The organism is Halovivax limisalsi, from assembly GCF_023093535.1.
Taxonomy (GTDB): Archaea; Halobacteriota; Halobacteria; order Halobacteriales; family Natrialbaceae; genus Halovivax; species Halovivax limisalsi.
Genome location: NZ_CP095757.1, coordinates 457075 through 572417, shown reverse-complemented (window position 1 = coordinate 572417; position 115343 = coordinate 457075). Strand labels below are relative to the sequence as shown.

Annotated in this window: 81 protein-coding genes and 1 tRNA gene (2 of these 82 only partly in view); 26 read left to right on the top strand and 56 right to left on the bottom strand. The window is 67.5% G+C overall.

Features of this window, described 5'->3' with window-relative positions; all coding sequences use genetic code 11:
* Positions 1–3016, top strand: partial view of an outer membrane protein assembly factor BamB family protein gene (locus tag MXA07_RS02435; protein WP_247730467.1) — the end only. 4673 nt of this gene lie to the left of the window's left edge; only the last 3016 of its 7689 coding nucleotides appear in the window; the start codon falls outside the window, past its left edge; its stop codon occupies positions 3014–3016.
* Positions 3017–3079: 63 nt separating this feature from the next.
* Here the strand turns inward: MXA07_RS02435 and MXA07_RS02430 are convergent, their stop codons facing one another.
* The 4 genes from MXA07_RS02430 to thsA all read right to left on the bottom strand — a co-directional run bounded on the left by MXA07_RS02430 (position 3080) and on the right by thsA (position 8720).
* On the bottom strand, positions 3080–3760 hold the full coding sequence (locus MXA07_RS02430) for an RAD55 family ATPase (RefSeq protein WP_247730466.1): 681 nt from the start codon (positions 3758–3760) through the stop codon (positions 3080–3082).
* Positions 3757–4416 (bottom strand): response regulator, encoded by a 660-nt coding sequence (locus tag MXA07_RS02425; RefSeq protein ID WP_247730465.1) that lies wholly within the window; start codon positions 4414–4416, stop codon positions 3757–3759. The genes MXA07_RS02430 and MXA07_RS02425 overlap by 4 nt, the downstream gene beginning before the upstream one ends.
* Before the next feature lie 141 nt (positions 4417–4557).
* Positions 4558–6654 carry a PAS domain-containing protein gene (locus MXA07_RS02420; RefSeq protein ID WP_247730464.1) on the bottom strand — a complete coding sequence of 699 codons (2097 nt, stop codon included), beginning with the start codon at positions 6652–6654 and terminating at the stop codon, positions 4558–4560.
* A gap of 401 nt (positions 6655–7055) precedes the next feature.
* Positions 7056–8720 (bottom strand): thermosome subunit alpha, encoded by a 1665-nt coding sequence (gene thsA / locus MXA07_RS02415; RefSeq protein WP_247731693.1) that lies wholly within the window; start codon positions 8718–8720, stop codon positions 7056–7058.
* A 356-nt stretch (positions 8721–9076) separates the two neighbouring features.
* On the opposite strand from thsA, the gene MXA07_RS02410 reads away from it, so the two are divergent.
* Together MXA07_RS02410 and MXA07_RS02405 are read left to right on the top strand one after the other, a co-directional pair.
* Positions 9077–15292, top strand: coding sequence for a beta-alanine-activating enzyme beta-propeller domain-containing protein (locus MXA07_RS02410; RefSeq protein WP_425492187.1), 6216 nt, complete (start codon positions 9077–9079; stop codon positions 15290–15292).
* Positions 15293–15543: 251 nt separating this feature from the next.
* The gene (locus MXA07_RS02405; protein ID WP_247730462.1) at positions 15544–21684 is read left to right on the top strand and encodes an outer membrane protein assembly factor BamB family protein; all 6141 of its coding nucleotides are present in this window, start codon (positions 15544–15546) and stop codon (positions 21682–21684) included.
* 133 nt (positions 21685–21817) lie between these two features.
* Here the strand turns inward: MXA07_RS02405 and MXA07_RS02400 are convergent, their stop codons facing one another.
* The 4 genes from MXA07_RS02400 to MXA07_RS02385 all read right to left on the bottom strand — a co-directional run bounded on the left by MXA07_RS02400 (position 21818) and on the right by MXA07_RS02385 (position 25240).
* The gene (locus MXA07_RS02400; RefSeq protein WP_247730461.1) at positions 21818–22387 is read right to left on the bottom strand and encodes a KH domain-containing protein; all 570 of its coding nucleotides are present in this window, start codon (positions 22385–22387) and stop codon (positions 21818–21820) included.
* Positions 22388–22624: 237 nt separating this feature from the next.
* Positions 22625–23338 (bottom strand): hypothetical protein, encoded by a 714-nt coding sequence (locus MXA07_RS02395; RefSeq protein ID WP_247730460.1) that lies wholly within the window; start codon positions 23336–23338, stop codon positions 22625–22627.
* 180 nt (positions 23339–23518) lie between these two features.
* Complete coding sequence (locus MXA07_RS02390; RefSeq protein WP_247730459.1) at positions 23519–23890, bottom strand: hypothetical protein; 372 nt, start codon at positions 23888–23890, stop codon at positions 23519–23521.
* 150 nt (positions 23891–24040) lie between these two features.
* Positions 24041–25240: a tryptophan--tRNA ligase gene (locus MXA07_RS02385; protein WP_247730458.1), complete on the bottom strand. Its 1200-nt coding sequence runs from the start codon at positions 25238–25240 to the stop codon at positions 24041–24043.
* 446 nt (positions 25241–25686) lie between these two features.
* Here MXA07_RS02385 and MXA07_RS02380 point away from each other — a divergent pair, with 446 nt between their 5' ends.
* From MXA07_RS02380 to MXA07_RS02355, 6 genes are all read left to right on the top strand, one after another.
* Positions 25687–26895 carry a thiamine ABC transporter substrate-binding protein gene (locus MXA07_RS02380; RefSeq protein WP_247730457.1) on the top strand — a complete coding sequence of 403 codons (1209 nt, stop codon included), beginning with the start codon at positions 25687–25689 and terminating at the stop codon, positions 26893–26895.
* 4 nt (positions 26896–26899) lie between these two features.
* Entirely contained in the window at positions 26900–28798 is a 1899-nt protein-coding gene (locus tag MXA07_RS02375) for an ABC transporter permease (RefSeq protein WP_247730456.1), read from the top strand.
* A complete protein-coding gene (locus MXA07_RS02370) occupies positions 28795–29967 on the top strand; it encodes an ABC transporter ATP-binding protein (RefSeq protein ID WP_247730455.1) in 1173 nt (390 codons plus the stop codon). The genes MXA07_RS02375 and MXA07_RS02370 overlap by 4 nt, the downstream gene beginning before the upstream one ends.
* Before the next feature lie 111 nt (positions 29968–30078).
* Positions 30079–30576: a metallophosphoesterase gene (locus MXA07_RS02365; RefSeq protein WP_247730454.1), complete on the top strand. Its 498-nt coding sequence runs from the start codon at positions 30079–30081 to the stop codon at positions 30574–30576.
* 253 nt (positions 30577–30829) lie between these two features.
* Positions 30830–31135 carry a toxin-antitoxin system TumE family protein gene (locus tag MXA07_RS02360; protein WP_247730453.1) on the top strand — a complete coding sequence of 102 codons (306 nt, stop codon included), beginning with the start codon at positions 30830–30832 and terminating at the stop codon, positions 31133–31135.
* Positions 31136–31154: 19 nt separating this feature from the next.
* On the top strand, positions 31155–31559 hold the full coding sequence (locus MXA07_RS02355; protein ID WP_247730452.1) for an HVO_A0114 family putative DNA-binding protein: 405 nt from the start codon (positions 31155–31157) through the stop codon (positions 31557–31559).
* A gap of 217 nt (positions 31560–31776) precedes the next feature.
* On the opposite strand, the gene rio1 is transcribed toward MXA07_RS02355, so the two are convergent.
* From rio1 to MXA07_RS02335, 4 genes are all read right to left on the bottom strand, one after another.
* Positions 31777–32646, bottom strand: a complete 870-nt coding sequence (gene rio1 / locus MXA07_RS02350; protein WP_247730451.1) for a serine/threonine-protein kinase Rio1 — start codon at positions 32644–32646, stop codon at positions 31777–31779.
* 135 nt (positions 32647–32781) lie between these two features.
* Positions 32782–33948, bottom strand: coding sequence for a tRNA-intron lyase (gene endA, locus MXA07_RS02345; protein ID WP_247730450.1), 1167 nt, complete (start codon positions 33946–33948; stop codon positions 32782–32784).
* Between the two features lie 136 nt (positions 33949–34084).
* Positions 34085–34831 (bottom strand): PDDEXK family nuclease, encoded by a 747-nt coding sequence (locus tag MXA07_RS02340; RefSeq protein ID WP_247730449.1) that lies wholly within the window; start codon positions 34829–34831, stop codon positions 34085–34087.
* Between the two features lie 104 nt (positions 34832–34935).
* Complete coding sequence (locus MXA07_RS02335) at positions 34936–48228, bottom strand: NosD domain-containing protein (protein ID WP_247730448.1); 13293 nt, start codon at positions 48226–48228, stop codon at positions 34936–34938.
* Positions 48229–48730: 502 nt separating this feature from the next.
* On the opposite strand from MXA07_RS02335, the gene MXA07_RS02330 reads away from it, so the two are divergent.
* The 3 genes from MXA07_RS02330 (at position 48731) to MXA07_RS02320 (ending at position 50916) form a co-directional block, all read left to right on the top strand.
* On the top strand, positions 48731–49393 hold the full coding sequence (locus MXA07_RS02330) for a TlpA family protein disulfide reductase (protein WP_247730447.1): 663 nt from the start codon (positions 48731–48733) through the stop codon (positions 49391–49393).
* A 4-nt stretch (positions 49394–49397) separates the two neighbouring features.
* Complete coding sequence (locus MXA07_RS02325; RefSeq protein ID WP_247730446.1) at positions 49398–50129, top strand: cytochrome c biogenesis CcdA family protein; 732 nt, start codon at positions 49398–49400, stop codon at positions 50127–50129.
* Positions 50130–50337: 208 nt separating this feature from the next.
* Positions 50338–50916, top strand: a complete 579-nt coding sequence (locus tag MXA07_RS02320) for a DUF7090 family protein (protein ID WP_247731692.1) — start codon at positions 50338–50340, stop codon at positions 50914–50916.
* Between the two features lie 230 nt (positions 50917–51146).
* Here MXA07_RS02320 and MXA07_RS02315 read toward each other — a convergent pair whose 3' ends face one another.
* The 5 genes from MXA07_RS02315 to MXA07_RS02295 all read right to left on the bottom strand — a co-directional run bounded on the left by MXA07_RS02315 (position 51147) and on the right by MXA07_RS02295 (position 57190).
* Positions 51147–51953, bottom strand: coding sequence for a DUF7089 family protein (locus MXA07_RS02315; RefSeq protein ID WP_247730445.1), 807 nt, complete (start codon positions 51951–51953; stop codon positions 51147–51149).
* A 578-nt stretch (positions 51954–52531) separates the two neighbouring features.
* The gene (locus MXA07_RS02310; RefSeq protein WP_247730444.1) at positions 52532–53284 is read right to left on the bottom strand and encodes a Zn-ribbon domain-containing protein; all 753 of its coding nucleotides are present in this window, start codon (positions 53282–53284) and stop codon (positions 52532–52534) included.
* A 1-nt stretch (position 53285) separates the two neighbouring features.
* The gene (locus MXA07_RS02305; protein WP_247730443.1) at positions 53286–53678 is read right to left on the bottom strand and encodes a DUF2073 domain-containing protein; all 393 of its coding nucleotides are present in this window, start codon (positions 53676–53678) and stop codon (positions 53286–53288) included.
* Positions 53679–53681: 3 nt separating this feature from the next.
* A complete protein-coding gene (locus MXA07_RS02300; protein WP_247730442.1) occupies positions 53682–54320 on the bottom strand; it encodes an Era-like GTP-binding protein in 639 nt (212 codons plus the stop codon).
* Between the two features lie 1151 nt (positions 54321–55471).
* The gene (locus MXA07_RS02295; RefSeq protein WP_247730441.1) at positions 55472–57190 is read right to left on the bottom strand and encodes a DNA-directed DNA polymerase II small subunit; all 1719 of its coding nucleotides are present in this window, start codon (positions 57188–57190) and stop codon (positions 55472–55474) included.
* Positions 57191–57672: 482 nt separating this feature from the next.
* Between MXA07_RS02295 and MXA07_RS02290 the strand changes: the two genes are divergently transcribed.
* Positions 57673–58383, top strand: a complete 711-nt coding sequence (locus tag MXA07_RS02290; RefSeq protein WP_247730440.1) for a S26 family signal peptidase — start codon at positions 57673–57675, stop codon at positions 58381–58383.
* Between the two features lie 176 nt (positions 58384–58559).
* Here the strand turns inward: MXA07_RS02290 and MXA07_RS02285 are convergent, their stop codons facing one another.
* From MXA07_RS02285 to MXA07_RS02275, 3 genes are all read right to left on the bottom strand, one after another.
* Positions 58560–60383 (bottom strand): Cdc6/Cdc18 family protein, encoded by a 1824-nt coding sequence (locus MXA07_RS02285; protein ID WP_247730439.1) that lies wholly within the window; start codon positions 60381–60383, stop codon positions 58560–58562.
* Positions 60384–60642: 259 nt separating this feature from the next.
* Entirely contained in the window at positions 60643–61077 is a 435-nt protein-coding gene (locus MXA07_RS02280; RefSeq protein WP_247730438.1) for a hypothetical protein, read from the bottom strand.
* A gap of 420 nt (positions 61078–61497) precedes the next feature.
* Entirely contained in the window at positions 61498–61851 is a 354-nt protein-coding gene (locus MXA07_RS02275) for a DUF7979 domain-containing protein (RefSeq protein WP_247730437.1), read from the bottom strand.
* Between the two features lie 493 nt (positions 61852–62344).
* Between MXA07_RS02275 and MXA07_RS02270 the strand changes: the two genes are divergently transcribed.
* The 3 genes from MXA07_RS02270 to MXA07_RS02260 all read left to right on the top strand — a co-directional run bounded on the left by MXA07_RS02270 (position 62345) and on the right by MXA07_RS02260 (position 65825).
* Positions 62345–63523 carry an aspartate kinase gene (locus MXA07_RS02270; protein ID WP_247730436.1) on the top strand — a complete coding sequence of 393 codons (1179 nt, stop codon included), beginning with the start codon at positions 62345–62347 and terminating at the stop codon, positions 63521–63523.
* Between the two features lie 159 nt (positions 63524–63682).
* The gene (locus MXA07_RS02265; RefSeq protein WP_247730435.1) at positions 63683–64342 is read left to right on the top strand and encodes a hypothetical protein; all 660 of its coding nucleotides are present in this window, start codon (positions 63683–63685) and stop codon (positions 64340–64342) included.
* A 118-nt stretch (positions 64343–64460) separates the two neighbouring features.
* Positions 64461–65825 (top strand): tryptophanase, encoded by a 1365-nt coding sequence (locus MXA07_RS02260; protein WP_247730434.1) that lies wholly within the window; start codon positions 64461–64463, stop codon positions 65823–65825.
* A 69-nt stretch (positions 65826–65894) separates the two neighbouring features.
* Here MXA07_RS02260 and MXA07_RS02255 read toward each other — a convergent pair whose 3' ends face one another.
* From MXA07_RS02255 to MXA07_RS02245, 3 genes are all read right to left on the bottom strand, one after another.
* On the bottom strand, positions 65895–66263 hold the full coding sequence (locus MXA07_RS02255; protein WP_247730433.1) for a hypothetical protein: 369 nt from the start codon (positions 66261–66263) through the stop codon (positions 65895–65897).
* 90 nt (positions 66264–66353) lie between these two features.
* Positions 66354–67013, bottom strand: coding sequence for a metallophosphoesterase family protein (locus tag MXA07_RS02250; RefSeq protein ID WP_247730432.1), 660 nt, complete (start codon positions 67011–67013; stop codon positions 66354–66356).
* Positions 67014–67131: 118 nt separating this feature from the next.
* A complete protein-coding gene (locus MXA07_RS02245; RefSeq protein ID WP_247730431.1) occupies positions 67132–67734 on the bottom strand; it encodes an IMP cyclohydrolase in 603 nt (200 codons plus the stop codon).
* A gap of 240 nt (positions 67735–67974) precedes the next feature.
* On the opposite strand from MXA07_RS02245, the gene MXA07_RS02240 reads away from it, so the two are divergent.
* A tRNA-Gln gene (locus tag MXA07_RS02240) sits at positions 67975–68047 on the top strand.
* A 124-nt stretch (positions 68048–68171) separates the two neighbouring features.
* Here the strand turns inward: MXA07_RS02240 and MXA07_RS02235 are convergent.
* Positions 68172–69203, bottom strand: a complete 1032-nt coding sequence (locus tag MXA07_RS02235; RefSeq protein WP_247730430.1) for an LLM class flavin-dependent oxidoreductase — start codon at positions 69201–69203, stop codon at positions 68172–68174.
* A gap of 206 nt (positions 69204–69409) precedes the next feature.
* On the opposite strand from MXA07_RS02235, the gene MXA07_RS02230 reads away from it, so the two are divergent.
* Positions 69410–70087, top strand: coding sequence for a rhodanese-like domain-containing protein (locus tag MXA07_RS02230; RefSeq protein ID WP_247730429.1), 678 nt, complete (start codon positions 69410–69412; stop codon positions 70085–70087).
* Positions 70088–70186: 99 nt separating this feature from the next.
* On the opposite strand, the gene MXA07_RS02225 is transcribed toward MXA07_RS02230, so the two are convergent.
* The 5 genes from MXA07_RS02225 to MXA07_RS02205 form a co-directional block, all read right to left on the bottom strand.
* Positions 70187–73366, bottom strand: a complete 3180-nt coding sequence (locus tag MXA07_RS02225) for an ATP-binding protein (protein WP_247730428.1) — start codon at positions 73364–73366, stop codon at positions 70187–70189.
* 392 nt (positions 73367–73758) lie between these two features.
* Complete coding sequence (locus tag MXA07_RS02220) at positions 73759–74052, bottom strand: hypothetical protein (protein ID WP_247730427.1); 294 nt, start codon at positions 74050–74052, stop codon at positions 73759–73761.
* A 117-nt stretch (positions 74053–74169) separates the two neighbouring features.
* Positions 74170–74706: a KEOPS complex subunit Cgi121 gene (cgi121, locus tag MXA07_RS02215; RefSeq protein ID WP_247730426.1), complete on the bottom strand. Its 537-nt coding sequence runs from the start codon at positions 74704–74706 to the stop codon at positions 74170–74172.
* A complete protein-coding gene (locus MXA07_RS02210) occupies positions 74706–77099 on the bottom strand; it encodes an ATP-dependent DNA helicase (RefSeq protein ID WP_247730425.1) in 2394 nt (797 codons plus the stop codon). The genes cgi121 and MXA07_RS02210 overlap by 1 nt, the downstream gene beginning before the upstream one ends.
* 64 nt (positions 77100–77163) lie before the next feature.
* A complete protein-coding gene (locus MXA07_RS02205; RefSeq protein WP_247730424.1) occupies positions 77164–78984 on the bottom strand; it encodes a hypothetical protein in 1821 nt (606 codons plus the stop codon).
* 185 nt (positions 78985–79169) lie between these two features.
* On the opposite strand from MXA07_RS02205, the gene MXA07_RS02200 reads away from it, so the two are divergent.
* Positions 79170–79616 (top strand): universal stress protein, encoded by a 447-nt coding sequence (locus MXA07_RS02200; RefSeq protein WP_247730423.1) that lies wholly within the window; start codon positions 79170–79172, stop codon positions 79614–79616.
* Positions 79617–79653: 37 nt separating this feature from the next.
* Here the strand turns inward: MXA07_RS02200 and MXA07_RS02195 are convergent, their stop codons facing one another.
* From MXA07_RS02195 to MXA07_RS02175, 5 genes are all read right to left on the bottom strand, one after another.
* Positions 79654–80862 carry an inorganic phosphate transporter gene (locus tag MXA07_RS02195; RefSeq protein ID WP_247730422.1) on the bottom strand — a complete coding sequence of 403 codons (1209 nt, stop codon included), beginning with the start codon at positions 80860–80862 and terminating at the stop codon, positions 79654–79656.
* Between the two features lie 126 nt (positions 80863–80988).
* Entirely contained in the window at positions 80989–82536 is a 1548-nt protein-coding gene (locus MXA07_RS02190; RefSeq protein WP_247730421.1) for a poly-gamma-glutamate hydrolase family protein, read from the bottom strand.
* A 129-nt stretch (positions 82537–82665) separates the two neighbouring features.
* Positions 82666–83454: a class I SAM-dependent methyltransferase gene (locus MXA07_RS02185; protein ID WP_247730420.1), complete on the bottom strand. Its 789-nt coding sequence runs from the start codon at positions 83452–83454 to the stop codon at positions 82666–82668.
* Between the two features lie 130 nt (positions 83455–83584).
* Positions 83585–84607 carry a poly-gamma-glutamate hydrolase family protein gene (locus MXA07_RS02180; RefSeq protein ID WP_247730419.1) on the bottom strand — a complete coding sequence of 341 codons (1023 nt, stop codon included), beginning with the start codon at positions 84605–84607 and terminating at the stop codon, positions 83585–83587.
* A 251-nt stretch (positions 84608–84858) separates the two neighbouring features.
* Complete coding sequence (locus tag MXA07_RS02175) at positions 84859–85911, bottom strand: poly-gamma-glutamate hydrolase family protein (protein WP_247730418.1); 1053 nt, start codon at positions 85909–85911, stop codon at positions 84859–84861.
* A 114-nt stretch (positions 85912–86025) separates the two neighbouring features.
* Between MXA07_RS02175 and MXA07_RS02170 the strand changes: the two genes are divergently transcribed.
* Both MXA07_RS02170 and MXA07_RS02165 read left to right on the top strand, forming a co-directional pair.
* Positions 86026–86271: a ferredoxin gene (locus tag MXA07_RS02170; protein WP_247730417.1), complete on the top strand. Its 246-nt coding sequence runs from the start codon at positions 86026–86028 to the stop codon at positions 86269–86271.
* Positions 86272–86434: 163 nt separating this feature from the next.
* Positions 86435–89137, top strand: coding sequence for a M14 family zinc carboxypeptidase (locus MXA07_RS02165; protein WP_247730416.1), 2703 nt, complete (start codon positions 86435–86437; stop codon positions 89135–89137).
* 60 nt (positions 89138–89197) lie between these two features.
* Here the strand turns inward: MXA07_RS02165 and MXA07_RS02160 are convergent, their stop codons facing one another.
* Both MXA07_RS02160 and mdh read right to left on the bottom strand, forming a co-directional pair.
* Positions 89198–89662 carry an NUDIX hydrolase gene (locus tag MXA07_RS02160; protein WP_247730415.1) on the bottom strand — a complete coding sequence of 155 codons (465 nt, stop codon included), beginning with the start codon at positions 89660–89662 and terminating at the stop codon, positions 89198–89200.
* A gap of 54 nt (positions 89663–89716) precedes the next feature.
* A complete protein-coding gene (gene mdh / locus MXA07_RS02155; protein WP_247730414.1) occupies positions 89717–90631 on the bottom strand; it encodes a malate dehydrogenase in 915 nt (304 codons plus the stop codon).
* Between the two features lie 263 nt (positions 90632–90894).
* On the opposite strand from mdh, the gene MXA07_RS02150 reads away from it, so the two are divergent.
* The 3 genes from MXA07_RS02150 to MXA07_RS02140 are packed head-to-tail and all read left to right on the top strand — an operon-like array spanning position 90895 to position 92666.
* Positions 90895–91347: an SLOG cluster 4 domain-containing protein gene (locus MXA07_RS02150; RefSeq protein WP_247730413.1), complete on the top strand. Its 453-nt coding sequence runs from the start codon at positions 90895–90897 to the stop codon at positions 91345–91347.
* A 51-nt stretch (positions 91348–91398) separates the two neighbouring features.
* A complete protein-coding gene (locus MXA07_RS02145) occupies positions 91399–91818 on the top strand; it encodes a GNAT family N-acetyltransferase (protein WP_247730412.1) in 420 nt (139 codons plus the stop codon).
* Positions 91819–91868: 50 nt separating this feature from the next.
* Positions 91869–92666 (top strand): Sjogren's syndrome/scleroderma autoantigen 1 family protein, encoded by a 798-nt coding sequence (locus MXA07_RS02140; RefSeq protein ID WP_247730411.1) that lies wholly within the window; start codon positions 91869–91871, stop codon positions 92664–92666.
* Positions 92667–92699: 33 nt separating this feature from the next.
* On the opposite strand, the gene MXA07_RS02135 is transcribed toward MXA07_RS02140, so the two are convergent.
* A complete protein-coding gene (locus tag MXA07_RS02135) occupies positions 92700–93674 on the bottom strand; it encodes a phosphotransferase family protein (protein ID WP_247730410.1) in 975 nt (324 codons plus the stop codon).
* Between the two features lie 346 nt (positions 93675–94020).
* Between MXA07_RS02135 and MXA07_RS02130 the strand changes: the two genes are divergently transcribed.
* The gene (locus MXA07_RS02130) at positions 94021–95085 is read left to right on the top strand and encodes an A24 family peptidase (RefSeq protein ID WP_247730409.1); all 1065 of its coding nucleotides are present in this window, start codon (positions 94021–94023) and stop codon (positions 95083–95085) included.
* A gap of 68 nt (positions 95086–95153) precedes the next feature.
* Here MXA07_RS02130 and MXA07_RS02125 read toward each other — a convergent pair whose 3' ends face one another.
* Both MXA07_RS02125 and MXA07_RS02120 read right to left on the bottom strand, forming a co-directional pair.
* Positions 95154–95393 carry a hypothetical protein gene (locus tag MXA07_RS02125; protein WP_247730408.1) on the bottom strand — a complete coding sequence of 80 codons (240 nt, stop codon included), beginning with the start codon at positions 95391–95393 and terminating at the stop codon, positions 95154–95156.
* A gap of 177 nt (positions 95394–95570) precedes the next feature.
* On the bottom strand, positions 95571–96383 hold the full coding sequence (locus MXA07_RS02120) for a glycerophosphodiester phosphodiesterase (protein WP_425492186.1): 813 nt from the start codon (positions 96381–96383) through the stop codon (positions 95571–95573).
* 106 nt (positions 96384–96489) lie between these two features.
* Between MXA07_RS02120 and MXA07_RS02115 the strand changes: the two genes are divergently transcribed.
* Positions 96490–96855: a hypothetical protein gene (locus MXA07_RS02115; protein WP_247730406.1), complete on the top strand. Its 366-nt coding sequence runs from the start codon at positions 96490–96492 to the stop codon at positions 96853–96855.
* A gap of 60 nt (positions 96856–96915) precedes the next feature.
* Here MXA07_RS02115 and MXA07_RS02110 read toward each other — a convergent pair whose 3' ends face one another.
* From MXA07_RS02110 to MXA07_RS02030, 17 genes are all read right to left on the bottom strand, one after another.
* Positions 96916–98364: an aldehyde dehydrogenase family protein gene (locus MXA07_RS02110; RefSeq protein ID WP_247730405.1), complete on the bottom strand. Its 1449-nt coding sequence runs from the start codon at positions 98362–98364 to the stop codon at positions 96916–96918.
* Positions 98365–98514: 150 nt separating this feature from the next.
* The gene (locus tag MXA07_RS02105; protein ID WP_247730404.1) at positions 98515–99219 is read right to left on the bottom strand and encodes a phosphatase PAP2 family protein; all 705 of its coding nucleotides are present in this window, start codon (positions 99217–99219) and stop codon (positions 98515–98517) included.
* 122 nt (positions 99220–99341) lie between these two features.
* The gene (locus MXA07_RS02100; RefSeq protein WP_247730403.1) at positions 99342–99761 is read right to left on the bottom strand and encodes an HIT family protein; all 420 of its coding nucleotides are present in this window, start codon (positions 99759–99761) and stop codon (positions 99342–99344) included.
* 98 nt (positions 99762–99859) lie between these two features.
* Positions 99860–100198: a hypothetical protein gene (locus MXA07_RS02095; protein WP_247730402.1), complete on the bottom strand. Its 339-nt coding sequence runs from the start codon at positions 100196–100198 to the stop codon at positions 99860–99862.
* 118 nt (positions 100199–100316) lie between these two features.
* A complete protein-coding gene (locus MXA07_RS02090) occupies positions 100317–101570 on the bottom strand; it encodes an ABC transporter substrate-binding protein (protein WP_247730401.1) in 1254 nt (417 codons plus the stop codon).
* A gap of 2 nt (positions 101571–101572) precedes the next feature.
* On the bottom strand, positions 101573–102802 hold the full coding sequence (locus tag MXA07_RS02085) for an ABC transporter substrate-binding protein (RefSeq protein ID WP_247730400.1): 1230 nt from the start codon (positions 102800–102802) through the stop codon (positions 101573–101575).
* A 2-nt stretch (positions 102803–102804) separates the two neighbouring features.
* Positions 102805–103980, bottom strand: coding sequence for an ABC transporter substrate-binding protein (locus MXA07_RS02080; RefSeq protein ID WP_247730399.1), 1176 nt, complete (start codon positions 103978–103980; stop codon positions 102805–102807).
* Positions 103977–105173 carry an ABC transporter substrate-binding protein gene (locus tag MXA07_RS02075; RefSeq protein WP_247730398.1) on the bottom strand — a complete coding sequence of 399 codons (1197 nt, stop codon included), beginning with the start codon at positions 105171–105173 and terminating at the stop codon, positions 103977–103979. Before MXA07_RS02075 ends, MXA07_RS02080 begins: the two co-directional genes overlap by 4 nt.
* Positions 105166–106392 carry an ABC transporter substrate-binding protein gene (locus tag MXA07_RS02070; protein ID WP_247730397.1) on the bottom strand — a complete coding sequence of 409 codons (1227 nt, stop codon included), beginning with the start codon at positions 106390–106392 and terminating at the stop codon, positions 105166–105168. Before MXA07_RS02070 ends, MXA07_RS02075 begins: the two co-directional genes overlap by 8 nt.
* A 166-nt stretch (positions 106393–106558) precedes the next feature.
* Positions 106559–107926 (bottom strand): FecCD family ABC transporter permease, encoded by a 1368-nt coding sequence (locus MXA07_RS02065; protein WP_247730396.1) that lies wholly within the window; start codon positions 107924–107926, stop codon positions 106559–106561.
* On the bottom strand, positions 107919–108251 hold the full coding sequence (locus tag MXA07_RS02060) for a hypothetical protein (RefSeq protein WP_247730395.1): 333 nt from the start codon (positions 108249–108251) through the stop codon (positions 107919–107921). Before MXA07_RS02060 ends, MXA07_RS02065 begins: the two co-directional genes overlap by 8 nt.
* On the bottom strand, positions 108251–109291 hold the full coding sequence (locus MXA07_RS02055; protein WP_247730394.1) for an NAD(P)/FAD-dependent oxidoreductase: 1041 nt from the start codon (positions 109289–109291) through the stop codon (positions 108251–108253). The genes MXA07_RS02060 and MXA07_RS02055 overlap by 1 nt, the downstream gene beginning before the upstream one ends.
* A 2-nt stretch (positions 109292–109293) precedes the next feature.
* Positions 109294–109464: a hypothetical protein gene (locus tag MXA07_RS02050; RefSeq protein WP_247730393.1), complete on the bottom strand. Its 171-nt coding sequence runs from the start codon at positions 109462–109464 to the stop codon at positions 109294–109296.
* Positions 109465–109685: 221 nt separating this feature from the next.
* On the bottom strand, positions 109686–110468 hold the full coding sequence (locus MXA07_RS02045; protein ID WP_247730392.1) for a DUF7260 family protein: 783 nt from the start codon (positions 110466–110468) through the stop codon (positions 109686–109688).
* A 1-nt stretch (position 110469) separates the two neighbouring features.
* Positions 110470–111408, bottom strand: coding sequence for a DUF7551 domain-containing protein (locus MXA07_RS02040; RefSeq protein WP_247730391.1), 939 nt, complete (start codon positions 111406–111408; stop codon positions 110470–110472).
* A gap of 183 nt (positions 111409–111591) precedes the next feature.
* Positions 111592–114069 carry a DUF5059 domain-containing protein gene (locus MXA07_RS02035; protein WP_247730390.1) on the bottom strand — a complete coding sequence of 826 codons (2478 nt, stop codon included), beginning with the start codon at positions 114067–114069 and terminating at the stop codon, positions 111592–111594.
* 222 nt (positions 114070–114291) lie between these two features.
* Positions 114292–115343 carry the 3' portion of an ABC transporter substrate-binding protein gene (locus MXA07_RS02030; protein WP_247730389.1) on the bottom strand. Its footprint extends 178 nt past the window's final position, so only the last 1052 of its 1230 coding nucleotides appear in the window; the start codon falls outside the window, past its right edge; the stop codon is at positions 114292–114294.

Genomic DNA, 115343 nt, shown 5'->3' with positions numbered 1-115343 from the left:
GGTCGAAAACGAGGGGGCGACTCCGACGAGGACTCGGCTCGAGCTCCGGGCCGACGGGGCGGACGACGGCGGCCGAACGATCGACCTCGCGCCGAACGAGACGCGCGAGGTGACGATCGACGTCGCGGCACCCGAGAACCGATCGGCGGTGCTTTACGAGGTCGCCGCGGGCGGCTCGAGCGCTCGCGCGGTGACCGCCGTCGGCGTCGGGGCGAACGGGGTTGATGGACGGTACGACGGAGGAGCGTCGACTGACGGCAGCGTCGGCTCCGACGACCTCGCGATCGAATCGGTCGCGATTCCGGAGGGGCTCGGCGTCGGCGAAGCGCGAACGATCCAGGTGACGGCGTCGAACGCGGGTGCGGACCCGGCGGTCGGCGTCCCGGTGGTGCGCGTGACGGGCGAGTCGGTCGTCGACCGGCCGGTCGGCGCGGCAGTCGTCGACGTCGACCCCGGCGAGAACGCGACGGTGCCGATCGCGGTCGATCTGCCGAGCGCGGGCGGGGAATACGAGATCCGCGTCGACCTCGGAACCGAGTCGGTCGCGGTGAATCGACCGCTCACGGGCGCGGGGGAGCGGCGCTGGCGGGCGGCGACCGACGACGCGATCTGGTCGTCGCCGACGATCTATGCCGGGACGGTCTACGTCGGCTCGAACGACGGCGGCCTCTACGCGATCGACGAGGCGACCGGTGAACGGCGGTGGCGGACCGAAGTCGGCGGCTCCGTCAGCGCCTCGCCGGCCGCAGCTCCCGCGTCGGGGCACGTCTACGCCGGCGGCGCGGACGGCCTCTACGCGCTCGACGCCGAGACCGGCGAGGTCGAGTGGGTCCACGGGACCGAGTGGCCGGTCCTGTCCTCACCGACGGTCGAGGACGGAACGGTGTACGCGGCGTCGCAGGGCGTGCTCTACGCGCTCGACGCGGCCACCGGCGACGTCGTCTGGAGCGCCTACCCCGACGGCGGGACGGAATCGTCCCCGGTCGTGGTCGACGGCACGGTCTACGTGGGATCCTACGGCACGAACGAGGGCGAAGGGTACCTCCACGCGTTCGACGCCGCGGACGGCACCGAGCGCTGGCGTTCGAACCTGGGTGCACCGGTCACCGCCTCGCCGACCGTCGTCGGTGGGACCGCGTTCGTCGGTTCGTACGACGGCCACCTCTACGCGCTGGACGCGACGAGCGGCGAACGCGCCTGGCTGTTCGACACGGGCGGGGCGGTGTACTCGTCGCCGACGGTGGCCGACGGAACGGTCTACGTGGGGACGGGGTACGAGGACGGGGATCAGGGTGCCGTCTTCGCGCTCGACGCGGCGACCGGATCCCAGGCGTGGTCGACGGGCTTCGGCAAACAGGACGAGCTGTTCGTCTCCTCGCCGACCGTCGCCGACGGCATCGTCTACGTCGGCACGCAACGGCCCGCCGTCTACGCCTTCGACGCGGCGAGCGGGACGGAGCGATGGCGAGCGCCGACGAACGCGTCGACGTTCTCCTCGCCGACGGTCCACGACGGTACGCTCTACGTCGGCTCGATGGACGGCTCGCTCTACGCGATGAACGTCGCTGGAAATCGGTCGAGCGAGGGCTCGCGGGTCGAACAGGAGAGTCTGGGCCACGTCGTCACCGACGAACCGGACCCGGCCTTCGACGTCGAGATAGCCGAGACGAACGCGCCGGTCGAGGCCGGCGAGACGCTCTCGGTCGGCGTCGACGTCGCGAACGTCGGGGCCGCAGCCGGAACGGACCGCGTCGGGCTGTCCGTCGGCGGCGTCCAGCGCGATGACGCCGAACTCGGCCTCTCACCCGGCGAATCCCGCCGGATCGAGCTGGCGTGGGAGACCGACGAGGGCGACGACGGCGATCACACGGCGACCGTCGCGTCCAGTTCGGCCGTCGATACGCGGCCGGTGACGGTCACCCCGCCGCCGGCCGGCGAGTTCGAACTCGTCGCGGTCGAGGCCGAGACGCCGGTGACCGCGGGCGAGGCGGTCTCGGTCGCCGCGGAGGTCGCGAACGTCGGCACCGACGACGCGACGCGGAACGTGACGCTCGATGTCGCCGGAGAACGGGTTGATAGCGTCGAACGCACCCTCGCCCCGAACGAGACGGGGACCGTCGCCCTCACCTGGGAGACCGAACCCGGCGACGTCGGCACGCACGCCCTCTCCGTCGCGACCGACGGGTCGTCCGCCGCGGTGAACGTGACCGTCGAGGCGCCCGGGGACGGGCCCGACGTCCGCCTGACGAACGTGACGACGAACGAGCCGGTGACCGAGGGCGAGTACCTCGACGTGGTCGCCGAACTCGAGAACGTCGGCGACGCGGCCGCCACCCAGTCCGTCACGCTCGAGATCGACGGCGACGAGGTCGACGCGGTGACGGTCGATCTCGTGCCGAACGAATCCACAACCGAGACGCTTCGGTGGCCGACCGACTCGGGAGATGCCGGGACGTACCAGGCCCGCGTTTCGACTGCCAACCACTCCGCGACGCGGACCGTCACCGTCTCGCCATCATCGAGTGCCCACTTCCGAGTGACCGACGTGACGACGAACGCGCCGGTCGCGGCGGGTGAGTCCCTCGCGGTGACGGCGACGGTCGAGAACGTCGGCGGGGACGTCGGGACCCAGCCGATCGAACTCTCGAAGTTCGACGGAACGGTCGTCGACGCGACGAACATCACGCTCGCGGTCAGTGGCTGGGCGACGGTCGAGCTCCGCTGGGAGACCGACGCGACCGACGTCGGGACGGGCACCGTCACGGTCGCCAGCGACGACGACGCGAATTCGGCGACCGTCGAGATCGTCGACCCCGACGTCTGCGACCGCCCGGGTGACGTCGACGGCGACGGAGCGGTGACGTCGCTCGACGCGACGCTCACGCAGCGCCACATCGCCGGGTTCGAGCCCGATCCCTTCGAGGGTGCGTGCGCCGACCTGACCGACGACGGCACCGTCACGCCCGCCGACGTCACCGCGATCCACCAGTTGATCGTCGGGACCGACCGATCGTGATCGCTGGGTTGGCCGTTCGAATCGAGCCGCCGTCACGATCGTCCTCGGGCAGGTCGGGCCGCCCTAGTCGATCGGGTGCCAGCCCCGTGATCCCGATCCAGCGCCGCGAACCTGGCACTCGAGGTCGCCGGTCTCGGTCTCGCGGAGGGTGACGGCGACGTCGAACTGCCCCTTGATCGTGTTGACGGTTTGCTCCTCGTGCGTGTCGTCGTTCAGGGTGTAGATACCGAGCCCGTCCGTCTCGCTCACGCGGTTGGTGTAGATGTGGAGGAACTTGAACACCGTGTTGATGTCGATGTACTGCAGGAGCGTCGAGACGGAGATGAGGCCGTAGCGGATGTCCGAGATGCCCTGGCGGTTGAACTGCTTGAAGAGCTTCGCCGTTCCGATGCTGATGCCGGTCAGGTCGCCCGGCGAGGGGACGGATTCCGTCATCTGCTCGATCGCGGACCGGCTCTCCGATCCCGAGCAGTCCACGACGCCGATTCGGTCCTCTTCGAGCGAGGGGACGTAGCGCTTCAGGTCGTCGTAGATCCGCTTCGTTCGCGTCGTCGTGATACAGAGGATACCTTCACCGTCCTCGTACCCCGCTGCAAGCAGTTCGAGCGCGAGTGAGCGCTTCCCGCTCATCGACGGCCCCACTACGACCACGTTCGTCCCCGGGTCGAGTGTATCGATCGTCTCCGCCGGCAACACCTCGGAGACGGCGTAGCCCGTCACGAGGCCGTCAGACTTCTCCGTCATTCCCCTGCCCCCGAGTCGTCGGGTACTGCGTCGTCAATCGGTCGGTCGGCGGCGTCACCGTCTGCGCTATCCGGCGGGGTTGCTCCCGATTCGATCTCGCGAACGGCCCCGACGAAGTCGACCTCGTCGTCCATGTCGCCGAGTCCGTCGTCCACGTCCGCCCGTTTTGATTCGATCCGTTCGAGCAGCTCCGCGTACTCCTCGCTCTCGTCGAGCGCTTCGGCCGTTTTCTCCGCTTCGAGCGCGCTGCGACGTTCCATCAGCGAGTGGTACTCCCGGAGTTCGTCGCTGGCCGACGCCCGGGAGAGCAGCTTCGAGACCGTCTCGCGCAGGCCCTCCCGCGTGGGCGGTTTCGTGACGTAGGCGTCGAAGCCCATCTCGACGACGTCGAAGTCAGGTTCGACGGCCGTCACCATCGCGACGCGACAGTCGATCCCGCGTTCGCGGAGCTCCTGGAGGACCTCCGCGCCGGAGTACTCCGGCATCATCCGATCGAGGAGGACGACGTCGACGTCGTCGTCGACCACCTCGAGCGCCTCGGCCCCGTCGTGCGCGCGCCTGATCTCGTACTCGCCGTCCAGCCAGAGTTCGTAGCTCTCCGCGACGGCCGGCTCGTCCTCGACGATGGCGACGACCGGGGGGTCCGTGCCAGTCATGCTAATTCCTCACATCCTCCGTTCCGGGACGCCTTGGAAGTTTGGTTCGCGCGAGTCGACGCCCGCCGCCGGGTCGCCCGGCCGATCGGACGACGGATCGTCGGCTCCGTTCCGGACGGTGCGAACGGCGATGGCCGTGCCTCATGGACGTCCCTCCGCAGTCGCGGGCGGGAGTTCGAGGACGAATCGGGCCCCCTCTCTGTCGGCGTCTTCCACCCAGACGTCGCCACCGTACTTCTCGACCATCACGTCGACGAAGAAGAGGCCGAAGCCGGAGCCGGTCTCCTTGGCGTGGGAGGTTTCGCCGCGCCGGAAGATCGATTCCTTGCGACCGTCGTCGACGCCGCGTCCGTCGTCGGTGATCTCGATGCGCACTCGATCGCCTGTGGCTTCCGCGGTCACCTCGATCGAGAGGTCGTCGGTGTCGTTGTGTTCGATGCTATTGAGCAGGATGTTGCCGAGCACTTCCGACAACAGCTCGTCGGCCCGGACTTCGAGACCGGGCGCGACGTCCGATGCGAACGTCATCTCCGGATGTGCGGTTTCGAGTTCGGACAGTTTTCGATCGAGAATGGCGGAGACGTCGACCTCGTCGAGGTCGAGGCGCTCTTCGGGCGTGGTGAGCGTCTCGATAACGCGCTGGACTCGCTTCGTGACCTCGGTCGTCGTCGTACACCAGTCGACGACCGTCTGGGCGTGGCGTCCCAGCTCTCCGTCGAGCTCGGCGGCCAGGATCTCGCCGCGGGCGCCGATGACGGTCATGCCGTTCAACACGTCGTGGCGCAGGATGGAGTTGAAGAACTCCAGCTGCTCGCGCTGGCGTTCGAGTTCCGTGACGTCCATCGAGATGCCGATGACGCTCGTCACCTCACCGTCTTCGACGACGGGCCGGTACTGGGTTTGAAAGTGATTCCCGTCGACCTCGAGCGTGAGCGACAGTTCCTCGCCGTCGAGCGCCCGTTCGACGGCCCTGGTGAGTTCCGGCTGGTCGGCGTACAGATCGAGGACGGAGCGCCCGACGAGGTCCCCGGACTGGAGGTCGAGCGTCTCCAGGCCCTTGCCCCGACACTGGAGGAAGATTCCGTCGGTATCGATCTCGTAGTAGACGAGCGGCATCGTATCGAGGACCATCGACAGTTTCTCCTTGCGCTCCGTGATGTCCCTGGAGATGGCCGCGATCCCGTCCTCGTAGGGGTAGGCCTGCACGTCCGCCCAGAAGCCGTACTCCTCGGCGTGGTACTCGCACGAGGCCGGTTCGCCCGCCTCCATGACCGAGCGGAACATCTCCTCGAGCGCCGTCCCTTCGATCGCGGGAAACTGCTCCCAGACGCCCGTGCCGACGATCTCTTCGGGCGCGGTGTCGAATCGGTCCGCCAGCACCTCGTTGCAGTACGTGAACGTCCAGTCGGAATCGAAGGTGTAGTAGGCCTCGGGGAGCCGATCGACGAGTTCGCGATACTGCTGCTGTTTGCGCGCCAGCGCCTCCTCCTTCGCTTTGTGTTCCGAAATGTCGGTGACGATGCCGACGATCCGCTTTCCGCCCGATCGATTCTCGCGAATTTCGCCGCGGGCGTACACCCAGCGCTCTTCAGCGTCGTCGCGCTGGATCCGATACTCGATCTGGAAGATCTCGTCGCGCTCGATGGCCCGCTCGATCGCCGCCTCCACGTTCGGCAAGTCGTCGGGCTTGACGCGGTCGGCGAACGCCTCGAACGTTCCCTCGAACGTCCCCGGTTCGAGGCCGAACAGCCGCTCCATCGATTCGGTCCAGACCACGTCGTCGGTCTCCATGTCCCACTCCCAGACGCCCGTGTTCGTGCCCGCCAGCGCGACTTCGAGGCGCTGGGTCGCCTCGTCACCGGGTTCATCCGCCGACGACTGGACCGACCGAGGCCGAAGCGTCGCCCGGATCGAATCGATCCCGCTCGAGTCGAACGGCGCGAGTTCGAGTTCGGCCGGTCGGCCACTCCCGTCACCGGACGCCAGTTCGAACTCGACGATTCGCGATTCGCCACGACGGGCCGCATCGAGGCCCGCCACAATCAGCTCCCGATCGAGTGAGAGATCATCGACCGCGTGCTCGACGACCGTCACACCCTCGAGCTGCGTCGGTTCGGTCCGTACCAGGTCCGCATACCGAGAGTTGACGCGCTCGTACCGGCCCGTCTCCGGGTCGAGTATCGCGATCGCCTCGTCCAGTTCCTCGAAGAGCGCTCGAAAGACCGCAGATTTTGCCATGGGGGTCTATCTCTATATTGAAAGACAGTCACGACATTAGTAGCTAGGGGCCCGAAACAGCATTATATTCCACAGTTTGCCGGTTTGAAAGGCAGTACGGGTCCGGCGAGGAAGTTATTTGACGAAACATTGCTTGACATTCAAGGTCGCAAGCATCGCCGAGCGAGTGGTTCCAAGAAGGCACGGTTCGACGCGATCGAAGTGAGCGAGAACCGCGAGTAAACGAGCGGTGAAACCGCGAGTCCGAGCGATTGCGTTCTCCGTGAACGAGGCCGAAGGCCGAGTGAGCGGGCCGACGACGATGTGACGGGCGCTACGCGCCCGGAACGGAAGGAGGAGTGCTTTTCATCGAAGTTTTCCCGAGGGCGCGGCTTGCCGCGCCCGCAGCGGAAAAGTTCGGTTTACATCATGCCGCCCATGCCGCCGCCCATGCCGCCCATGCCGCCGCCCATTCCGCCCGGGCCGCCGGCCGGCATGTCCTCGCCCTCGTCGTCGTCGGAGACGGCGAGGTCGCCCGCGGCGATGACGTCGTCGATGCGCAGCAGCATGACGGCCGCCTCGGTCGCGGAGTCGATGGCCTGGGTCTTGATGCGAAGCGGTTCGTAGACGCCCTCGGCCTCCATGTCGATGGTGTCGCCGGTGAAAGCGTCGAGTCCGGCGCCGGTCTCGCCGGCGTCGTGGTCGCTGCGGAGTTCGACCAGCGAGTCGATGGGGTCGAGGCCGGCGTTCTCCGCGAGGGTGCGCGGGATGACCTCGAGCGCGTCGGCGAAGGCCTCGACGGCGAGCTGCTCGCGGCCGCCGACGGAGTCAGCGTAGTCGCGCAGCGCGAGCGAGAGCGTAACTTCGGGCGCGCCGCCGCCGGGGAGGACCTTGCCGTCCTCGATCGTCGTGCGGACCACGCCGATGGAGTCCTCGATGGCGCGGTCGACCTCGTCGATGACGTGCTCGGTGCCGCCGCGGAGGATGAGGGTGACGGCCTTGGCGTCGTCGACGTCCTCGATGAAGATGTGGTCGTCGCCGCCGACGTCGCGCTGGGCGACGTTACCGGCGAAGCCGAGGTGGTCCCGGGTGATGTCCTCGACGTTCGAGACCGGCGTGGCGCCCGTCGCGCGGGCGATGCGACTCGCGTCGGAGTCCTTCACGCGGCGGACCGCGAGGATGCCCTCCTGGGCGAGGTAGTGCTGGGCCATGTCGTCGATGCCCTTGTCGACGAAGACGGCGTCGGCGCCGACGTCGACGAGCTCGTCGACCATCTCCTTGAGCTGGGCCTCCTCCTGCTCGATGAACTGCTGGAGCTGGTCGGGGTCGGTGACGTTGACCTCGGCGTCGATCTCGGTCTCCTTGACCTCGAGGGCGCCGTCGACGATGGCCACGTTGGCGTCCTCGACGAAGTACGGCATGTTGTCGGAGACGCGGTCCTTGCTGATGAGGACGCCCTCGACGAGCTCGGAGTCCTCGATGGCGCCGCCGACGACCTTCTCGACGGAGACGTTGTCGGTGTCGATGCCGTCCTCGTCGGCGACGGTGCGGACGGCGCGGACGACGAGTTCGGCCAGCAGGTCGCGGGAGTTCTCCGCGCCCTTGCCGGTCATCGCGGTGGCGGCGATCTGCTTCAGGATCTCCTCGTCGTCGGCGTCGACGTCGATGGCGACGTCCTCGAGGACCTCGTTGGCCTCCTGGGCGGCCTGGCGGTACCCCTGCGCGACCGTGGTCGCGTGGATGTCCTGGTCGAGGAGGTCCTCGGCGCGTTTGAGGAGTTCACCCGCGACGACGACGGCGGAGGTGGTGCCGTCGCCGACCTCGTCCTCCTGAGTCTCGGCGACGTCGACGATCATGTCGGCGGCCGGGTGGTCGATCTCCATCTCCGTCAGGAGCGTGACGCCGTCGTTCGTGACGACGACGGAGCCGCCCGAATCGACGAGCATCTTGTCCATCCCTTTCGGGCCGAGCGTGGTGCGGACCGTCTCCGCGACGGCCGTCCCGGCCTGGATGTTCATCGACTGCGCGTCCTTGCCAGAGGTTCGCTGGCTGTCCTCGGAAAGTACGATGAGGGGCTGGTTGCCCATCTGCTGTTGAGCCATAGTCACTCGAAGGATTGATTGTGATTCTATATAAATCTAATGATCGCGGCGGAGCCGATTCGACACCCGGTGGCCCGCCCACGGAATGTGTCAGCGGTTGGCATAGCGGAGTTTATAACGGTCGATGCCCCGAACGCGGGTCGGTCGAATCAACACCACCCACCCAGAAGCGCCGGCGCTTCTGGTGCGGGCGTATTCTCCCCTCCTGTCAGACTGTTTGTAGCCGTTCAGACCGTTGCGTTCCTCACCGGCGGGCCATTTGCTGGCCACGGGTAACGTGATATAAGTCCTGAAATAGCAAAATCCAAACTATTAAGGGAGCGAATAATGTTCCGATATGTGTGAGTTCAATATCCAAACATTTGTTGCGGGGAATAGTCATTGCAGTCCTCTGTTCCGGGCTCGTGATCGGCAGCAGTGGTCTGGCCGTTGGGACGGGTTCGTATTCGGACGCTACGGCGGTGGAATTGTCCACCGACGAGCATCCGGCGTCGGCGATTGCTCAGCCTGAATCCACCGAGCCAGTTGCGTCGTCAGTAGAACGACAACGCAAGAATGCCGCGACTGAGCGCACTGTACGAGCCGACCGACGGCAGACGGCTTCCGAACCAGCCAGGACACCGTCGACACGGTTTGGTGGAAGCGACCACAGACTGCTGGATAGCTCCACCGCAGTGGAGCGGGCCAGAAACGGCGAGAACGATTCGAGTTTTGAGCGCTCCACCGAACAGGATCGAGAGTTGTGGCGATTCGAAACGGGTGACAAGATCCAATCATCACCCACAATCGTAGACGGCACCGTCTACATCGGAAGTTATGACAACTACATCTACGCACTTGATGCCACAACGGGAGCCCAGAAGTGGGCCTACCAGACCGACGGGGACGTATATTCGTCGCCGACGGTTGTAGACGATACTGTCTACGTCGGAAATTTTCCCGACATCTACGCCCTCGATGCCACAACGGGGGCGCCGAAATGGACCTACCAGACCGACGGCTTTGTGCTGTCATCGCCGACGATCGCAAACGGCACCGTCTACGTCGGTTCGCTCGACGGGTCCGTCTACGCACTCGACGCCACGACAGGGGCCCAGAAATGGTCCTTCCAGACCAACCAGAGCGTAACCTCGTCCCCGACGGTGGTTGATGGCACAACCTTCGTCGGTTCACTTGACGGGTCCGTCTACGCACTCGACGCCACAACGGGGGCCCAGAAGTGGGCCTACCTGACTGACGGGTCTGTGGAATCGTCGCCGACGGTCGCAAACGGTACCGTCTACGTTGGAAGTCATGACAACTCCCTCTACGCGCTCGATGCCACAACTGGGGACCAAAAGTGGACCTACCAGACCGATAGGAACGTGGAATCGTCGCCGACGGTCGCAAACGGTACCGTCTACGTTGGAAGTTATGACAACTCCCTCTACGCGCTCGATGCCACAACTGGGGCCCAAAAGTGGACCTACCAGACCGATAGGAACGTGGAATCGTCGCCGACGGTCGCAGGTGGAACCGTCTACGTCGGAAGTGATGACCATTCCCTCTACGCACTCGATGCCACGACAGGGGCCCAGAAGTGGGCCTACCAGACCGACGGGGACGTATATTCGTCGCCGACGGTCGCGGACGGGACCGTCTACGTCGGAAGTCATGACGGCTCCCTCTACGCGCTCGATGCCGATACTGAGGGATCGAGCGATGGTTCGCGCGTAACACTACGAACGCTCGGACATCACGACAGGGACACACAGTCCGATCCGCTCCAGGGGACCGTCTTCGACGCGGCCGGCAACCCGCTCGATGGCGCAGAAATTACCCTCGAATCGCGGGGGACCACGGAACGGGCGTCGATAGTTACCGGCAAGGATGGCCGGTGGAGCGCCGATCCGAATCCCGGCCGCTATCGAATAAGTGCCGAATACGGCGACCGGACCCGCTCTCGGGTAGTCGATTTCGACGGCTCGGACACTCGGACGACCCACACGTTCTCCTGTTCCGGCGAGGCCATACGGACCACGACCGACCAGTACGAGGTTTTCGAGCCGATCACCTTCACCTCGTGTGCCGATTCCGGCGCCGAGACCGTCTCCTGGGACTTCGGGGATTCCACTGCGGCGAGCGGCGAGACGGTGTCGCACACGTACGAGGAGCCCGGCACGTACACCGTCACGGCGACCGTCGACGGCGAATCGTCCGAGATCGACATCGCGGTCGAGGATTCGACGCTGTCCATCGTCAGCGTCGAGGACATGTTCGACGGCACGTACGTCGACGGCTTCGGGCTCGAAAACGCCTGGGAGATCCGCACCCAGTCGGCCGGGGAGGTAGAATCGGTCACCGTCGAGGTCGGCGGCAGGACGTTCGAGGCATCGCAGGACGCGGACGACCCCGATCGCTGGGTGACGGACACGCACTCGCTCTCGTACCTCACCAATCAGGGGTCCAGTCACGCCGTCACCGTCACCGCGACCAGCGTCGGCGGCAATTCGGTCACCGAACAGCTGTATTTGCGATCGCACGGGTCGCCCCAGTGGCTGTCCTGGGTGCTGAACGCGGGCGGCGACCTGGTCGAGCGCGATCACGAGAACGTCTTTACCGATCCCAACGCCAGGGTCACCGTCGATATATTCAACGTCACTGTCGTCGATTTCGACGAACACGCGAACGTGCTCGGGTCGCTGACGCCGTGGAACTGCGAGTTCTGCGCGAACCTCGAAATCAGGACGAACGCAGAGTACCGCTTCCCGAGCCACGAATGGGCCCTCGGCCCAACGTTCGAATCCGACGCGGAAGTCAGCGGGGTCGCCATCATGGCCGAATCCAACCCGCGAATCGTCACCGATCCCAGATTGCGATTCCAGTCCGCGTCGATCCCGATCGATGGCAAGGGCGGTCGCACGTTCGAGTTCGGAGTCGACTTCCCGGTCGTCGGCCACCAGGGAATCGAGGTGTTCACTGGCGGTCTCTTCGGACTCGAGGTCGGCAAGGAGCGCGGCGAGCAGTTCGACCTGCAGGATCTGTACGCTGGGGCCGAACTCAACGGCGAAATCGAGTTCGACGCCAGCGTCGTCACGGTTTCGGCCACGGGGGTCGGAACCGGGACGGTCTCGCCGGACATCTTCGATCGCGATCCCGACGAGATCGTTTCGGGCGACATCGACCTCGGCGTCAGTGGCACGGTCGCCGGGCCGTTCTTCGAAATGGGGGTCGACGTCACGCTGCTCTCGGAATCGTACAGCTATCCGGCCGACGTGAACGCCCCGCGGGGAATCGTCACGGACGAAACCGGGTGGAAAATCAAAGAGCCGATGGGAACTGCGCCGGTCCCCGACCTTCCGACCGTCGACGAGGGAGGGGGAGCCATCGACGAACGAACCCCGACGGTCGCCGACACATCCACCGATCTCGATCGCTTGACGAATCGGCCGTACGACGATACGGAGCCGTCGATCACGAATACCGTCGACGGCAAAGTCGTCGTCTGGAGCTCCCACCACGAGAACAAGTCGATCGAAGCCGGCAACGACCTCGTGTTCCGCACCCACGACGGGTCGAGCTGGAGCGAACCCGCCCGGATCACCGACGACCAGCGTCACGATGGAACGCCCGCCGTCGCCAGCAGTACTGACGGCTCCGAATCGCTGGCGGCCTGGAAGCGAGTGACGGCAAACGTCAGCGAGGAAGGCTTCTCCTCGCCAGAAGACACGTTCCCGCACTACGAGATCGCCTTCTCGCACTACGACGGCGAATCCTGGTCCGACCTGGACGTGGTGACCGACGGCGACGCCTTGCGATTCGAACCCGTCGTCGCCGGTGGCGAGGGCCCGTCGGGCGACGACCGGTGGCTCGTCGCCTGGGAGGCGGACGCCGACGCGAATACGAGTACCGTCGCGGATCGATCCGTCGAGTACGCGCTCACCGACGGCGACGCGATCGTCGAACGCGGCGAGATCGCAGACGCGACAGATCCCGCGGTTGGCACCGGTCCGGGCGGCTTCGACCTGGCCTACGTCGAACGCAACGCGAGCACCGAATCGTCGCCTCCGGAGGCGATCGTCCACGGAACCGTCGCGGGTGACGGGTTCGAGGAGGACGAGCGCCACGGTCTCACCTCCTACGTGGATCACGCGACCGACGCCGGCGAGGTCGCCTGGGTCACGGGGAACACCACCGATCCGACGCTTCACTACGACGACGGAACGGGTCCGGGAGTCGACTCCTTCGCAGCCAACATCTCCAACGTGGACGAACTCTCGCTCTCGGTCGACGACGGAACCACACTGCTCACCTACCGCGGCCGACCGGAACACCAGGACCGGCGCGATCTCGTCTACCGCGTCGCCCAGGACGGCGAGTGGGCGAGCGATCAACGCATCGCCGGCGGCGCCGAGAACAATCTCACGCTCTGGCACACCGATGCGGCGCTCGGAACGGACGGGTTCTCGCTCGCCTACGCGGCCAAGGAGTTCGGTAACGAAAGTCGCGACGACGTGTTCGTCGCCGATCGTACGTTCGCCCCCACCTACGACGTGACCGCCGACGGGCCCGACGATGCGCCGCCGGGTGAATCGATCCAGATCGACTACACGGTCACCAACGCGGGCGCTGCGGACGGCGAAAACCCGCTACAGGTCGTCCTGTCGAACGCGACGACCGACCTCGATACGCAGGCCGTCGGCCCGCTCGGCGTCAACGAGACCGCCTCGGGCACGTTCGAAACCGTCGCCGACCAAGGAGGTCAGTACGAAATCTCACTGGAGAGCGACGGGCAGCAATCCGCTGCGGTCGCCGAACCCGACGAGGAGTGGCTCTCGACGAACGACTCCGTGACGACTGGGACCGCGAACCTCTCGATCACCGGCGTGACGGCGAGCGTCGCGGACGGCGAGACCGAGATAACGGACGGGCACGCCGAACGCGCGGTCGGTTCGGCCGCCAACGGAACGGTCGCGGTGACGATCGAGAACACCGGCACCGCCGCGGCGACGGACGTGCCCCTGACCGTCGACGACGGAACCGGGCCAGTCGCGAACGTGACCGTCGATCGCGTCCCCGCCAACGAGTCGGTCACGACCGAAGCAGTGGTCGATCTCGCCGAACTGAATCACTCGCTCGCGGACGCGGTCGTCCTCGATCCCGACCGCGAACTCGCGCACGCGACGTTCGGTGAGCGAACCTACAGCACCGAGTTCTTCGACGCGAATCTCGCGATCGACGGGCCGGTCCGCTACGTCGAGGACGGGCACGACGTCGTCGCCACGGTCGACGTCTCGAACCGCGGACCGATCGGGACGACGGCGACGATCCGCGCGCTCGAAGCGAACCCGACCGGCAACGAGAGCGTCGAGTACGCCAGTGCGACCGTCGATCTGTCGGGCACGGCCGCGAACGAGTCCACCTTCGAGTCGGTTGCGCTCACGCTCGACGGCGATCTCGAGGGGTATCCCGTCCAGTTCGTCGCCGAGGGGGACGTGACCGAGGCCGATCGATCGACGATCGGCTACGAGGACGAGGTCGGCCCGATCGTGCCCGAGCGCGGGCCCGTGTCGGTCAGCGTCACCGACGAGACGGGCGCGCCGATCGAGAACGCGACGGTCCTCGTCGACGGCCAAGGGACGCGAACCGATGCAAGCGGCAACGCGACCTACGACGCCCGGACCGGCAACCGGACGCTCAGCGTGGTCGCGCCGGGGTACGCCGAGTCGACGCGCGCCATCTCGATCGATCCGGACGAACCCACGTCGCTGTCGGTCGAACTCGCCGTCGACGTGGCGCTGGTCTCGATCGACGCGCCGGAAACGGCCACTGCCGGGCAGCAGACCGTCGTGAACGCGACGCTCTCGAATCCGAGTCAGACCGACGCGACCGAACCGGTCTCGCTCGCGATCGAGGGTGGCGTGGTCGACAACGCGACGGTCGCGCTCGACGCCGGGACGAACGAAACGGTCGCACTCTCCTGGACGCCGACCGACGCCGACGTCGGAACGGTCGACGCCACCGTCGAAACCAGCACCGAGTCGGTGACCGAGCCGATCACGGTCGAGGAGCCGCCGACCCTCGAAATCGAGATCCTCGAGACGAACTCGCCCGTGACCGCGGGCGAGGATCTCGTCGTGGACGTGCAAGTCGAAGCCGTGGGCAACGAAACCCAGGTTCGAGCTGAGACGATCGCCCAGCAGATCGAACTCGCGGACTTCGACGGGACGGTCGTCGACACCGCGACCGTCGACCTCGAACCGGGGAACGCGACCCAGCGCGAACTCGTCTGGCAAACCGAAGCTGGGGATGGCGGAACGGGTAACGTCACCGTCACAAGCGACGACGATTCGGCCACCGCCGCGGTCGAAATCGGCGCTGCCGGCTGTACGCTCCCGGGCGACGTCGACGGCGACGGCCAGGTCACCTCGCTCGACGCGACCAAAACTCAAAAGCACGTCGCCGGCCTCGACCCCGAACCCTTCGACGAGGACTGTGCGGACGTGAACGGAGACGGCCAGATCACGCCGGCGGACGTCACCGCGATTCACCAGGCCATCGTCGGGGCCCGCCACTGAGAACGCCACTGCCGTCCACCGGCGACGTGTGGTCGATCGCCTCGGGTGCCGTCTCACTCCGCTCCGACACCTCTCCCGGTCGCACTCGTCCAGACACCGTTCGCCTCCCGCTCGAAGGACGCCGTCCGCGTTAGGAAGGGCCGATATAATCGCTCAATTATAGGGTAGTATCAATATCTAATCGTGGAAAATCAGATTCGTAAGTTGTAAATAGATTATCTCGTTCGTGTGTGGTAGTGAGGTAAAAAATTATGGTAGATTCGAAGCGGGTCGTGGCGGTTCTCGTCCTCTGCTCGCTGCTGTTTCTGGGCGGCGCGGTTGCGGTCGCTGTCGGGGCTGGAACGGCACAACAGGACCCGGCCGGTGTGAATCCCGGTGTCGGAACCGGCGCGGACTCGGTCGCGGACACTGATTCGGACGACCGGACCGTGCGGCGAACGCGTCCGACCGGGCAGCCGGAGAACGCGTCGGACGCCAACCGATCGAACACGCCACACCGCGACGAGTGGGCCTACGAGACGGGCAGCCGGATCATCTCGTCGCCGACGGTGGTCGACGGAACGGTCTACATCGCCAGCAGGGACAACCACCTCTACGCGCTCGACGCGGACACCGGCGCCAAGCGGTGGGCGTTCGAAACCGGCCGCCTGATGGAGTCCTCCCCGACGGTCGTCGACGGGACGGTCTACGTCGGGAGCTTCGACGGCAACGTCTACGCGGTGGATGCGGCGACGGGCGAGCAGGAGTGGGCCTACGAAACCGGTGATCCGGTGGGGTCGTCACCGACCGTTCTCGACGGAACGGTCTACGTCGCCAGCAACGACGGGTACGTCTACGCGCTCGACGCCGATTCGGGAACCCAGCGGTGGGCGTACGACACGGGCACGTGGACGCCTTCGTCGCCGACGGTATCGGATGGAACGGTGTATATCGGGAACAGCGACGGCTACCTGTACGCGATTCGGGCGTCGAACGGGGAACTCGAGTGGCGATCGGAGAAACTGAGCAAGTTCGTCTGGTCGTCCCCGACGGTCGTCGACGGGACCGTCTACGTCGGGGGCGGGACGAATCTCGAAGGGGCAACCGACGAAACGGTCCCGACGAACAACGCACCGATGGAGCCCAACGCGCCCGGGCTGTACGCGCTAGATGCGGACACGGGCGAACGGGAGTGGCACTACGAGACGAGCCAGACCGTGACGTCGTCCCCGACCGTCCACGAGGGAACGGTGTACTTCGGCAGCTACGACAAGTCCGTGTACGCCGTCGACGCGGAGGACGGCAACCGGGAATGGAGCTACCAGACGGGGCGATACGTCTACTCCTCGCCCACGGTGGCCGACGGGACGGTCTACGTCGGCAGCCTCGACGGCTACCTGTACGCACTCGACGCGGAGACGGGCAATCACGTGTGGGCCTACGATTCGGGCGAGGTCGCGGACTCCTCGCCGACGGTCGTCGACGGAACGGTCTACGTCGGCAGTAACGACGGGTCAGTTCGAGCGTTTTCGGCGTTCTCGTCCGGCTCGAGCGAGGGCTCCCGGGTGAACTCCGGCACGCTCGGCCACCACGACGGCTGGGCCGGGTACACCCATCCGCTCCAGGGGACCGTCTTCGACGCGGACGGGAATCCGCTGTCGGGCGCGGTCGTCTCGCTCGAGACGTTCGGCGGAACGGTGATCGAGCAGTCGACGACCGGACGCGACGGCTGGTGGGGCGCCGACCCTGATCCCGGCTTCTACGTCGTTTCTACCGAGTACGACGGATCCACGAAGTCCCGCGGCGTCCTCTTTACCGGTTCGTACACGCGGACGACCCAGACGTTCATCTGCACCGGCGAGGCCATCCAGGTCTATCCCGACGACTACGAGGTGTTCAAACGGCTCAATTTCGAGCAGTGTCTCGATTCGGACGCCGACAGCGTGGTCTGGAACTTCGGCGACGGACACACCGCGGGCGGGACCGACGTCACGCACACCTACGAGGAGCCGGGCGAGTACACCGTGACCGCGACCGTCGATGGCGAGACGATCGAAACGGATCTCGCCATCGCCGACACGGAACTCGCGATCACGAGCGTCGAGGACATGTTCGACAGCACGTACGTGTCCGGATTCGGCCTGCAAAACGCCTGGGAAGTCAGGACCGAGTCGGTCGGCGAGGTCGAATCCGTCACCGTCGACGTGGGCGGCCAGACGTTCGAGGCGTCCCAGGACCCGGACGATCCGGATCGGTGGATAACCGACACTCACTCCCTGTCACACCTCGCGGACGGCGGATCCGGCCACACCGTCACGATCACGGCGACGGGCGCCGGCGGGCGCACCGTCACGAACGGGCGGTGGTTGCGGGCGTACGATACCCCACAGTGGCTCCAGTGGGTCCTCGGCGTGGGTGGCGACCTGGTCGAACGCGATCACGAGAACGTCTTTACCGATCCCACTGCCGAGGGTACCGTCGATATATTCAACGTCACTGTCGTCGATTTTAACGAACACGCGAACGTGCTCGGGCCGCTGACGCCGTGGAACTGCGAGTTCTGTTCGAACCTCGAAATCAGTGCGAACGCCGAGTACCGCTTCCCGGACCACGAGTGGGCACTCGGCCCGACGTTCGAGTCCGAGACGGAGGTCAGCGGCGTCGCCATCATGGCCGAATCAAACCCACGGATCGTCGCCGATTCCAGACTCCGATTCCAGTCGGCGTCGATCCCGATCGACGGAAAGGGCGGACGCACGTTCGAGTTCGGGGTCGACTTCCCCGTCGTTGGCCAGCAAGGATTTGAAATGTTCGCCGGCGGCCTCTTCGGCCTCGAGGTCGGAAAAGATCGTGGCGAACAGTTCGACCTGCAGAACCTGTACGGCGGCGTCGAACTCAGCGGCGAAACCGCATTCGACGCCAAAGTCGCCGAAGTCTCGGCGACCGGAACCGGAACTGGGACGGTCTCGCCGGACATCTTCGATCAAAAACCCGGTGAAATCGTTTCGGGCGACGTCGATCTCACCGTCGCCGGGACGGTTTCGGCCTCGGTCTTCGAGAAGGAGGTCGACATCACGCTGCTCTCCGAATCGTACAGCTATCCTTCGAGCACGAACTCGCCACGGTGGATCGTCACCGACGAATCCGAGTGGCGAGTCGAAGACCCGCAAGGAACCGCGCCGGTCCCCGACGTTCCGACTGTGGACGAGAGCCGGATGGCCGGCGAGGACCGAATCGCGCTGGCCGCCGACGCCAACACCGACATCGATCGCCTGACGAATCGGCCGTACGACGACACGAAACCGTCGATCACGAATACCGCCACCGGCCAACTCGTCGTCTGGAGTTCACACCACGAGAACAAATCGACCGAAGCCGGAAACGACGTCGTCTTCCGCACCCACGACGGGTCGGGCTGGAGCGAGACAACCCACGTGACGGACGACGACCGACACGACGGAACGCCCGTCGTCGCCGCGGGCGCCGACGGCACCGACTCACTCGCCGCCTGGGAGCGAGTGACGGCCAACGTGAGCGAAGGCGAGTTCGACGAGCCGGAGGACGTCTTCCCGCACTACGAGATCGCCCTCTCGAAGTACGACGGCGAATCCTGGTCCGACCTGGACGTGGTGACCGACGGCGACGCGTTGCGATTCGAACCCGTCGTCGCCGGTGGCGAGGGTCCGTCCGGTGACGACCGATGGCTCGTCGCCTGGGAGGCGGACGCCGACGCGAATACGAGTACCGTCGCCGACCGATCCGTCGAGTACGCGCTCACCGACGGCGACGCGATCGTCGAACGCGGCGAGATCGCAGACGCGACGGATCCCGCAGTTGGCACCGGGCCGGACGGCTTCGACCTGGCCTACGTCGAACGCAACGCGAGCGCCGACTCCGCACCGCCATCGGCGCTCGTCCGGGGCACCGTTTCGGGCGATGGGTTCGAAGAAGCCGAACGCCGCGAGCTCGATACCTACGTCGATCACGCGACCGACGCCGGCGAGGTCGCCTGGGTCACCGGCAACACCACCGATCCGACGCTTCACTACGACGACGGAACGGGTCCGGGAGTCGATTCGTTCGCCGCGAACATCTCCAGCGTGGACGAACTCTCGCTCTCCGTCGACAACGAGACCACGCTGCTCACCTACCGCGGCCGACCGGAACACCAGGACCGGCGCGATCTCGTCTACCGCGTCGCCCAGGACGGCGAGTGGGCGAGCGATCAGCGCATCGCCGGCGGCGCCGAGAACAACCTCACGCTGTGGCACACCGATGCGGCGCTCGGCGACGGCGAATTCTCCCTCGCGTACGCGGCCAAGGAGTTCGGCAACGAGAGTCGCGACGACGTCTTCGTCGCCGACCGCGCGTTCGCCCCCACCTACGACGTGACCGCCGACGGGCCCGACGATGCGACCCCCGGCGAATCGATCCAGATCGACTACACGGTCACCAACGCGGGTGCTGCGGACGGCGAGGAACCGCTGTCGGTCGTTCTCTCGAACGCGACGACCGACCTCGACACCCAGACCGTCGGCCCGCTCGGCGTCAACGAGACCGCCTCGGGCACGTTCGAAACCGTCGCCGACCAAGGAGGTCAGTACGAGATTGCCCTGGAGAGCGACGGCCAGCAGGCCGCTGCGATCGCCGAACCCGACGAGGAGTGGCTCTCGACGAGCGATTCCGTCACGACCGGAACCGCGGATCTCTCGATCACCGACGTGACGGCGAGCGTCGCGGACGGCGAGACCGAGTCGACGGAGGGACACGCCGAACGCGCGGTCGGTTCGGCCGCCAACGGAACGGTCGCGGTCACGATCGAGAACACCGGCACCGCCGCGGCGACGGACGTGCCCCTGACCGTCGACGACGGCACGGGCGCGATCGCGAACCTCACCGTCGATCGCGTCCCCGTCAACGAGTCGGTCACGACCGAGGTATCGGTCGATCTCGCCGAGATGAATCACTCGCTCGCGGACGCGGTCGTCCTCGACCCCGACCGAAAACTCGCGCACGCGACGTTCGGTGAGCGAACCTACAGCACGGAGTTCTTCGACGCCGACCTCGCGATCGATGGCCCGGTCCGCTACGTCGAGGACGGGGACGACGTCGTCGCCACGGTCGACGTCTCGAATCGCGGACCGATCGGCACGACGGCGACGGTCCGGGCGTTCGACGCCGGGGCGGACGGAAACGCGACCGTCGAGTACGCCAACACGACCGTCGAACTCGCGGGCACCGGCCGGAACGAGTCCACCTACGAGTCGGTCTCGTTGACGCTCGACGGCGAGCTCGGGGGGCATCCCGTCCAGTTCGTCGTCGAAGCCGACGCGACGGAGGGCGACCGGTCGACGATCGGCTACGAGGACGAGGTCGGCCCGATCGTGCCCGAGCGCGGGCCCGTGTCGGTCTCCGTCACCGACGAGACGGGCGCGCCGATCGAGAACGCGACGGCCGCCGTCGACGGGGAAGGCGCTCGCACCGACGCCGACGGGACGGTCACGGTCGACGCCAGGACCGGCGATCGGACGCTTCACGTCGCGGCGCCCGGGTACGCTGCGTCGACGATCCCGATTACCGTCGATCCGGACGATCCGACGTCCAGATCGGTCGAACTCGCCGTCGACGTCGCCCTCGAATCGGTGGCCGTCCCCGACACGGTCGCCCCGGGAGAACCGGTCACGGTGAACGCGACCCTCGCGAACCCGAGCGGCACCGACGCGACGGAACCGATCTCGCTCGCGATCGGACACGCCGTCGTCGACAACGCATCGGTCGCGATCGACGCCGGGACGGACGAAACGATCGCACTCTCCTGGACGCCCACGGGCGAAGACGTCGGCACCGTCTCCGCCATCGTCGAGACGAGCGGAGACACGGCGGTCGAGACCGTCGCGGTCGAGCAACCGCCAACACTCGCCGTCGAGATCCTCGGGACGAACTCCCCGGTGACCGCGGGCGAGGATCTCGTCGTGGACGTGCAAGTTGAGGCCGTGGGGAACGAAACCCAGGTTCGAGCTGAGACGATCGCCCAGCAGATCGAACTCGCGGACTTCGACGGGACGGTCGTCGACACCGCGACCGTCGACCTCGAACCGGGGAACGCGACCCAGCGCGAACTCGTCTGGAGCACCGAGGCCGGCGACGACGGAGCGGGCAACGTCACCGTCACAAGCGACGACGATTCGGCCACCGCCGCGGTCGAAATCGGCGCTGCCGGCTGTGCGCTCCCGGGCGACGTCGACGGCGACGGCCAGGTCACCTCGCTCGACGCGACGCTCACGCAGCGACACATCGCGGGACTGGATCCATCCGGATTCGACGCCGATTGCGCGGACCTGACCGACGACGGCGAGATCACGCCGGCGGACGTCACCGCGATTCACCAGGCCATCGTCGGGATCGGGGCCTGAAAGCGCCGGCTGGCGAGTCAGCCGGTCCGATCCGATGCGAGTTCGGCCGGCAGTCGCTGGCCGGCTCGAAATGGATTCGCAAAACGGACCGACGAACGGAGTACGTCAAACGTGGCTTGGGTGCTCGCGCCGCCTAGACCTCTTCTTCCGCGCCCGAGCCCGGATACCGGTGGTAGTCCAGCCCCCGGTGTTTGAGTTCGTTGTGCTTGTCCTCGAGGTAGGAGTACACCGTCCCGTGGGGCGCGCCCTCGAGCAGCATCTCGGCGGCCGTGCGCACCACGTCGACCTCCTCGGGGGTGCCGATCGCGGCCAGCGTCGAGCCGTAGATGACGACCGATGCGCCGGAGAGTTCCTCCATGAGTTCGCGAGTGCGCCCGTCCTCGCCGATGAGGCGACCCTTCTGGCGCTTCATGTCGTTCTTGTTGCGCGAGGCGGCGTCGATGTCGACCACGTCGAGCATCATCAGGTCGTCGTCGAGGAGGGCCAGCGCGTCCTCTGGGGCGAATCCGCGGCCGATCGCGCGGACGATCTCCGGACCCTTCAAGCCGCGAACGGGGTCGCCGACGGTGTCGACGGCGACCGACCCGTTCTCGGAGTCGATGTCGAGTCTGACCTCCGCGGCCGACTCGATCTCGCGCATCGTCTCACCGCCGCTGCCGATGAGGACGCCGATGCGGTCCTGCGGAATCTTCACGTGCTGCATACCGGATCTATTCGTCGAACCGGGTTAAGCCCTTGGACGGCCCGGAGGCGATTTGCTGCTCTCGAGCGCGCCCAATCGGACAGCCTCGAAAGGGACCCTTGCGCTCCGGCTTCGATCTCGGCGGGTGCGATATCGATGAGGACCTGCCAGTCGAGGGGCGTGCTCAACGATTGCGCTCTCGAATCGATGTTGACGACAAATTCCAACGCTCGATCGTGCCGCCGCTGGTCAGCCTCGCTACGCGAACTTCGGCTCGCGATCCCCGAGTAACGCGATCGGGTCTTCACCTTCGAGAAGGGAGTGAATGCGCGTGTTGTAGGTGTTCCCGTCGAGTTCGCCGTCTTCAGTCACGACCCGGTACTGCGGTTCGGAAACGGGGTTTGGAACGTCCGCTGGGTGGAGGTCGTACGTCGAGTCGACCCCCGCGGTGAGTGGTTCACCCGACTCGCGGTAGAGGGTTGCCGCTCCGGACCCGACGAGTCGGTCTTCGCCGTCCGGCTCCAGCCGGACGTAGTACGCCGAGTGTCCTGGCATATCCTCGGGCAAGTCCACGGTCCCGCCGATTTCGAGATCGAGCTCGAGACACTCTTCTCTCGCCAGTGAATTTCCCTCGATCGTGAGTTCGTCGTCGCCCATCGAGAGCACTCGGGTCGCAACGTACTCCGTCGCCCCCATGTCGATCATGTTCTTCGCGCCGTTACGCGTTGATGCCTGGGCCGAACAGCAGCAGCTCACGCCGTACGTCGCGACGATGGACGGATGGAGGCCCGAGGGGATCCGATCGAAATTGAGCGTTACCTCGTAGACTCCTTCGGTTCGAATCCGCCCTTCGCCACGTACTGTCACGTCGACGCCGTTTACCTCACCGGTCAGCTGCAGGTTGATCGGCCACGGCGGAGTAATCTCTTCCGCATCACCATCTTCCAGTGAAGTATTGTCATTCGATTGCATACCACTATCCGTTACATCGGGTTACTAATTATGTCTTGTGGAGGATCGTAACAGTAATTGGTAGGGTGTCGCTCAAACACCGCCGTCCGACGGCTCACTGAGACGGCACACGACCGGGGCGCGTGTGGAACTGGATGTCGATCGGGCGTCGCACGAACGCCTCACAGAGAGACGAACGCGTTACCGGTTCCGCCCTCGGCAGTGACGGTCCCTGAACGTCTCGATCGCCGGGCTACGATCGAAATCCAGATGCCGTTTCGGAGGACCCACCAGACCCAGCTGGACCAGCATCGCGACGAGTCCGAGCGTCGAGACCAGCTCGGTCGCCTCGTGCTCCGCCCACGGCCCCGGGATCGGCGTGATCAACGACGCATCAGTCACCAATCCCCAGGCCCCGATCGCGAGCCAGCAGACTCCGCCTCCGGCGTACTGTCCCAGTAGAATCCGAGTCGCCGACCCGAAGTCGCGCCACAGGACGACCGTATCGGCGAGTATCAGCGAGCCCAAACACGCCAGGGCGAGGAACACCACCGGTTGAATCAGCCCCATCATGGTTTCGAGCCTCGAACGTAAATTACGGTGATCGGTGCCCGATCTAATAGCCACCGGTTGAGCGAGATCAGCCGGATCGAGTTCGGACTGGTGGCGGTGCGGTGATCAGTGTCCGGTGTCGGTGACTATCGATCGCAATGCTGGCGTCGGCTACGGCGCCTGTGGCACGCCTGCCGCGTCGAGCGCGCGTCGGCGTTCGGCCGCCGTCAACCGGTAGGGCTCCAGTTCGTCAGATAGGTTCCCCAGCGCCTTGCGTCGTACCTGATGGGCCTCCAGAACGTCCGCGATCCGGTCGATCGCGAGTTGCTTCAGCTCGCCGCTGAGGAGGTCGCCCTCCCGGTAAGCCCGCTCGATTCGGGCGAGTTCGTCGTCGTCCGGTTCGAACAGGTAGCGCAGGTACTGGAACGGGATATCGACGGTCGGGTCGCCGCCCCGTTCGCGGTGCTCCGCGACCGTCGCCCGCCCGCCGGTGTAGGCGTGCGTCCGAATCGTCTCGGCCACCGTCGCCCGGTCGTCGGTCAATTCGATCGTCGGGGCGTCGTCGGAGGAACTCAGCTTCCCCGGGCCGTCGAGTCCTGGCAGAAAGCGGCTGAGAAGGGCACCCGGTTTCTCGACGGGTAGGGCCTCCGCGTCCGCGAGGTCGCGAGAGACGCGGACGTGGGGATCCTGGTCGACCGCGATCGGGACCAGCGTCGGCTGGCGACCGCCGACGAGCTGGGGCAACAGGAGGTGCGTCGCCTGCACCGCGGGGTAAAAGCCCATGCCGACGTTGTCCGACTCGCCGTAGACCGCCTCGACCGTCGCCGGCGTGAGGCGCGCGGCCAGCGAGGCGGCGATCGGGTAGATGACGTCCGCGTCGGCCGTGTCGACGACGATGCGCGTCCGCTCGGGGTCGAACCCGACGGCGAGGACGTCGCGCAGGTTTTCGCGGGTGTACTCGCCGATCGTCTCGAAGTCGAGATCTCGAGAGAACAGTTTCTCGTCGTCCGACAGCGGCAGGTAGACCGTCGCCCCCGTCGCATCCTGGAAGCGCTTCGCGAGGTACAGCGGGAGGACGTGCCCGAGGTGGAGCGATCCCGACGGCCCGACGCCGGTGACGATCGCGTGCGGGTCGCCGGCTGCGGCGGCGGCGAGATAGCGATCGACGTCTCGTCCGGCGTAGAACGTGCGACGGCGGATCGCCGGATGGTCGGGGAGGCGGTCGATCTGGGTGTCGGTCAGTGGGTCCGCGCCGAACTGGTCGATCAGTTTCGCGTAGTCGGTTCCGTCAGCGGCGGCGGTCGGTGCGTGGGTCTCGGACGATTCTTGCGGCTGTGCGTCGGTCGGTGTGGATTCGGGCTGGTGTGGCATCTGGTCGGCTGAGTTGCTGACAGCCACGTGGCTGTGGGGTCGTGGTCACTCGGCGATCGATTCGCGGGAGAACGAAGGGAGCGATCGACCCCACACCCGCCGGGTTAGGCCGCGACGCGGGCGGCGTCGAAACTGTCCGCTCTCGGTGGACGGCGCCAGCGCCAGCCGAGAGCGGAGTACATCAATCGGGTGTAGGAACCGGTCGGCCCTAATCGTTTCGGTGGTCGACCGTAACCGGGAATTCGGACCGTACAGCACCTTGCGACAGCGGATCAGTCTGGACAGGTTCGTCCCCGCCCACGAGTCGAAGTCGTTCAGAAAATCGACTTCGGCTGGCGTCGGTATCGAAGATGATGCGAGAGCGTGGGGTTCGCAATGTCGGATGAGACTGACGAGATGGGATCTAAATCCTGCTCCTTAAGACCACCGGGTGAAACAACAGAGTAATGAGACGACGCACGTTTCTCGGAACAGCAAGCGGCGGGACGATCGCGGGGTTCGCCGGGTGTCTGACACGCGACGGCGACGACGGGTCGGACGGCGAGTCCGATCCCTCGGAAGCCGACGGTTCCGATGGAGCGGACGGGAACGAATCCGACGGCGAGACCGGGACGAACGACGAAGGCGACGGGGGATCGGATGCAACGGACGACGGCGCCGACGACCCATCCGGGACGTTCACGATCGCTACGTACGACTCGATGATCGACGGGACCGACCCCGCAGGGCCCTGGCTCACAGACACGTTCGAAACGTACTATCCCGACGCGACGATCGAGTGGAAGACGCCCGAAAACGGGCTCAACCACTACATCCAGCTCGAGGAGCGGGAGGCGTCGCTCGACGCGGACGTCTACCTGGGACTCAACATCGACGACCTCGCTCGTATCGACGACACCCTCGACGAGGGCGGCCTCTTTCGCGAACTCGACGTCGGTCGCATCTCCAAAGCGGACCGAATTCGCGATGGACTCGACATGGGCGATCCCCACGGCCGCGTGCTCCCCTACGACACCGGCTACATCAGCCTGGTCTACGACGAGACCGTCGTCGACGAACCCGAGACGTTCGACGACCTGACGAAGCCGGCCTACGAGGACGCGCTGATCGCCCAGAACGCCCAGACGTCCGATCCGGGCCAGGCGTTCTTGCTGTGGACGATCGACGCCTTCGGCGAGGACGGCTACCTCGAGTACTGGAACGAACTCGACGACAACGGCGTCCGCATCCTCGACGACTGGAGCGACTCCTACTACGGCGCCTACATGGAAGAAGAGCGCCCGATGATCGTCTCGTACTCGACCGACCAGGTGTTCGCCTCGGCGGAGGGCCACGACATGAGCCGCCACCAGATCGCCTTCCCGAACGGCCAGGGCTACGCCAACCCGGAGGGAATGGGCATCTTCGAGCGCGCGTCGAATCCGGACCTGGCCTACGCCTTTCTGGACTTCGTCCTCTCGAGAAAGGCCCAGGCGGAGATCGCCCAGCGAAACGTCCAGTTCCCCGCTGTGAGTTCGGGCCACGTCGACCTGGACGACGAGTTCGAGCAGTACGCCCACGAACCGCCCGAGGCGGTGACCGTCGGCTACGACCGCCTCCGGGGTAACCTCGACGGGTGGGTCGACGAGTGGGCGCGCGACCGAACCGGCCACTGACGCCGTGTCCACCCCAGATCGAGGCCGGCATCGCGCGACGACCGCAGCGGCCGAGCGGCTCGAACGCCACGCGCTCACCCTGCTCGCCCTCGCCACAGGGGCGGTGCTCCTCGTCGTGCTCTACCTGCCGGTCGCGGTGGTCTTCAGAAACGCCGTGATCGACGGGGGCTCGGCGTCGCTCGCGGCCTTCACCGACGTCCTCACGGACCCGTTCTACGTCGGCGACCTCGCCGGCGCGTTCGCCGACCCGCTGGCGATCCCCGGTCACCTCGCCTCGCTCTGGGGCTGGCTCACCGCGATCTCGGTCTCCGCGACGGTCGCGACGGTCCCGGGTCTCGGGCTCCCGGTTCCGTGGCTCGCCGTGGACACGCCGGGGGTCAGGATGGGCCTGTTCGGCTTCACCGCCTACCAGGCGGCGCTCTCGACGCTCGCCAGCGTGGCGCTCGGCCTGCCCGCCGCGTCCGTCCTCGCGCGGTACGACTTCCGGGGCCGGCGAACCATCCGCTCGCTGACGATCCTGCCGTTCGTGCTTCCGGGAATCCTCGTCGCCGTCGGCTTCTACGCCACGTTCGGCCACGCGGGGACGCTCAACGCCGTCCTCGGTACGGTCGGCCTCGGGCCGTACCCCTTCATCGAGTGGAACCCGCTCGCGATCGTGATCCTCGCCCACGCGTTCTACAACGCGCCGCTGGTCGCGCGAGTCACCGTCGCCGCCTGGGAGTCCGTCGACGTCCGCGCCGTCGAGACCGCCCGGAGTCTCGGCGCGAGTCGGCGGCGGGCGTTCCTCGACGTCGTCCTCCCGCAGTTGCGTCCCGCGATCCTCACCGGCGCGCTCCTGACGTTCATCTTCACGTTCATGACGTTCCCCATCGTCCTCGCGCTCGGCGGCCTGCAGCTCGCGACCGTCGAGGTCTGGATCTACGATCGCGTCAGTCGACTCGACTTCACCGAGGCGGCGACGCTGGCCGTCCTCGAGACGGTGCTCTCGCTCGCGCTGACGTACGCCTACCTCCGCTACGAGTCCGCCCAGTCGGGCCTCTCGCGGGCCGGCGCTTCACCACCCCCGCGCGAGCCACTGTTCCCCGACTGGCGCCGCGCGCTCTCACCGCGCCGCCTCGCGATCGTCGGTTACGGCCTGCTCGCGCTCGTCGTCTTCGTCGGCCCGCTCGCGAGCCTCGTCCTCGGGGGGTTCACCGACGGGGGCGGATTCACCCTCCGTCACTACGCGTTCCTGCTCGAACGCCAGGTCGAGGGCCAGTCGTTCCAGACGCTGCCGCTGCCCGCCATCCGGAACTCGCTCGTCTTCGGCGCGGGGACGCTGCTGGTCGCCGTGCCGATGGGCGTCGTGATCTCGGTTGTGACGACGCGGGCGGGCCGCGGCGGGACGCTCGTCGACGCGCTCGCCATGCTCCCGCTGGCGGTCAGCGGGATCGTCTTCGGGATCGGGCTCCTGGAGGGGCTGGTCTTCGGCATCGCGCTGCCCGGCGGGTGGCGGCTGCAACTGACCGGCGGCGTCGCGATCGTCGCCGCCCACGCCGTCGCCGCCTACCCGTTCGTCACCCGGAACGTCTCGCCGCTGCTTTCCTCGCTCGACCCCGCGATGGTCGAGTCAGCGCGGGCCCTCGGCGCCTCCCGAGTGCGAGCGCTTCGCGACGTCGAACTCCCGCTGATCGCCTCCGGCGTCGTCGCCGGCGCGGCCTTCGCCTTCGCCATCTCGATCGGCGAGTTCTCGTCGACGGTGATATTGGCGAGCGGGAGCGACGCCTACACCATGCCCGTCGCCGTCGAACGCTACCTGGGTCGCCGGTCCGGCCCCGCGCTCGCCATGGGGACCGTCCTGCTGGCCGTCACCGCGGTCAGCTTCGTCGTCGTCGATCGCGTCGGCGGGAGGTTCGAGCGATGACCGAACTCCGCCTGGAGGGCGTCACGAAGCGCTACGGAGCGGGGCCGAAGTCGGGGTCGGGCGGGGACTCGGGGACGGGAGCGGGGGGAACGGTGGCAGACGCGGATTCGGGAACGCTCGCGCTCAGGAACGTCGACCTGACGATCCGCGACGGCGAGTTCTTCACTCTCGTCGGCCCCTCCGGCTGCGGGAAGACGACGACGCTGCGGACGATCGCGGGGTTCGAGGACCCGACGAGCGGTCGCGTCACGTTCGACGGCGGGGACGTGTCCGGTCTGGCGCCCGAGGGTCGCGACGTCGGCGTCGTCTTCCAGAGCTACGCGCTCTTTCCGCACATGACCGTCGGCGAGAACGTCGGCTACGGTCTGCGATTTCGCGACCCGCCAGCGGGGACGTCCCGGGAGGAACGCGTCGCCGAGCTGCTCTCCCTCGTCGACCTCGACGGGCTGGGCGATCGGGAGCCCGACCAGCTCTCCGGCGGGCAGCAACAGCGCGTCGCCCTCGCCCGGGCGCTGGCGCCGGAACCGTCGCTGCTCCTGCTCGACGAACCGATGAGCGCGCTCGACGCCCGCCTTCGGGAATCGCTGCGCCGCCAGGTCAAGCACATCCAGTCCGACCTCGGGATCACCACGGTCTACGTCACCCACGACCAGGCGGAGGCCCTGGCCATCTCGGATCGCCTCGCCGTGATGCGCGATGGTCGGATCGAACAGATCGGGACGCCCCGGGAGGTGTACCGAACGCCGGCGACACGGTTCGTCGCCTCGTTCGTCGGCGACAACACCGTCTTCGACGGCGAGATTGTGGATGGCCATATTCAGGGATCCTCGCCAGCCGGGACGGAGGTCGCCGTCGGCGACCGAACGTTCGAGCTGGCGGACGTGCCCGCGAACGCCGATCGAGTCACGTTCTGCGTCAGGTCCGATGCGCTCTCGCCGTCCGTCGACCGGAATCAACTGCGTATCACCGTCGAGACGACCGAATTTCTCGGCGATCGCGTCCGCGTCCACGGCCGATGGGACGGACGGTCCATCGTCGTGACTCTCGACGACTGGGTCGAGTACGGGCGAACCGGTGATGACGAAACAGTCGGGGAGGCACGGAACGCTGGCGACGAGCTACTGATCGGGTTCGAGCCGACGGACGCGCACGTGATCGACCGCGAGTGACGGTAGTCTGGACGTCGCGCCCCGGACGTCGGCCTCACGGGTCGATACGCCGCTTTCGCGGACTGTCCGGCAGGAGTACTTTAGGTGCTCGCCGCGAAGCCCGATTCACCCATGCACGTCGGTATCATCTCCGACACCCACGACGACGTCGAGGCGGCCCAGCGGGCCCGAACCGTCTTCGAACACGACGGCGTCGAGGTGGTGATCCACTGCGGCGATTACGTCGCTCCGCCGACGCTCTCGGCGTTCGAGGGCGTCGAGGTCCACGGCGTCCTCGGGAACAACGACGGCGAGATCGGCGGGCTCCACGCCGCGTTCGACGCGCTCGGAGAGGGCAGCGAACTCCACGGTCGGTTCGCCGAACTCACGTTCGACGGCGTCTCCTTCGCGGTCCTGCACGGGGAGTCGACGGCCGAAGTGGACGCGATCGCGGCGAGCGAGACGTACGACGTCGTCTGTTACGGCCATCACCACGAGCGCGAGCACCGCGAGGTCGGCCGAACGGTCGTGCTCAACCCCGGCGCGCACTACGGCCGGGTCCCCCCGGATCACCGGACGGTCGCCGTCGTCGACACGGAGACCGAGGCGGTCGGGTTTCGGGAGGTCTGACAGGACGGTCGTCCGTCGGTTACGGCGGTTCGCGAGGCCGATTTGTGACCGACTGTTACCAGGCGCGACCGATCTACTGGTAGGTTCTATTCCCGCCCGCGACGTACCAGAAGCGGATGTTCGCGTCGTTCGGCGGTTCCACCGATCCCGGTCGCCCCGCTCCCGGTCGAACACCCGCGATCCTCAGATTCGACTAGGTATGGGGTTAGGTCCATAGATTTATCTCTATGGAGGCACTACCATAGGTCGACGGATGGCGTCCTACACGACCATCGAAGACTGGCAGGCTGTCGAAGGCGGTCACGTCGTGGATGTGACCATCCGACAGACGGAGGACGAGAACTATCCGTGCGGGTGGGATTACAGCCTGCATCTCGGGGAAATCGGCGGCGACACCCTCCTTCGATACGACAACGCACACGAACGGACGAAGGGGCACGAGCGCCACACGCGGAACGACGTCGAACGCATCGAGTTTCCTGGGATGTTGACGCTGTATGACCGCTTCAAGCGCGAGACCGAGGAACTGTCGCCCATCTCGTGGGACCGGCTCGCGTAGGACGCCTCCAGGAGCGACTATGCCCACACTCAAAGTCACTGTCGGTGAACGCGACCGTCTCGACCAGCGTACGCGCAGCCGCATCGAGGCCGCCCAGGAGGGGGAAGACCTCGAGCCGGCCCAGCCGGTATTGAACTTCGACTCGTACGGAGCACTCAGCCGGCTGCTCAGTCCGAAGAATCTGGAACTGCTCGAGGTGATTTCCGAACACGAGCCCGGGAGCATTCGCGACGCTGCCGAGCTGGTAGATCGCGACTACAAGCAGGTCCATCGCAATCTCACCGAGCTCGCGGACATCGGCGTCATCGAGCTCGAAGGCGGCGGGCCGGGCCAAGCGAAGGAACCGAAGCTGTCGTACGACGGGCTCGAAATCGACATCCCGTTCGCCCGATCGAACGGAATCGCCGGTTCAGCAGCGCCATAGCCCTGCCTTCGCTCGATTCGTTCGACCGACGCGTCGTCTCCGAATCGGCAGGCCCGATCCACGGTCCCGGGACTGGCCCGCTCCTCGCACGGCTCAAAACGGTCTGCATTCGCGAGGGCTGACAGGACGGTCGTCCGTCGGTTACGGTCGATCGAGAGTCCCGCCCGCTGGTGGTCGGGCACCTCGTCCACCGCATTGCAACACGGCGAATGGCGAATCACTCGGTTCGCGACGGGTCCGGTTCGGGATCGGTCACGAACGCGAGCAAGTCGTCGGCGTCGGTCTCGAGACCCTGCCGGGAGAAAAACGAGGCGACGTTGCGACAGTCGCGCTCGAGGAAGCCCCGGCTGTTGGGGTGGTGGACGGTGACGGCCTGGCCGAAGTCGATGACGACCAGCTGGCCGTCCTGGAAGACGACGTTGTACTCGCTCAGGTCGCCGTGGACGATGCCCGCCGCGTAGAGCCGGCGCATGTACTCCCGGAGGACCTCGTAGGCCGTCTCAGGATTCTCGACGTGGACCTCGCCGAGACGCTTGGCTCGCCCGGAGGCATCGTCGATGTACTCCATGACGAGGACGTTTCGCTCGGTCGCGATCGGATCGGGGACGCGCACGCCGGCCCGTTTCGCCCGTTTCAGATTGGCGAACTCCTTTTTCACCCACGCGAGGACCACGTCCTTCTTCTTCCCGCCGAGGCCCTCGAATCGTGGGTCGCCCTCCAGGTAGTCGCGCATCTGCCGGAAGTTCGAGGCGTTGATCCGGTAGATCTTCACCGCGACCTCCGTGTCGTCCGGCCCGAGCGCCTGGTAGACGTTCGCCTCCTTGCCCGTCGAGATCGGCCCGCCGAAGGCTTCCACGTGACCGTCCTGGACGAGTTTGTAGAGCGCGGCGAAGGTCGCGTCGTCGAAGACCGACTGCTCGACCTTGAACTGGTCGGCGTCGGTGAGCCGTTTCCGGAACTGGTCGAACTCGCGATCGCGCTTGCGAGCGATGCGATCGGCCTCCGTGTCGGAGACGTCGATCTCCTCCCACTCGTCGCCCGCGACCTCGCTCGCGTCCGTTTCGACCAGACCGTACTCCTCTCCCATTCAATCGGCCTAGCCGCGCGACGGGCTAAAGCGTTCGCCATCGTTCACGTCGACGAGCGGCGAAAATCGGGGCCGGGTGGCTTCGATCGATCGCGCCCCAGAGCTCCGGCCGGTCGAGTCATCGGGTCGATCACGTCACGGCGTTAGTCGCTCGATCGACCGCCAGGTGATTCCCTCGCCGGGATCGTCAGGATGTGCGGGCTCGTCCGCGACGATCGCGACGACCAGCGTCTTCCTGACGCCGTGGGCCAGGCGGACGTCGAGCGAGAGGTCGCGCGGTTCGAAGACGTGCGAGGACGGAACGACCCGGATCAGGTGCGCGGAGTGACCGAGGTCGTCGACCGACTCGACGTCGGCGTAGGTTCGAAAGTCCGCGCCGAACTTGTAACCCGTCTTGGGGACGACGCCGCGCTCGCGGAGGGTCCGGTACACCCGGCGCCGGCGGGCGAACCGATCACCCTCGACGGCGAGACCGCGATCCGCCACGTCGCGAGGGTCGAGATCGATCGCGCCGAGGCGAGCGAGGTACGTCGCTTCGAGCAACGAACACTGGATGGCCGGGCGGTCGCCGTCGTACTCGCGCCCGTCGAGCGGCTGGCCGAAGAACGTTCGTTCGTAGAGCGCTTCGGGCGGATTCCAGACGATCACGCGGTCGGTGAGGAGATCGGCGTCGGCCGGTTCGGTGCCGACCTGCTCGATACCGGCTGCGTCGGCGTCGGCCGGCGCCGCGTCGGCCACTCCCGGCCCCCGTTCGGCGACGCGGGCGCTATCGCCCTCGATCGACGGCGCCGCGAGTTCGAAGTACGTGGGCTCGCTCTCCTCGTCGACGACCGCCAGGACGCCGGGGTCGAGGTCGCTCGCGGCGACGTCGGTCCGCTCGCCGACGACCCGCAGGGCGTACGCGAGGTCGCCGTCCCCCGGCCCCTGTCCGCGCGGGTAGACGGCGAAGTCGGTCCGGTCCGTGACGTCGTCGAAGCGCTCCGGCGAGATCCAGGGCTCGCGCGCCGGCGAGAGGTAGAGCCCGCGCGATCGCAGGTCCGCGTAGACGAGATACCGGACGGCGAAGTTCGTGCCCGGTTCGCGCGCGACGAACGCCCGAAAGTCGAGCGCCGACGCCTCGTCGTCCTCGACCCGGATGCCGGTCAGATTGTCCGTGTAGAGGAGGTGCGCCGCTTCCACCGGCGAGAGCGCGATCTCGTTGCCCGAAAGGGGATAGCCGTACCCGCGCGCGTCGTGGAATCGCTGTCGCGCGTCGGCCCCGACGCGGACGACATCGCCGTCGAGGACGCCCTCGAGTGCCATGGTCGAGCCTGGCTGCCGTCGCACAAAGGGATGTTGGAACGTCCGGGGGCGATCCTGGGGATGGGTTCGACAGCCGGGCCACCGACCGGTGTCGTGGTCGGGTGACCGGTCGTGCTCGCTCGTCCGATCGGTCATCTCACTCCGCCACCGTCGGCCTCGCCGCGCGATCACAGCCCGCGTCCAGACATCGACGGCCGGAACCCGTATCGAAGGCGGGGAGGCCGCACGGACACCGGCCGTCGAGAACACCGGTCGGGACGACGAAGCCGGTCTCGCAAGTGGGGTAGCGTTCGCACCCGGCGATGAGGCCGCCGCGTCGGAGGATTCGCAGGTCGCCGTCGCACTCGGGACACTCCCACTCGCGATCGAACGCCTCGCGAACGGCGTCGTCGAGCGACTCGCAGTCGCGATCCAGACAGATATCGAACGCGAGGCCGCGCTCGGCGCGGATTCTGGGCAGGCCGCAGTCGCAGGACTCCTCGCGAACCGTCGCGTCGTCGGGGATCGCGTACCGAACGCCGCAATCGAGACATCGGACGTCGCCCGCCCGGATCAAGGTCCCGTCGCACGTCCGGCACGTCCCGATCGGATTCCCGGCCGGCGAGGCGTGATAGTTCGAAAAACCGTCGCTCTCGTGCGTGACGATCCGAAGGAGCTGGTCGTCTTTCTGAGCGACGAGTGAGAAGCCGCCCGAGTGGTCGCTGGCGACGCTGTCGGCCCGCGTGAGCCAGGCGACGGGCTGGTAGCCGTCGACGTCGTGGACGAGAACCGTGTTGTCCGGCTTGACGACGGTCGTCACCCGGCCGCGATACTCCGTTCGATCGGCTCCCTCGAAGAGGACGGTGCAGTCGCCGGCGAGGACTCGAATGGTGTCTTCGAGCATGAGGACTCTGGCCGCGACCTGGTATATAAACTCGCGGACGATCCGTGGACGCGGCGGTCGATAGCTCGCCGGGACGGCCCCGGTACGTGTTTCGCAGACGGCCGTCAGGCGCGATTCCGGCGGCGGGACAGGAGGGAGACCCAGAGCAGCGCGAGGATGGCGGCGGCCGCACCGAACCCGGGGATCGGAGACCCGCCGTCATCGTCGTCGCCATCGCCGGGCGTTTCATCGTCTGCGTCGCCGTCGTCCGGCGGCTCATCCGCGGCTTCCCGGACGACCAGAGTGGTGCTCGCGGCGGCGGTTTCGCCGTCGGCGGCGGTGACCGCGAGTTCGACGTCGACGGTTCCGGCGACGTCGAAGGTCTCGGAGACCGTCTCGCCCGCGTACGATCGCCCGTCGATGATCCACTCGAACGCGACGAGCTCGCCGGCAGCGTACGAAGAGTTGCCGGCCGAGAACGTCACGGACTCGCCGACGGTCGCCGGGTCGGGATCGATCTGGATCGCGGCCGTCGGCGGGGTGTCACCCGACGACTGGTCGTCCTCGTCGTCATCGTCACCAGTATCTCCGTCGTCTCCGTCGCCATCGTCTCCGTCGTCATCACCGCTATCGCCGTCGTCATCCTCATCGTCACCGTCATCGTCGTCAGCCTCGGTGACTGGCACGGTCACCGTCGTCTCGTCGCTGGATCCGTCGTCGTCCGTCACGGAGAGCGTCACCGCGTGCGTGCCGGCCGCGTCGAACGCGGTGGTCGCGGTGGCGCCGACCGCGTCGATCCTGCCGTCCCCGTCGAAGTCCCACTCGTGGGCCGCGATGGAGCCGTCCGGGTCGCTCGAGTGAGACGCGTCGAAGGTGACCTCCTCGCCGACGGTCGGGTCGGACGGGGCGTAGTCGACGGCGGCGACCGGCGGTCGATTCGTCGCCGCGGATTCGATCTCCAGGTACTCGATCCCGTTGACGGCGAGGACCTGTCGGGAGCTGACGGCCGCCGCGTGCGCCGTCGCCGCACCGCCTTCGTCTTCGACGTCGGCGGTGATCTCGTAGGAGATCGCGTGGACGCCGGCCGCGTCGGCCGGGACGTCGATCGAGAGGCGGGCGTCGGTGCCGCCGGTTTCGAGGGCGACGGCCGTGCTGGCGTTCGCGATCGCCTCGCCGGACTCGTCGACGAGCGTCCCGGTCACCGTCGCGAGGACGTCCCGCGACGGCGCGAGTTCGAGTTCGAGGTCCACCGTCTCCCCGCCCCGGTACTCGTCCGCACCGAATCGGGCGCCGGTCACCCGGGCCCCGTAGCCGTCGACGTCGAACGGGTACGAGCGGGTCTCGTTCTCGAAGGCGTAGTGGACGTAGTAGGTGCCCGTCCGCGACGGGGGCACCTCGAATTCGAACGTTTCGTCGACGCCATCCGTGACGTTCGCGCTCCAGGAGTTCCAGGGTGCGGCGAGAACCAGCTCGCCCGACGCGCGCGGTTCGACCGTGACGGTGACCGACTCGCCCGGTTCGTACCGGTCCGCGTCGGTGTACAGCGTCACGTTCCCCGTCCGCTCGTGTGCGTACCGGCCGTCGATGTGCAGCGACCGCCCGTCCGCGTGGTAGACCCCGAAGAAGATCTTCTCGTCGGTGCCCTCGGTGATCGGCACGTCGACGGTGACCGTCTCGGACGCCCCGCCGCCGAGCGAGAGGTCGGTGCGCTCGTCGAATCCGTTGAACTGCGTCCGCGCGAACAGGTCGATGGTCGTCGGGCGCTCGTTCGTGATCGAAAGCGTCAGCGTGGCGTTCTCGCCCACCTCGTAGGCCGGCCGGTCGAGGGTGGCGCTGACGCTCACGTTCGCCCCTGCGACGTCGAACGTCGTCTCGCCCGTCGCGAGGAGCGCGCCGCCGTCGTCGGCGAGTTCGTACGACGCGTCGTAGGCACCCGCCTCGACGTCGTCGGCGATCGGGACGTCGACGCGCAGTGTCCGGCGCTCGCCCGGGGCCAACCAGGCGGCGTCGCGCTGGACCGCGCCACCCTCGGACATCCCGGTGGCGCTGACGGCCAGGGCGACTCGCCCCTCGGCGTCACCCGCGTTGTACACCGTGTAGTTCCACGTCGCCAGCTCGCCGAGTTCGAACGTCTCCCGGCCGGGCGTGGCCTCGAGTTCGAACTGCGGGCCTCGAACCTCGAACGGTTCGGCTACCCGCGCGAGGATGTCGTCGCCCGCCGTCGCCTCGATGGAGACGTCGTACGCGCCTGGCCGGACGCTGGCCGGAATCGGGACGGTCACGGTCACGCTGTCGGTCTCGCCGGCGGCCACGTCGAAGCCGCGCTCGGCGCTCGACACCGTCGTGTCGGCGACGATCGTCCCGTTCAGGTCGTTCGACCCGACGTTCTCGACGGCGAGATCCATCTCGAGGGTGCCGTCGGTGGCGTTCGCCGGCACGTCGGCCGAAAGGACGAGCTGGTCGCGGTCGCGCACCTCGACAGTCGCGTCGCCGGTTTCGAACGGGGTCTCGTACGCGAGGGTGTGCGTGCCCGCTTCGAGGTCGAACGCGACCGATCCGTTCGCGTTCGCGCCCGCGGCGACGTACACCGTCTCGCGTCCCGTCTCGTTGCCCACCGCGAATTCCACGTCAAACGTCGCGTCGAGTTCGCCGGTGTTCTCGACGGTGTAGGGGACGACGATCGTTCCCGGGGCGTAAACGGCCGCGGGTGAGACGGTCGTCGCGGCGGACTCGCCGACCGTCACCGTCTCGGTGAGCGTCGCCTCGACGTCGCCGGAGACGACGATCGTGAACGTGGTATCGTCGGCGATCGCCGTCTCGTCGGTCACCCGGGTTCGCTCGCCGGGTTCGAGCGTCACCGTTTCGATCGTCCCGACGTCGGGATCGACCGCGACGGTGAGATCGACCGGGACGTCGCCGTCGTTCTCGAGTTGCGCCCCGACGGGGAACGGTTCGAGACCCACTACCTCGGGCGCGACGGCCGTCGCGTCCACCGACGGCTCGGCCACCGCGACCTCGTCGTCGATCCTGACGTCCCCGGCGGTCGCGGCGAGCGTGAACGGCCCGTCTGCGACCGTGGTCAGCGCGTAGTCGTGACGCTCGTCGGCGCCGAGGGTGACGGTCGCCTCGTGGATCGGCGTCCCGTTTTTCTCGATCGCGAGATCGTACGTCTCGCTCGCGGCGCCGTCGTTGGTGAGCGCGCCCTCGATCCGAACGGTGTCGCCCGTCGCGTACCGTCTCGCGTCGGTGGCCATCGTGAGGGACGTCTCGCCGTCGAGGACGTAGAACGGCGCGTTCGAGGACGCGACCGTCTGGTTGGTCGCCGCGTCGAGCGTGGCGGAGAGGACCCGTTTGCCCTCGCCCTCGAGCTGCGACGCCGGGACCTCGACGTCGACCGTCACCGTTTCGCCCGCGGCGACGTCGATCGATTCCGTCGTCGCCCAGACCACGCGCGAGGCGTTCTCGTCGGACTCGAAGACGAGCGGATTGTGGTCGCCCGCGAAGAGGGATCCGGAGACGGTGTACGGCGTGTTCGTGTCGCCGATCCCGTCGGCGTCGGCGTCCGACCCGTCGTACGTCGCCCAGTAGTTGCCGCCGTAGAACGGCCCGCCGACGACGTTTTCGGCCGATTCGCCGGTGGGCGTCTTCGTCACGTTCCACCGGTTCTCCGACGGGGCGTCACCCCAGTACCCCGCGTGCTCCTCGGCCTCGGCGTCGGCCGCCGGGTTGTCGAAGTAGTTGTCGTAGAGGAGGTTGTCGAACGACTCCGCCTCGAGATACGCGCCGTGGACGGCGTTGTCCGTCACGTAATTCCGGGTAAACAGGTTGTTTCGGGCGTGGGTGAAGTGGACGCCGTAGCGGTCGTTTTCGCCGAACGTACTGTTCGTGACGTTGTTGTGCGACCCTTGCACGGCGAGTCCGGCTTCGCCGTTGGCGGTCGCCGTAAGGTTCGAGAGAGTAGTGTATCCGGCATTGTAGATGTGGAAGCCGGATTCGCCGTTGGCGTCGGCCGTACTGTCCGATATCACGTTGTCGTCCTCCGTTATTCGAATCCCGTACTCGTCGTTGTTGGACGACGTGACGTTCCTGAATTCGTTTCCGCTCGCACTGACGTAGATGCCGCGAGCGTTGTACGCTGACGTTACGTTAGTCAGGAGATTCCCCGTCGCGGACCCGAAGTAGATGCCAGTTGCGTCGCTGTGATTCGAGACGGTGACGTTGGTGACCGTACTGGCGGTGACGTCGGTGTTGAGGTAGATCCCGTAGTGGCCGTTTCCGTCGACCGTCACGTCGGACAGTTCGGTCGCATCGGCCGCGTAGAGGTAGATCCCGTCCCCGGCGTTGCCGGAGACGTTCGCGTCGCGGATCGTCGTTCCGCTCGATTCGCTGACGGAGATCCCACCGTCGTATATACTGGTCCCCGTGTCCGCGACGGTCGCGTTCGAGATCGTCGTGTTCGTCGACCCGCTCACCTCGATCCCGTTGTTCCGCCACGAGGAGACGACGGCGTTGCGCACCGTCGTCTCGCTCGAGAAGAGGACGGCCGCCTGCGCCGGGGCGTCGACGGTGACGTTACTCGAGTTGACGATCCACGTCTGCCGCCCCGGGACGTCGATATCGACGTCGTGTTCGTCGAAGAGGTACGTCAGCGGCTCGCCCCGGACCGCGTTGCTCTCGTCGATGTCGTGGTCGTAATCGGTCGGTCCCGGGTTCGAGTACGAACCGAAGTCGAAGGCGAGTCCGGCGTGTGCCAGCGTGTTGTTCCGCATCGTCACCGGGTCGCTATCGGACAACTGGACGTCGACGGTATCGCCGGCGAGCACGTTGTCGGTCAGGACCGTCCCGCCCGCGTAGCTGTCGACGACGATGCCTGTCGCACTCTCGCGCACGACGTTGCCGGAGGCGGTCCCGTCGGGCGACTGAATGCGGATCGCGTACTCGCCGGCGCCGGTGACCTCGTTGTCCGCGACGAGGCCGCCCGTGATGCCCGTATTGATCCCGATTTCGGCACCGCTCACGTTGTTTCTCGCGACGGTGGAGTGGTCACCGTTCGCGCGGATCCCCGTTCCGGCCGCGACGAACGCGCGACTGTCGGCGATCGTCGAGTCCGCGGTTCGCACGAAGATGCCGGTCCCGTCGCTCCCGGTGGTCGTCACGTTCTGGACCGTGACGTTCGATGCGCTCCAGGAGGCCTCGACGTCGATGCCGCGATCGTACCCCCGGACGGTGCTATCGCGGATCTCGCTGTTCGAGGTTCGATCGAAGGACACCCCGGTCCCGTATCCGCCGAACGAACCACGTTCGTCCAGGGCGAGGTCAGCGACGGTCACGGACTCGCCGCCGACGATATCCACGTCCCGATCGCCCGATCTCGTCTCAGTGCCGGCGGTGACGTTTCGGACGGAGAACCCGCCGACGTTTCGCGCGTAGATGCTGCCGCGACGGTTCGCCGAGAACCTGCTGTCCGTCACGGAGGTTTCGTTCGCGTACGTCGCCGGACCGGACTGCGAAGCCCCGAGCACGGCGAGCCCGTACGCGTTTCCGTTCGACGTCACATTCGAGACCGTCGTCCCGTCGGAGTGGGCGACGAACACGCCGAAGTAGGCGTCAGCCGAGGCGTTCAGGTCGCGTAGTTCGACGCCCTCTGACAGGACGGCCGCGGCGGTTCCGTCGCCCGTGACCGTCACGTCAGTCGCGTTGAGCAGCCACGCCGCGCCGCCGTCGAGGACGATCTGTCCGCCGGTCTGATCGACCAGATACTGGAACGGACCGCCGTCGACGGCGTTGCTCCCGTCGATGTCGTGCTCGTAGTAGCGTCGATCCGGCACCGATCCCGGCTCGTACGGCGGGACGCCGTCCTGATGGCCGTTGATGTGGATGCCGTTCGAGACGAGGTCGTTGCTCCGAAGCGTCGCGTTCACGGTCCGGTCGAGGAGGATACCGAATCCGTCGCTGCGCTCGATCGCGTTGTCCGCGAGCGTCGCGTTCGCGGCGGTGACGCGGATCCCGTGATCCTCGACCTCGCGGATCGTGTTGTTCGCGATCGTCGCGTTCGGGGCGTGGACGAGGATCGCTTCCCGGTCCGTGCCGACGAGCGTGTTGTTCTCGACGACCGTGTCCGTCGACCCCGCTTCGATCGTGATGCCGTCCGCGTCGTTACCGTACGTATCCGTCTGGTAGAACGCGTTGTCGGCGATCGTGTTTCGCACCGATCGCGTCCCGGGCTCGTTGCCGTACGAACTCGAGACGAGTTCGACGCCGCCCGTCTTTCCGAAGGTGTTGGCCCTAAGGACGTTGTCGCTCGCGTTTTCGAGCGAGATCGTGTACTGCGCATCGAGATCCCCGAACGCGTTCCCCGCGACGAGGTTGCCGTTCGAGTGGCTGAGGTCGACGCCGCTACCGTCTTCGAACGCGTTCCCCTCGATGCGGACGCCGGTCGACGCGTTGACCGATAGCGGCTCTCGAATCGTACTGTTCGTGATCGCGACGCCGTCGACGGCCTCGAGGATGACGTCGAACCGCACGTTCTCGATCGTGGCGTTCTCGACGACCACGTCGTTCGCCGCGACGTACAGCCCCCGCTCGCTCGTCGGCGTTTCCGAGTCCGCGCCGACGTCGCGAACGGTCGAGTCCCGAATGGACACCGTCGCGCCCGGGAGCGCGGTGAACGAGTACTCGGTCGGATTCCACCCCTCGTCGTGACTCGTGATGGTCGATCCGTCGAACGCGTCGAGCGTCCCGCCGTCGCGGACTTCGACGCCGAACTCGCCCTCGCTGGCGACGTCGAATCGCAGCGTGGCGTTCCGCATCGTCACCGACCCGTTGGCGTCGATCACCAGCGACTCGTTGAGCACGATCACTTCGTCCTCCCAGACGACGTCGTCGGTGATCGTCCCCGGCACGTCGACCCAGCGCGCGACCGAGCTATCGAGTTCCGTCGCCGTCGGGCCGTCACTGCCAGTTGCGGCGACGCTGTCGCCTCCGTCCGAAGCGGAGGTGACGGCTCCCGTCGCGATCGAATACATCCCGGACGTCGCTATGGTCTGCTCGACCCACGACGTCCCGTCGACCCACGACGACCGGACGCCGTCGAGGCGTGCACTGTCATCGATCGCACGCTCCGTCGAATCCGCCTCCGGCGCGCTCGCGGCGATTCCGTCCGCAGCCTCGCTCGCGTCCGACCCCTCGCTCACCGACGGATCCGCGATCTCGAGGCGGAGTCGACCGTCCGCGATCGCAGCGCCGTTGTTCGCGATATCGGCGGAGACCGTGACGGTGTCGCCGGTCCCGTAGACGTCCGCGTCGGTCCCGGCGGTCGCGTCGGCGTCGAGTCCGTCGACCGCCACGACGTCGATCGTCTCGAAGGAGGCGCCCGTGGTCCCGTCGGTGCACGACGAGGTGACGAAGTATCCGCCGCTGACCGCCTGATCGGGGATCCGGACCGTCGTCGTCGCGGTCTCCCCGGCCAGAACCGTGTCGGCCAGTTGCCCCTCGTCGAGTCGGATTCCTTGCGGGCCGATCAACTCGAACGCGCACGCGGCGTCGGTGTCGACGCCGCCGCGATTCCCGACGACGATTTCGACGTCGGTTCCGGCCGCGGCCGTCTCGTCGACGCGATCGAACACCAGCTCGGAGTCGGGGACGACGAACGAGTACGTCTCCGTCAGGTTCGACCCGTCGACGAGCGTCACCGCCACGTCGTGCTCGCCTGCCTGAATGTCGGCGGGCAGCGGAACGACCACGGTCACGTACTCGCGGTCGCCGGGGGCCAGTTCGACCGTCCGAACGGTCTCGAAGTCGGCCGCGGGTGCGGTGACGACCGCGTCGAAGGCGGTTTCGAACCGGCCGCGGTTCGAGATCGTCGCGTTCAGTGCCGCGCTCTCGCGCTGGCGATAGCGGGCTCGATCGAAGTCGGCGTCGACGGCGTGGTCGTTCTCGAGCGACCAGCGACGCTCGAATCGGCTGGCGCCGGCGTCGAGCACGTACAGCAACGTGTGCGTCCCGAACGAGAGGTCGTCCACGTCGACCTGGAACGCGACCGTCTTCGTCTCGTTGCGACCGACGTCGCTCGTCGCCGCGTCGGACCAGACCACCGTTCCCGCCGGATCGACCAGCGAGACGTCGACGAGGGCGTCGTCGAACGGCGCCGTGTCCACGTTTTCGACGGTGAACGCGAGATCGCTCGACGCGCCGATCGTCTCGGGAATCGACGCGTCGAACGCCAGGCCGAGGGGAACGTCGAACCCGGTCGTCTGGAAGCCGATCTTCTCGCCCCGGGCGTCGAGGACCTCGGTGACGACCGAGTACCGCCCGTCGACGGTCGGGGACGGGAGCGCGTAGGCGTAGGAGAGCGTCGTCGACCCGTCGACGGAGCGCACCGTCTCGTTCCGGAAGTGGAGCGACCGATCGGCCGCGACGATCCTGGTCACGACGGTGGCGTTCTCGACGCCGGTGCCCGAGAGTTCCACGTCGACGGGGACCGTCTGCCCGCCGGTGTACGTCTCGGCGCCCGCGGACATGGTCACGGCCACCGACGGTTCGAACGTGTAGAATCCGCGGCTCGCTCGACCGACGAGGTCCAGTTCGCCGTTTCGTTCCTCGGCGTACTCGAGCCAGAGGCGATCGCGCCCGTCCGCGTTGACGACCGGTATCTCGACGGTGAACGTCGCCTCGTCGTTACCGCCGCCGTTCGGCCCGAGCTGGAGTTGCCTGGTGAGGTTGCTCGTCTCGCCGGGGTGTGTGCCGCCCGATCCGTAGACGGACGCGTTACCGTATCGCGCGTTGTGCGGGAAACTCCACCACAGCGTGACGTTTTCCTCTCGGTCTCCGCGGTTGTGCGCCGTGATCGTAAACGCCGCGTTCGATCCGAGCGCGTACCGCTCCGCGTCGCTGTTGATCGAGACGGAGACGTTACTGTCGCTCGCGCGCCAGCCGTCGTCGCCGTCCTCGTACCGCGTGATCGCGAGGCTGTCGCGTTCGACGACACGTTGAACCGGCCCGTGCGCGTCGGTCTCGAAGACGTACTCGAGGTCCCAGATACCGTACTGTGCGTCCGTCGGAATCGTCAGCGCGGCGCTCAGGTTCGCCGTCGACAGCGCCGCGACGGGGTCGGTCACCGTGACCGAGTCGACGATATCGCCGTCCGGATCGCGCACCCTGATATCGGTGCGCTCGACGGCGAGATCGACGTAGCTCGTCGCCTCGACGTGCAGGTCGACGTCCTCGCCGCGATTGTACGTCGGTATGTCGTCGTGCGATCGCGCCCAGCGGATCGTATCCCTGAGGATCCGCTCGTCGGCGCTACTGGCAGCATGGTGTCCGTACGCCCAGTCGGAGTAGGCGGTCGTCGCGATCACCTGGCCGGCACCCCGGTCGTAGGCGAGCATCGCCGGCTGGGCGTTCTTCGTGCGCGTCAGGAGGATCTCGGCGTTCGAGGGGTAGTCGGTGAAGTAGCCGTCGACGTTCAGCGAACTCTCCCCGCCGACCGCCTCGGAGGCGAACGCCGGGCAGGTCGCGTCGATCCCGACGGAGTCGAACTGACAGCTCTGATCTTCGAGCCACCCGTACGCGGCGAGGTCTCCGGGAACCGGACCCCAGTGGTAGCCCCGCTGCTGGGGCATGACCAGGAGCGATCCGCCGCCGTCGACGTACGCCTCGAGTTTCGCTTCGAAGGTATCGAGCGCCGTCAACCCGGTGAGCGACCCGCTCGGGAGGATCAACAGGTCGTACGCCGCGAGTTCCTCGGCCGGCACCGTCCAGGACACCGAGTCGTACGGCAACTCCTGGTCGGCGAGGAAGTCGCCGAACTCGTCGGCGAATCCCCGATCGAGCATCGCGATCGAGCCGTCGTCGTAGCCGTACGCGGGGATCGATGCGTCGTCGGTTCGCGCGGCGTAGCGTCGCACGGAGACGTCGTGGTTGTCGTCGGGGTGGTCGCCGCCCGGCGGTCGCGCGCTGGGCCCGTCGCCCAGCGGCGGCTCGTCGTCGTCTTCGTTGCAGCTATCGCACTCATCGACGCAGGAACACTCCGAATCGGCGATGTCGATCCTGACGAACAGCGTCACGCCCGCGCCGGCGCCGGCGGTGACTCCGGTCTTCGCGGAGCCGGCACCGCCGCTGTAGCCGCCGGAGCGGGTATCGCCGCAGGCGAACGCGCCGACTTCGACGCCGGCCGCCGCTTCGAGCTGGCCCGCGATACCGCCGCAGACGATCGTCATGCCGGGGAGCGATTCCCCGCACGTCGGGCCGCCGATCACGAGCGGCATCGCGCCGATCTCCGCTTTGATCGCGCTCAGTTCGACGTTCAGGCCGTAGGTGGTGATGGTGCCGCTGATCGAACACCCCTGCCCGGTGTCTCCGTTACTGAGCGACCCGCTCATGTCACCCTTGCTCGCGATCGAGATCACGCCCAGTTTGCCCGGCGACACGCCGCCGAGCGTGACGCCGCCGTCCCACGTGGCGAAGCCGAACGGATCGGTGTAGGTAGCCGGGTTGTTGTCGGCGTAGACGTACTGGTTGACCCCGGCGACCGTCCCCGCCGGGTCGCCGCGCGTGAACCGTCCGACCTCCGGGTCGTGGTAGCGCTGGCGGTTGTAGTAGAGGTTCACCGCCGAATCGAACGGCCTGGCGGCGAATCTGTAGGGGTTCGCGACGGACTCTTCGGCGTGCCGGACGGCCCCGAACGCCTCGTACCGGTACCGGTTCGCGACGCCGCCGGCGGCGTCGGTCACCGCTCGCACGTCGTTTCGCGCGTCGATGTGGTAGAAGTACGCCTCGTCGCTGTCTTCGTCGTAGCGTGCGATCGGCGTGTCGAGGCCGGCCCCCTGGAGGTAGCCGCGGTCGAGGGCGCCGTCCTCGCCGTACTCGCCGAGCAGCTGGAAGTCGCTGTAGCTGTAGAAGGTGGTCCCGTTGCTCGTCGTTTTACTCGCCCGCTCGCCGTCGGGCAGGTACGTGTACGAGACCGTCTCGCCGTCCGGTAGCAGGACCCGCTCGAGCTGGCCACCCTGACCGTACTCGTACTCGGTGCGCGCGGTGGTCCCGTCCGCTCGCTCGACGGTTTTGACCGCGAGGCTGCCGTTCGCGTCGTACTCGTACGCGGTGTCGCCGGCCTGCAACAGTGTGCCGTCGGCGTCGTAGTCGTAGTCCGTCGTTTCCGTCCCGTTGACGGTCTTCGAGAGTCGGTTGCCGATGGCGTCGTAGGCGTACTCGACGGTCTCGCCCGAGGGGTACGTCGCGACCACCAGGCGATCGAGCGCGTCGTACTCGAACTGCGTGGTCGATCCGGAGGCGTCGGTCACGGTCTCGAGGTTGCCGAGGAGGTCGTAGCCGTACGATTCGTCGAGCACCGTCCCGCCGGACGCGTCGACCGCGCGGAGCGACGCGACGTTCCCGCCCTCGTCGTACGTGTACGTCGTCGTGACGCCGTTCGAGGCGGTCGTCTGCGTCACCCGATCCATCGCGTCGTAGGCGTACTCGAGCCAGGAGCCGTCCACCCCTGTCGCCCGACTGACGCGGTCGGAGGCGTCGTACTCGAACGTGTAGTTGCCGCCGCCGGTCGCGATCGCCACGAGGTTCCCGCGTTCGTCGTACGCGTAGTCGAGATCGGACGTGAACGGCCCGTAATCGATCGTTTCGGACGCCAATCGTCCGCGGGCGTTCAACCGACGGACGAGGTCGTGTTCGTCGGAACGGTACGTGACGACGTCGCCGTCGATCTCGATATCGTATCTCGACTGCCCCACGTTGGACCCGATCGTCGAGAGGGTCGACGAGGTTCCGCTCTCGCCGACGGAGCGGACGATGCCGGTCTGCGTTCCCCGTTCGTCGTAGACGTACTCGAGGACGTTCCCCGCCGGATCGGTGACGTTCAGCAGCGCGTCGCGATCGTCGTAGGTGTACTCGTAGGCGTCCCCCCGCGGGGTCGTCTCCGTCAGAAGTCGACCCACGGCGTCGAACTCGTAGGTCGTCACGGCGCCCGTCGGCTCCGTCACGCCGGTGAGGAATCCGCGGTGGTCGTACGCGTACGTCGTCCGGTGGCCGGCGGGATCGGTCGCCGCCACGCGATCGCCCGTCGCGTCGTACTCGAACGTTCGCTGGGCGCCCGCGGGGTTCGTCACCGCGACGAGGTTTCCGCGATCGTCATATTCGTACGCGGTCGTCCGGCCGGCGGCGTCTGTTTCGCTCGTACGGACTGACAGGTACCGGTCGGTCGTCTCCGTGACGAACCACTCGTAGCCGACCGTCCCGTCGGGCCCGCTTCGCTCGAGCAGGTTTCCGTGCGCGTCGTAGACGAACTCGTACGAGCCGCTCGCGTTCTCCGCCCCGACGAGGTTCAGCTCGTCGTCCCAGGCCCACTCGGCCGTCTCGTCGTCCCACGCCATCGACGCGGGATTGCCGGCCTCGTTCAGCACCACCGTCGTCTCGGTCCCGGTGATGCCGTCGACGTAGGAGACGGAGTCGTTCGCGTAATCGTACGCGAACGTGACGCCGGAGCGCGCACACTGCACCTCGGTCAGACCGGTGCCGACGCGACGGACGCGATCGGAACCCGACTCGTAGTCGACGGTCGTCAGCATGCCCGTCGGGCGCGAGATCTTCCGGAGTTTGTGGTTCTCGAAGTACTCGTAGGTCGTCTCGCCCGACGCGCCGGTAACCGAGACGAGATCCCCGACGTCGTAGTCGTACTGTATGGTTCGACCGAGCGGATCCTCGACCGTCTCGATCCATCCGTCGGCGTCGTACGAGATCGACAGCGCCTGCCCGGCGTCGTCGACGATCCTCGTGAGCGCGCCGTCGGTGTACTCGAGCGTGACGCCGGTTCCGTTCCGATCGGCGGTCCACCGGAGGACGCCCCCCTCGTCGAATCCGAACGTCCGCCCGTCGCTCCATCGAAGCTCGTAGCCGTCGTCGGTCGCGACGAGGCGCGCGTCGAGACCGGCGGGCGTATCGAAGCCGTCGACGGCCGACTGGAAGACGTGTTCCGATCCGTCGCCGTCGACGAAGCGTACGCCGTCGACGAGGACGTCGAGGCGGGCGGCGTACTCGTGCGTCCACCCGAACCCGAGCGGACCGGGTTCGTGACTCGCGCGACTGTTGTACGACCGCGTAAACTCGATGGGGCCGGCGCGAGCGCCGACCGACGCGTCCGTACTCGACCGATAGAGGTTGCCGTTCGCGAGATTGACGCCGTTTCGGTACGTGTACCACGACTCGTAGCCGGTGGTTCCACGATCGGGCACGGCGAAGTCGTCCACCTCGTCGGGCGTCTTCTCACCGAGTTCGGTCGTCGAGGCCGACTCCTCCGACCGATCGCTCGTCGGATCCCCGTTCTCGGCGGCGATTCCGTTTGGCCCGACGCCGACGGGCGTCCCGTCGATCGACGCGGAAGACTCGACCGTCGCCCCGACGGGTACAACCACCACCGAAAGTATCATCAGTACCGAAAAGACGATCGCCGCCGTCCGGTCGCGAGTCGAACCCGTCCGATCGGCGGCACTCACTGGCACTCCCCACAGTTAGTAATTTCCAATAGTAACTTAGTATCGATGGCCCACCCATTATAAGGGGTGTTGGAATTCATGGCCGTACCAGCGCAGGTATCAACGATAAACATATCGATTCGGGCCACTTATTAACTTCGCTAGGTGATGTCGACAAAATCGTAATGAGACGGGCTCACTGGCGCGACGAGACGGACTAACTGGTGCTACGGGACGCACTCACTCGTGCTACGGGACGGACTACCGGTGCACCGGGACGCACTCACTCGTGCTACGGGACGGACTACCGGTGCACCGGGACGCACTCACTCGTGCTACGGGACGGACTACCGGTGCACCGGGACGCGTTCACTCGACGTTCCGTCGATCCGCTGGAACGACAGGCACAACTTAATATTACTCGGCGAATGGAGGACGTGTGATGGGCCGAAACGTGGGTCGTCGGTCGATGCTTCGGACCGGCGGGTGCGTGCTGGCCGCGGCCGTAGCCGGCTGTCTCGCCGACGTCAGACCGACCCGACCGACGGAAACGCCCGCCGATCCGCCGACGGGTCGGAACCCGGACAGTCCAGACGCCGGTCGAACGGATCGGTCGCCGTCCGGACCGTCGCCGGAGGTTCCGGCGGACGATTCGGAGACGGCTGTCGACCCGACGGCCGCCGAATCACTCCTGCTACCCGCCGTCGACGTCGCCGGGTCGCCCGGCGGCCTCGTCGATATCACCCCGAAGAACGTCGTCGTTCTCCTCGATTTTTTCGCGACGTGGTGTCCGCCGTGTACGCCGGAGATGGCGAACCTCCGTCGCGTTCGCGATCGCTTCGATCGCGATTCGGTGTTCGTCGTCTCGATCACGCAGGAACGCGACGAACCGGCGATCGAAGATTTCTGGCGCGAACACGACGCGACCTGGCCGGTGGTGATGGACCCCGACTTGCGCGCGACGCTGGCGTTCGGCGCGACGACGATTCCCACGGTCGTTCTCCTCGAACCCGACGGAGGCGAAGCGACCCGCCACACCGGGCTCGTCGGCGAGTCCACGTTGACCGGGGAAATCGAATCGATCCTCGGCGGGGACGGATCGTGACTCGATGACGACGGTAACCCCAGCGGTCCTCTGGTTCGCGTTTTCGGCGGGGGCCGCGACCTTCTTCGCCCCGTGTTCGTACCCGCTGCTTCCGGGATACGTCGCGTACTACGTCGGTGACGCCGACGGTGCCGAGCGGTCCGTCGGCCGACGCCTTCGTCGGGCGGCGGTCGTCGGGATATCGGTGAGCGTCGGATTGGCGCTCGTGTTCGTCTGTCTCGGCGCCGCGATACTGACGGCTGGCGGTCGGCTCACGGAACACGCGGTGACGATCGAACTCGTCGTCGGAAGCGTCGTGATCGTCCTCGGCCTCCGGATGGCCGCTGGTGGATCGGGAAGTGCGTTCACCTCGACGAGCCCGTTCACCCCGCCGTCGATTCAGCTCCCCGCACGCCGTCGGTCGATCGTGGGGTACGTCCTCTTCGGCGTCGTCTACGGCGCCGCGGCGGCCGGATGCACCGTCCCGCTGCTGATCGGACTGAGTGGGTTCGCGCTTCGAACCGGCTCGATCGGGGCCATCGCCGTGATCGGAACCTACGTGGGCGGATTGTGTGCCCTCATGATTACCATCACGCTGCTGGCCGCCCTCGGTCGCATCGCGATCCTCCGGCGGATTTCCCGCCAGACCGGCCGGATTCGGCGCGCGTCCGGACTCCTGTTGATCGGTGCGGGAGCGGCCCAGCTCTACCTTTTTTTCTTCCGATACGATGGAGCCGCAGCGCTCGGACTCGGATGAGACGTCCTCACCGGGTTTTGACGACGGGCCACCTCCGAACGGACCGACGGCCACCTTCGAACGGACGGGTCTACGGATTCGTCGACAATACACCACTGCCAGCGTTGCTCCCGCCAGCACCGTCGAGCGATCGCCTGACCGTCGGGCGACCGCGACGAATTCGATACCCGCACTGTTTATAATCCATCCGCGACGTGTTGATTCCATGATGACGTACGCACTGGCGATCGACGGGACGCCGGAGACGGTACCCGGCGGGACGGGATTGTTACTCTTACACCCGAGTATCGGCGAAACCGACCGTATCGATACGGACTTTCTGAAAACCGACACCGACCGATTTCTCGTCGTCTCGACCCGGACGACCGCACGCGAGGTGAGTCAGAAGCTAGAGCACTACGACGTCGACGAATCCTGTGCGGACATCCTCGACACGCTCAGCATCGAACGCGGCTACTCGCGCCGGTCGAAGGATCACGTCTCGTACGTCTCGGCGCCGGACCACGTCGACGGAATCGTCGCCGGCGTCGAGGACTTCCTCGAACGAACCGACGGAAAACGCCGGATCAGTTTCGATTCGTTGACCGAACTCGCCTACTACGCGGGCGAGGACGAGGCGCTGAGCGCTGCCGATCGGATCCTCGAACTGCTCGACGAACACGACGCGATCGGGCTCTTTCACCTCTCGACCGAGGTCCACGACCAGGCGGTCCTCGACGAGTTCGCGACGCGCTTCGACGGCGTCATCGAACTCTCGCCGGACGGCACGGTCGACGCCGAGTTCTGACACCGGCGGCCGTTCCCGTTCGAGTCGGATTCGCGGCGGGAGGGTCAGAATTTCACCGGTCCCGGGTTCTGGGTCGTACAGCGACGCGATGTCGGTACACCTCGGTCGTCGCGGCGGATCTGTCATTCCCGGGCCGTCGCGGCAGACATATCACTTCGGGCCGCCGCGGCGGATCTGTCACTCCGGCCGCCGCGGCGGACCTGTTACTCTCGGGCCTCGCGGCGGACTCGTCACTCTTCGGTCGTCGCTGCGGACTCCTCACCGACGGTTCGGCCGATGCGGTCGGCCCATCGACAGGCGAAGTCGGCACCGTGTTCCCGATACGCGGCGGTGTCGAGGGCGTCGAACGGCGCCGGCAGGTCGAGGCCGTGTTTGATCGCCGCGCAGGCCAGTTCCGTCGCGTCGGGGAACGACGTCTCGCGCCGCGCAACGGCGCCCGGCAGGTCACCGATCCGCCCGTCGAGTTGGCGCCCCGCGTCGCGCCAGCTCGCGGCCAGTTCCGGGTGGTTCTCGTCCCAGGATTCGAACGCCGGACGCGTCCGGAGGCCGACCCAGCCGTCGTACAGCGCGGCGGCGACCTGGTACGTTTCGGCCGGAGCGAGCCCGAGACTGTCGTGGAGGGTCCGATACCGGTCCTCGAAGAAGCCGATGAAGTGTTCGGGGACGTCGAGTGAAAGTTCGACGCACGCCTCGGCGAGCAGAAAGTCGACGAAGTCGGCCGGCGAGCCCTCGAGTCGCGGTTTGACCAGGACGACCGGCGGCTCGGTCTGGCGCGTCCAGACGACGCTGCCGTCGCCCGGCATGCCGATCGTGAACGTCCCGGAGACGTACTGTTCGAGCAGTTGCGGGGCGTCCGGTGGCAGCCACGCCACGGGGTAGGTGTGCGGATCGAGCCGGTCGACGAGCAGACCCAGATCCTCCGCCGCGGCCGGCGGGACGGTCTCGAAGTCGCGGTCGGCGTCGAGGACGAGCGCGTCGGGTGCGTAGGACTCGCGAACCGCCTCGACGCGCCCCGTGAGGGAGCGTTCGGAGAACATCAGACCAGTGCGAGCTGTACGACGAGGACGAGCGAGACCACGACGGCGACGCTCACCGTCGAGAGGACGATTTTCGTGGCGGTGCTCATACGATAGCGTGACGGATCCGCGCGCATAAATCCATTCAATTGCGGCCGATCGACAGTCGCGCCCGATCGGTCACCCCCAATCGCGGCCGATGGCCCCATTCAATCGAGTGCAGTTGTCCCAGTCGTTCGATCCCGGGATCGGAGTCCGAGCGACTCCTCGTTCGGCGATATATTCGGTCGGTTACCCGCAATCGAACTAACGAGCCCGGCCGACGTGAGAGAACCGACGTCTCTCCGCCGACGAATCGGATCTCCTGAACCGCTACCCCTTCGTTTCCTCTGGAACATCGTTCCACGACGCCCGTACGCTCGAATGTAAGTGATGCGTTGGCCCGTCGTGTCGGCGGTTCCAGTTGAAATGGAGGGGTTTCGGGAGGCCGCCCCGTCGCCGTCCGTTCTAGAATATCAGTTAGTGAGTTCGAGAGTGACGGCGCTCGACGACGTGAGTTTCGGTCCCAATGGGGTCGCGTTCAGAATAGAACGACTCGATCACTCGTCACTGTGCCAGGAATCGGGGACGTTGATGACGTAGCGACCGTCCTCCTGGAGGGAGACGATGTGCTCCTCGCGATCGTACAGTTCCATGAGGTTGAGTTCGTACTGGCCCGGACTGACGATCTTGATACTCTCGAACTGGTCGTTGAGTTCCTCGCGAAGCTGTTCGATCGAAGGTTGGTCGGGCGACGGTTCGCTGACGACGCGCCCGGATCCCGGCGGATCAGCTGGTTCCACCTCGTCGCCGGCGGCTGCGTCCGAATGGCCTCGATCGTCGCGGGACTGGGGATCGTCGGTCGAATGTACGTCGGCGGATCGGGTCGGGAGTTCATCAGGCGAGACGACGTCGGACCGTGCGCTCGCCTGCGCGGTGTCCTCGTCACCGTCCACCCACTCGAACTCGTCCGCCATCGCATCGTCGCGGTCGCTCGCGGACTCGTCGGCTCGACGTGACGAGTCGACGGCTGGGTGTGCCGAATCGTCGGCACGATCGGTCGGGTCGACGTCCCGTTCGGCGGGGCGACGCGCCGTCGCCGGCCACTCGCGAGCATCTGAAGTCGCAGACGCCTCCGGTTCGGCGGCCGAACCCGGTCCGGCCGTCTCGCTCGATTCGGCGTCCTCGCTCGAATCGGCTCTGTTCGCGGGTGCGAACTGGAACTTGTTCCCCCCGCAATCGGGACACCCCGAGAGCATCTCCTTCGAGCCGTCGGGAAAGCGTCGGTCGCAGGTCGTACACTGGTGGGGCATCCTACTTGCGAGAGACGAGTGCGCTGATGAGCGTCTCGTCCTTGTGGAGCGTCTCGATCTGGTTGGCCGGACCGATGACGGTGAGTTTGGCCGCCGGTTGCTCGTTCCCGACGAGTCGGCTGATGAACGAGGCGTCGCGCGACTCCGACCGGGGATAGGTCTCGATCTCGATCCCGTTGAACTCGTCGGGGCTGATCTCCGCCATCGTCACCTCGATGAGCTTGCTCTCCTCGTCGGGTGAGAGTCCTTCTTCGAGGATGACGATGTTGCCGTCGTGGACGCCGTCTAAGATCAGCCGGATCTTCTCCATGCTCGTCAGGCCCTCCATGCGCTCGCCGCTGACGAGGTCGATCTGCACGCCGTCGCCGTTATCGGGTTGTTTCGCCTGTGGCATGGTTCACCCGAAGTACTCCGCGATGTTGTCGTACACTTCGTCCATGTTGTCCCCTTCCTTCGCCGAGAGCGCCACGGTCTGGTGCTGCGGGAAGGCGTCCTCGATTCGTTTGACCGACGACTCGTCGAGGTCAATCTTGTTCGCGAAGATGAGTACCGGCAGATCGCGGGATTCGATGATCCCGATCAGCATCGTGTTGACTTGCGTGATCGGATCCTGCGCGCTGTCGAGGACGTAGATGACGCCGTCGACGTCCTCGCGAAGCCAGTGCATCGCCTCGGCGACGCCCTCGGTCGCCTCGCGAGAGCGCCGAACGGCGTCGTCCTTGTCCATCTCGTCGGTGAACTCCTCGTAGTCCACCTTCGTCGTCACGCCCGGCGTGTCGACGATGTCAATCGTCACCGTCTTGCCGTTGCGCTCGATCTCGACGCCTTCCTTGCGACGGGCGCGTCGCGTTTCGTGCGGAATGTGGCTCTCCGTCCCGATCGCGTCGCCCGTCCAGTCGCGAGCGATACGATTCGCGAGGGTCGTCTTTCCGGCGTTCGGCGGGCCGTAAATACCGATCCGCTTTGGCTCCTGCTCCGAGAAGAGGCGATCGGTCGCCCGAGAGATACTATCTTTGAGTCCTTGTAACAGTCCCATTTGTGGGAACCTCCAGCACCCGCGAGTGCGTGCTGCGAAAAAAAGCGTTTCGAGCGCACTTAAGCCTACGTCAGACATTTTGTGAGCGGACGACGGTCGACGAAATAGGGAGACAGTGCCGGAATCCGACCCACTGGACCGAGCTCTTGCGTATCGTTGTTGGGCGGTGCCGGTGATCGGCGGAGCGAGTGGATCGAGCAAGCGGATCGGGGTGCGTGGAGCAAGGAAGGAGATCGGTGAGTGGATCGAGTGCTTGGTCGGAGTGGTCGGAGCGAGCAACGGGATCGATCAGCTGGCCGATTAACCGAACGGAGCCTGGAAATGAAACGGAACGTTCACGATTGATTGCCGTCAGTTGCTCCGGAGCATCGGGTGTCGATCCAGTGTCTATCGATCGATGGGACCGGTCGATCGATGTCGGCCGTACTGCATCCGCCGGCCGGTGTGAATCCCCCACCCCTCCATTTCAACTGGAACAGAATGATCGTCCGGACGCGAGCCGGGCCGGAGAACCGATGACGGAAGCAGGGTCGAATGCAGTTGCGTGGTCAGGAGCGGCTCGTGAGTGCGTCCAGCGGAAACGTTCACTCGAAAACCTCGGAAACGAAGTATTGGGTCGGAATCCGTCCCAACTGAACAAATGTGACTATCGGCGAACATGTAATAGATCAGGAGGGAAACGACGCTTCGAGAACGCGACTGGGTGGCGAATCCAACCAACAACAAACCAGCATCTAGACACATCCACGTACGTTCCTCGTACTGCGGATATCGTTTCTGTACCATACACATATAATTTGCTGTTTTCAATACTCCTCTCGCCGGTCGGTGGGGTTTGACGCTCCAATCGAAACGAAGGGGTGGGGGGCTCCAGTGATCGGCCGACATCCAACTCCGATCCATCCGATATGTTCGCGTCCGAACCGATTCCACGGATCGGCCGTATCTATGGCCGCCGGCCTGATCGCCGTCACGATCGTCCGCCAGCGTCCATCGAGGTCACCGTCAGGTGATCGGTCGGGAAGTCACACGGCAACTCGAAGCGAAATCGACCTCCGCATAGAGATGCAATCTGGGAAGATCGGTGTCGCTGTTCGTCGTCACGGCTCGGCGATCACCGCCGACAGCGACGGGTCACCAGCGATCGACGCTTAGCGAAACTTCTGAACCGTCACGTCGAGCGTGTCCAGGTCGACGATCGGGGCGAATCCGGCGTCAGGATCGATGTTGACGCTCTTCTGGAAGTCAGTCTGGGCCTGCCAGCAGCCGGAGTTGATCGCGAGGACGTCGTGGTACTTCCCGAAGCCGAGTTTGTGAACGTGACCGGTGTGGAAGATATCCGGCACGTCCTCGATGACCAGGTAATCGCGCTCTTCCGGAGCCAGGCGGGTGTGCCCGCCGAACTGCGGCGCGACGTGGCGCTTCTTCAGCAACTGGTACATCGCTTTGTGCGGCTCGTCGTAGCTCGCGGATTCGGCGGGTAACTCCGCGATCACTTCGTCGAGCGAGACGCCGTGGTACATGAGGATCGAGACCCCTTCGAGATCCACGACCGACGGGTTGCTCGAAATCCGCGCGTCGTGAGCCGACATGATCGATCGCAGTTCCTCGTCGAATCCCGGCTGGGGTTCCGCGAGTCGGACGGCGTCGTGGTTGCCCGGAATCATGACGATCTCGAGGTCGCCCGGCACGCGTTTGAGGTGCTCGTTGAACGCCTCGTACTGGTCGTAGATGTCGACGATGTCGAGTTCCTCGTCCTGGTCGGGATAGATGCCGACGCCTTCGACCATGTCGCCCGCGATGCAGAGGTACTCGACGTGTTGGGCCGCCTCCGAATGCAACCACTCCGCGAACCGGTTCCAGGCGCCGGCCATGAACTCCTCGCTCCCGACGTGGACGTCGCTGATCAGCGCCGCCTGGACGTGGCGATCCGCGGTCGAGGGTTCGTGCGTGCGCGGGACGTCGGGGAAGTGGATCGAATCGACGAACGCGATGCCGGAATCGTCGGCGAGGGTCCCTTCCATCGCGAGGACCTCGTCGCAGAGCAACTCGTCGACGAGGCCGGCGAAGTCGCGGTCTTTCATCACGAGAAACGGGAACGTCCCGGTCGTGTCCTCGAGTTCGACCAGCCAGTGGCCGCTGGCCGTCGAGCGGACGTCGTTGACCAGTCCGACCATCGCCACGTCGCTCCCGCCCGGCATCGATTCGATCGAGGACGCCGGTCGGTGATTGACCCGGCCGCGGAGTTTCGACCCGAGTCGTTCGAGGCGATCGCGAAAGACCGTCACGAAATCGCGGTACGCTCCGGTCCCGGTGCTCTGGCCGGTCATGTCCCCCTCGATCTCGACCGACCGTGCGTCCGTCTCGCCGGACCGTTCGAAGTCGGGTGCCGAAGTCGAGCGGTCCTCGTCCGACGACGATCGATCACTCGACGGCTCGCGAACCCCCTCCGTTTCAGGTGGAGAGGCAGCCGACGAATCCCCGTCGGGGGGTGTCGTTCCAGTTGAAATAGAGGGGTCGTCGTGCCCGTCGGCGGACGGCGAAGGCTCGGCGCGGACGTCGCCACCATCGGGTGTCGCTCCGGTGGGCCGAGCCTCCCGATCGGTGGGGTCGTCGGTGTCGGTTGCGAGAGCAGCGTCCGAGCGAGTCGGGGACGCTGCCTCGGCCTCGGTTTCGAGACCGGTCTCCAGAATCGCGCGCACGTCGGCTGTGGCGATGACGAGGACGTCGTCGTCGAGTTCCTCGACGAGGCGATCGACCGTGCGGGACGGGTCGGCCGATCCCGCGATGAGCGTCACGGCCTCGCGTTCGACGTTGAAGCCGCAGCTCGTCAGTCGTTGGACGATCCGGGCCGATCCCTCGAGTGGCACACAACCGACTTCGCGAGCAGGTGCAAAAACGTATTGCATCCCGGACCGTCGCGACGTGCGACCGGTTCAACCGTGTCGGACGGAGCCCGGCCACCTGACCGACACCGGTGACGGTCGGTGGTGACGTGGAACAACGGGTGGGCGATGGTCGCGGGCGATGGTCGTGCCGTGGCTGACGGTGCTGTGGACCGACGGGGGCGGACCCTCCCGACGAGTACCAGTGCCGTTCGGAGGTGCGGCCGAGAGCAGAAAGTTCATTTTCGTTCCCCGGGTACGGCGATGCAATGACCAACACCGGTTCCGATCCGCCACGGGATGGATCGGACCGTCCGTCGACCGAGGAATCGGCATCGTCGACTCCCGATACCGACGATCGACCGGCTCGCTCCAGCGATTCGAATTCGCGCGCGCCGACCGACGGTCGATCGACTGCGAACGATTCGGACGCCAGCATCGAATCCGACGGCATCATACGCTGGTTCATGCGAACGGAGGAGACGCCGTACGTCTACGTCCGCGATCTGGTGACGAGCGTCGGGCTGGTCCTCCTGATCGCCCTGATTCTCTTCGGCGTCAGCGGCGTCTGGCCGCCGCTGGTCGCCGTCGAGAGCGGAAGCATGGAACCGCACATGCAGCGCGGGGACATGGTCTTCGTCGTCGAGCAGGATCGATTCGTCGGCGACGGCTACATCGAGGGCACCGGAATCGTCACCTACGAGACGGGCGCCGAGAGCGGGTACACGAGCTTCGGCAACCCCGGCGACGTCATCATCTTCCGGCCGGGCGGCTCCGAGGTGCGGACGCCGGTGATCCATCGGGCCCACTTCTGGGTCGAACGGGGTGAAAATTGGATCGCGACCAAAGCCGACCCCATGCTGACGAACGGCCGCAGCTGCTCGCAACTCTCGACCTGTCCCGCTCCGTACGCCGGCTTCGTCACCTACGGCGACGCCAATACCGGCTACGACCAGACCGGTGCGGGTGCCGATACGTCCATCGTCAAACCGGCGTGGATCGAGGGAAAAGCCAAGTATCGCGTCCCGTGGCTCGGCCACATCCGACTGACGGTCGACGAAACGTTCGCCACCGCGGATCTCGCAGGCGCCGCCCCGAGCGGTCCCGTTCCGGTACTCGGCGTCGTCGCACCGTCCGGACTGGTACTGATCGGCCTCCGACGGACGCGCCGCCAGTGATCGGTCCGCCAGACGAATCACGACGCCGACACGGCCCGGATGTCCGACACTCGCCGGTTGCTGACCCGGAGATGCCACAGCCGAGCGAAAGCGACGATTCGAGTTGAAACGAGGGGGTGCTGGATCGGCCCGCGAACTCGCCCGAGTGGAGACGTCCGTGACGAGCACCAACGTCGTCAGTTGTCGAACCGGGCCTGGACGAAGGGCTTGACGTCGTCGATGTCGCTGAGACGGGAGTCCGAGCGGAGCACGACCTCCGTCTCTTCGAGTGGAACCGAGAGGCTGATCTCCTTGGTGCGGCCGTAGCGGCCCTTCGAGACGACGACGGCGTTGACGATGCCGAGCATGTCGAGTTCGCTGATCAGATCGGTGACCCGTCGCTGGGTCAGGACGTCCGTGTCGAGTTCCTTGCACAGGCGCTTGTAAATGTTGTACACCTCGCCGGTGTTGATGCTGTGGACGCCGTGCTGCTCGAGCAGGATGATCGAGAAGAGGACCAGCTTGCTCTGGGTCGGCAGGGTGCGGACGACCTCGACGACGCGGTCGAGTTCGATCTTGTCCTGGGCCTGGCGGACGTGCTCTTCGACGACCGTGTCGGTCTGGGAGCGCTCCGCCAGTTCCCCCGCCGTCCGGAGGAGGTCGAGCGCACGTCGGGCGTCGCCGTGCTCCTGGGCGGCGAACGCCGCACAGAGGGGAATGACGTCCGACGTCAGCGCGCCCTCCTTGAACGCCACCTCCGAGCGATGCTGGAGGATATCGCGCAGCTGATTGGCGTCGTACGGCGGGAAGACGATCTCTTCCTCGCCGAGCGAGGACTTCACGCGCGGGTCGAGGAAGTCGGTGAACTTGAGGTCGTTCGAGATGCCCATGATCGAGACGCGCGAGTTCTCGAGCTCGGAGTTCATCCGCGAGAGATTGTACAGCGTATCGTCGCCGCTCTTCTCGACGAGCTTGTCGATCTCGTCGAGCATGATGACGACGACTCGTTCGGAGTAGTCGACGGCGTCGAAGAAGACGCTGTAGACGCGATCGGTCGGCCAGCCGGTCATCGGAACGTCCTCGAAGGAGTCGCGATCTGCCTCCAGCTGTTCGATCCTGTCGTCGACGCCCTCGACCGTGGTGAACTCGGTGTCGGTGAACGGGTGGTCGTTGGCCGGTTCGTCTGGCGACTGGAACCCCTCTATTTCACCTGCAGATGCCGTGGTATCTGGGGTTGAACTGGACGAGGAATCGATCTGTGACTCCACCTGATCCGATGGTCGATCGCCGGACGCGGAGCCCTTCGTTTCATCTGGAACGCCACCTCCGGTTCCGGGATCCCCGTCGCTCGACCACGTCGACTGTCGGTGCTCGGCGGTATTCGTCGACGTCTGCGTTGCGGAGTCCGTAGCGGGCGCGTCGTCACCGTTTGTCGCCTCGACGTTCGAGGTCGCGTCTCGGGCTGGCTCGCCCGATCGGGTGCCGGGTGCGCCCGATTCGTACTCCCTGACGGCCTCCTTCAGCGACTCGAGTTCGGCCACCCGTTCGTCGATGCGGGCCCTGTTGGTCTCGATGAACGTATTCGCGAGCTGGGCGAGCACGCGATACTGCGTGTCGGTCACCTCGCAGTTGATGTACTCGACGTCGCAGGGGACGCTGTACTTCGTGGAGGTCTGCTCGAGTTCCTTGCTGACGAACTTCGCGCTCGCGGTCTTGCCGGTCCCCGTCTTTCCGTAGATGAGGATGTTCGACGGCGTCTCGCCGCGGAGCGCCGCGACGAGGATGGTCGCCATCTTGTTGATCTGATCGGATCGGTGGGGCAACTCGTGGGGCGTGTACGACGGTCTGAGGACCTCCTTGTTCTCGAAGATGGGCTCGCCGCTCAACAGGTCGTCGAACAGGCCCTGTTTCGACTCGGATCCGCCGATCTCCGACGAATCGAGTTCGGCCCGGAAGCCGGGCGTCGATTCGCTGGCTGGGCGGTCGGTCGGACGTCGGTCGTGTGAATCGTCGTCAGACATTCGTCGTACGCGTACCCCTCCGTTTCAGCTGGAACGTGTGGCCCGTTTCCCGTCTGATACCCCTGGAGGGACGCTCGAGAGCGGAATCGTGTCGAACGAGATCTCTTCGAGCGTCCAGTTGATGCAGCCGAACCAGATGAACAGCTACATAATAAATGTATGTGTTCTCGTGGAGACGGTCTGCACCGTGCGTCTCTGCGATTCCGGTCCAGACCCCTAAATATCGTTCGATACGGCCCGTACGCGATATTGTTGCGACTCACTCCAGTCGAAATAGAACCGTCTCCGTCCCGTCGAATCGCGGGCCGGCACCGACGCGCTCGAACCCGTTGGCTTCGAGTGCGGCGATGACGGGCTCGTCGTCCGGCGTGGTCAGCGCTTCGACATCCATGGATTCTCCCGCGGCGAACGACACCGGCTCGGACAGCAGGCGGTCGCAGGCGGCTTCGGTACCGCGGAGCTGGGTGATCGTGACGGCGTCGGCCCCGGCGTCGAAACTGACGAACCCCAGGACGTTCTCCGGGTCCGTCCCGTCGAGGCGGTCCGCGTCGGACGCGACGGACGGATCCGTCGCCTCGGCCTCCGCGACGCGGACCGTCCGGTCGTGGACGAGATTGCCGATGACCTCGGTCGGAACGTCCGCGAAGGCGGCGAGCGCGTTCGCGTCTGCCTCGCGTGCGTCACGAACGTGCATACGCGGCCTACGGGCCCGGGCGGCATAAGGGTCAGCACCGAACTTTTTCCGCGGCGGGTTCGCCTACGGCGAACCGCTTGCGCAAAAACTTCGATGAAAAAGGCCGGTGGCTCGGCCTGCGGCCTCGCCCCCGGAGAACCTCACTCGCTCCGCTCGCTCGGATGCTCGACCGTCGTACTCGCGCAATGGTATCGAACGATACCTGAACGTGCGGACCGACTTCTTCTTCGTCGGGTGCGTCTTCGGCGAACCCATCTCTGCTCGCGGGCGCGCAGCGTCCGTTCGCGTGGTCAGCGGGACCTTCGGTCCCGCTCAACACCAAAAAACGTCGATAAAATGGCTGACGGCGCGCCCTACGGCGTCGCTGAGGGTTGACCGTTCGCCCCGCTCCGGAATTCCCGTCGATGGTACCTGCCGCCTTTACGGACCGTAGCAGCCTTCATTTACATACGTTGCCAGTCCATAAGTTTCATTATCATAAATTATATGGTAGATAGACCTGATACCCTCGTACCGGAGTTCTTCGGAGCGCAAACTTTGATTTGTGGTAAAGTAACTGCCATCCACAAGAGCCTCATCGAATACTTGCCGGGCCTCCCTGCTCAAATTCTCGTATCTGTACGTTTCTCTGGGTGCGTCAAATTCCGACGGCTCCCCTACATCATGTATCAGTTCACAATTATCAGGGAAGTCCTCCGTATTCATGACTGAACAGCCAGCCATAACAGTTGAGAAGGCGGCTCCGCTGGCAGCAAGAACGGCGCGACGTTTCATATTCCCGCCCTTCATCGTATGCATAAAAACTTTCTTGAAACACGCAAACCGATCATTGATTGGTCGGCTAGCACGACAATTTTTGATCGACTGATCCAGCTCGGACCGCACGGAATACGTGATGCCAGATTACTGTATTATCCTCTGGATCCAGCAGGATGGCTTTGATAACATCAACTATAATATACGGTCATGTTACACTGGTCGTCTAAACAGACCCGTAATCGCTGCACTACTGTTTGCGAACGAAGTGAGCGATTCACCGCCGAAGCGGGCGAAGCCGGCGGAGGCGGCCTTTTTCATCGAAAATTTTCCGCAAGTGGTTCGCCGCAGGCGAACCCGCCGCGGAATAGTTCGGTGGCAAAAAATCCCATCGAGGGACAGCGTTATCATCGATCCGGCTGAAATCCAGGAATATGATCGACGTCACAGCCGGACGACGACGGCGAACGGTCTCGGAACGGTCTGAGGGATCCAATCACGGGGTGAGAGCGTGCGCGTCGTAGCCAAGTTCGGCGGGACGAGCCTGGGCACGGGGGATCGGATCTCCCGCGCGGCCGACTCGATCGCGACCGCGGTCGCGGACGGCCACGAGATCGTCGTCGTCGCGAGCGCGATGGGGTCGACGACCGACGAGCTCCTCGAGGAGATCAGCTTCGAGGCGAGCGAGGCCGATCGCGCCGAGATCGTCAGCATGGGCGAGCGGACCTCGGTGCGGATGCTCAAGGCGGCGCTGTCGGCGCGCGACGTCGACGCGACGTTCCTCGAACCGGGCGACGGCGACTGGCCGGTCGTCACCGACGAGTTCGGCGAGGTCGATGTCGAGGAGACCAAGCGGCGGGCCGACGCGCTCGTCGAAACGAGTGCGGAGACGGTGCCCGTCGTCACCGGGTTCCTCGCGGAGGGGCCGGACGGAACGATCACGACGCTCGGGCGTGGGGGTTCCGACACGACGGCCGTCATGCTCGGCAACTACATGGACGCGGACGAGGTCGTCATCGTCACCGACGTCGAGGGCGTGATGACGGGCGACCCGCACGTCGTCGAAGGCGCCAGGAACGTCGGGCAGATCTCCGTCGACGAACTGCGAAACCTCTCGTTTCGCGGGGCCGAAGTCGTGGCCCCGTCGGCGCTGTCCTACAAGGACGAGTCCCTCGCCGTCCGCGTCGTCCACTACCAGCACGGCGACCTCCTGACGGGCGGCACCGAGATCGAGGGCACCTTCGAGAATCTCGTCGACCTCCGGGAGTACCCGCTGGCCTGCCTGACCGTCGCCGGCCGCTCGATCCGCAACCACCCGGGCATCCTCCAGACGCTCTCGACCGCCCTCGGGGAGGCCGAGATCAACGTCGACGTCGCCGCGAGCGGGCTCGACACCGTGACCTTCTACGTCGACGCCGAGGAGGCCGAACGCGCGGAGAACATCCTCCACCGGCAGGTGATCGAACACGACGACATCGCGAGCGTCACCGTCGATCAACCCCTGGCCGTGATCACGCTCACCGGCGGCGAACTGCCGACCCAGCCGGGCGTCATCCACGAGATCGTCGAACCCTTCGCGGAGGCGCGCCTCCAGATTCACGATCTGGTCACCTCGGCCACCAGCGTCGCGATCCTCGTCGATTGGGAGGATCGCGAACGCGGGCTGGAACTCGCCCAGGACCTCTTCTGATCGGGCGATCGCATCGGCTCGTCCGGGAGACCCGCGAACGACCGGTTGCTACACCCCGCCGAGAAACCCCGGGTTTCCCGAAGGGACCGCTCGTTGACCGGCGTCGTTCGATCGGTAACCGGCGTGTAACCAAACCGGAGATCGTTGCCGCGTTCAGGTATGTCCGACGACGTACCCGTCACGGAAGTCTTCGAAGACGTCGACGCGGATCCCGACGCCGTCATCGCCGCCTTCGGCGCTGACGACGTCGACGACCTCCTCGGCGGTCCCGGTGCGCACGACCCCGAACCCGACCCCGCGATCGACGGCGACGTCGAGGCCGCGTCGGAGCACCTCAGTCGCCTCGCCGACGTGGGGCTCGATCCCCGGGCGGACGATGTCGCGTCTCCCGACGGGGTCGGCGCCGAATCCGCCCACCTCGACGGCCCCCGGACCACGTCGAACGGAGGCTGGACGGCCGAATCGGGTGCGAGCGGGCCGCGATACACCGCGGAGACGGTCGGCGGTGGTGCCACGGTCGACGTCCTGCCCGGCGACGGCGACTCCTTCGAGGCGTTCCTCGGACTGGACGGTGGCGACGAACCGTCGACGACCGAGCGGGCAGACCACGTTCTCGTCGGCCCGGGCCCCGCCGCGGCAAGGGTGTCGAACGACTCGTTCGGGCCGACGAACGCCTCCGGGGACGACCGTCGCGACGCGCCGGCTCGATCCTCGACGTGGGCGAGCGAACCGCGACCGGATCCCGCCGCGATCGACTCGGACGCGGTCACCGATCGCGAGGCCGAACTCGCCGAATCGGTGTTCGAGTGGGTCTCCTGACGGGTCCGGTCAAACTCCGTCGACCAGCGGACGAATCCGTACGATACGGGACAGTGCGACGCGTCGACGGACACATTTCTGACGGTGAATTGATACGCCTGTCCGGTGAGGGGTGCGTATGGACGCCTATCGAACGAAGGTCGCCGAGCGGATCCGGTTGCCCGATCGATCGGCCCGCGAACGGGCGCTGGAGGCGGCCGGCTACAACCTCTTCAACCTCGACGCGCGGGACGTCTACGTCGACCTGCTCACCGATAGCGGCACGGGTGCGATGAGCGACGCCCAGTGGGGTGCGCTCCAGCGGGGCGACGAATCGTACGCCGGTTCGAAGAGTTTCGGACGGCTCGAGCGAGCGGTCGCGGACGTGATGGGGTTCGAGCACGTCGTCCCCGCCCACCAGGGTCGCGGCGCCGAGAACGTCCTCTACGGGACGCTCCTGTCCGACGGCGACGTCGTTCCGAACAACACCCACTTCGACACGACCCGAGCGCACGTGGCGAACCAGGGGGCCGACCCCGTCGACTGTCCGTCGCCCGACGCTGACGATCCGGACGTCGACGCGCCGTTCAAGGGCGACTTCTCGATCGAGCGCGGCCGCGAGCTCGTCGCGGAGGTTGGCGCCGACGCGATCCCCGCGGTCGTCCTGACCATCACGAACAACTCGGCTGCCGGTCAGCCGGTTAGCGTCGCGAACACCCGCGAGGTGGCCGACTTCGCCGCCGACATCGATGCCGCGTTCGTGATCGACGCCTGCCGGTTCGCCGAGAACGCCTACTTCGTCCGGGAGCGCGAATCCGAGTTCGCCGACGCCTCGGTCGCCGACATCGCTCGCGAGCAACTCGGCTACGCGGACGCGATCGTGATGAGCGGGAAGAAAGACGGCCTGGTCAACGTCGGCGGGTTCGTCGCGACCGACGACGCCGACGTCTTCGAGGCTTGCAAGCAGCGGGCGATCCTCTACGAAGGCTTTCCGACCTACGGCGGGATGGCCGGCCGCGACATGGAGGCGCTGGCGGTCGGGCTCCGGGAGGCGGTCGAGGCGGCCTACGTCGCGGACCGGGTCGCTCAGGTGCAGCGACTCGGCGAGTCGCTCGCCGACGCCGGCCTGCCGGTCTTCGAACCGATCGGCGGCCACGCCGTCTACCTCGACGCGGCGGCGACGCTACCGCACGTCCCGGCCGCCGAGTTCCCGGGGCAGGCGCTCGCCTGCGAGCTCTACCTCGAGGGCGGCGTTCGCGGGGTCGAACTCGGCAGTCTCGCCTTCCCGGACACCGACCGCCCGGAACTCGTCCGCCTGGCCGTCCCGCGACGAACCTACGGCGCGGATCACATCGATCACGTCGTCGAGACCGCCCGAGACGTCCTCGACCGACGCGAATCGATCTCCGGCCTCGCGCTGGCCTCGGAGCCGCCGATCCCAGAACTCAGACACTTTACCGCCGAGTTAGAACCCGTCGGCGCCTCCGCGACCCCTTCCTCGTAGCGCGGATCGGACGACGGGTCGGCTCGATACCGATCCAGCCCGGCACTCGCCCCGGGATACCGCGCGGTATTAATCGGCGAGCACCGATCGGGCCCGGTCGCGGATGGCCGTCGAGGTACTCGATTTCGTGTCGCGGCGATCACCGCGAAGGCGCCCGCTCGCCCGCTCGCGAAGGCCGCCACCGCCCGTCGATCCGCCGGTCCCGCGCAGCCGGTCCGGGATCACGGACTCGAGTTCGGCTCGTTTCTCGGCTTTCATCGCGGCGAAGCGCCGGAGCGCGATCCCGACGCCGAGGAAGAGGGCGGCGTCGGTCAGTTCGCGGCGAAACCGCCGGCGATCGTCGCGCAACGCGATCGCCTTCAGCAGCGAGACGCTGCCGATGGCGACGTAGATCAGACCCGTTCGCTTCGGATTGCTGAGGAGCTGTTGCAGCCGCATGGTGGCCCGCCCTACCACGTCGGTTGTGAAAGCCGTTCGGCCACCGTCAGGGGTTCGTGATAGACCGCTGCGGGACACGTTCGTGGACGCTCACTCGCCGCGTTCCAGGCGAGTCGCCGTCCGATCGGGCAGGCCAGTATCGCGAACGGCCCGCTGAACAGCCTCGATATCGTACGCGACGCGGTGGGTATCGGCCGTCATCGCGTCCAGATCGAGCGTCGCGTAGGCCGCCCGCGGGTCGCCGTCGCGCGGTTGGCCGACGCTGCCCGGATTCACGACGATCCCCTCGGCGTACGATTCGGCGTGCTGGACGTGTGTGTGCCCGAGGACGAGACACGCCTCGTCGTCGAGCAACCGGGGCGAGAAGTCGCCGGGGTAGGTGTAGCGATCCGGATCCGCCGGGTGGCCGTGGACCACGCGGACCCGGTCGTCGAACAGTCTGCGCTCGTCGGGGAGCGACTCGAGCCAGGCCCGCTGGTCCTCGTCGAGGGCGGCGACGGCGTGCTCGACGCCGGCGCACGCCATGTCGTTGAACCGAAAGCCGGTCCCACTGACGACCGCGCGGTCGTGGTTGCCCATCACGGTCGGCACGTCGCGCTCGCGGAGCGCGTTGACGCAGTCGCCCGGCCAGGGGTTGTAGCCGACGACGTCGCCGGCGCAGACGAGGGCGTCGACCGCCGGCATATCCTCGAGGACGGCGTCCAGGGCGACGCGGTTGGCGTGGATATCGGCGATGAGACCCACGTTCATGCGCGAAGAACACGGCACGCAGGCGTTTGTGTGTTGGTATCGCCACGAGGGAACTAGGTGGCCCGCGCCGCACCGCTCTCGACACCGGTCCTGTTCGCGACCACGGCCCCGTTCGCGACTACCGGCCGCCGTTCTCGATCGCCGTCTCGAAGTCTTCGCCTACCCGCGAGACGCCCGCGGCACAGACTGCGTGCTCGAAGTCGAGGTCGTAGGCCTCGGTGGCGGCGGACTCGGCGTCGGTCGCCGCGAAGTCGAACGCGCCCGGCGAGTCGCGCTCGTAGGTCGCGACGAGGGTGGGTTCGGAGACGGCTTCGACGTGCAGGGCGTCACGGCGCACGGTCGCGATGGTCGCGCCGCCGTCGGCGTCGAGCACGCCCGCGATCCGGGGCGTGTCGTAGTCGTCCTTCTCGAAGTCGAGGGCGAGCAGCGCCGTCGCCAGCGCGTCCCGCGCCGGGTACCCCAGTTCGAGTTTCTCCGCGATCGGGTCGACGTGCGAGCCGTTGCCGATCGCCGCAGCGGTGCCGCGGGGCGTGTCGGCGGTCCGCAGGCAGTTGTAAGCCACGTACGGATTGTCCGTCTCCGGCGCGTCCGCCGTCGGGCCGACGGTCAGCGTCGTCTCCCCGTCGCTGCGATCTGTGATTTTGCGATTCGGGAACGAGCGCGAGGAGACGCGGTAGGCGGCCGTCTCGGGGCCGACGATGACGAAGCGTCCGACGTACATACGCGTGCATGCTCGGGTGGCGGGTAAGTTGGTATCGATTCGGACGAGGTGATGGACGAAGGGAGGGTGGTGGCGGCAGGAAGCAGGGTTGTTGGTTGAAGCGAGATAAACTGCCATGACCGGGCTTGATGCCAGACAGTACGACGCCGGCCAGGTGGGGAGCGATGCCGACGTGGGCCACCCGACGGCGGTCTAAAAGCGACACAGTTTTGTGAGCCAACCGTCTCCGTTCGAATACAGAGTCCATTGGGGTAGCGGCCAATCCTGAAGCCTTCTGGGGGCTTCGACCCTGGTTCGAATCCAGGATGGACTACTTCTCCGTCGATTCATTCGGCGATCGGTGCGTTTAGATTCGTTCTCTAAATCGGGGCCGACATCTCAGTGACCGCTGAGCAGCCGGTATCTCACATCCGATTCAATTCCAGACGCCCGTACGCTCAGCTCCCGACGCCGTCGGCGAGCAACTCGTGTGATCGTTTCGCGTCGTCGAAGTCGGGGATCGAGTGCTGGATCATCACGTCGTCGACGCCGAGGCGGTCGCCGAGCTGGTGTAATAGCGAATCGAGCGTTTCCGGACTGCCGGAGATCGAACGCGACCACTCGCCCTCGGGAAGCGGGTCGGGCGTCGGGTCGGGGACGCCGCCGAGCTCGTCGATCGCGGTCTCGACCGAGGGGATGCCGTCACCGATCCGGCCTCGGGCCATCCGCTGGTAGACGGCCTCTGTCGGGGCGCGCAGGCGCGCGGCTTCCTCGTCGGTCTCGGCACAGACCGCGTTGATCGCGAGCATCCCCTCGGGTTCCTCGGGGCCGGCCCCGGTGGGATCGGGTTCGAACGCGTCGTGATACGCCTCGAAGGCGGGCTCGGCGAACTGCGGGCGGATGAAGCCCGCGAAACAGTATCGCAGGCCGAGTTCGCCCGCGAGCGTCGCGCTCGACGGCGAGGAGCCGAGCAGCCAGGGCTCCGGTCGACTCTCGGCCGACCGGGGCAACTGGAGCGAGTCGTAGGGATGGGTCTCCTCGAAGTCGTCGCGGACGAACGCGAGCGTCTCCTCGATCTTCTCGCGGTGTTCGGCGTCGGCTTCCTCGGGCGTCTTCGGCCTCGAGTCGTAGCCCATCGCGCGATCGGCCGCGGGCGGGCCGGTCGCCCGGCCCAGTCCCATGTCGATCCGGCCGGGTGCGAGCGCGTCGAGGACGCCGAACGCCTCGGCCACCTTGTACGGTTGGTAGTAGTTGAGCAGGACGGTCCCCGAACCCAGCCGGATCGACTCCGTCTCCGCGGCGAGGTGGCCGAGCAGTACCTCGGGCGTCGTGCCCGCGATGTAGCTCGCCATCCCGTGGTGCTCCGCCACCCAGAACCGCTCGTAGCCCCAGTCGTCGGCGAGTTGGGCGAGGTCGACCGTCCGTTCGTACGCGGTCGTCGCGCTCGCGCCGTCGGGAACGTGCGAGAGATCGACGATCGAGAGGTTCATAGTGGAGACTGACGGCTGGCACTGAAACCCATTGGCCATCCGGCAGCCGGCACTGGCGACCGTCCGGTGGTCCGATCGTCGCGAACCGACGCTCGGTGTCGAGCGAATGATCGAGCGAGATCCGATCGATCGGTCGGGTTTCTGTGGTCGCTCTCGCCCGTAGACCGACCGGAACGGCTTTTTGATTCCAGCCCCAGAATCCGTCTATGAATCGACGGCAGTTCCTCGCGACGGCGGGCGCGGCAGGGGCGACCAGCGTCCTCGCGGGGTGTCTCGGCGACGACGGGTACGAGACGCTCTCGACTGGCGGACAGGAAGTGCCACTTGCGCCGGTGGAAGACACCTACGAGTGGTACCAGAACGACGCCGTCTTTCTCGACGCCCGGCGTCCGGCCGCGTACGTCAACGTTCGCATCGAGGGGGCGCTGTTGAGTCCCGCGAACAGCCCCGACTTTGACCATCCGACCGCCGACCTCTCGACCGATCAGCGGATCGTTACCTACTGCACCTGTCCGCACAGCCTCTCCAGCGCCCGCGCGGCCGAACTCATGGCCGAGGGCTTCGAGAACGTCTACGCGATCGACGAGGGGCTCAATGGCTGGCGAAACAACGGCTATCCGACCGCGAGCGGCCCGGCTGCCGCGCCGAAGACGCAGTTCTTCATCAGCGGCCAGGTCGACCCCGCCTACGCCGGCGACCAGATCTGGCTCGAAGAGCAGGCAAACCGACAACACTACGTCACGCTCGTCGACGACGACGGCGGCTTCGAGATGGACCCCGTCTTCTACGACGTCGACCGCGAGACGCCCGCCCGCCTCACACTCCCCGACCGGACCGTCGAGCGCCCGCTGGGCGACCTCGAGGACGGCCAGCTCAGTTTCTGACGCGCACGCCCCGGCCGATCGCGCCGCTTCCGTTACGCGGCGAGTTGCCGACCGCTGTCTCGACCGTAATCGGTGCCCCGTACGGCGTCCCGCGCTCGGTTACGCCTCTTCGGTGCCGGGTCCGCCGTCGATCTCTCGGCGGTCCGCGACAATTCGGCGCTCCAGGCGCTCGAAGCCGTGCTCGTCGGCCAGTCGCCCGGCGATCGCGAACTGCTCCGCCGCCTCGGTTCGCTCGCCACGTTCGTGGGCCAGCCGGCCGAGTTCGTGACGCGTCCGTGCCGCTTGCAGCGATGCGTCGAGTTCGACGGCCGTTTCGAGCGCGCGTTCGAACGCCCGTCGACTGGCCTCGAAGTCGACCTCACGCCGCAGCACCCGGCCCCTCATCCGGTCGACGGAAACTCGGTGAAGCACGTTGCCCCACTCCTCGACGTCCTCGGTGGCGGTCTCGACGAGCGCCGCCGCGTCCGCCACTCGATCGACGGCGAGGAAGGCCGCCGCGAGGCCGCACCGCGCCTGGATGCTTCCCTCGTCGTCCCGATCGGTGAGCGAGAGCGCGCGCTCGAAGTGGGTGATCGCGGCGTCGTGGTCGCCCCGTTCGAGCGCGACGCGACCGAGCCAGGCGTGGCCCGGGGCCGCCCGGTAGGGCTCGCCGATCTCGGCGGCGTCGCGGATGCCGTGGCGGGCGGCCGCGACCGCGTCGTCGAGGTCGTCCCGAACGAAGTGGTACTGCGCGGTGTCGAAACGGGCGCTGAACACGTGATTCGTCAGTCCGAGTTCCTCGGCGATCTCGATCGATCGGTCGAGGGATCGCTTCGCTCCCTCAAGGTCGCCGCGGTGGAGCTGTATTTTGGCGAGGTTTCTGGTAATGAAGACGATCGTCCGTTGGACATCGTACCGCGTTGCGCGCTCGAGACAGCGTTCGAGCGTCTCGACGGCCTCGTCCCACTCGCCCTCTTCGAAAGCGATCAGTCCGAGGTTCGACAGCACCATCGCCGCGGTCGTGTGCGTACCCGTTTCCTCGTAGATTCGGTACGACCGCTCGAAGGCGTCCCCCGCTCGCGCCCTGCGTCGGCGAACGAAGTACGCCAGGCCGAGGTTGTTGAGGGCCTTGGCGAGCAGCCGGCGCTTGGGGCTCCCCTCCAGGAGCGAGGCCGCACGTTCCAGGTGCTCTATCGCCGCACCGTGCTCGTTTCGATAGACGAGCGTCGTCCCGAGACCCGTCAGTGCGATCGGGAGGACCGCGTCCGATTCCTCGAGTTCGACGGCCAGGTCCCTGGCGCGTTCGAGGCGATCCGTGGCCGCTTGCAGCTCGCCGAGATCCATCAGCGACGACCCGATGCAACTCAGCAACCGACAACACTCCGGCGTGGGTTCGTCCCCGTCCCAGTCCTCGAGGGCGCGCTCTGCGAGCTCGATCGCCTCGTCGTGGTCGCCGCGATCCGCCCGCATCCGAGCCCGGTGTCGATCGGCCCGCCTGCGGGTTTCGGCGTCGTCGACGTTGGCCCGGACGTACTGGAAGTGTTTCTCGGCGTCGTCGTACTCGCCCGCGAGGTACCGTGCGCGACCGATCCGCTCGACGGCGTCGACGAGGATATCTTCGCGTCCGAGGCCGCGGGCGAGCGCGGCGGCTCGCTCGAATCGCTCCGCGGCGACGTCGCTGGCGAAGACGCCAAGCGCCTCGTCGCCGGCGGCGAGGTAGTGTTCGACGGCGCGCTCGTCGGCTCCCGCCCGATCGAGGTGGCGGGCGACCCGTTCCTCGTCGGGCGTCTCCGCGGCAGCGAGCAGGCCGTCGGCGATCGCCTCGTGGATGCGTCGCTCCCGTTCGCCCGTCACGCGGTCGAGCACCGCCTGGCGAATCACCTCTGAGTCGAACCCGAGCGCGTCGTCGTCTGCGCTCAACAGCTCCGCGCCGAGGAGGAGATCGACGTACTCCTTCTTGCGTAGGTCGGCGAGATCGATCGCCTCCGCCACGACGTCGATCGGGATCGGTTCGCCGGCGACGGCGCCCCACTCGAGCAGCCTGATCGCGTCCGCGTCGAGGGCGTCGAGGCGCCGATCGACGCTCTCGTGGACGCCCGACGGGAGGTCGATCGCCTCGGGATCGTCCGGGTAGACGCCGAGGCCCGGGTCGACGATTCCCCCGTCTCGCAGCCCTTCGATCACCTCGACGATGAACAGGGGAAGGCCGCCGGTCGTCTCGACGATCTCCTCGACGAACTGGGTGGGAACGTTGCGGGTTCCGAGCAGGGCCTCGATTAGCTCGCGACCGGTTTCGCGGTCGAAGGGTTCGACGCGTACACGTTCGACCCGGTGTGCGTCGCCCGAGGCGGCCTCGGCGAGTCGTCGCTGCTGGCTTCCGTCCGCCGGTCGGTAGGTACAGGCAAAGCGGACGTCGTCGACCGGATCCAGGCGCGCGAGGACCGCAGCGAGCATGTCGATCGTGGCCGGATCCGCCCAGTGGAGGTCCTCGAGGAGTACGACGACCGGGCCGTCGGCTGCGTCCTCGCGCAGTCGATCGACTACGCCGTCGAACAGGACGGTTCGCCGATCGGAAAAGTCCTCGGCCTCGAGGCGTCCGGCGTCGCCGACGGCGAGCGCCGGGAGATGCCCGAGGGCGTCCGCGAAGGGCTCGTACGGTCTGTCGGTATCGGATCCGCAGGCGCCCACCAGGACCGTGACGCCGTCGTCGACGAGTCGTGATCGGGCCTGTTCGAGGAGCTCGGTCTTGCCGACGCCGGGCGGTCCCTCGAGCAGCAGGGTCGTCGGCCCGGCGTCGGGGAGGTCCAGCAGGGCCCGGAGTTCGGCGTCCCGGTTGACGAACGTCGCGTCGATATTCGGTTCGAGCGAGACGACGCCGGCGTCGGTCAGTCGGGCGAGGGCGCTGACGAGCGGCGATCGCTCGAAGTACCGATCGAGCTCTGCGATCGCACACCTCACCCGCCGACCGTCCGGTTCGTGGACGACGAAGTCGGAAAATTCCGACTCCGCCCGGTCGCGCACCTCGGTCGCTCGCGCCCGGCCGTCGTCGGTGAGCTCGTAGACGTTTCGCTCCTCGTCGAGGCCCTCGACGCGAGCGGCTCGCTCGACGACCAGCCCGCGATCTCGGAGACCGCGCAGCGTGGCGAGCAGCTCGACGGACTCGGACATCCGGCCGAGCTCAACGCCGAGTACGTCGCAAAGGCCGGGAACGGACCGGCCGTACGGTGCCGGCTGGTCCGCCCGAACCGGTTCGCACTGACGCAGGTGGAGGACGACGAGGTCCTCGACAGGAACCTTCACATCTTCGGATTGTTCTGCTGATGGATTAGCCATTCGGCCAGCCTGGACAGATTTTTAACCGATGCAATGGTATTTGACGCGGTTCTGTTGCTGGAACGGACTGATCGATACTGTCGGTCGGGGTTCGACGGCGGGTGCGGACGGAGCCGCTATCCCTCGTGACTGCGACCAACCCAATGCGCTCACAGACCAGGTCCTCGAGCGTCGCCTCCGTGGGGGAACGCTCCGCGCCGCCGATATAGAAGCAGTCGATCAGCGCGGCCTCGTCCCGCTCGTCGGGGGCGGTCGATTCCTCGAATTCGGGTGCTCCGCCCAGCGCTCTCGAGGGCCCGTTTGAACCGTCCCAGCGAACGCGGCGTACGGTATTCGATACCAATCCCATTACTACTATGTCACGTCTTCCGAACGATGGAAACGGCGCTCACAGCGACAGCGACGACACCAACGTAATAGAGTAGGGAGAGACCGGCAAGCCCGATAACGAATCCGGTTTGGGCAAGGGCATCGACGCCCTCCGTCAGCAGCCCCCACCCGCCCAGAAAGAGTGCGCCACTAACGATGTCGGCGACAACTCTTGGATCGAATAGTACCGTCGGCGGGAGCGCGTCAACAACAATCGCGGCGATACCACCAGGGACCATGAGGCCCAGGCCGAGACGCAACTCAGACCGTCCTGGTGGGTGCATTAGCGTATCTACCGAACCGGTGTATATGTAAGGGTTCTGTCTTGCGGTCGATAGCAGAACTCCGATACTGGGACGGAGTCCGATCGATCGAGTATCTGGGTAGTGCCGCTGTTCGTCTCACTTCCGCACCTCGAGTAGGGCGACCCGTTCGCGAACCAGCGCGCCGAGCGAGGCGTCAGTCGCCGATCGCTCGGCGTCGGTGATCTCGAAGAAGTCGACGAGCGTCTCGCGGTCGGTTGCACCGTCGATCGTGGGTTCGCAGCCGACGACCGCGTCGAGATCCGTGAGCGCTTCGATCGCCGCCGCTTCGGCGTCGGTCGCCGACTGGTCCCCACGGTCGCCCTCGGCTACCGCGTCGACGAGGATCACGGCGGGCCACTCGCCGTCTGCGACGCCCATCTCGAGGGCGCGATCGATCTGGCGGCGACCGGCGGCGTACAGCAGGATCTCGACCGCCCGATCGCGGGCGACGGTGTCGCCGCGTTCGATCGCTCGATCGGCCAGTTCGACGGCCCGTTCGAGGTGTTCCCGGTCGGCGACGTACCGCGCGTCGAACGCCTGGACCGTCGTCCCGTGTCGATCGCCGATCGTGCCGAGATCCGCGACGAACGAATCGATGTCGTCGACCGAGAGCCGGCATTCCAGTAGTTCCATCAGAAGTCACCCAGGCTGGATTGATCCTCCGCGTCGGCCGCGGCCGACGCGTTCGACCGGGCCCGCTCGTCCGAACCGGCGTCGTCGCCCGATCCGGTTTCCGTGTCGGTCCCCGAGTCGCCGGTCGCGCCGGCCGAATCCGCGTCGATCGGCGTGACGCCGTCCATCGAGGGATCGTCGCGACCGGCGTTTTCGAGGATGGTCTTCGCGGTCTTCTTCCCGCGAAGCGCGCCCAGAATCACGCCCTTGTCGGCCGTCCGGAGGTCCGCCGGCGTCTCGATTCCGGCCGCGTAGAGCTGGCGTGCGCGCTTTCGACCGACGCCGCGGACGGAGACGAGTTCGAGCAGTTCCTCGCGGACGCCGTGTTCGACCCGGGCGCGCGCCTCGCGGACGGCGACGCTCCAGTCCGAGTCGATCTCGGCGGCCAGGGTCTCCGCCGCCCCGAGGAGCCACTCGGCGGTGTCGACCTTCCCGCGGAGGTCGCCGGGCCCGATGGAGTACCGTTCCGTGAGGCGATCCTCGTCCATCTCGTCCGCCCAGTCTTTGAGGAGGGCGCCGGTCTTCAGCGCGGACAGCCAGTCCTCGAACCGGTCTTCCTCGTACTCGCTGGGTTTCTCGCCCAGCAGCTCGTCTTCGAGTTCGTAGTAGAGCTGGCCGTAGGTGTCGTCCTCGCCGGAGCGCAGGTAGAGCTCGTACATATCCGGCGTACGCGCGATCAGCTGGTAGAGCCCCATCGCTGTCGGGCGAGAGTCGGCCGATTCGAGCCCGTGGACGATCTCCGCGGCGCTCATCGGGTCGAGGTAGAGCCGCGAGACGGTGTGGCCCAGATTCGTCGCCCGGAGCTCGACGTCCCGGTCGGCCTCGGCGGCGAGGTCGGCGGCGGAGGTGAACGGGTCGTCCTCGGCCGATTGTGTTTGGGTCGATCCAGCGCCTTCGCGTTCTATGAAGTCGTTCCGCTCCAGGTAGTCCAGCACGGTGTCGGTGACCGACTCCAGCCGCCCGCGTTCGCCGGTCTGGCTGGCGTAGAGCGTCTCGTTCATGAACGAGAGCAGGCCGTCGCGGGTGCGGGCGAAGCCGGAGGCGATCGTCGCGAGGACGTGCGTCCGGAGGGCGGGCTCGGCGGCGAGCTTCGACCGGACGTCCTCGGGATCGGCCCAGACGTAGCGCTCGAAGAGTTCGTCCTGCTCGTCGTGGCTCTTGGCCAGCAGGACGGCCTCGCCGTAGGGGTCGAGGCCGGGTCGTCCCGCCCGGCCCATCATCTGGTGGACTTCCAGGACGTCCAGCGGCGCCATCCCGCCGGCGGTCGGGTCGAACCGCCGCCAGTCGCGGACGATCACGCGGCGGGCTGGCGTGTTGACGCCCGCGGCGAGCGTCGGTGTGGCACTGATGACCTTCAGGAGGCGGTCGCGGAAGGCGTCCTCGACGAGCGACCGGTGGTCGCTGGCGAGTCCGGCGTGGTGAAAGGCAGCGCCCTTCTCGACGGCGGCGGCCAGATCCGTGCTCGTCTCGCTGTCGCTGACGTCCCTGATGTCGTCGGCGAGGTCGTCGAGCGCTTCCTGCTCGTCGTGATCGAGTTCCGGGGCGACGACGTTCGCGAGTCGGCGCGCGGCGGCCTCGGCGTTGCGCCGCGAGTTGACGAAGACGAGCGCGGAGGCCTCCTCGGCGACGATGTCCCGGACGAGGGCGTCCTCCTGGCTCTCCGAGCCGTCGACGGGCACCTCGCGCTTGCTGCCGTCGTCGAAACTGATCGCGTTGCCGTAGTGGACCCCCAGCTGGAGGTCGATCGGGCGCCAGTCGGAGGCGACGAGCTCGGCGTCGAGCCAGTCGGCGATCTCGTCGGCGTTGCCCACCGTCGCGGAGAGGGCGACGACCTGGAGCGCGGGGTTCAGGGCCCGCAACTTCGCGAGGGTGACCTCCAGCGTGGGCCCGCGGTTGCGGTCGTCAATGAGGTGGACCTCGTCGCTGACGACGCAGGTGAGTTCCGAGAGCCAGTCGGCGCCGTTGCGCACGAGCGAGTCGACCTTCTCGCTCGTCGCGACGACGACGTCACGGGAGGCGAGCCAGTCGTCGGTGCTCTCGTAGTTGCCCGTCGTGACCCCGACCGAGACGCCGAATTCCTCGTAGGCCTCGAACTCCTCCTTTTTCTCGCTCGCGAGTGCGCGAAGGGGGACGATGTACAGCGCTTTGCCGCCGCGCTCGATCGCCGACAGCATCGCCAGGGCGGCGATCATGGTCTTCCCGCTGGCGGTCGGGACGGCCGCGACGAGGCTGTCGCCCTCGGTGGCTCCGGCCTCGACCGCCTCGGCCTGCGGGGGATACAGCGACTCGATCCCCTCGGACCGGAAGTGCGAGACGGCGCCGGGCGGGAGCCCCGACAGCTCCTCGAGATTCATTACCCGTGGTTGGGTCGTGCTCCGATTTAAAGTGTCGTGTCGGGCGACGGGGGCGAGGACGTTCTCAGTAGGCCTGTATCCGCGAGAGGCGGCACTCGTCGTCCATCGAATGGCGGATCACGAGGTGCTGGGGCGCCGGGACGAAGGAATCGGTCACCCAATCGATGCTCGTCCCGTCGAGGAACAGCTCGTACCCGGCGTTCCCGTTGTCGTCGATATCGCGACTTCGGCGCAGCGCAACCGTGTGCTCGGCCGTATCGACCGGCCAGCTCCCGCTTAGGTTGAGGTCCTGAATGGTACCGTCGACCTTCTTCTTGACGTCGACCGTCCCGTTCGCCCTGACGGACAGCCGCACCTCGTCACTCGATCCGGTCCAGTCCGCCGGCAGCAAGAACAGCGTCTTGCCGCTACTCAGATTCGATCCGACCGAAAAGTCGATCTCCCAGGTCCCGGTCGAGAAGGCCATGTCCTCGAAGTGGAGATTGTGGGATCCGTTGCTGGCCGCCGGGAACACCGCCGCTCCCCGTTCCGGGTACGGGCTGCCGCCCGTGACCGTCCATTCGGGATGGAAGGCCTTCCACCGGTGGTCGGTCGAGGCGCGATTCGCGAACTTGCCGTCCCGCCAGTCCTCGTAGAGGTACGTCGAGGGGAAGGAGCCGATCACCCGGTTGTTTCCCTCCCAGGTGACCCGGCCGTCGCCCTCGAAGAAGAGGTCGCCGGTGACGGCGCCCGTGCACCGTCTGACGGTCATGCTCCCGTGGCCGTTCGCGGTCACGGCGCTGGACATGCCCTCGCCGTTGGGCCCCGCGTTCGGATCGAAGTGGCAGTCGATCACGTTGACCGCGTGGTCGTAGCCGCCGGTGGCAGACAGCAAGTCGCTCTCCGTGTGGGCGAACTCGCAGTTGCGAAAGTCCATCGTCGAGCCGTAGTGACCGACGCCGGCCTCGAACCGGATCCCCTCGACTCGCGTCCGGTAGGTGACCCGGCCCTGGATCGCGAACTCGACCGCGCGATGGCGAATCACGACGTTCGAGGGGGTTTGCGTATCGCCGACGAAGTGGATCGGGTACTTCGAGGAGTTTCCGGTCCCGTCCTCCAGCCCGCGCGGCCAGCCGCCGATGACCACGGGACAGTGCGGTTGGCTCACTCCCGAGGTGTCCTCGTAGACGCCGTCGTTGAACGCGACGGTGAACTGGTGCTGCTGGACGTGCGCGAGGCGATCGAACGCCTCCTGCAGCGTCGCGATCGGATCCGTCGACGTGCCGTCGGCGGCGTCGTCGCCGTTCGGGTCGACGACCAGGTGGGTCGGTTCGGTCGAGACGACGGCGCCCGTGCCGATCGCGTCGTCGCTCCGGGTGAGCGGTTCGTGAACCAGCCGATTCGTCGTGATCCGATCGCTCGAGACCGACCGACCCGTGAGCGTGTCCACGTTCTCGATCGACCGCTGCTGGCCGGCCATCGAGAGCCGGTCGGCGACGACGTCGTCGACGGGCGCGGCGCTCGTCCCGAGTTCGGTCGCGGTCACGCGATCGCTCGCGATGGCAGTCGCCGAGAGCGACTCGACCCCCTCGATCGTTCGATTCGGTCCCGTCATCGCCACTCGGTCCGCGTAGAGGGCCTCCACGGGCCGGTCGCCTGTGCCGAGCTGGCCCCGGGGTGTTGCGCCGGCGATCCCGGCCCCGAACCCCAGCACCCCGAGCGCCCCCGCGGCGGTCAGGAACCCTCGTCGATGCAGCGATCGACCGGCGCTCCGGCTCTCGGTCGGCCGCGCTGCGGCGTCGTCCGTCCCGTTCGACTCGGCTTCGAGCGCCGCGATCCGTTCCCGCTGCCGATCGACGATGGCCTCGAGACGAGCCACCCGATCGGCCATCGAGTCGTCGTCCATGCAACCGACAGTGACACTATGCAACAATGAACTTACTGGCGGTGCTGGTTCGATGGCGGACCGGCCGCGTTCGGGATGCAGGGCCGTCCAGGGCGGTCCGCCTGGAGCGCCGATCCTTTCGGGGCGCAGGACGCCGGCACCACCGGTCAACGCGCCCGATCGGGAGAGCCCGCGGCGATAGAACGATGGGGTCGGACCGCGTACGCGAACACGTGCCGCATCCGAACCACGTCCTCGTCGTCGCACTCGGCGACCCCGACGATGCAGCCGCGCTGGAACGCGCGCTGGAGACGTTTCCTGCGGCGACCGTGACCCTCCTCTCGCCGGTCCCGCCGCTGGATCAGCCCGTGAGCGAAGGGCGGATCCTGGAACGAAGCGAGGAGCGACTCGCGGACGCCCGCGCCCGGGCCGAAGACCTGCGAACGTCGGTCGACGACCCGTCGCGGGTGACGGTCGAGAATCGCGAGGGGCCGCCGGCGGAGGTCGTTCCGTCGTTCGTCGACCGCAACGGGGTCGATCACGTCGTCGTCCCCGGACACGACGTCAGCGGCGTCGTCAGACGCCTCCTCGGGGACGGTATTCCGGAACTGATCGCGGAGCGAACCGACGTCCCCGTCACGATCCTGGACTGAGGCCGACAGCGGACAGAACCGGTCGCCCGAGGTCCAGCTACCGGCCCAGCCCGAACGCGAGGACCCGGTAGACGCCGTACCCCAGAGCGATCGAGCTTCCGAGCGTCAGCAGCCAGAACGAGACCGTGACGCCGATCTTGCGCCGGGAGACCCCCGCGGAGCCGGCCGCGAGGCCGCCGCCGATGACGCCCGAGAGGATGATGTTGTTGAGCGAGATCGGGATGCCGAGGAAGATCGCCAGCTGGGCGATGACGAATCCCGGGACGAGCGCGGCGATGGAGCGGCGAACGCCGAGCTGGGCGTACTCCCGAGACGTCGCCTGCAGCAGCCGCGGCGCGGCCATCCAGGCGCCGGCGAGGATCCCCGCGGCGCCGAGCGCGAGCAGCGTGATCCCCGGCAAGCCGAGTTCGACCCGGAAGAGGTTCTCGAGCGGACCGGTCGCCAGGCCAACCTGCGAGCCGCCCGAGGAGAAGGCGACGATCCCGCCGAGGACGAGCAGGAAGGACCGGATCCCGCCTTCGACGGAGGTGAGAACCCTCCGGCGCACCAGGGAGAAGGCGATCGCGCCGGCCACGATCGTCACGAGAACGATGCCGAGGTCGACGCCGCCCGCGAGCGTCGGCCCGCCGCCGAACCGCCGGGAGATAAACCGTGCGACCGTCCCCTGGTCGGCGGCGGGATCCGGGATGACGCCCAGGCGGATGTTGGCGATGATGGCCCCGACGAGCCCCGCCAGCGCCGGGACGCCGACGGATTCCGGGATGTCGTCCCGCCGCAGCGTGACCGCGGTCGCGTAGGCCAGCCCGCCGGACATGATCGGGACGAACAGCCAGAAGATCCCGAGCCGCCGGTAGGTCGCCATCGCCGGGTCGCCGCCGAGCGAGAGCCCGACGCCGACCATCGCGCCCGTCGTCGCGAACGCCGCCGGGATCGGGTATCGCGTGTAGATGCCGATCCCCATGAACGTCGCCGCGGTGAGCAACCCCGCGATGGCCGCAAGCGGCGTGATCGTCACGCCGTCGATGAGATCCGCGCCGATCGTCTCGGAGATGCTCCCGCCCTGCATGAGGGCCCCCGCGGCGGCGAGCAGCCCGATGACGAACGCCGCCCGCATCGTCGAGATCGCGTTCGCTCCGATGGCGGGCGCAAAGGGCGGCGAGTTGCTGTTCGCGCCGAGCACCCACGCCATCGCCAGACAGGTTAGTATCGCGACGCCGACGAGGCCGACGAACGACAGCGCGACCATTCCGTCTGTCGTCGTTGACCGACCGGGCTGAAAAACGTTCCTGCGCGATACCGCGAACCGGTTTCCGACGGCCGGTTCAGCCAGGCCTGCGCACGTCCCACCAACGGGCGAACGACCCGAATCGACTCAGAACGCCGACCGCCGATCGGCGATCGATGTCCCCTCCAGCTCGTCCGCGAGGGCGTCGGCGACGGCGTCGACGACGCGACCGGCGGCCTCGCGGCGGATCGAGAGGGGCTGTTCGAGCTGGATCGTCCTGTCGAACGGTGCCAGGCGGTTGAGCACGTTATCCGGCGACGTGCCGGCGTACGGGCCGTCCGGCGGGGCGATCTCGACCGCCGTCTCGGGCAGCACCTCGTCGATCGCGTCCCTGACGCCCGCCTTGACGGACTCGTCACACCGGCCGCCGACGAGGACGCGATCGTCGACCGAGAAGCCGTGGAAGGCGACGCCCCACTCGAAGTCCGTCTTGGCGATCGACCGGAGCGTCGGGAACGAGTCCGGGTGGATCGCCGTCGATGTGACGTGGAACCGATCGAACGCGATGCCGGAATCGTCGTAGCCGGCGGCGATCCAGGCCAGTCCGTCGAGTGCCTCGGCAAGCCGCTCGGCTTGCCGATCCGTCCCGGGTTCGACGTGGCCGCCGTGGGGTGCGAGAACGACCAGCCGCTGCTGGGTCTTCGTCCCCCGGAGCACCTCGGCGTACTCCGCGTTCGCGAGTGCGCCGTCACGGGACTCGATCGCTGGGTCGACCGCCAGCACGTCGATGGCGGCCGCGTCACCGCCCGTCGCGTCGAGGCGGTCCAGGCCGGACGGGTCGAGGCCGAGGTCGAACGGGTCCCCCTCGCGAGACTCGACGATCGTGAACGTCGCGTCGGCCACCGCGCCGGGGTCGTCGGGTCGGACGCGGATCTGGCGGCCGACCTCCAGCTCGTGCGCGGCGAGAAATTTTGGGTGAAGGACGCACCGGGAACCGGGATCGACCGCCCCGCTCGCACCGAGTGACGTCTCGGACAGTTCGACGGCGCCGTCGCGCCAGTCGGGGTCGTCGGTCCCTTCGTCGCCCGAGCCGTCGTCGCCGTCATCTCCGCTCCCATCGTCACCGTCGTCGGTCCCGTCCCCGCCATCTTCGCCGGTATCCCCGCCATCGTCGTTACCGCCGTCGTCCTCGCCGTCCCCGTCATCGTCGTTACCGGGGCCGTCCGATTCGCCGTCGCCGCCGTCATCGCCGCCGTTCTCGCGACCGTCTTCGGTCCCGTCCTCGTCGTCTTCACCGGCCTGTTCGTCGCCCCGATCGTTCCCGCCGTCTGCTTCGGTGCCGCCTTCGGTGGTGCTGTCGCTCGCCCGGTCGTCCGCGTCGTGGTCCCCGTCGGCGCCGCGTCTCTGGTCGGCAGCGCCGTCCCCGGCGGACGCGTTCGGGTTACCTGCTGCGTCGGCCCCGGTCCCGCCGGCGCTCCGTTGGGCCAGACCGGCGTCCGGTCGATCGCCGCCCGACGCGGCCGGGGACCCGCGTTCGGCCGAACTGGCGCCGTCGGGCGCGGACGTATCGCCGCGCATCGTCAGCAACAACGTGATCGACGAAACCGCGGCCCCGGAGCGAAGCACGTCTCGCCTGAGGCAGCACCTGGCGGCGTCGCCTAGTCGGTCGACGGTTCGCTCGGCGGGCCGGTCCATCACGACACCGTCACGACCGGTCTACCATTATTCTTTCTACTCGAATCGATCGAATATTATGGCCGGTAGCGACGGCACCGTCGGGGCCGGGACGCCGGCGTCCAGGCACTGGATCGATCCGGCGGGTCGTCACGGTGCCGGGTCGGGGCCGGTGCGCTCGAGCAGCGCCCGGTAGAAGCGCCCGTCGTCTTGCTCGAACGCGCGAGCGACGCGCCACGGCGTCTCGCCGACCGCCTCGCGGAGTCGGTCGGGCGAACAGCACAGGAAGTGAAGCGAGGCGCCGATCGCCCTGCCCGACGATCCGTCGGATGGTGGCTCGTACTCGAAGTGAAAGCACCGGTGGGCGATGCCGTCGCGGGGGTCCGGACGGTAGCCGAAGAAGTCCGCGTCGAGCCCCCGCGGATCGTAGTTGTCGACGAGGGCGACGGCGTCGTCGGTCGTCACGCGGGCGAATTCGTCGAGGAGCGACGAAATGCCGGCGAGCGAGCCCCCGAGGCCGAGCTGGGTCCCCGAGCAGTTGATCGCGCGGAAGCGATCCGCCGGGAACGGCAGGTCGAACATATCGCCGACGAGTACTTGGCGGGCTCCCGTCGCCCGGGCCGTCGCGACCGCACGCGGGCTCACGTCGATCCCGATCGCCTCGGCGTCCCGGTCCTGGAACCAGCGGACGTGCTGGCCAGTCCCGCAGCCGACGTCGAGGATCGGCCCGCCGGCCTCGGCCAGCGTCGACAGCTGGTCGATCCGCCGATCGGCCCACTCCGAGCGGGGCGCGAAGTAATTTGCCTCGACGCGGCCGTCCATCGCGCTCGATCCGTCGCGGTAGCGAAGCGCGCCGTACCGATCGTGCTGGTAGTCCCACATCGCCCGTCCGAGCGCGTCGCCCGTCGGTTCGCTCGCCGCACTGGCGTCCGTGGCCATAGCGTCGACTCTGACGGCGGGGAACATAAAATCACGATGATATATGGTCCCGACTAACACACCACACGATATCTGTCGGGCTCGTTCGGACGGCTGCGCCGCGAGGACCGAACCCAGCGTCGCCGCCGAATCAATCGGTCAGGATTTCGAGCGCTTCGACGACGCCGTCGGCCACGTGGTGCCACCGTGTCTCCCTGACGCCGAACGGTTGTTCGATCTGGATCGTTCGGCCGATTTCGCCGACCCGGTTGAGGATGTTTGCCGGCGAGACGCCGCGATAATCCCCGTCCCCGTTTGTCGGCACCTTGATCGACACGTCCGGCAGTCGCTGGCCGAGCGAGTTCGCCACCGTCTCGCGTTCGCTCTCGCTCGCGGTCCCACAGACCGTGATGTAGTCGTTCGTGTAGCCGTGGAAGGCGACGGCCCACTCGAAGTCGCGATCGAGGAGACAGCCCAGCTCCCGGAAGGAATTGGCGTGAATCTCGGTGGACGTCACGTGCCACCGATCGAACGCGCCGCCCCCGCTGTTGAAGCCGGCGCAGATCCAGCCGAGCCCGTCGGCCTGCTCGGCGACGCGTCTGGCCTCGAAGTCCGTACCGTACTCGATGTAGCCCCCGTGCGGGGCCAACGTGACGACGGTCGCCGCACCGTCGTCGCCGGCGAGGTACTCGACGAACTCGTCGTTGAGCCGCGCCTCCTGACGCGAATCGTAGATCGGGTGGACGACCATCGACGCGATCGTCACCACGTCGTTCTCGTCGACACCAAGTCGGTCCAGTCCGCCTTCGGTGAGACCGACGGCGCCGCCGTGGGCCGCGGAGGCGACCGTGTACGCGGCCGATTCGAACCCGGATTCGTCGTGTCTGAGCCGAACCTGTTGGCCCACCTCGAGCACCGTCGTCCGGAGTAACGACCGAGGAAGCGAGCAGTACCGCGACGGGGGCGACCACGTCGACCAGTCGGCGTCGGTCTCGGTGACCGGCCGTTGCCAGTAGCGCACCTCGGGTCCGCAGGAGGTCGTGGCATCCGATTCGGTGCCCGATCCCGTCGAGATCGCCGAGAGTCCGAGGAGCGACGCGCCGACCGCGAGAACGCGTCGCCGACTCGATCGGGAACTGGCGCGACGGCGGCTCGGTGAGGACTGGGGGTCCATTGCGTTCCAAGCGCCATCGTAGTTGGTATTAACTATTAGCACGTACTACAGGCCTTGCAATTCCGATCGATCGTCCCGGTTCTAACTCGAACGGTCTGGCAGCGAACCGCGCTCACGTGACCGATCGATCCGCTCGTCCTGGCGCGGGCGTCGGTTCGCAACCCACGGCCACCGCTCCGTCGGGGTCGGCGCCCGAACACACGAGTCCCGTGTGAGCGTGTCGCGCCCCACGAACCGGCAGTTGGACGGCGTCAAGCCGACAACTCGCCGATCGCGTCGGCGACGCCATCCGCGACGGCGTGCCAGTCGTTCACTCTGACCGATTTGGGCTGTTCGAGCTGGAGGGTGCGGCCCGTCTGGCCGATCCGATTGAGGACGTTGATCGGCGACGAGCCGTCGTATCCGGTCGTCGAATCGGACCCGAGTTCGACCGGCGTGTTCGGCAGCCGCGCGGTGATCGCGTCCGCGACCGTCTGACGGTCGACTTCGCTCGCGGTCCCGCCGACGATGATGGCGTCGTCGGCGAGGCCGTGGAAGGCAACGGTCCAGTCGTAGGTTCCCCCGGCGAGTCCCGAGAGCGCGGGAAACGAGTCGATCTCGACGTCGATGGAGGGAACGTGCCACCGGTTGTACGTCCCGGCACCGTCGTAGAACCCGGCGGCGACCCACCCCAGCCCGCCCGTCGTCTCGGCGACGCGCTCGGCCTGGAAATCGGTCCCGAGCTCGATGTGGCCGCCGTGGGGTGCCATCGCGAGGACGGACGTCGCCGCCACGTCGCCGACGAGGTACTCCGCGTACTCTTCGTTGAGTCTGGCCGCGTTTCGCGACGCGTAGGACGGGTGGACCGGTCTCGCCCCGATCGTGACGCCGTCGCCGTCGGCGAGATCCATCCGGCTCAGCCCACCGTCGGTGAGGCCGACTGCGCCGTCGTCGCGGTGATCGGCGACGGTGAACGCCGCCGTCTCGTAGCCGTTCGGCCCGCCGCCGGAGAGTCGAATCTGCTGGCCGATCCGGAGGGGCGTCGACTCCGTCAGCGCACACGGGAGCGAACAGTATCGGGCGTCCGAGACGGTCGTGTCCCAATCGGCGTCAGTCCGGACGACGGGTCGGTCCCAGCGATCCAGCTCCGAGTCACACGAACCCGCCGACGAAGCCTTGTTCGTCTGCTCCGGTCCATCGCTCGCGGCGATCGACGCGCTCGGCGCGCCGACGCCGAGTATCGCGGCGCCGGTGGCCAGTACGGTTCGACGCGCGAGGCGTCGGTCGGTCGTGACGGCCGATCGATCAGTGGCATGGTATGACATACCGAATTACAACCAACAACCATCGCCATAAATAGTTAGTTTCGATATCGACTCTCGAAACGACCGCCGAGGCCGCGTCGCCAAGGCTAAACGGTTACAGGTGAAGGAATAGATATGCGAATCGCGTTCGACGAGGACGTCTGTATCGGGATGTACCAGTGCGTTGCGGCGTGGGACGAGTTCGAGAAGGACACCGACCGCGGCAAAGCCGTCCTCCGCGAATCGACCGAGGTCGAGGACGGCGTCTTCGAACGCGAGGTCCCCCCGGACGCCGAGCTCGACGCCAAATTCGCCGCCCGCGCCTGCCCCGTCGACGCGATCACGGTGTACGATGCCGACGGCGAACAGCTGATTCCCTGACGCGTCCGCTACCGCGCCGCACCGAACCGGCCTCGGTCACCTCATCGCCCGCGACGGCAGCGGCGGCGCAGTCCCTGGATTATCACGACCTCGCGGCCCGATATTATTTCTGTCGAGCTAGAATAAATATATCTCCCGGGGGATAGAATGATGCGTTCGTAGTATGTTTCACACTGACGACGCGGACGACCACGCTCTCGACGAGCGGCCCTGTCCAGTGAGTCGGCGCCGGTTCCTGGCGGGCGCCGCCGGCACGGTCGGACTGGCGAGCGGATCGGCGAGCGCGGCCGCGACGGGACGCGGCCGCGAATCGCGTGAGTCGGCCGTCGAGCGCTACAAACTGACGGACGAACTCGAGTACCTCTACGACAACGTCGGGTCGAGCGAGCGCATCCCGACGCTGGTCAGCGCCTTCGACGACCGCGTCCTCTCGGAACTGACAGACTTCGGGACGGACGTGCAAACGACCGGCGGCCCCGGTGCGGCCATGTACGCCCGGTTGACGACGGGCGAGATCGACGAGATCTCCCAGTACTTCCTCGTCACGCGCCTGCAGTACGCGCCCGGCGCGAACCCGTTCTGGAAGCACTACGAGTACCCGGACCGGGTCTTCCCCGACCCGCAGGAGGCGCTCGATTACATCGCCTACGAGGAGGCCGTCGCCGGCCTCGAACACTTCGCCGAGGAGTACCCCGACCGCGTCAACGTCAAACGCTTCGGGAACACGCCGGGGCTCGATAACCGACGAACCGGCGGGCACAGCACCTACGACCTCGTGGTCGCGGAACTATCGAACGACGTCGACTCGATCACCGACAAGTCGGTCGTCGTCAACTCGCTCAGCATCCACGGCGACGAGCGAAGCGGCGTCGAAGCGGGGATGCGGCTCCTCGAGGGCGTCCTCCGCGGGGAAGAGTCCGAACTCGAATCCTGGCTCGACGACATCGGGCTGGTCTTCGTCCTGTCGAATCCCGACGGCTGGATGGCGAAGCACCCCGAGACGGTCTCGGCGGCCAGCTCCTCGAGCGATACGTTCACGCGCGTCAACGGCTCCAACCTCGACCCGAACCGGCAGTACCCCACCGCGGGGCTCATCGACCCCAACAAGTATCCCGGCGAGCCGAACGGAGAGGATCTCGTGAACGACGACCCGAGCGGCCCCGACGACGACGTCGAGAGCCAGTACGAGCAGTACGTTCCGGACGTGCTGTGGCTCGTCCACGAACTCCGAAAGTACGACGACGTCGCCTTCGCCTCGGACTTCCACGGGATGTACGGCTCGAACCACCTCGTCAACTCGATGCAGGGCAACGACGAGTACGGGCCGCGCGACCAGGCCGCGATCGACGCCCTCAACGAGCGGACGAATCAGGCCTACGAGGACGAGATCGCCCCGCTGATGGACCAGTACAGCGGCGAGATCTCCGACGCGGCCTCTCAGCGAGGCATCTACGACGTCCCCTCGGTCCCCTACGAGTGGGGAACCACCGCGGACACGATCAATTACAACGTCACCGGCAGCATGGGCGGCTGGCTCGGCAAGGCCGTCGAGATGGGCGGCCTCGGCGCGACGGTCCTCAGCTACGAGATGGCGATCGACAACGCCCAGACCGCCAGCCCCGTCCCCTTCAACGCCGGGCTCGTGACGGTCCAGGCGGCGGCCTACCAGATCTGCATGCGCGAACTCGCGCGCGTCGCGGCCGAACCCGTCGACGGCGGGATCGAGACCGGCGGGCGCTCGCTCGCGATCGTCGACAGCCCGACCGTGGCCCGCAGTTCCGACGACGTCGCCGTCGATTCGGCGACGTCGATCTCTCGCGACGAGACGACGATCGACGCGACGCGCGGTCGCGGCCGCCACCGGATCCGCGTCGATCGGGACGTCCACACGCTCTCGATCGACGTCACCGAAGCGACGGGCCGCATCGACGAGGCCTCGCTGATCGCGCCGGACGGCACCGAGGTCCGGTCCGCGCCGGTGCGCGTGCGCGAATTCGGTCGCGGCGCGGACTGGCTGATCACCGATCCCGACCCGGGGACCTGGGAGGTCCGCGTCCGCGGCGGAAACGGGCGTGCTCGCGGCGAGGACGGCCGGGATCGCGCTGAGGGCGGACGCACTCGCGACGAGGCTGCCTCCGCCGACCTTCGAGTCTCGACCATCGAGGCCAGGGGCCGGCCGGACCCTGGGATCATGGACTACGACCAGCGCGCGTACGACGTGACGCCGGTCACCTTCCTCGAGGAGTACGGCGACGCCATGGTCGACGGCTCGGCCGCGACGCTTTCCGTGAGCGACGTCGAGAGCGGCTCGCTGGTCAGCGGCGGCCAGCCCGCCTACGACCAGCTGGTGCTCGTCCACGACGACGGCGTCAACAGCGGCGCGTACGTCTCCGCGATCGAGACGTACGTCGACGCCGGCGGCGAACTCGTCCTGACCGACGCGGGCCTCTCGCTGCTGGGCCCGCTCGATGTCGAGGGTGCGAGTTCCATCGGCTCCTCGGACGTGGATCGAAGCACCCGGCAGTTCGCCATGTTGGGAAGTACGTCGAACCACGAGCTGGTGAACCACGTCAGCTCGCTCGAGAGCGAACTCTGGACGGGGCCGACGATCGGCTACACGACCAGCAACGAGTCGCCGGTCCACACCGTGAGCCAGAACGCGTTCACGTCGGCCGGCGGTGACGTGGCCGCGACGACGGGCGGCGGCGTGATCGTCGGCGAACTGGGCTCGATCACCGTCATCGGCAGCCTCCTGCCGCCAGCCAACCAGTCGAACATGCACCCCTTCGGCATGGAGAACTACGGCATCACCGCGCTTGGAATGCGGATCCTCCGGGCCGCGCTCGGTCACGACCAGCGGCGGTAGAATTACAGCTTTCTGCCAACCCCACGTTTCTCTCTGTTTCCCATCCGTTCCGTCCTGGCATCACCGATCGTCGACGTGGCCGACTCCGTCTCCGAGATGCCCGCGAAGCAAGCCCTCCAGCCCCTCGGGATAGAGCGGTTCCGGACCGTCGGCGAGGTCGTCGAGCGTCCGCCACGTCGCCTCGTACTCGATCCGTCCGCCGTCGTCGATCCCGTCGAAGCGCTCGCGATCGTACAGCGCGTCGTCGACGAACGTCGCGTTCCGGCAGATGACGAACTCGTGGTCGGCGTCGCCGTTCCAGGTGAACCGGTTCTCGATCGTGCCGACGGGCTGGCCGACCTCGAGGTCGATGCCGAGTTCCTCGCGAAACTCTCGTGCCAGCGCCTCGTCGCTCGATTCGCCGAACTCGACGCCGCCGCCGATCGGTCTGTAGAACCCGCTCGCGCCCGGGTCCGTGAGGTGCTGGACCAGGTATTCGTCGTCGCGCCGGACGAGTCCGAGAACTTTGCACTGGATGTCGCTCATCCCCGATACTGTCGGTTCGATCGAAAAAGCGGTGTCGGATCGTTCGCCGACCCGCTACGCGATCTTCCCGTACTGCGTTTCGAGCTTCTCGGCCGCTTCCGACAGCAGGTCCGTCTCGTGGTCGGAGAGGTCCCACTCGACGATCTCCTCGACGCCGTTCGCGCCGAGTTTGCAGGGGACGCCGAACGCGGTGTCCTCGTGGCCGAACTCCCCGTCGAGTTTCACGCTGCACGGCAGGACTTCCCCCGTGTCGCGGAGGATGGCCTCGACGGTGTGGGCGACGCCGGTCGCCGGCCCCCACTGGGTCGCGCCCTTCTTCTCGATGACGTTCATCGCACTCTCCCGGAGTTCCGAGAGCAGTTCCTCCCGTTCGGATTCGTCGAACGCGCGGTCCTCGCCGTCGACGCGGACCTTCGAGAAGACGGGGACCTGGGCGTCGCCGTGCTCGCCGAGGATGGTCGCCTCGACGTTCTTGACGGGCGCGTCGAAGCGCCGGGAGATGACGTACCGGAAGCGCGCGGAGTCCAGGCGGCCGCCGAAGCCGATCACCTGCTCGCGGGCCCGGTCGCCGGTCTCGTAGAGGTGGCGGTTCAGGAGGTCGACCGGGTTCGAGGTCGTGACGGTGACGAAGTCGTCGTTGTGCTCGGCGATCGAGGATCCGATATCCTCCATGATCGGGGCGTTGTCGCCCGCGAGGTCGATCCGGGTCTGGCCCGGCTGACGGGGGATGCCAGCCGTGATGACGACGACGTCCGACCCGGCGGTGTCCGCGTAGGTCCCCTGGCGGACCGTCGTGTTCGAGTCGTATGCCACGCCGTGGTTGGTGTCCGCGGCTTGTCCGATCGTGACGTCCTCCTGGTCAGGAATGTCCACGAAGACGAGTTCGTCCACCACGTCCCGGAGCGCCAGGTTGTAGCCGGCTGCGGCGCCGACCGTCCCGGCGGCACCGATCACGCTAACTTTCGACATGCTAGGTGGTTCATTCCCGGCCCCGTCGTTAAATCCCCCGGTGGGCGGCCCGCGGCGGGCGGCGACGGGGCGACCGACGCCACCGCTACGGCACTGCCGTCAGGGTGCGCCAGTCTCCCCGCGCCCGACGGAACTGGCCCCTGCTCGACGGCCGGTCGACGGTGGAAGCGTCGGCCGATATTCTACGCGGCAGCGCGGCCAAATGTATCGGGGCATTTCTGGGAACCAAACAGTCAAGGGGTCGGACGGTCGTTGGTGACGGTATGCGCGTGAGCGTCATCGGCGGGGGCGAGATCACCGACGAGGAGTCGGTGCTCGCGGAATCGGTCGGCCGGGAGATCGCGACGCGCGGCCACGACGTCGTCTGCGGCGGGCTCGGCGGCACGATGTGGGCGGTCTGTCGCGGCGCCGCGGCCGGCGGCGGCCGGACGATCGGGATCCTCCCGACCGGGTCGGTCGACGACGCCAACCCACACGTCGACGTTCCGATCGCCACCGGGATGGGCCACGCCCGTAACGCCCTCGTCCCGCTGAACGGCGACGCCGTGATCGCCCTGGCCGGCAGCGCCGGCACGCTCTCGGAAATCGGCTTCGCCTCCGTCTACGAGAAACCGATCGTCGGACTCGGCGCCGTCGAGGTTCCCGCGCTCGACCTGGCGGAGGCCGACGACCCGGCCGACGCGCTCGACATCCTCGAGGACGCCGTGGCGGAGTGATCCCTGCGACGCCGTCGAAACGTTTGTTCCACGTCCCGACGGAGTATACGCATGACTCTGCCGGACGAGTACGAGCTTCGTGAAACGCTTCCGTCGCCCGCGGATTTCATCCGGTTGCGCCGGGCGGCCGAGATGGCGCCTCGATCCGCCGCGGGCGTCGAACGGGGTCTGCCGAACTCGCTGTTCGGCGTTACGGTGGTCCACGGTCCCACCGGAGAGACCGTCGGCATGGGCCGCGTCGTCGGCGACGGCGGCACCGTCTACCAGCTCACGGATATGGCCGTCCACCCGGACCACCAGCGGCGCGGTCTCGGATCGGCGATCCTGGCGGCGCTCGACGCGTGGATCGACGAGACCGCCCCGCCGAACGCCTACGTCAACCTCCTCGCGGACGTCGACGGCTTCTACGAGCGGTTCGGCTACGAGGAGACGCGCCCGGCGTCGAAGGGGATGTTTCGACGGACCGAGTGACCCGATCGCGGGTCGCAGCCTTTTCGACGCTCCGGCCCATTTGCACGCGTATGAGCGAGACGGAGGACGACGGCGGCATCGACAAGGAAGCCCTCCGTGAGGAGCTTCGCGAGAAGTACGAACGGGACGAGCAAAAGCGCGAGTCGACCCGGCGGATGAGCGACCTCCTGCTGAAGGGCGCGACGATGACGAACGGCCACTGCGGCACCTGCGGCGACCCGATCTTCCGCCAGAACGGCGTCAACTTCTGTCCGACCTGCCACGGCGGGCCCGAGGGCGTCGATGCGTCCGTCCCGGCGGAGGGCCAGGGCGACGACCCCGACGCCGACGGGCGCCAGCCGCCGGCGGCCGGAACCGCGCCGTCCGACGCCCCGCCGGCCGCTGACGACGGCGAATCGGCCGATGCGGGCACACCGCGAGCCGACGGCACCGTCGCACCGACCGACAGCGATGCCGCGCCGGCCACCGACGACACGGGCTCGCCCCGCGATGCCGGCGCGTCGATCGCCGACGCCGGGGAGACCGGTGGCCGGAACGGTGCGGCCGACGACCGCTCGTTCGAGCCGTCGAACTCGCCGACGAACCCGGACGCGGGACGCTCGCCCCGGACGCCGAACGCGACCGGTGACGGGGCCGATCCCCGGGCCGATCGGCATTCGTCGTTCGACGCAGAAGACGGTCCCCGGGCCCCGGCGAAGGGCGACCTCGGAAGTGCACGCGAGTCCCTGACCGTCGCGCTGGAGCGTTTCGCCCGCGAGGCGGCCGCGACCGACGATCCGCGCTACGCTCGCGAGTGTCTCGAGGCGGCCCGCGAGGCCGCGGACGCGCTGGGCGCGCTACGTCGGTGACCCAGGCCTGATTTTTGGTGGCGGCGGCCCGCGTCACCCGTCCGCCCACGATTCTCGGCAGTTATCGACCGCCTCCGTGACGTGCGTCGACAGGAACGCCGCTACCTCCCGCGTCTCGTCGTCGATCCCGCGCTGGGTCGCGAGCGAGTCGAGGTGCGAGGCCGCGACGAAGGCCCGATAGGCGTCGGCGCGCTCGTCGAACCCCGTCGGTAGCGGCCGGACGGACTCGTAGGCGTCGCGGAAGGTCGATTCGGCGTCGTCAGGGCCGTCCCAGCCGCCGGCCCGGAACAGCGCGATTGCCGTCCGCCAGTAGTCCCACTCCGGGTTCCCCGCGAGCGCGTGCTCGAAGTCGATGACGCAGGTCGCTTCGCCGCCGGCGACGGCGACGTGGTCCGGCGTGAACCAGCCGTGGAGCAGCGACGCCGTCGTGCCCTCGAGCGCGGCGAAGCGTTCGGCGTGGGCGGACAGAAAGTCGCGAACCTCGACGATCGCATCGGCGTAGCCCGTTCCCGCGACGCTTCGTTCGTAAATCGCGAGTAGGTCGTCGAGCGCGTCCGGCCAGGTCGCCCCCGACGGCGCGTCGACCCGGAGACCGCTCGCCGGATCCGATGGATCGCCGTCGATTGCGAGCAGCCCCGGTCGGTCGAACCGCGCGTCCTCGTGGAGCGTCGCGAGGGTGCGACCCGCCGCGCGGAGCCACGCCGTCTCGAGGACCCGGTCGTCGTCGGGCGGCTCTTCGGGTGCGTCGCCACGATAGGCGGCGAGGAACCAGTTCGAACCGACGTCGAGTATCTCCGGTACCGGCACCGACGTCTCGCGATCGACTCGCCGGAGGGTGCGCCCCTCCACGCCGGCCGCTCCGCGCTCGTCGACCGACACCTTGCAGACGGCGCGTCGGCCGTCGACTTCGACCTCGAAGACGTCGTGTGGCGGGACGGCGTGGAGCACCTCTCGCACCTCGACGTCGGCCGCTCGCGCCCGTAACTCGGCCGGCGTACGGTCGTTCATGCTCGGATACAGACAGACAACGGGGGATAGAAGCTCTGGCGATACTGGCCATCCACATTGGACCTTTGATGGGTTTGCGCCCGCTCGATTCGACCGAAACGCGTTCCCTCCTGATGCCGTGGTTCGGCATCACGACGCCCTCTCCATTCGAGCCGACGCCGGATGGCGATCTGGTCCGCCGTCGCTGAGGCGATCGCTTCGATGCGCGCCGCGCGTGGAGTGTTCGGAGCGAAACCGGCGGGACGAACACGTGGCGACGCAGTGGAAACGCCGACCGGTCGGCGCGGTCGACCCGCGTCGACGTCGCCCCGAAACACTAACACGAGTGGCGCGCAGATGGGCGCTCGTGACACTCGCGTTCGTCTCGGCGTCCGTTCCCGACCTCCTGCGCCTGCTCGCGCTGCCGGTCTTCGTCTGGGCGGCCGTCCTCGACGTCAGGACTCGCCGGGTGCCGAGCGAGGCCTGGATCCCGCTCGGCGTCCTCGGGGCGGTCCTGCTGGTCTGGGACGGGTGGACCGCCTACGCGGCGGACGTCCACACCTGGCAGGCGTTCCTGCTGCCCGCGGCGACGAGTCTCGGCTTCGTCGTGGCGCTCGCCTACCTCTTCTGGTGGTTCGGCGGTTTCGGCGGCGCCGACGCGAAGGCGGTGATGATCCTCGCGATGGTGTTTCCCGTCGTTCCGAGCTACGAACTCGTCGGCGTGACGTTCCCGCTGGCCGGCGGCGACGAGTTGCTGCCGTTCTCGCTGTCGATCCTGGCCAACGGCGTGCTCGTGGGGCTCGCGGTCCCGGTCGGGCTGGCGATCCGGAACGCCCTCGCCGGCCGGTTCACGCCCGCGATGATCCTCGGGTGGCCCGTTTCCGCGGAGCGAGTCGAGACGACCCACGGCCGACTGCTCGAAACCCCGACGGGCACCACGCTCTCCGGCCTCGATCTCGACGCGCTCCGGATGTACCTCCGCTGGCGCGGCCTGACGCTGTCGGACGTTCGAGCGGACCCGGACCGCTACCGCGATCCCGCGTCGCTCCCCGCGGAGCCGAACCCGCCGACGGACGGCGCCGTCGACGTCGAGCGGCCGGCCACCGACGGTGGGGCCGAGACCGGGGCGACCGATGAACCCGAGGCGAACGATGGGGCCGCCATCGGCGAGAACGTCGATGTGACCGACGACGTGGTCGTCGACGCGTCGACCGACGCGGTGACCGATCCCTGGGGCGCCGACGCCTTCCTCGACTCGATCGACGGCTCGGCCTACGGCACGTCGCCGGAGCAACTTCGCGACGGCCTCGACGTCCTCGCCGAAACCGAAACCGCCTGGGTCTCGCCGGGAACGCCGTTTCTCCTCCCGCTGCTCGCCGGACTGGTGATCGCGCTCGTCTACGGCGATCTGCTGGTCTCGCTCCTCGTCTGAGGGCCGTCGTATCGACCGATCCGCGAAGCCGACCGGCCTCGCGGAAGATTCGATCTCTTCCAGCCGGATCACTCGGTCTCGCCGCTGACGCGCTCGTACAGCGGCCAGACGACGGTCCAGAAGCAGACGAACGCCGCGCCCGCGACGGTGACGGCGAGCCAGATGCCGCCGGGATAGCCCGGCAGGCCGGTGGCGAACGCGGCGACGAGCCCGACGAGCAGGCCGACGCAGACCGCCAGGCTGCCGTACTCGAGGGTGGCCGCGACCGGGTACCGGCGGAAGTCGGCCACGATCGAAGCGACGAACATGGTCGATCGTGGCGGAGCGACGCCAAAACGGTGACGGCACGCGGCCGGCGGCGACGCGCCGATCGTCTTCGATCGCCACGGCGCATCACGACTGCGCGTCCGATACCCTCTCACGCCGCGTCCCCGTCCGACACGCATCCCGCCGCGTACTCGCTGCGGGCCCTCGTTCGGCCGATATTACTGGCTGCCGAGGAGTTCGATCGCCTGGTCCGGGTAGTTCGTCACGAAGACGTCCGGCCCGGCTTCGAGCGAATCGTGCAGCGTCCCACTGGTTTCGACCAATTTCCAGATCCCGGTCGTGAGCCCGGCCTCGGCCGCTTCGTCGATATACGACCCGATCGCGTGGGGGGTGTAGTGGCTGAAGACGGACGCGGCGCCGAGGTCGACGGCCGCCTCGACCAGGCCGCCCGAGGGGACCGTCCCGACCAGGCCGATCGGAACGTCCGTCTCGCGGACCGGTTCGAGGGCGGCCCGATCGAACGAGATGATCGTCAGCCGATCGCGCAGGCCGTACGATTCGACGGTTTCGATCACCTCCTCCTCGAAGCCGGGCGCCTTGAGCTCGACGTAGACGTCGACGTCGGCCGCCGCCAGGCGCTCGAGCGCGCGCGGCAGCCGGATCAGCGGTTCCCCGCCGATCGTCTCGCCCTCGATCTCGCCCCAGGCCGTCGACTCGATCAGCCCCTCGGCCGAGGACTCCCAGTTGAGGACGGCGTCGTGAAAGAGGAGCAACTCGCCGTCGAGGGTTCGCCAGACGTCGAGTTCGATCCCGTCGACGCCGGCCTCGAGCCCGGCCTCGATCGCCGCCATCGTGTTCGGCGGCGCGAGACCGCCGGCGCCCCGATGGCCGACGATCGACGGGGGAGATCCCGGTAATTCACCCCTGTGGAGTACGGGACCGAGCGCCGAGCCGCCCGCAATGGCGGCGCCCGCTCCGGCGAGGAACGACCGCCGGGAAGCGGCGAGTCGACGTGGAATTCTGGAGGGCATCCCCCGCAAGTTAGTAGTCTATCAAGTTAACGCGTTCGTTCGGTCCCGATACCGATTCCATAACTGACATATACCTCCGGTAACAAAGGGGGCCGTGATCGAAGCGATGCGAGAGGGGGTGCGCGCACGACTGCGACGAACCGCTGGCGATCGGCGAACGGTGGCGCTGTTCGTCGTCATCGCCGTCGGTCCGGCGGCGATGATGGTCAACTCGTTTCGCCCCTTCGTTCCCGTGAGAGGGCCCCTCCAGACGATCTTCGAGGTCGGCTTCCGGTACACCGTCTACTATCCGATCGCCGCGATGCGCGCCGTCTTCTTCGACCCCCTCGGCCTCGAGATCCTGTTCGCGCTCCCGGTCCTGCGCCACGGCGTCATCCTCGCGCTGCTGCTCGCGTTCTACTACGCGGTGAGCGTCCTCTGCGTCGCCGGCGCCAGGTGCGTTCGCGAGCGCCGGGACGCCAGTCGTGCGTGACCGAACCCCGCGGACTCGGCGTGGACGAATTCGGATCGGGCGTGAGACCTCTCGGTCAGCTCAGGCCGTCGGATCGTCCAGGTTGACGGTGATCGACTTCGTCTGGAGGTACGCGTCGAGGGCCTCGAGTCCCTTCTCGCGACCGATCCCGCTCTTCTTCGTCCCGCCGAAGGGCGTCTCGGGCGTGCCGCCGAACCACTCGTTGACGTAGACGGTGCCCGCGTCGACGCGGCGGGCGAGCGAGAGCGCCTCGTCGACGTCCTGCGAGAAGACGCCGCCGGTGAGGCCGTACTCGACGCCGTTTGCGATGTCGACGGCCTCGGCAGGATCGCCGTATGGGATGACCGTCAGCACGGGGCCGAAGATCTCCTCCTGGGCGATGCGCATGTCGGGCTCGACGTCGGTGAAGACCGTCGGCTCGACGAAGAAGCCCTCGCGGTCGGCCGCCTCGCCGCCCGTCGCGAGCGTCGCGCCCTCGTTCACGCCGACGTCGATGTACTCCAGGACGCTCTCGTAGTGCGATTCGTGGTTGAGCGGCCCCATTCCCGGATCCTCGACGCCAGGGCCGAGGTCGTACGACTCCGCGCGGTCGACGACGCTCTCGACGAAGTCGTCGTAGATCGACTCGTGGACGACGGCGCGGTCGGCCGCCGAGCAGATCTGGCCGCCGTTCGTGAAGATGCCGATCGAGGTCCAGAAGACCGCCGAGCCGAGGTCGGCCTCCGGCGTGACGATCGCGGCGTTCTTCCCGCCGAGTTCGAGCGTCACGGGCGTGATCGTCTCCGCCGCGGACTGCATCACTGCCTGCCCCGTCGGCACGCTGCCGGTGAACGTCAGGACGTCGACGTCGCCGTGATCCGAGAGGGCCTCGCCGGGCTCGGCGCCGCCGGTCAGCACGTTGAGCGCGCCGTCGGGGACGCCCGCCTCGCTCGCCAGCTCGGCCAGCCGGAGCGCCGAGAGCGGCGTCGTCGGCGCCGCCTTGACGACGACGGCGTTGCCGGCCGCCAGCGCCGGCGCCACGCCGCGCGCGGTCAGGTTGACGGGGAAGTTCCACGGGACGATCTGGCCGCTCACCCCGTAGGGTTCGCGCTCGGTGAACGCGAGCTTGTCGGCGCCCGTCGGCGCTGTCCGGCCCTCGAGCTTGTCGGCGGCGCCGCCGTAGTACTCGAAGAAGCGGGCGACGCCCTCGACGTCGTGGTGGGCCTGCGACACCGGCTTGCCCTGGTCGCGACTCTCGAGTTCGGCCAGTTCGTCGGCGTGTTCGCGAACCGAGCGAGCGACGCGCTGGAGGATTCGTCCGCGCTCGGCCGCGGACGTGGCCGCCCACTCGGGCTGGGCCGCCGCGGCCGCCTCGACGGCCCGATCGACGTCGGTCGCGGTCGCCTCAGCGACGGTGGCGATGGGCTCGCCGGTCGCGGGATCGATCGTCTCGCGCGTCTCGCCGTCGGCCGCGTCGACGAACGCGCCGTCGACGAACAGCTGGTACCGATCGTGAATTTCGAATGCCATAGTTGATCACGTGCGTCGGGCCGATCGTCGCCGCCGATCGGCCTCGATGCGAGCCGGTACGCGCTCCTGGCCGATAATTGCGTTCATTTGATCCTGTAATTCGTGCCCGCGGATCGGTCTCCGTCGTGGTCTGTTTTCGAGGGCCTCGGCCTAGTCGTCGAGCCTCGATCGGTACCGGCGCCACCCGATCAGGCCGCCGACCGCGGCGACGGCGAGCGCGATCGATTCGAGAGTTCCCCCGCTCGCGACCGCGTAGAATCCCGCGAACGGAACCGCCGTCGCGAAGGCGACGGTCGGCGTGTCGGATCCGACGTGCCGGCCGAGCGCGCGGATCCCGGCCAGGAGGCCGAGGGCAAGCCCGGCGCCGACGACGACGTCGACCAGGAAGTGCAGCCCGAGGACGATCCGCGAGGTGGTGACGCCGAGGACGATCGCGCCGGCGACCCCGTACCGCCGCCGGACGGTGCAGGCGGTCCAGACGGTCGCGAGGCCGACGTAGACGACCGTCGAGTTGACGGCGTGGCCGCTCGGGAAGCCGTAGCCGGCGCCGAACGCGGTGAGTTGGTAGAGCGTCTCGACGGCGGTCGGCAGTGTCTGGGGGTCCAGCGGCGTCGCCGCCGGCCTGGGGAGCGCGAGCGTCACCTTGAGGCCGCGGTAGAGTCCGATGCCGGCGAGCCAGGCGCCGGTGACGAACGCGACGCCGGACCGACTGGGACGCGCCCGCCAGAAGAGGACCGCGAGCAGGACGAGGAGGAACCAGGTGTCGCCGAGCTGGGTTACGAGCCCGAAGAGGACGGCCAGCCAGTCCGGCAGCGTCTCCCGGATCAGCGCGTGTTCGCCGACGCCTCGGGTCATACCGGTGATGGCGTCGCGGGAGGATCAAAATTCCTTGCATCGACGGCGCGGCGGGCCGACAACTCGACGGCCGACCGCGCCGCGAGATTTCGCTCGGACGAGGCGAGAGCGGGCAGTGCCGTTCACACCCGGGTTTCGATGTCACTTGCGATTTCGTCCAGTTCGCCGTCCGAGAGGTCGGGCGTCTCCCCGGCGATCGCGTGAATCGGGCCGCCGCCGTCGCCCTCGAACCGCGGGACGATGTGACAGTGAACGTGTGGGACCTCCTGGCCGGCCGCCTCGCCGTTGTTGAACGCGACGGTGCTCGCGTCGGCGTCGACCGCGTCCTCGACGGCGGGGACGAGGGCGTGGATCGTCGCGTAGAGGGCCGACGCGACGTCCTCGGGGACGTCGTTCAACCGTTCGTACTCTTCCTTCGGGATGACGAGCGTGTGGCCCGGCGCGAGCGGGTTCGCGTCGAGAAAGGCGAACGTGGCCTCGTCCTCGTAGACGACGCGGGCGGGGATCTCCCCGTCGACGATCTGGCTGAATATCGTGGACATGTGGAAGGCTGTGTCACCGCGGCGTATGAAGGTTACCCGCGAGACGGCGGTCGGACGTTCGAACCGCCCTCCGTCGTCGAACTCATCGGTCATCGCACTCATCGATTCGACGCACCGGTTCCGATATTCACGATCACCCCGTCGACGAGGACTGCGAGGGACAACAGCGCGGCGGTCGCGACCGACACGGCACCCACCCAGTCGACCCCGGGCCCGTTTCCGAGCGCGTCGATGGCGGCGACCGCCGGAGCGAGTACGCACGGGATGGCCAGTGCGGACAGGACGACGTCCGTTGGCCCGTACCGACCGAGCAGGCGCGTCCAGACGACGAGCGCGAGGGAAAACGGGAGCAGGAGCTCCCACCGACCGACCAAGAGGCAGCCGACCACCACGACGGCGAAGCCGCCGATCAGTCCCTGCATCCGGCGCCTGCGCATACGTACCTGTCACCGAATTCCGCAATAAATGCACGGTTCGTGCTCGTCGCCGATCCCGTCCGAAATCGCGTCACCGATCGTCTCAACCCGTCACGAGGCGGTTTCAGCGGGGTCTTGTTCAGACCTCGCCGTCGACGATGTCTCTCACCCGTTGGCGGTCGAACAGCCGATCGTCCGCCGGAACGTCGGGGAAGCGATCCGGATCGAACGCGCCGAACGTCTCGGGGTACAGCTGCCGGGCGACCAGCTCGGTCTGGAGCAGGTTCACGAGCGGCCCCTGCGAGCCGAAGGCGCCGGGAAAGACGGCGTCGTTCCGGACGGCCGTGAGCTGGCTGCCGACGGCGTCTTCGGCCATCGGGGTGACGTACCGCTCGCGGAACGCCGCCGCGGAGAAGCCGTCCGTCTCGCCGGTCGTGCCGATCCCCCAGTGGACGACGATGATCTCGGGGTCGACCTCGAGCAGTTGCTCGTAGTCGATGGTTCCCGCGTCGACCATCGAGTCGGGGAACGCGCTCTCGATGCCCAGGTCCCGGTAGGGTTTCATCTCCACGCCCTCGACCTGCGTGTTCATCGGATAGAACGTCCCCTCGGCGGGGTCGGAGGCGCTGTTGACGAGCGCGATCGACGGGCGGTCGGCTTCGGGCGGGAGCCGCGCCCGCACCGTCTGCTGGACGTCCTCGTGGACGGCCGCGAGCGCTTCGTAGCGCTCGCGTTCCTGGAAGAGGTCGGCGAGCCGTTCGAACGCCTCGTACAGCGTGTAGAGCCGGTAGTCGTGGAACTCGCGCCGGCGAAGGATGTTGTTGCCGAAGAACGGCGCGACGTGTTCGGCGAGCTCCTCGGTATCAGCCTCGTCCCAGGCGTCGTCCCAGCCCGTCTCGTGCATGTACGTCGGATCCATCAGGATGACGTCGGGATCCAGTTCGTAGAAGATCTCCTTGTCCCAGTCGGCCGCCGAGAGCGACGTGGTTTCGTCCTCGGGCGGGACGTCGAGCCCGAACGGTTCGAACAGGAACCCCGGGATCATGTTCGTCGCCGTCAGAAAGCCCTCGCGCTGGCCGAGCGCGAAGGCCATGTCGGCCCACTCGCCGTTGTTCACGATGTAGGTCTCGGGGACCGCCTCGAACGTCTGACAACCCGCCGGCTCGATGCAGGCCTCGTAGGACGTCGATCCGGATGCCGTCTCCCCGTCCGGGTCGGCCGCCTCGTCCGGTCCCGCCGCCGTCTCGTTCGGCGTCTCCTCGCCGTCTCCGCTTCCGTCCGAACCGATACAGCCGGCCAGCAGCCCGCCGATGGCGACCGCGCCGCCGTAGGTGATCGTCTCTCTGCGCGTCGGTGCCGCCGATCGATTCGCGTCGTTGGTGTCGTCGTTCATGCTCAGATCTCTCCGGTGACGATGTCTGCAACCCGCTGCCGGTCGAACAGTCGCTCGGCTTCGGGTAGTTCCGGGTACGGTTCGCCGTCGACGTATCCCGGCCACTCCCCGAAGCGGTCAGGATACAGTTGCTTGGCTGTCATTTCGAGCTGGAAGAGGGTGGTGATCGGCCCCTGATACCTGATCCCCTGTGAGAATATCCGGCCGGCCTCCACGGCCGATATCGTCCGTCCGACCGGATCGGTCTCGAAGCGATCTCTCGTCGCTTCGATGCTGTACCCGGACGCCAGCCGGAACAGGGCGAGGATCACGTCTGGGTCCGCCTCCGCCATCGCCTCCATGTCGATCTGGGCGGTTTGCTCGAATTCCGCATCGGCGAACGCGTCGACGGCACCGAGCGGCCGGGTGTGAGCGGCGAGGAATCCCGGCGCGTTCAGGTGGAAGATCCCAATGCTGTCTTCGGTCGGAAACGTGAGGGCGACGGTCGGCCGCTCGTCGCTCGGGGGCAGCCCCGCTTCGATCGTCGAGCGGAGGTTCCGGTACTCCTCGTGCAGGGCCCGATAGCGCTCCGTGGACCGAAACACGCTCGCGACGGTCTCGAATATCTCCCAGAGTCCGTAGTACTGGTAATCGTCCGCCCACTTCGTCGGCGGCGTCGAGTGCGTGTTGCTGTAGTAGTTGCCGATCCACGGCGCGATCTCCTCGCCGATCTCCGCGACGTCGTCGGCGTCAATGGTCTCCAGGGTCGACGCGTAGGCCGGATCGGTGAGGTGGACGTCGCTGTCGAGTTCGTAGAAGCCCTCTTTGTCGAGCTTCCACGAATCGGTGAGCCCGTCCCACTCGAACGAGACGCCGTCAAGCCGTTCGTAGAAGTTGTTCAGCAGGGTTCCGTGGTATTCGGGGAAGTAGACCGAGGTGATCCCCTCGGCTTGCCCCGCGGCGATCGCCATGTCCGCGGTATTCGGCAACCCCGTATAGACGCGCTCCGGGGGCTCCTCGAAGCTGACCTCGCCCACGGGCGAGATCGAAACGCTGTAGCCCCCGTCCTCGGCCACTTCGCTTCCGCCGTCGGTTCCCGTCTCTGTCGGCGCGGCCTCGCTGTCGCCGTCCCCGCTCCCGTCCGCACCGATACAACCGGCCAGCAGCCCGCCGACGACCGCGCCGCCGGACGCGATCGCGTCTCGTCGCGTCGGTACACCCGTTCGAGTCGCGTCGGTGGTGTCGTCGTTCATGCTCAGATCTCTCCGGTGACGATGTCTGCAACCCGCTGCCGGTCGAACAGTTCCGTATCGTCGGTCACGTCGCCGAACACGTCGGGGTAGAGCTGTTTCGCCGCCCGCTCTGTGAGAAAGAGGTTGTGGATCGGACCCTGGTGGAGGTAGCCGCCGCGGTAGACGCGCCCGTTCTCGACGGCGGTCAGCTCGCCGCCGACGGGGTGCTCCGCCATGTACGGGACGATCTCGTCGCGGAACTGCGCGGCGGACGTTCGCTCGTGGCCGCGAAGGAGGATCACGTCCGGGTCGAGTTCGAGCAACGCCTCGTAGTCGAGTTTGCCGCGATCGGTCGTGCTCAGATTCTCGACGCCCGTGCCCGCGAGCGCGTCCTGGACGCCGAGGTCGCGCCACTGCTTCTTGCTCGTCCCGCGATCGTTGAGGCGATACGGCGAGAACGCGTCGGGCGTCGCCGTCTCGTCGTACGTGAGCAGGACGCTCGGGCGCTCGTCGGCGGGCGGCAACTGCGCCTGGAGGTCGGCGACGAACGCGTCGTGGAGGTCGGCGAACGCCTCGAATCGCTCGCGCTCCTGGAACACCGTCGCGACCCGTTCGAACGCCTCGTAGAGCGTGTAGTAGCGGTAGTCGTGCCACTGGTCCGACCGCCGGAAGATCAGGTTTCCGACGAACGGGCCGACCTGCTCCGCGATCTCGTCGACGTCTGCCTGGTCCCAGTCGAACCAGTTGATCAGCATCCCGGGGTCGTAGAGGTGGACGTCGTTGTCGAGTTCGTAGAACTCCTCCCGGGTCCGGACCTCCGGATGCGCCTCGAGCCGGTCGTGATCGACGCTCACGCCCGGCAGTTCGTCGTAGACGTCCGTGTAGTACCGATCGGCACCGCCGATGCCGGTCATGCCGTCGGCCTGCCCGAGCGCGACGCCCATGTCCGCGTAGCCGCCATCGTAGGCGATCCAGCGCTCGGGGACGGACTCGAACGCGACGGTTCCGACCGGCTCCATCGTGACCGAGTAGGATCCGTCGCCCGCCGAGGAGCGATTCCCGGCGGGTTCCTCGTCACCTTCGGGCGCTTCGTCGCCGAGACAGCCGGCCAGGAGTGAGGCCCCGGCGATCCCGCCGGCCGAGATCGTTTGTCTGCGCGTCGGCGCAACCCGTCGAACCGCCCCGTCAGTCTCGCTCACGCGTCGAACCCTCCGTCGACGATGGCCGATACGGCCTGGCGGTCGAACAGTTCGTCCGCGGGGAACCGCTCGGGGAAGTACGCCGTCGCGTACCGCTCGATCATGAACAGGTTGTGGAGGGGGCCGCTGTAGATCGGCCCGCCGCGGAACACCCGGTCGTTCTGTACGGCCGTGAGCTCGCGGCCCACCTCGTGATCGCGCATGTACTCGACGACGCGCTCCTCGAACGCCTCGCGGGAGAGGCCCGCGCCGTGGACCCTGACCAGGAGCGAATCCGGATCGACCTCGAGCATCGCCTCGTAATCGATGCTCCCCGAATCGCTCGTCGAGAGGCCGTCGATCCCCGTCCCGGCGAACGCATCCGAAAGCCCGAGCGCGCGGAAGTGCTCCTTGTTCGCTCCGTTCCCGGACAGGCGGTACGGGAAGAACTCGTCGGGCTGCTCGCCGCCCCAGACGAGGGCCGCGTTCGGCCGCTCGTCGGGTGCGGGCAGGTCCGCCTGGACGGTCGCGACGAGGTCGTCGCGGACGTCCCTGAGCGCCTCGAACCGCTCGCGCTCCTGAACGACCTCGGCGACCCGCTCGAACGCCTCGTACAGCGTGTAGTAGCGGTAGTCGTGCCAGTCGTCCGTCCGCCGGAAGATGACGTTCCCGAGGAAGGGGGCGACGGTGTCGCGGATCTCCGCGAGGTCCGATCGGTCCCAGGCCTGGAACCAGTCGGTCAGGGTGTGCGGGTCCATCAGGTGGAGGTCGGCGTCCACCTCGTAGAACGGCTCCTTCGAGACCCCGTCGCTCCACAGTTCGGTGAGGCTGTCGAGATCGATCGAGACGCCGTCGAGCTGGTCGTAGTGTCGCGTCTTGTAGCGCTCGCGGAGCCAGGTCGTCGCGACGGCGTCCCCGTGACCGAGCGCGACGAGCATGTCCGCGTAGTCCGCCGTAAACGGCGCGATCGTCTCCGGAACCCGCTCGAACGCGACGGTGCCGACCGGCTCCATCGTGACGGAGTAGGATCCGTCGGCGGATTCGGCCGGCTCCGCCGCCGTCCCGTCTTCGCCGTCGCCCGAACCGGTCGTCGGGTCGTCGGTCTCGGACTCTCCACCCAGACAGCCCGCGGTCACTCCGGCGCCGACGGTCGCGCCGCCGTAGGTCACGTACTGTCTGCGCGTCAGCGGCCCGTGCGGCCCGTCCTCACGCATTTCCGTCACCCCCGGTGATGACCGACGCGAGCCGGTCGCGATCGAACAGCCGTTCGTCTCGGTCGTGTTCGCCGACGCCCTTCCACTCGCCGAACTGTTCGGGAAACAGCTGCTTGGCGGTCATCTCGAGCTGGAAGAGGTTCGTGATCGGGCCCTGGGTGGGCGTCCCGCCGACGTAGACGCGGTCGGTCCGGACGGCGGTGAGTTCCCGGGCGACGGGGTCATCCGCGAAGAACTCACGCATCGCGCGGGTCCGATCGCTCGGTTCGATGTCCCAGTTGTGAATAATCACGTCGGGATCGACCTCGAGGAGGCCCTCGACGTCGTAGCTCCCCTCGTAGTTCTCCGCGTAGGTCTTGTCGCTGTCGGCGAAGGCGTCCTCGACGTCGAACGGGCGGTACTGCGCCTTGCCGTAGCCCGGCGCGTCGATCTTGTAGGGCGAGAACGAGTCCGTATCCGGCGAGAACACGACCAGCCCGACCGACGGTCGCTCGGACGCGGGCGGGAGGGCCGCCGTAATGTCGGCGACTAGCTCGTCGCGGATCGCCTTCAGTTCGGCCGCTCGATCCGCTTTCTGGTAGACCCGCCCGATCTTCTCGGTGAGCTCCCAGAGCGTGTAGTACTCGTAGCCGCCGTCGTACTCGGCGGGCGGCTCGGCGTGCGCGCGACTCAATCGGTTGGCGACGAACGGCCCGACCTGGGCTTCGATTTCGTCCACGTCCGTCATCGACCAGCCCGACCAGCCGCTGTACCCGATATTGACGGGATCGAGGTGGTGAACGTCTGCGTCGAGTTCGTAGAACTGCTCCTTGTCGAGTCCGTCGTTGTAGAGCGCCGCGAGGTCGCCCGGCTCGAAGGAGACGCCGTCGAGCTGGTCGTAGTAGCCGGCGTAGAAGTTCTCCGGATGCCCGAGCGACAGTACCGCGTCACCGCGACCGAGCCCGACGAGCATGTCGGCCCACGTCGCGTCGTACACCGTCGCCGTCTCCGGCGGTCGCTCGAACTCGACGGTGCCGACCGGCGACATCGTCACCGAGTAGCCGGCGCCTTCGGCCGCCGAGTCGGTCGTAGCAGGCTCTGGCTCGGTCGAATTCGAGGGTGCTTCGTCGTCGCCCTCTCCGAGACACCCTGCGAGCAGTCCGCCCCCCGCGACCGCCCCGCAGTACCTGATCGCCGTCCGTCGCGTCCGTCCGCGGTCACATCCCCCCGTCCGTTCCATATTTTTAGGCTCACCTAAAACTATGTAATTCCTCCGATTTCGATCGGACAATTAACGCCACGACGAGTCGCGGCGGGCGGCGACGATCCGTACCGGCGACGGCCCCGCGTCGAGCAATCCCGTCGGCCTGACCGGTGCCGTCCGGCGTGTCGTGTCGGCCCTCGGATCAGATCTGGCCCATGTGCTCTTGCTTTCGCATGAGGTAGAGGAAGTACGGCCCGCCGACGAGCCCCGTGACGATGCCGACCGGCACCTGGCGATCGGTATCCATGAGGACGCTCAGTCCCAACCGAGCGCCGACGTCGGCCGAAACCAGCAGCGCCGGTCCGACGAACAGACAGCCGACGATCACCTTCTTGTAATCGCTGCCGACGAGGTTGCGGACCATGTGGGGCACGATCAGCCCGACGAACCCGACGATGCCCGCGACGGCGATGCTCGCGGCGGCCGCCAGCACGGCGACGCCCGAGAGCGCGAATCGGACCTTCTCGATCGACATCCCCAGCGATCTGGCGGTGCGCTCGCCGAGCAACAGCACGTTGCACTGGCGGGCCCCGGCGAGGGCGAGCACCATCGCGACGATCGACCACGGGAGTGCGAGGCGCACCTGCTCCCAGTCGGTCCCCGTCAGCGATCCCGTCGTCCACGCGATCGCAGACTGGACGACCCCGATGTCGTCGGCGAAGTAGAACAGCGCCGTCTGGAGGCTCCCGAAGAAGGTGCCGACGATCACGCCCGCGAGCACCAGCCGGACGGGCGACGTACCGTTCTTCCAGGCGATCGCGTAGACGACGAGGAACGCGACCGCGCCCCCGAGGGCGGCGAGTATCGGCAGTAACGACGAGACCGTGACCGACAACGACTCGATCCCGACCGGCGGGCTGACGCCGGGGACGGCGACGAACGCGACCGCGAGCCCGACGAGCCCGAGCAGCCCCGCGGCGAGCATCCGTCGCCGCCCGAGCCCGTACCGCCAGGCGACCGCGAGCCCGAGGATCCACGCGCCGAACGCCGCCCAGCCCAGCGGGTTCTCCTGCGCTCCGGTCGCGGCGACGAACGGAACCGCCAGGACGAACGAGGGGATCGCCACGAGCGCCAGCAGGATCATCAGGCCGGCGCCCGAGGAGACGCCGAGGATGAACGGACTCGCGAGTTCGTTGCGCGTGATCGCCTGGAAGATCGCCCCCGACACCGCGAGGTTCATCCCGACGATGACCGCGACGAACACCCGCGGCAGGCGGATGTTCCAGACGATGAGGGTTCCGGGGTCCATCTCGGGGACCTCGCCGCCGAGCAAGAACGCGCTCCAGGCCTGCTGGTCGAACAGGACGGTCGGATCGACGACCGCGCCCCACGCCTGGCCCATCGTCATCGAGTAGGCGCCGAAGCTCACCTGCACCAGCCCCGCCAGCGCCACGACCACGCTACTCACGAGTACGGTGGTGAGCAGCTTCGGGTCGAGCAGCCAGGCGAACCGGCGGGTGTCGCGCGTTCCGGGCTGGGTTGTGCCTCCGGCGGCCGTCTCGTTATGCATCGCTCTCACCGTCCGCCGCACTATTCTCCCTCCGGACCGCCCCGTCCGCCCGCACAGCAGGTCTGTCCGCCGGCGCAGCCACCCTGTCCGACCCCCGCGCCACTCCGTAGAAGTGTACCGACGGGTCCACGCCGCCGAGGTGTGCCGACGTCGCGAACGCCCCACCGTCGAACCCGGCGACGCGGAGCTCGTCGTCGGCGACCGCGGGCGAGCCGTAGCTGTCCGCCGCGGTGGCAGCGGTCGACGGGACGACGACGTCGACCGCGGAGCGGATCGCACCCCACACCCGCCGGACACCGCCGCGGGTGCGGCCCCGATCGGTCATCAGTCGACCTCCTCGGCCGGCCCGGTAGATTCGACCGCTCCGGCCGATCCGTCGGTTTCGCTCGTCGCGTCCGAGCCGCCGGATTCGATCGCCGCGGCCGCGGCGAGCAGGTCCTCGTCCGGGACGGACTCGAGGAGCGCGTCGGTCGGAAGCGCCGCGACGACCCGCTCCGGATCGAGGTGGGACGCGAGGCGCTCGTGGCCGGTCGCCGTCCGCGTCTCGATTTCCGCGGGCGAGATGTACGACGCCAGGGACTCGTCGATACTCGCCTCGCGGACGCGCCGGTACCGATCGGACGCGGGATCGACGGGCGCGTCCGCGCCGTAGTGCTCGTCGAAGTGCTCGACCCACCGGTCGCGGTCGGTCCACTCGCCGTCGCGTTCGGCGTCGCGGCGGACCCAGTCGACGCCCGCGGCGACCGCTTCCCACCAGCCCTCGTCGATCCTGGCGTCGGCGATCGCGCGACGGGCGACGCGCGCGCCGCGGCCCGCCGCCGCGATCGCCTGCATATCCGCCTCCGCCGATGGCGAGGCCACGTACAGTCCCTCGATCGGGGTGGACCCGTCGCGATCGGGATACTCGCGGTCGAACCGCTCGCGCTCCTCGCCGTCGTAGACGTGCGTCTCGAACATCGCGTCGTCGAGGCCGCGCAGGTACTCCCCGTCGTAGCGCGTGGCCGCGATCACTCGCCGGGCGGTGACCGGGTCGCCCTCCTGGGGCGTGAGGCGGAATCCCTCGCCGTCGCGCCGTTCGACGGACTCGACGAGGTCGGCGCGGATCTCGCAGCCGGCGGTTTCCGCGTGGTCGTGGTACAGTTCGTACAGCGTCTCGACGTCGATCCCCGCCGGAAACCCGAGGTAGTTTTCGAGGTAGGCGCACCGTCGAATCGACGAGCGCCCGCGGTCGTAGATGAGCGTCTCAAGTCCGTCGCGGGCGCAGAACACTCCGGCCGAACAGCCGGCCGGGCCCCCGCCGACGATCACCACGTCGCGGTCGAACTCGAATTCGGTATCCCCTGGCGTGTCGTCGATCGCCCCCATGGTCAGCTCCCTCCGTCGGCGTCGACTACCGATGCCACGCTCGTCATCGGGTCGTCCCGGCGCCGTTCGCGGACCGCCGTCACGAGACGCGTCTCCGACGTCGATGCGTGACGGGCGACGACGTCCGGGCCGACTCCGACCACCGTCCCGCGTCCTTCTCGATCGTTCACCATGCGAATTAGGCTAGCCTAAACGAATAAAAACGCTCCGAATTTTAGGCCATCCTAAGATTCGGGAACGGTACCGCGGTTCGCGAAGCACACGCGCAACTGCGTCGGCGCCCGCACGGAATCCGTGCCGGTGCCCGTAGCGCCCCTCGTTACCCGCTGTCCGCCGGACTAGTGCCGCGGTCGGACTGCCTCATCGGGGGTTCGGTGAGGGCCGGTGGCATTGCTCAGACCCGCCGAACCAGGTGGGCCCGAACGGTTCGCTGACACGACTCGAGGAGGGAGTCGAGTCGGGCGACCGTCGCCAGCACCGGGTGGTCGACCGGGAAGTCCTCGTAGAGCGACGGGACGAGCCGGCGGTGAGAAACCCCTGCAGTCGCACCCGCACTGGTCGCCTCCCCGAGAAACCGCTGGCGCTCGCTGGCGAGCTCGTCGCACCGATTTCGGTGGTCGGTCAGCGTCTCGTGTCGGCGCGCCAGTGCCTCGAACCCGAGCGTCCGTAGGGCCGTCTCGTTCGCCTCCACGAGCCAGTCCGTGATCTCGTCGACGACGCCGGCGGCGCGCTCCAACTGCGCGGCTTCTCGATCCAGTGCCCGTTCGAGCGCTGCGGCCTCGGCTCGTCGGGTCCGCGTTTCCGCGAGGACGAGCCGCTCGAGGTCGGGCGTGAACGTCGCGTCCGTCGTCGGCGCGAGTCCCACCGCGACCCGATCGGTGAACACCGCCCGAATCGTCTCCAGCACCGACTCGGACTCGTCGTCGGTGCTGTGCGGACGGACCGTCTCGGCGAAAGCGCGCCGAACCGCGCGGCATCCCTCGTCGGTTCCGCAGTCGGCCCGGTGCGTTGGTCCCGGAGCGACGCCCACGCGCGCCGGCGAACTGGGGAGCGGATCGGTCTCGATCCGCTCGAGGCGCGTGCGGAATCGCTCGAGCGCCTCGCGCCGTCGGGAGACGGCCTCCCGTTCGGATTCGGCTCGCGCCCGCGCGCGATCCACGTACGTCTCGACACCCATCTCACCCGTCCTCCTCGATCGGGGCGTTTACGAGTTCGCCGTGGGGTTCCGCTCCACCGAGACGAATCTCGAGGTGCCACCCGTCTCCGACGGCGGTCACGGCAACCGACCGGAGCAGCCGGCCCGACCCCTGCCGAGCCAGCTCCAGCGTGATCGGTAACACCGGGAGGCACCCATCCTGTGGGGACAGCGCGTACCGTGAGAGGCCAACGGTGCTCGACCGGACCGTCCCGTCGCGGTCGACCGACCACGGCGACCGCGCGTAGCTCCCGACGAGTCCCCGCCGATCGAGCGCGGCCAACGTCGTTTCGAGCGGATCGGTGGCGCGTGCCCCGGGCGAGGCGCTATCGGCCTCGATCGGCTCGAGCCTGGCCGCAGCGCCGGTAAGGACGTCGGCCTGGGCGTCGAGGGACAACCGCGCCGCGAGTTCGGCGGCCGTGCTCTCGAGCAGGCACAGACAGAGTTCGTCGGGATCGCCGACGGTTTCGGCGAGGTCGAAGTAGGTGTCCATGACGGCGCGTTCGACCGCTCCGTAGCCCGCCTCGGAGAGCGTCTCGAAGACGGCACCGGCCGCGCGGTGACAGAACTCGACGAGGTCGCAGCGCTCGGTCGTGTTGTCGCCGGCGAGAACGAACCCTGCCGGCTGCCGGTGCGATGGGTCGCCCGCCGACTCCCGGGACCGCGCCGAGGTGGACCGAGACGGCACCTCGCAGACGATCAGGTCGTAGTAGGGGACCTGCGGATCGTAGCGTCGCAGCGCCGAGCGATACTGTCCGGTGGCGCGGGCGGCGGCTCGCGCGGTGGCGCGATCGGGGAACCGGTGGCCGGCCGCGGGCACCGGTCGATCACCCGTGCGTCCGCAGACGACGTAGTAGTCGCCGTCGTCGCTGGCGAGGGACTCGATGTGCGCTCTGATTTCTGCGAGCGTCACCCCGACCATATCGGTGCGTCACCCCCGGTCGAGTCCCGGTCGGAGACCGATCGGTCCGCGCGCCGGTCGCCCGCTCTCCGGGCCCGGAACGGATCGCCAAGCTGACCGAGGCGGCCGGTGGTGCCGTCCGCACTACGGCGGATGCACCCTGCGGAGCCCGTTCGACGGGATGTCGGAGTCGTCATGCTGTGCTCACTCGACGGTCACGGAGCCGACCATCCCGGCGGCCTCGTGCGGGATGCAGACGTACTCGTGGGTCCCGGTCGTCTCGAAGGTGTGGACGTACGACTGGCCCGACTGGACGGCCCCGCGGCCCGCCTCCCAGCCCTCGCGAGCGGCCGCTTCGGAGTCGAACCCGCCGGAGGCCCAGTACGCCGCCTCCGACGGGATTCCGTCCTCGTACGCGGTCACGGTGTGTGGCTCACCGCCAGCGAATGTCCAGGCGACGGTGTCGCCCTGCGAAATCGTCAGGTCGTCGGGCTCGAAGGTGACGGCCTGCATATCGACGACGTGGTCGACGTCGTCGGGGACGCCCTCGACGACGTTCGGACCGCCCTCCAGCTCGGACTCGTGGCCTGCACCGCCGCCGGTCTCCGCCTCGCCGACCGGCGCCGCGTCCGGGGCCCCGGCGACGGCAAACTGCGCGCGAAGCGCCGCGTCCGCGAACCGATCGGCGGCAGCGTCGATCCCCGACCCCGATTCGAGCGCCCCGATGTACGCCTCGAGGGCCGCTTCGAACCCCTCGTAGGCCTCGCGGTCGGCCGCTTCGAGCAGTTCGTGAACGCGGGCGCCCTCGAAGTGGGCGAACGTCTCCTGTACGATCGTCGTGGCTTCGGTCCCGAACGACCCGCCGGCCGACGCCACCACCGCGTAGATCGCCGCGACCGCCTCGTCGTTGAACGTCCGGGCGCGTTCGCCGACGTTCCCGTCCCCTCGCGCGGCGCTCGCCGCGCCCTCGAGGGCGGCTTCGAAGGACTCGTACCGCTCGTGATCGGCCGCTTCGAGCGCTTCGTGGAATCCACCGGCACCTTCCTCGAAGTGCTGGACGGCCGACTGGACCAGCGAGCCGGCACGCTCGCGCTCACCGATGACGCCGAGGACGTCGGCGTCGAACACCCGGGCAGCCACGTACCCGCTCTCGACCGCGCTCACCTGCGCGACGGACCCGGCGGCCGTCTCGAACTCCAGCAGCGTTTCCCGGATGCCGGAGACGTGCTCGTCGACGGCCGCGTCGTCGCCGTCCTCGACGGCCGCGATCAGCCCGGCGAGGTGTTCGTCCTCGAACCGCTCGTACAGCGATTCGTCGGTCTCCTCGAGCGTCTCGTGGAAGTCGGCCTCGTTGGCCTCGAACGTCTCGAACAGGCCGCGAACCGTCTCGGCGGCGACGTCTCGCTCGCCGCGTCGATAGCGTTCGAGGGCGTCCTCGATCCGCGCCTTGAAGTACCCCGCTTCCAGCAACGCCGGTTCGGCGCCGCGACCCAGCGCCTCGATCCCGTCGACCAGCGCGTCGTCGATCGTCTCGATCGCCGACGCCGCGGCCTCGGCGTCGTCGGTCTCGATGGCCGTCGAGAGCGCGCTCAGCCCGTCGTCCTCGAACCGCTGGTAGGCGTCTTCGCTGGCGTCTTCGAGGGCCTCGTGGGCGCGGGCGCCCTCGAAGTGGCCGAAGACGGTCTCGACGCGCTCGCGTGCGGCGTCGGCGTGACCGCGCTCGTAGAGTCGAGCCGCGTCGCGGACTCGCGCCCGGTAGATCGTCAGGGCGGCCGCGTGGGCGAACGCCGTGGACGGCCCGCCCAGCGTCGCGAGCGCGGCCGCGTCCCAGCCCCTGGCCTGCAGCGCGGCGAGGTGCCCGGCTCCGGCGACCGGCTCGGAACGGAGTTCGTAGCCGGCATCGGTGGCCGCCTCGAAGGCCTCGGCCGCGTCCGCTACCGCCGCCTCGCCATCCTCGGCTTCTGCGGCCGACGCCGCGCTGTCGAGCGCTCCGGCGAACGTGTCGGCGGCCGCCCCGTCGGCGTCGGTCAGTACGTCACGCAGGCCGCTCTCCTCGAAGCGATCGCCGATGTGTGAAAACTCCGCGGCCGCATCGGTGAGATCGCCGATCGCCGCCAGCAGCGCCGCGTCGGCGACGTGGGCGCCCATCACGAGGAGGCTGAGCGATCGGACCGAATCCGATCCCAGGAGGACGCCCTGGGCGTCCCGAAGGTGTTCGTCGGCGCGGCGCATCGCGTCGTGTGCGCCCGCCAGGTCCTCGTCCTCGAGGGCCTCTCGGAGGTCTGCCAGGCCGCCTTCGAACCCCTCGTAGTCCCCCTCGCTCGTCGCTTCGAGCATTTCGTGGGCGTTGTCCTCGCCCGATGCTCGCTCGAACCGCTCGAAGATGGCCCCCGCCACGGATGCGCCGGCGGCGAACTCGTCGGCGTGGCCGAGGATCACCGGGTCGCGTAGCCGGGTCCGAATCGCGTTCCACTCCGCGGCGACCGCGACGTCCGTCGGCTCCGGTTGTACGCTCTCGCCCTCGTCCGACCCGTCGTCGGTCTCGGTCGTGGTGCCCGTCGAGCGATCGTCCCCGTCGCCCGTCGAGTCGTCTCTGTCGAGAATTCCGCTACAGCCCGCGAGGGCGGTGCCCAGCACCGTCGCGCCCGTTCCCGCGATCCAGGTTCGCCGTGTCTCTCGCATATGTTTTTGGCCTACCTAAACCGTATTAACGCCGTCGATTTTTCGGCGAGCCTAAAACCTGGCGTGCCGACCTCCCGCTCCGCCGGCGAACGGGTCACCAGGGGCGCACACGGGCGTTACGAGGACGGCCTGCGGTCGTCGATCACGGTTCCGAGCCCGTAGTGCGCGGTGACTACGCCGCTCGTCGTGGGGCTCGGATCCCGACGACGGCCGCGCCGTCGATCATCGGTCTCCGCGGATCGCGTCCGCGACGATCTGGCGGTCGAACAGCCGTTCGTCCTCGGGGATCTTTGGGTAGGGTCCGTCCTCGTACGTCGGCCACTCGCCGAAGACGTCCGGGTAGAGCTGCTTCGCGGTCATCTCCAGCTGGAAGAGGTTGAGAATCGGCCCCTGGTAGCGCGCGCCCTGGGCGTAGACGCGGCCGTTCTCCACGGCCTCAACCCGCGAAGCCACGGGATCGTCCGCGAAGACGTCCCGGCGCTCGGCCATGTCGGTGTTCGGCTCCATCCCGCCGAGGTGGAGGATGACGTCGGGATCGTACTCGAGGAGCGTCTCGAAGTCGACGACGCTCGTCGGTTCGACCGCCCCCTCGAACGCGTCCCTCGGCCCGAGCGGCCGAGTGTGTGCGTTGAGGAATCCGGGCGTCCCCACGGGGTAGGTGTAGATCTCATCGACGTCGGCAGCGGCGATGACGGCGACCGTCGGACGCTCCGCCTCGGGGGGAACGCCCGCCTCGATCGTCGCCACGAGGTCGTCGTGGACCGCGGCCAGTGCCTCGTAGCGCCCTCGCTCCCGGAACGCGTCGGCGACGAGCTCGAACTGCTCCCAGAGCGTGTAGTACTCGTAATCGTCGATCCAGGCGACCTGGGGTTCCTGGTGACTGTCACTCAACGAGTTGCCGAACCAGGGTGCGATACGCTCGGCGATTTCGTCGAGCTCCCTTCGGTCCCAGGCGTCCTGGACGCCGATCCAGGCCGGATCGGCCAGGTGGACGTCGCTGTCGAGTTCGTACAGTTTCTCCTGTTCCGGTTGCCAGGAGGAGTACAGCCCGCTCCAATCGAGCTCGACGCCTGGCAGGCGCTCGACGTACTGGTTCCAGAGTCCGTCGTAGTAGTCCGGGGCGTGCATCGCGGTGATCGAATTCCCGCGGCCGAGCGCGAACGCCATGCCGGCGTGGTGGGTCAATCGCGTGAAGACGGTCTCCGGGGGCTCCTCGAAGCTGACCTCGCCCACGGGCGACAGCGTCACCGAGTAACTGGCGTCCTCGGTGTCGG

Excerpts from the sequence above, each read along its gene's own strand:
- MXA07_RS02095 (WP_247730402.1), bottom strand. The coding sequence starts at position 100,198 with ATGCGCAGGCGCCGGATGCAGGGACTGATCGGCGGCTTCGCCGTCGTG.
- MXA07_RS02185 (WP_247730420.1), bottom strand. The coding sequence starts at position 83,454 with ATGGCCACGGACGCCAGTGCGGCGAGCGAACCGACGGGCGACGCGCTC.
- MXA07_RS02145 (WP_247730412.1), top strand. The coding sequence starts at position 91,399 with ATGACTCTGCCGGACGAGTACGAGCTTCGTGAAACGCTTCCGTCGCCC.
- MXA07_RS02210 (WP_247730425.1), bottom strand. The coding sequence starts at position 77,099 with ATGAATCTCGAGGAGCTGTCGGGGCTCCCGCCCGGCGCCGTCTCGCAC.
- MXA07_RS02385 (WP_247730458.1), bottom strand. The coding sequence starts at position 25,240 with ATGCCACACCAGCCCGAATCCACACCGACCGACGCACAGCCGCAAGAA.
- MXA07_RS02195 (WP_247730422.1), bottom strand. The coding sequence starts at position 80,862 with ATGGTCGCGCTGTCGTTCGTCGGCCTCGTCGGCGTCGCGATACTAACC.
- MXA07_RS02115 (WP_247730406.1), top strand. The coding sequence starts at position 96,490 with ATGCGAGAGGGGGTGCGCGCACGACTGCGACGAACCGCTGGCGATCGG.
- MXA07_RS02305 (WP_247730443.1), bottom strand. The coding sequence starts at position 53,678 with ATGCCACAGGCGAAACAACCCGATAACGGCGACGGCGTGCAGATCGAC.
- MXA07_RS02250 (WP_247730432.1), bottom strand. The coding sequence starts at position 67,013 with ATGAACGTGGGTCTCATCGCCGATATCCACGCCAACCGCGTCGCCCTG.
- MXA07_RS02040 (WP_247730391.1), bottom strand. The coding sequence starts at position 111,408 with ATGGTCGGGGTGACGCTCGCAGAAATCAGAGCGCACATCGAGTCCCTC.
- MXA07_RS02370 (WP_247730455.1), top strand. The coding sequence starts at position 28,795 with ATGACCGAACTCCGCCTGGAGGGCGTCACGAAGCGCTACGGAGCGGGG.
- MXA07_RS02380 (WP_247730457.1), top strand. The coding sequence starts at position 25,687 with ATGAGACGACGCACGTTTCTCGGAACAGCAAGCGGCGGGACGATCGCG.
- MXA07_RS02330 (WP_247730447.1), top strand. The coding sequence starts at position 48,731 with ATGGGCCGAAACGTGGGTCGTCGGTCGATGCTTCGGACCGGCGGGTGC.
- MXA07_RS02085 (WP_247730400.1), bottom strand. The coding sequence starts at position 102,802 with ATGAACGACGACACCACCGACGCGACTCGAACGGGTGTACCGACGCGA.
- MXA07_RS02150 (WP_247730413.1), top strand. The coding sequence starts at position 90,895 with ATGCGCGTGAGCGTCATCGGCGGGGGCGAGATCACCGACGAGGAGTCG.
- MXA07_RS02230 (WP_247730429.1), top strand. The coding sequence starts at position 69,410 with ATGAATCGACGGCAGTTCCTCGCGACGGCGGGCGCGGCAGGGGCGACC.
- MXA07_RS02355 (WP_247730452.1), top strand. The coding sequence starts at position 31,155 with ATGCCCACACTCAAAGTCACTGTCGGTGAACGCGACCGTCTCGACCAG.
- rio1 (WP_247730451.1), bottom strand. The coding sequence starts at position 32,646 with ATGGGAGAGGAGTACGGTCTGGTCGAAACGGACGCGAGCGAGGTCGCG.
- endA (WP_247730450.1), bottom strand. The coding sequence starts at position 33,948 with ATGGCACTCGAGGGCGTCCTCGACGGCGATGTCGTCCGCGTCGGGGCC.
- MXA07_RS02320 (WP_247731692.1), top strand. The coding sequence starts at position 50,338 with ATGACGTACGCACTGGCGATCGACGGGACGCCGGAGACGGTACCCGGC.
- MXA07_RS02420 (WP_247730464.1), bottom strand. The coding sequence starts at position 6,654 with ATGGCAAAATCTGCGGTCTTTCGAGCGCTCTTCGAGGAACTGGACGAG.
- MXA07_RS02245 (WP_247730431.1), bottom strand. The coding sequence starts at position 67,734 with ATGTACGTCGGACGCTTCGTCATCGTCGGCCCCGAGACGGCCGCCTAC.
- MXA07_RS02285 (WP_247730439.1), bottom strand. The coding sequence starts at position 60,383 with ATGTCTGACGACGATTCACACGACCGACGTCCGACCGACCGCCCAGCC.
- MXA07_RS02175 (WP_247730418.1), bottom strand. The coding sequence starts at position 85,911 with ATGTCATACCATGCCACTGATCGATCGGCCGTCACGACCGACCGACGC.
- MXA07_RS02035 (WP_247730390.1), bottom strand. The coding sequence starts at position 114,069 with ATGCGAGAGACACGGCGAACCTGGATCGCGGGAACGGGCGCGACGGTG.
- MXA07_RS02275 (WP_247730437.1), bottom strand. The coding sequence starts at position 61,851 with ATGAAACGTCGCGCCGTTCTTGCTGCCAGCGGAGCCGCCTTCTCAACT.
- MXA07_RS02070 (WP_247730397.1), bottom strand. The coding sequence starts at position 106,392 with ATGGAACGGACGGGGGGATGTGACCGCGGACGGACGCGACGGACGGCG.
- MXA07_RS02290 (WP_247730440.1), top strand. The coding sequence starts at position 57,673 with ATGCGAACGGAGGAGACGCCGTACGTCTACGTCCGCGATCTGGTGACG.
- MXA07_RS02200 (WP_247730423.1), top strand. The coding sequence starts at position 79,170 with ATGGGGTCGGACCGCGTACGCGAACACGTGCCGCATCCGAACCACGTC.
- MXA07_RS02055 (WP_247730394.1), bottom strand. The coding sequence starts at position 109,291 with ATGGGGGCGATCGACGACACGCCAGGGGATACCGAATTCGAGTTCGAC.
- MXA07_RS02235 (WP_247730430.1), bottom strand. The coding sequence starts at position 69,203 with ATGAACCTCTCGATCGTCGATCTCTCGCACGTTCCCGACGGCGCGAGC.
- MXA07_RS02300 (WP_247730442.1), bottom strand. The coding sequence starts at position 54,320 with ATGGGACTGTTACAAGGACTCAAAGATAGTATCTCTCGGGCGACCGAT.
- MXA07_RS02405 (WP_247730462.1), top strand. The coding sequence starts at position 15,544 with ATGGTAGATTCGAAGCGGGTCGTGGCGGTTCTCGTCCTCTGCTCGCTG.
- mdh (WP_247730414.1), bottom strand. The coding sequence starts at position 90,631 with ATGTCGAAAGTTAGCGTGATCGGTGCCGCCGGGACGGTCGGCGCCGCA.
- MXA07_RS02050 (WP_247730393.1), bottom strand. The coding sequence starts at position 109,464 with ATGGTGAACGATCGAGAAGGACGCGGGACGGTGGTCGGAGTCGGCCCG.
- MXA07_RS02165 (WP_247730416.1), top strand. The coding sequence starts at position 86,435 with ATGTTTCACACTGACGACGCGGACGACCACGCTCTCGACGAGCGGCCC.
- MXA07_RS02400 (WP_247730461.1), bottom strand. The coding sequence starts at position 22,387 with ATGCAGCACGTGAAGATTCCGCAGGACCGCATCGGCGTCCTCATCGGC.
- MXA07_RS02075 (WP_247730398.1), bottom strand. The coding sequence starts at position 105,173 with ATGCGTGAGGACGGGCCGCACGGGCCGCTGACGCGCAGACAGTACGTG.
- MXA07_RS02430 (WP_247730466.1), bottom strand. The coding sequence starts at position 3,760 with ATGACGGAGAAGTCTGACGGCCTCGTGACGGGCTACGCCGTCTCCGAG.
- MXA07_RS02360 (WP_247730453.1), top strand. The coding sequence starts at position 30,830 with ATGGCGTCCTACACGACCATCGAAGACTGGCAGGCTGTCGAAGGCGGT.
- MXA07_RS02190 (WP_247730421.1), bottom strand. The coding sequence starts at position 82,536 with ATGGACCGGCCCGCCGAGCGAACCGTCGACCGACTAGGCGACGCCGCC.
- MXA07_RS02280 (WP_247730438.1), bottom strand. The coding sequence starts at position 61,077 with ATGCACGTTCGTGACGCACGCGAGGCAGACGCGAACGCGCTCGCCGCC.
- MXA07_RS02310 (WP_247730444.1), bottom strand. The coding sequence starts at position 53,284 with ATGCCCCACCAGTGTACGACCTGCGACCGACGCTTTCCCGACGGCTCG.
- MXA07_RS02135 (WP_247730410.1), bottom strand. The coding sequence starts at position 93,674 with ATGAACGACCGTACGCCGGCCGAGTTACGGGCGCGAGCGGCCGACGTC.
- MXA07_RS02160 (WP_247730415.1), bottom strand. The coding sequence starts at position 89,662 with ATGAGCGACATCCAGTGCAAAGTTCTCGGACTCGTCCGGCGCGACGAC.
- MXA07_RS02395 (WP_247730460.1), bottom strand. The coding sequence starts at position 23,338 with ATGCAATCGAATGACAATACTTCACTGGAAGATGGTGATGCGGAAGAG.
- MXA07_RS02120 (WP_425492186.1), bottom strand. The coding sequence starts at position 96,383 with ATGCCCTCCAGAATTCCACGTCGACTCGCCGCTTCCCGGCGGTCGTTC.
- MXA07_RS02125 (WP_247730408.1), bottom strand. The coding sequence starts at position 95,393 with ATGTTCGTCGCTTCGATCGTGGCCGACTTCCGCCGGTACCCGGTCGCG.
- MXA07_RS02140 (WP_247730411.1), top strand. The coding sequence starts at position 91,869 with ATGAGCGAGACGGAGGACGACGGCGGCATCGACAAGGAAGCCCTCCGT.
- thsA (WP_247731693.1), bottom strand. The coding sequence starts at position 8,720 with ATGGGCAACCAGCCCCTCATCGTACTTTCCGAGGACAGCCAGCGAACC.
- MXA07_RS02100 (WP_247730403.1), bottom strand. The coding sequence starts at position 99,761 with ATGTCCACGATATTCAGCCAGATCGTCGACGGGGAGATCCCCGCCCGC.
- MXA07_RS02205 (WP_247730424.1), bottom strand. The coding sequence starts at position 78,984 with ATGGACGACGACTCGATGGCCGATCGGGTGGCTCGTCTCGAGGCCATC.
- MXA07_RS02110 (WP_247730405.1), bottom strand. The coding sequence starts at position 98,364 with ATGGCATTCGAAATTCACGATCGGTACCAGCTGTTCGTCGACGGCGCG.
- MXA07_RS02180 (WP_247730419.1), bottom strand. The coding sequence starts at position 84,607 with ATGGACCCCCAGTCCTCACCGAGCCGCCGTCGCGCCAGTTCCCGATCG.
- MXA07_RS02340 (WP_247730449.1), bottom strand. The coding sequence starts at position 34,831 with ATGCTCGAAGACACCATTCGAGTCCTCGCCGGCGACTGCACCGTCCTC.
- MXA07_RS02265 (WP_247730435.1), top strand. The coding sequence starts at position 63,683 with ATGTCCGACGACGTACCCGTCACGGAAGTCTTCGAAGACGTCGACGCG.
- MXA07_RS02315 (WP_247730445.1), bottom strand. The coding sequence starts at position 51,953 with ATGTTCTCCGAACGCTCCCTCACGGGGCGCGTCGAGGCGGTTCGCGAG.
- MXA07_RS02105 (WP_247730404.1), bottom strand. The coding sequence starts at position 99,219 with ATGACCCGAGGCGTCGGCGAACACGCGCTGATCCGGGAGACGCTGCCG.
- cgi121 (WP_247730426.1), bottom strand. The coding sequence starts at position 74,706 with ATGGAACTACTGGAATGCCGGCTCTCGGTCGACGACATCGATTCGTTC.
- MXA07_RS02170 (WP_247730417.1), top strand. The coding sequence starts at position 86,026 with ATGCGAATCGCGTTCGACGAGGACGTCTGTATCGGGATGTACCAGTGC.
- MXA07_RS02325 (WP_247730446.1), top strand. The coding sequence starts at position 49,398 with ATGACGACGGTAACCCCAGCGGTCCTCTGGTTCGCGTTTTCGGCGGGG.
- MXA07_RS02065 (WP_247730396.1), bottom strand. The coding sequence starts at position 107,926 with ATGCATAACGAGACGGCCGCCGGAGGCACAACCCAGCCCGGAACGCGC.
- MXA07_RS02425 (WP_247730465.1), bottom strand. The coding sequence starts at position 4,416 with ATGACTGGCACGGACCCCCCGGTCGTCGCCATCGTCGAGGACGAGCCG.
- MXA07_RS02060 (WP_247730395.1), bottom strand. The coding sequence starts at position 108,251 with ATGACCGATCGGGGCCGCACCCGCGGCGGTGTCCGGCGGGTGTGGGGT.
- MXA07_RS02390 (WP_247730459.1), bottom strand. The coding sequence starts at position 23,890 with ATGATGGGGCTGATTCAACCGGTGGTGTTCCTCGCCCTGGCGTGTTTG.
- MXA07_RS02090 (WP_247730401.1), bottom strand. The coding sequence starts at position 101,570 with ATGAACGACGACACCAACGACGCGAATCGATCGGCGGCACCGACGCGC.
- MXA07_RS02260 (WP_247730434.1), top strand. The coding sequence starts at position 64,461 with ATGGACGCCTATCGAACGAAGGTCGCCGAGCGGATCCGGTTGCCCGAT.
- MXA07_RS02220 (WP_247730427.1), bottom strand. The coding sequence starts at position 74,052 with ATGCACCCACCAGGACGGTCTGAGTTGCGTCTCGGCCTGGGCCTCATG.
- MXA07_RS02045 (WP_247730392.1), bottom strand. The coding sequence starts at position 110,468 with ATGGGTGTCGAGACGTACGTGGATCGCGCGCGGGCGCGAGCCGAATCC.
- MXA07_RS02365 (WP_247730454.1), top strand. The coding sequence starts at position 30,079 with ATGCACGTCGGTATCATCTCCGACACCCACGACGACGTCGAGGCGGCC.
- MXA07_RS02255 (WP_247730433.1), bottom strand. The coding sequence starts at position 66,263 with ATGCGGCTGCAACAGCTCCTCAGCAATCCGAAGCGAACGGGTCTGATC.